The organism is Dactylosporangium sp. NPDC051087, assembly GCF_055586325.1.
In genome coordinates this window covers 432133-541990 of record NZ_JBVJIJ010000002.1, presented here as the reverse complement: position 1 = coordinate 541990, position 109858 = coordinate 432133, and the positions used below count along the sequence as shown (strand labels likewise).

122 protein-coding genes and 1 tRNA gene (2 of these 123 running past the window's edge) are annotated in these 109858 nt (G+C 72.3%); 45 read left to right on the top strand and 78 right to left on the bottom strand.

Translation table 11 applies throughout. The annotated features are described in order from the left end of the window. The 39 genes from ACZ6TV_RS06080 to ACZ6TV_RS05890 all read right to left on the bottom strand — a co-directional run. A protein-coding gene (locus ACZ6TV_RS06080; protein WP_465295879.1) for a phage major capsid protein crosses the window boundary here: on the bottom strand, positions 1-959 show its 5' portion. It extends 421 nt beyond the left edge of the window; 959 of the gene's 1380 nt are visible here — the first part of the coding sequence; the start codon lies at positions 957-959; its stop codon lies off the left edge, out of view. Between the two features lie 148 nt (positions 960-1107). Continuing rightward, the gene (locus ACZ6TV_RS06075; protein WP_465295877.1) at positions 1108-1734 is read right to left on the bottom strand and encodes an HK97 family phage prohead protease; all 627 of its coding nucleotides are present in this window, start codon (positions 1732-1734) and stop codon (positions 1108-1110) included. Further along, the gene (locus ACZ6TV_RS06070) at positions 1731-1928 is read right to left on the bottom strand and encodes a hypothetical protein (protein WP_465295875.1); all 198 of its coding nucleotides are present in this window, start codon (positions 1926-1928) and stop codon (positions 1731-1733) included. Before ACZ6TV_RS06070 ends, ACZ6TV_RS06075 begins: the two co-directional genes overlap by 4 nt. 65 nt (positions 1929-1993) lie before the next feature. Then, positions 1994-2212, bottom strand: coding sequence for a hypothetical protein (locus ACZ6TV_RS06065; protein WP_465295873.1), 219 nt, complete (start codon positions 2210-2212; stop codon positions 1994-1996). A gap of 5 nt (positions 2213-2217) precedes the next feature. Further along, a complete protein-coding gene (locus ACZ6TV_RS06060; RefSeq protein WP_465295871.1) occupies positions 2218-3453 on the bottom strand; it encodes a hypothetical protein in 1236 nt (411 codons plus the stop codon). Further along, on the bottom strand, positions 3450-4652 hold the full coding sequence (locus ACZ6TV_RS06055) for a phage portal protein (protein ID WP_465295869.1): 1203 nt from the start codon (positions 4650-4652) through the stop codon (positions 3450-3452). Before ACZ6TV_RS06055 ends, ACZ6TV_RS06060 begins: the two co-directional genes overlap by 4 nt. After that, positions 4653-4889 (bottom strand): hypothetical protein, encoded by a 237-nt coding sequence (locus ACZ6TV_RS06050; RefSeq protein WP_465295867.1) that lies wholly within the window; start codon positions 4887-4889, stop codon positions 4653-4655. It lies immediately after the preceding gene. Positions 4890-4906: 17 nt separating this feature from the next. Further along, on the bottom strand, positions 4907-6427 hold the full coding sequence (locus ACZ6TV_RS06045; protein ID WP_465295865.1) for a hypothetical protein: 1521 nt from the start codon (positions 6425-6427) through the stop codon (positions 4907-4909). 116 nt (positions 6428-6543) lie between these two features. Beyond that, positions 6544-6735 (bottom strand): hypothetical protein, encoded by a 192-nt coding sequence (locus tag ACZ6TV_RS06040; RefSeq protein WP_465295863.1) that lies wholly within the window; start codon positions 6733-6735, stop codon positions 6544-6546. 444 nt (positions 6736-7179) lie between these two features. Beyond that, positions 7180-7674, bottom strand: coding sequence for an AAA family ATPase (locus ACZ6TV_RS06035; RefSeq protein ID WP_465295862.1), 495 nt, complete (start codon positions 7672-7674; stop codon positions 7180-7182). Beyond that, on the bottom strand, positions 7668-8090 hold the full coding sequence (locus ACZ6TV_RS06030; protein WP_465295861.1) for a hypothetical protein: 423 nt from the start codon (positions 8088-8090) through the stop codon (positions 7668-7670). The genes ACZ6TV_RS06035 and ACZ6TV_RS06030 overlap by 7 nt, the downstream gene beginning before the upstream one ends. Then, the gene (locus ACZ6TV_RS06025) at positions 8087-8386 is read right to left on the bottom strand and encodes a hypothetical protein (protein ID WP_465295859.1); all 300 of its coding nucleotides are present in this window, start codon (positions 8384-8386) and stop codon (positions 8087-8089) included. The genes ACZ6TV_RS06030 and ACZ6TV_RS06025 overlap by 4 nt, the downstream gene beginning before the upstream one ends. Then, positions 8379-8822, bottom strand: a complete 444-nt coding sequence (locus tag ACZ6TV_RS06020; RefSeq protein WP_465295857.1) for a hypothetical protein — start codon at positions 8820-8822, stop codon at positions 8379-8381. The genes ACZ6TV_RS06025 and ACZ6TV_RS06020 overlap by 8 nt, the downstream gene beginning before the upstream one ends. After that, on the bottom strand, positions 8819-9520 hold the full coding sequence (locus ACZ6TV_RS06015; protein ID WP_465295855.1) for a hypothetical protein: 702 nt from the start codon (positions 9518-9520) through the stop codon (positions 8819-8821). The genes ACZ6TV_RS06020 and ACZ6TV_RS06015 overlap by 4 nt, the downstream gene beginning before the upstream one ends. Before the next feature lie 45 nt (positions 9521-9565). Beyond that, a complete protein-coding gene (locus ACZ6TV_RS06010) occupies positions 9566-9874 on the bottom strand; it encodes a hypothetical protein (protein ID WP_465295853.1) in 309 nt (102 codons plus the stop codon). Continuing rightward, a complete protein-coding gene (locus ACZ6TV_RS06005) occupies positions 9859-10194 on the bottom strand; it encodes a WhiB family transcriptional regulator (RefSeq protein WP_465295851.1) in 336 nt (111 codons plus the stop codon). Before ACZ6TV_RS06005 ends, ACZ6TV_RS06010 begins: the two co-directional genes overlap by 16 nt. Continuing rightward, positions 10194-10568, bottom strand: a complete 375-nt coding sequence (locus tag ACZ6TV_RS06000) for a hypothetical protein (RefSeq protein ID WP_465295849.1) — start codon at positions 10566-10568, stop codon at positions 10194-10196. The genes ACZ6TV_RS06005 and ACZ6TV_RS06000 overlap by 1 nt, the downstream gene beginning before the upstream one ends. 109 nt (positions 10569-10677) lie before the next feature. Continuing rightward, complete coding sequence (locus ACZ6TV_RS05995) at positions 10678-11109, bottom strand: hypothetical protein (protein ID WP_465295847.1); 432 nt, start codon at positions 11107-11109, stop codon at positions 10678-10680. A gap of 11 nt (positions 11110-11120) precedes the next feature. After that, positions 11121-11321, bottom strand: a complete 201-nt coding sequence (locus tag ACZ6TV_RS05990) for a hypothetical protein (protein WP_465295845.1) — start codon at positions 11319-11321, stop codon at positions 11121-11123. After that, positions 11318-12724, bottom strand: a complete 1407-nt coding sequence (locus ACZ6TV_RS05985; protein ID WP_465295843.1) for a DUF6745 domain-containing protein — start codon at positions 12722-12724, stop codon at positions 11318-11320. The genes ACZ6TV_RS05990 and ACZ6TV_RS05985 overlap by 4 nt, the downstream gene beginning before the upstream one ends. Before the next feature lie 11 nt (positions 12725-12735). After that, entirely contained in the window at positions 12736-13362 is a 627-nt protein-coding gene (locus tag ACZ6TV_RS05980; RefSeq protein ID WP_465295841.1) for a ParB/RepB/Spo0J family partition protein, read from the bottom strand. Further along, positions 13359-13694 carry a hypothetical protein gene (locus ACZ6TV_RS05975; RefSeq protein ID WP_465295839.1) on the bottom strand — a complete coding sequence of 112 codons (336 nt, stop codon included), beginning with the start codon at positions 13692-13694 and terminating at the stop codon, positions 13359-13361. The genes ACZ6TV_RS05980 and ACZ6TV_RS05975 overlap by 4 nt, the downstream gene beginning before the upstream one ends. Next, the gene (locus ACZ6TV_RS05970) at positions 13694-14029 is read right to left on the bottom strand and encodes a hypothetical protein (RefSeq protein WP_465295837.1); all 336 of its coding nucleotides are present in this window, start codon (positions 14027-14029) and stop codon (positions 13694-13696) included. Before ACZ6TV_RS05970 ends, ACZ6TV_RS05975 begins: the two co-directional genes overlap by 1 nt. Continuing rightward, positions 14026-14586 (bottom strand): hypothetical protein, encoded by a 561-nt coding sequence (locus ACZ6TV_RS05965; protein ID WP_465295835.1) that lies wholly within the window; start codon positions 14584-14586, stop codon positions 14026-14028. Before ACZ6TV_RS05965 ends, ACZ6TV_RS05970 begins: the two co-directional genes overlap by 4 nt. Further along, complete coding sequence (locus ACZ6TV_RS05960) at positions 14583-14924, bottom strand: hypothetical protein (RefSeq protein WP_465295833.1); 342 nt, start codon at positions 14922-14924, stop codon at positions 14583-14585. Before ACZ6TV_RS05960 ends, ACZ6TV_RS05965 begins: the two co-directional genes overlap by 4 nt. Continuing rightward, positions 14921-15160: a hypothetical protein gene (locus ACZ6TV_RS05955; RefSeq protein WP_465295831.1), complete on the bottom strand. Its 240-nt coding sequence runs from the start codon at positions 15158-15160 to the stop codon at positions 14921-14923. The genes ACZ6TV_RS05960 and ACZ6TV_RS05955 overlap by 4 nt, the downstream gene beginning before the upstream one ends. Positions 15161-15171: 11 nt before the next feature. Beyond that, positions 15172-15414: a hypothetical protein gene (locus ACZ6TV_RS05950; RefSeq protein ID WP_465295829.1), complete on the bottom strand. Its 243-nt coding sequence runs from the start codon at positions 15412-15414 to the stop codon at positions 15172-15174. Between the two features lie 9 nt (positions 15415-15423). Next, positions 15424-16215, bottom strand: coding sequence for an ERF family protein (locus tag ACZ6TV_RS05945; protein WP_465295827.1), 792 nt, complete (start codon positions 16213-16215; stop codon positions 15424-15426). Beyond that, a complete protein-coding gene (locus ACZ6TV_RS05940; protein ID WP_465295825.1) occupies positions 16208-17197 on the bottom strand; it encodes a YqaJ viral recombinase family nuclease in 990 nt (329 codons plus the stop codon). The genes ACZ6TV_RS05945 and ACZ6TV_RS05940 overlap by 8 nt, the downstream gene beginning before the upstream one ends. Then, positions 17194-17442, bottom strand: coding sequence for a hypothetical protein (locus ACZ6TV_RS05935; RefSeq protein ID WP_465295823.1), 249 nt, complete (start codon positions 17440-17442; stop codon positions 17194-17196). Before ACZ6TV_RS05935 ends, ACZ6TV_RS05940 begins: the two co-directional genes overlap by 4 nt. Further along, positions 17439-17627, bottom strand: a complete 189-nt coding sequence (locus ACZ6TV_RS05930) for a BldC family transcriptional regulator (protein WP_465295821.1) — start codon at positions 17625-17627, stop codon at positions 17439-17441. Before ACZ6TV_RS05930 ends, ACZ6TV_RS05935 begins: the two co-directional genes overlap by 4 nt. Continuing rightward, positions 17624-18031 carry an SsgA family sporulation/cell division regulator gene (locus tag ACZ6TV_RS05925; RefSeq protein ID WP_465295819.1) on the bottom strand — a complete coding sequence of 136 codons (408 nt, stop codon included), beginning with the start codon at positions 18029-18031 and terminating at the stop codon, positions 17624-17626. Before ACZ6TV_RS05925 ends, ACZ6TV_RS05930 begins: the two co-directional genes overlap by 4 nt. Further along, the gene (locus ACZ6TV_RS05920; RefSeq protein ID WP_465295817.1) at positions 18028-18768 is read right to left on the bottom strand and encodes a hypothetical protein; all 741 of its coding nucleotides are present in this window, start codon (positions 18766-18768) and stop codon (positions 18028-18030) included. The genes ACZ6TV_RS05925 and ACZ6TV_RS05920 overlap by 4 nt, the downstream gene beginning before the upstream one ends. Then, positions 18765-19199 (bottom strand): hypothetical protein, encoded by a 435-nt coding sequence (locus ACZ6TV_RS05915; RefSeq protein ID WP_465295815.1) that lies wholly within the window; start codon positions 19197-19199, stop codon positions 18765-18767. The genes ACZ6TV_RS05920 and ACZ6TV_RS05915 overlap by 4 nt, the downstream gene beginning before the upstream one ends. Continuing rightward, complete coding sequence (locus ACZ6TV_RS05910) at positions 19199-19399, bottom strand: hypothetical protein (protein WP_465295813.1); 201 nt, start codon at positions 19397-19399, stop codon at positions 19199-19201. The genes ACZ6TV_RS05915 and ACZ6TV_RS05910 overlap by 1 nt, the downstream gene beginning before the upstream one ends. 88 nt (positions 19400-19487) lie before the next feature. Further along, complete coding sequence (locus ACZ6TV_RS05905; RefSeq protein WP_465295811.1) at positions 19488-19889, bottom strand: hypothetical protein; 402 nt, start codon at positions 19887-19889, stop codon at positions 19488-19490. A gap of 3 nt (positions 19890-19892) precedes the next feature. After that, positions 19893-20243, bottom strand: a complete 351-nt coding sequence (locus tag ACZ6TV_RS05900) for a hypothetical protein (protein ID WP_465295809.1) — start codon at positions 20241-20243, stop codon at positions 19893-19895. Positions 20244-20424: 181 nt separating this feature from the next. Then, positions 20425-21753, bottom strand: coding sequence for a hypothetical protein (locus ACZ6TV_RS05895; protein WP_465295807.1), 1329 nt, complete (start codon positions 21751-21753; stop codon positions 20425-20427). Beyond that, positions 21750-21938 carry a helix-turn-helix domain-containing protein gene (locus ACZ6TV_RS05890; RefSeq protein ID WP_465295805.1) on the bottom strand — a complete coding sequence of 63 codons (189 nt, stop codon included), beginning with the start codon at positions 21936-21938 and terminating at the stop codon, positions 21750-21752. Before ACZ6TV_RS05890 ends, ACZ6TV_RS05895 begins: the two co-directional genes overlap by 4 nt. Before the next feature lie 528 nt (positions 21939-22466). Between ACZ6TV_RS05890 and ACZ6TV_RS05885 the strand changes: the two genes are divergently transcribed. The 8 genes from ACZ6TV_RS05885 (at position 22467) to ACZ6TV_RS05850 (ending at position 33371) form a co-directional block, all read left to right on the top strand. Continuing rightward, positions 22467-23177 (top strand): pyrimidine reductase family protein, encoded by a 711-nt coding sequence (locus tag ACZ6TV_RS05885; RefSeq protein ID WP_465295803.1) that lies wholly within the window; start codon positions 22467-22469, stop codon positions 23175-23177. A 189-nt stretch (positions 23178-23366) separates the two neighbouring features. Continuing rightward, entirely contained in the window at positions 23367-25130 is a 1764-nt protein-coding gene (locus tag ACZ6TV_RS05880; protein ID WP_465295801.1) for an ATP-binding protein, read from the top strand. A gap of 13 nt (positions 25131-25143) precedes the next feature. Continuing rightward, complete coding sequence (locus ACZ6TV_RS05875) at positions 25144-26295, top strand: metallophosphoesterase family protein (protein WP_465295799.1); 1152 nt, start codon at positions 25144-25146, stop codon at positions 26293-26295. A 3-nt stretch (positions 26296-26298) separates the two neighbouring features. Next, positions 26299-28776, top strand: a complete 2478-nt coding sequence (locus ACZ6TV_RS05870) for an AAA family ATPase (RefSeq protein ID WP_465295797.1) — start codon at positions 26299-26301, stop codon at positions 28774-28776. Further along, on the top strand, positions 28773-29714 hold the full coding sequence (locus ACZ6TV_RS05865) for a hypothetical protein (protein ID WP_465295795.1): 942 nt from the start codon (positions 28773-28775) through the stop codon (positions 29712-29714). The genes ACZ6TV_RS05870 and ACZ6TV_RS05865 overlap by 4 nt, the downstream gene beginning before the upstream one ends. Further along, a complete protein-coding gene (locus ACZ6TV_RS05860; RefSeq protein WP_465295793.1) occupies positions 29711-30610 on the top strand; it encodes a DNA-3-methyladenine glycosylase family protein in 900 nt (299 codons plus the stop codon). The genes ACZ6TV_RS05865 and ACZ6TV_RS05860 overlap by 4 nt, the downstream gene beginning before the upstream one ends. A gap of 14 nt (positions 30611-30624) precedes the next feature. Beyond that, positions 30625-31827, top strand: coding sequence for an ATP-dependent DNA ligase (locus ACZ6TV_RS05855; protein WP_465295791.1), 1203 nt, complete (start codon positions 30625-30627; stop codon positions 31825-31827). A gap of 29 nt (positions 31828-31856) precedes the next feature. Then, complete coding sequence (locus ACZ6TV_RS05850) at positions 31857-33371, top strand: alpha/beta hydrolase (protein ID WP_465295789.1); 1515 nt, start codon at positions 31857-31859, stop codon at positions 33369-33371. 3 nt (positions 33372-33374) lie between these two features. Here ACZ6TV_RS05850 and ligD read toward each other — a convergent pair whose 3' ends face one another. Next, a complete protein-coding gene (ligD, locus tag ACZ6TV_RS05845; protein ID WP_465295787.1) occupies positions 33375-34388 on the bottom strand; it encodes a non-homologous end-joining DNA ligase in 1014 nt (337 codons plus the stop codon). Positions 34389-34435: 47 nt separating this feature from the next. Further along, positions 34436-35560 carry a hypothetical protein gene (locus tag ACZ6TV_RS05840; RefSeq protein ID WP_465295785.1) on the bottom strand — a complete coding sequence of 375 codons (1125 nt, stop codon included), beginning with the start codon at positions 35558-35560 and terminating at the stop codon, positions 34436-34438. A 162-nt stretch (positions 35561-35722) separates the two neighbouring features. Here ACZ6TV_RS05840 and msrB point away from each other — a divergent pair, with 162 nt between their 5' ends. Continuing rightward, the gene (gene msrB, locus ACZ6TV_RS05835) at positions 35723-36133 is read left to right on the top strand and encodes a peptide-methionine (R)-S-oxide reductase MsrB (protein WP_465295783.1); all 411 of its coding nucleotides are present in this window, start codon (positions 35723-35725) and stop codon (positions 36131-36133) included. A gap of 28 nt (positions 36134-36161) precedes the next feature. Next, on the top strand, positions 36162-36599 hold the full coding sequence (locus tag ACZ6TV_RS05830; RefSeq protein WP_465295781.1) for a hypothetical protein: 438 nt from the start codon (positions 36162-36164) through the stop codon (positions 36597-36599). Here ACZ6TV_RS05830 and ACZ6TV_RS05825 read toward each other — a convergent pair. Together ACZ6TV_RS05825 and ACZ6TV_RS05820 are read right to left on the bottom strand one after the other, a co-directional pair. Beyond that, a complete protein-coding gene (locus tag ACZ6TV_RS05825; RefSeq protein ID WP_465295779.1) occupies positions 36596-37363 on the bottom strand; it encodes an ABC transporter permease in 768 nt (255 codons plus the stop codon). The genes ACZ6TV_RS05830 and ACZ6TV_RS05825 overlap by 4 nt on opposite strands. Beyond that, positions 37356-38303: an ATP-binding cassette domain-containing protein gene (locus ACZ6TV_RS05820; protein ID WP_465295777.1), complete on the bottom strand. Its 948-nt coding sequence runs from the start codon at positions 38301-38303 to the stop codon at positions 37356-37358. The genes ACZ6TV_RS05825 and ACZ6TV_RS05820 overlap by 8 nt, the downstream gene beginning before the upstream one ends. A 79-nt stretch (positions 38304-38382) precedes the next feature. Here ACZ6TV_RS05820 and ACZ6TV_RS05815 point away from each other — a divergent pair, with 79 nt between their 5' ends. The 9 genes from ACZ6TV_RS05815 (at position 38383) to ACZ6TV_RS05775 (ending at position 48435) form a co-directional block, all read left to right on the top strand. Continuing rightward, positions 38383-39147: a TetR/AcrR family transcriptional regulator gene (locus ACZ6TV_RS05815; protein ID WP_465295775.1), complete on the top strand. Its 765-nt coding sequence runs from the start codon at positions 38383-38385 to the stop codon at positions 39145-39147. A 133-nt stretch (positions 39148-39280) separates the two neighbouring features. After that, positions 39281-41563, top strand: coding sequence for a hypothetical protein (locus ACZ6TV_RS05810; protein WP_465295773.1), 2283 nt, complete (start codon positions 39281-39283; stop codon positions 41561-41563). An 18-nt stretch (positions 41564-41581) separates the two neighbouring features. Further along, the gene (locus ACZ6TV_RS05805) at positions 41582-42472 is read left to right on the top strand and encodes a methyltransferase domain-containing protein (protein WP_465295771.1); all 891 of its coding nucleotides are present in this window, start codon (positions 41582-41584) and stop codon (positions 42470-42472) included. Beyond that, positions 42469-43989 carry a deoxyguanosinetriphosphate triphosphohydrolase family protein gene (locus tag ACZ6TV_RS05800; RefSeq protein ID WP_465295769.1) on the top strand — a complete coding sequence of 507 codons (1521 nt, stop codon included), beginning with the start codon at positions 42469-42471 and terminating at the stop codon, positions 43987-43989. Before ACZ6TV_RS05805 ends, ACZ6TV_RS05800 begins: the two co-directional genes overlap by 4 nt. Before the next feature lie 5 nt (positions 43990-43994). Beyond that, positions 43995-44459, top strand: coding sequence for a GNAT family N-acetyltransferase (locus ACZ6TV_RS05795; RefSeq protein ID WP_465295767.1), 465 nt, complete (start codon positions 43995-43997; stop codon positions 44457-44459). A 53-nt stretch (positions 44460-44512) separates the two neighbouring features. Further along, positions 44513-45601: a hypothetical protein gene (locus ACZ6TV_RS05790; RefSeq protein ID WP_465295765.1), complete on the top strand. Its 1089-nt coding sequence runs from the start codon at positions 44513-44515 to the stop codon at positions 45599-45601. Positions 45602-45609: 8 nt separating this feature from the next. Further along, on the top strand, positions 45610-46992 hold the full coding sequence (locus tag ACZ6TV_RS05785) for an FAD-dependent oxidoreductase (RefSeq protein ID WP_465295763.1): 1383 nt from the start codon (positions 45610-45612) through the stop codon (positions 46990-46992). Positions 46993-47042: 50 nt separating this feature from the next. Further along, positions 47043-47435 carry a GNAT family N-acetyltransferase gene (locus ACZ6TV_RS05780; RefSeq protein ID WP_465296130.1) on the top strand — a complete coding sequence of 131 codons (393 nt, stop codon included), beginning with the start codon at positions 47043-47045 and terminating at the stop codon, positions 47433-47435. A gap of 31 nt (positions 47436-47466) precedes the next feature. Next, positions 47467-48435 (top strand): GNAT family N-acetyltransferase, encoded by a 969-nt coding sequence (locus ACZ6TV_RS05775; protein ID WP_465295761.1) that lies wholly within the window; start codon positions 47467-47469, stop codon positions 48433-48435. 121 nt (positions 48436-48556) lie between these two features. On the opposite strand, the gene hemQ is transcribed toward ACZ6TV_RS05775, so the two are convergent. Both hemQ and hemG read right to left on the bottom strand, forming a co-directional pair. Beyond that, on the bottom strand, positions 48557-49276 hold the full coding sequence (hemQ, locus tag ACZ6TV_RS05770; RefSeq protein WP_465295759.1) for a hydrogen peroxide-dependent heme synthase: 720 nt from the start codon (positions 49274-49276) through the stop codon (positions 48557-48559). A gap of 4 nt (positions 49277-49280) precedes the next feature. Next, complete coding sequence (gene hemG, locus ACZ6TV_RS05765; RefSeq protein ID WP_465295757.1) at positions 49281-50624, bottom strand: protoporphyrinogen oxidase; 1344 nt, start codon at positions 50622-50624, stop codon at positions 49281-49283. Positions 50625-50646: 22 nt separating this feature from the next. On the opposite strand from hemG, the gene ACZ6TV_RS05760 reads away from it, so the two are divergent. Together ACZ6TV_RS05760 and ACZ6TV_RS05755 are read left to right on the top strand one after the other, a co-directional pair. Continuing rightward, entirely contained in the window at positions 50647-51402 is a 756-nt protein-coding gene (locus ACZ6TV_RS05760) for an SDR family NAD(P)-dependent oxidoreductase (RefSeq protein ID WP_465295755.1), read from the top strand. A 126-nt stretch (positions 51403-51528) separates the two neighbouring features. Then, positions 51529-52662: a HEAT repeat domain-containing protein gene (locus ACZ6TV_RS05755; protein ID WP_465295753.1), complete on the top strand. Its 1134-nt coding sequence runs from the start codon at positions 51529-51531 to the stop codon at positions 52660-52662. Here ACZ6TV_RS05755 and hemE read toward each other — a convergent pair. After that, complete coding sequence (gene hemE / locus ACZ6TV_RS05750) at positions 52659-53666, bottom strand: uroporphyrinogen decarboxylase (protein ID WP_465295751.1); 1008 nt, start codon at positions 53664-53666, stop codon at positions 52659-52661. The genes ACZ6TV_RS05755 and hemE overlap by 4 nt on opposite strands. 81 nt (positions 53667-53747) lie before the next feature. Here hemE and ACZ6TV_RS05745 point away from each other — a divergent pair, with 81 nt between their 5' ends. Then, complete coding sequence (locus ACZ6TV_RS05745; RefSeq protein WP_465295749.1) at positions 53748-54302, top strand: DUF3000 domain-containing protein; 555 nt, start codon at positions 53748-53750, stop codon at positions 54300-54302. A gap of 30 nt (positions 54303-54332) precedes the next feature. Here the strand turns inward: ACZ6TV_RS05745 and ACZ6TV_RS05740 are convergent, their stop codons facing one another. Next, a complete protein-coding gene (locus ACZ6TV_RS05740; protein ID WP_465295747.1) occupies positions 54333-55136 on the bottom strand; it encodes a hypothetical protein in 804 nt (267 codons plus the stop codon). A gap of 106 nt (positions 55137-55242) precedes the next feature. Beyond that, complete coding sequence (locus tag ACZ6TV_RS05735) at positions 55243-56184, bottom strand: S1C family serine protease (RefSeq protein ID WP_465295745.1); 942 nt, start codon at positions 56182-56184, stop codon at positions 55243-55245. Positions 56185-56692: 508 nt separating this feature from the next. On the opposite strand from ACZ6TV_RS05735, the gene ACZ6TV_RS05730 reads away from it, so the two are divergent. From ACZ6TV_RS05730 to ACZ6TV_RS05715, 4 genes are all read left to right on the top strand, one after another. Next, positions 56693-57967, top strand: coding sequence for an HRDC domain-containing protein (locus ACZ6TV_RS05730; RefSeq protein ID WP_465295743.1), 1275 nt, complete (start codon positions 56693-56695; stop codon positions 57965-57967). A gap of 87 nt (positions 57968-58054) precedes the next feature. After that, entirely contained in the window at positions 58055-59248 is a 1194-nt protein-coding gene (locus ACZ6TV_RS05725) for a thiolase family protein (RefSeq protein ID WP_465295741.1), read from the top strand. Then, positions 59245-61314, top strand: a complete 2070-nt coding sequence (locus tag ACZ6TV_RS05720) for a 3-hydroxyacyl-CoA dehydrogenase NAD-binding domain-containing protein (RefSeq protein WP_465295739.1) — start codon at positions 59245-59247, stop codon at positions 61312-61314. Before ACZ6TV_RS05725 ends, ACZ6TV_RS05720 begins: the two co-directional genes overlap by 4 nt. Before the next feature lie 134 nt (positions 61315-61448). Further along, a complete protein-coding gene (locus tag ACZ6TV_RS05715; RefSeq protein ID WP_465295737.1) occupies positions 61449-62531 on the top strand; it encodes a peptidoglycan DD-metalloendopeptidase family protein in 1083 nt (360 codons plus the stop codon). Between the two features lie 489 nt (positions 62532-63020). Here the strand turns inward: ACZ6TV_RS05715 and ACZ6TV_RS05710 are convergent, their stop codons facing one another. From ACZ6TV_RS05710 to ACZ6TV_RS05700, 3 genes are all read right to left on the bottom strand, one after another. Beyond that, entirely contained in the window at positions 63021-64775 is a 1755-nt protein-coding gene (locus ACZ6TV_RS05710; RefSeq protein ID WP_465295735.1) for a diguanylate cyclase domain-containing protein, read from the bottom strand. 75 nt (positions 64776-64850) lie between these two features. Next, positions 64851-66053, bottom strand: coding sequence for a sensor histidine kinase (locus ACZ6TV_RS05705; RefSeq protein ID WP_465295733.1), 1203 nt, complete (start codon positions 66051-66053; stop codon positions 64851-64853). A 10-nt stretch (positions 66054-66063) separates the two neighbouring features. Next, positions 66064-66729 carry a response regulator transcription factor gene (locus ACZ6TV_RS05700; protein ID WP_465295731.1) on the bottom strand — a complete coding sequence of 222 codons (666 nt, stop codon included), beginning with the start codon at positions 66727-66729 and terminating at the stop codon, positions 66064-66066. A 115-nt stretch (positions 66730-66844) separates the two neighbouring features. On the opposite strand from ACZ6TV_RS05700, the gene ACZ6TV_RS05695 reads away from it, so the two are divergent. Further along, complete coding sequence (locus tag ACZ6TV_RS05695) at positions 66845-68227, top strand: outer membrane protein assembly factor BamB family protein (RefSeq protein WP_465295729.1); 1383 nt, start codon at positions 66845-66847, stop codon at positions 68225-68227. Between the two features lie 11 nt (positions 68228-68238). Here ACZ6TV_RS05695 and ACZ6TV_RS05690 read toward each other — a convergent pair whose 3' ends face one another. From ACZ6TV_RS05690 to ACZ6TV_RS05650, 9 genes are all read right to left on the bottom strand, one after another. After that, on the bottom strand, positions 68239-69501 hold the full coding sequence (locus tag ACZ6TV_RS05690) for a hypothetical protein (RefSeq protein ID WP_465295727.1): 1263 nt from the start codon (positions 69499-69501) through the stop codon (positions 68239-68241). Between the two features lie 18 nt (positions 69502-69519). Beyond that, complete coding sequence (locus ACZ6TV_RS05685) at positions 69520-70893, bottom strand: outer membrane protein assembly factor BamB family protein (RefSeq protein WP_465295725.1); 1374 nt, start codon at positions 70891-70893, stop codon at positions 69520-69522. Positions 70894-70925: 32 nt separating this feature from the next. After that, positions 70926-72329 carry an outer membrane protein assembly factor BamB family protein gene (locus tag ACZ6TV_RS05680; RefSeq protein ID WP_465295723.1) on the bottom strand — a complete coding sequence of 468 codons (1404 nt, stop codon included), beginning with the start codon at positions 72327-72329 and terminating at the stop codon, positions 70926-70928. A gap of 84 nt (positions 72330-72413) precedes the next feature. Then, a complete protein-coding gene (gene dxs / locus ACZ6TV_RS05675) occupies positions 72414-74366 on the bottom strand; it encodes a 1-deoxy-D-xylulose-5-phosphate synthase (protein ID WP_465295721.1) in 1953 nt (650 codons plus the stop codon). A gap of 75 nt (positions 74367-74441) precedes the next feature. Further along, positions 74442-75692 carry an ABC transporter substrate-binding protein gene (locus ACZ6TV_RS05670; RefSeq protein WP_465295718.1) on the bottom strand — a complete coding sequence of 417 codons (1251 nt, stop codon included), beginning with the start codon at positions 75690-75692 and terminating at the stop codon, positions 74442-74444. A gap of 31 nt (positions 75693-75723) precedes the next feature. Beyond that, positions 75724-77166 (bottom strand): hypothetical protein, encoded by a 1443-nt coding sequence (locus ACZ6TV_RS05665; protein ID WP_465295716.1) that lies wholly within the window; start codon positions 77164-77166, stop codon positions 75724-75726. A 261-nt stretch (positions 77167-77427) separates the two neighbouring features. After that, a complete protein-coding gene (locus ACZ6TV_RS05660) occupies positions 77428-77697 on the bottom strand; it encodes a hypothetical protein (RefSeq protein WP_465295714.1) in 270 nt (89 codons plus the stop codon). Positions 77698-78188: 491 nt separating this feature from the next. After that, the gene (locus ACZ6TV_RS05655) at positions 78189-78935 is read right to left on the bottom strand and encodes a type I 3-dehydroquinate dehydratase (protein ID WP_465295712.1); all 747 of its coding nucleotides are present in this window, start codon (positions 78933-78935) and stop codon (positions 78189-78191) included. 38 nt (positions 78936-78973) lie between these two features. Continuing rightward, entirely contained in the window at positions 78974-79750 is a 777-nt protein-coding gene (locus ACZ6TV_RS05650; protein WP_465295710.1) for an RNA ligase family protein, read from the bottom strand. Positions 79751-79837: 87 nt separating this feature from the next. Here ACZ6TV_RS05650 and ACZ6TV_RS05645 point away from each other — a divergent pair. After that, a tRNA-Ser gene (locus ACZ6TV_RS05645) sits at positions 79838-79905 on the top strand. A 110-nt stretch (positions 79906-80015) separates the two neighbouring features. Next, positions 80016-81563, top strand: coding sequence for a vWA domain-containing protein (locus ACZ6TV_RS05640; RefSeq protein WP_465295708.1), 1548 nt, complete (start codon positions 80016-80018; stop codon positions 81561-81563). 11 nt (positions 81564-81574) lie between these two features. Here ACZ6TV_RS05640 and ACZ6TV_RS05635 read toward each other — a convergent pair whose 3' ends face one another. Both ACZ6TV_RS05635 and ACZ6TV_RS05630 read right to left on the bottom strand, forming a co-directional pair. After that, positions 81575-82738 (bottom strand): class I SAM-dependent RNA methyltransferase, encoded by a 1164-nt coding sequence (locus tag ACZ6TV_RS05635; RefSeq protein WP_465295706.1) that lies wholly within the window; start codon positions 82736-82738, stop codon positions 81575-81577. After that, entirely contained in the window at positions 82735-84744 is a 2010-nt protein-coding gene (locus tag ACZ6TV_RS05630; protein WP_465295704.1) for an APC family permease, read from the bottom strand. The genes ACZ6TV_RS05635 and ACZ6TV_RS05630 overlap by 4 nt, the downstream gene beginning before the upstream one ends. 97 nt (positions 84745-84841) lie before the next feature. Here ACZ6TV_RS05630 and ACZ6TV_RS05625 point away from each other — a divergent pair, with 97 nt between their 5' ends. Both ACZ6TV_RS05625 and ACZ6TV_RS05620 read left to right on the top strand, forming a co-directional pair. Then, the gene (locus ACZ6TV_RS05625; protein ID WP_465295702.1) at positions 84842-85507 is read left to right on the top strand and encodes a potassium channel family protein; all 666 of its coding nucleotides are present in this window, start codon (positions 84842-84844) and stop codon (positions 85505-85507) included. Then, on the top strand, positions 85504-86214 hold the full coding sequence (locus ACZ6TV_RS05620) for a potassium channel family protein (protein WP_465296128.1): 711 nt from the start codon (positions 85504-85506) through the stop codon (positions 86212-86214). The genes ACZ6TV_RS05625 and ACZ6TV_RS05620 overlap by 4 nt, the downstream gene beginning before the upstream one ends. Before the next feature lie 220 nt (positions 86215-86434). Here the strand turns inward: ACZ6TV_RS05620 and ACZ6TV_RS05615 are convergent, their stop codons facing one another. The 4 genes from ACZ6TV_RS05615 to dut form a co-directional block, all read right to left on the bottom strand. Then, complete coding sequence (locus ACZ6TV_RS05615) at positions 86435-87157, bottom strand: DUF3159 domain-containing protein (RefSeq protein ID WP_465295700.1); 723 nt, start codon at positions 87155-87157, stop codon at positions 86435-86437. A 6-nt stretch (positions 87158-87163) separates the two neighbouring features. Then, the gene (locus ACZ6TV_RS05610) at positions 87164-87571 is read right to left on the bottom strand and encodes an OB-fold nucleic acid binding domain-containing protein (RefSeq protein ID WP_465295698.1); all 408 of its coding nucleotides are present in this window, start codon (positions 87569-87571) and stop codon (positions 87164-87166) included. A 63-nt stretch (positions 87572-87634) separates the two neighbouring features. After that, positions 87635-88402 carry a DUF3710 domain-containing protein gene (locus tag ACZ6TV_RS05605; protein WP_465295696.1) on the bottom strand — a complete coding sequence of 256 codons (768 nt, stop codon included), beginning with the start codon at positions 88400-88402 and terminating at the stop codon, positions 87635-87637. Beyond that, positions 88399-88860: a dUTP diphosphatase gene (gene dut / locus ACZ6TV_RS05600; protein WP_354791310.1), complete on the bottom strand. Its 462-nt coding sequence runs from the start codon at positions 88858-88860 to the stop codon at positions 88399-88401. The genes ACZ6TV_RS05605 and dut overlap by 4 nt, the downstream gene beginning before the upstream one ends. A gap of 51 nt (positions 88861-88911) precedes the next feature. On the opposite strand from dut, the gene ACZ6TV_RS05595 reads away from it, so the two are divergent. Then, complete coding sequence (locus tag ACZ6TV_RS05595; RefSeq protein WP_465295694.1) at positions 88912-89361, top strand: DUF3093 domain-containing protein; 450 nt, start codon at positions 88912-88914, stop codon at positions 89359-89361. Here the strand turns inward: ACZ6TV_RS05595 and ACZ6TV_RS05590 are convergent. Both ACZ6TV_RS05590 and ACZ6TV_RS05585 read right to left on the bottom strand, forming a co-directional pair. Next, entirely contained in the window at positions 89348-90154 is an 807-nt protein-coding gene (locus ACZ6TV_RS05590) for a hypothetical protein (RefSeq protein ID WP_465295692.1), read from the bottom strand. The two genes, ACZ6TV_RS05595 and ACZ6TV_RS05590, sit on opposite strands and share 14 nt — an antisense overlap. Before the next feature lie 79 nt (positions 90155-90233). Beyond that, complete coding sequence (locus tag ACZ6TV_RS05585; protein WP_203846057.1) at positions 90234-90530, bottom strand: DUF4193 domain-containing protein; 297 nt, start codon at positions 90528-90530, stop codon at positions 90234-90236. 360 nt (positions 90531-90890) lie between these two features. On the opposite strand from ACZ6TV_RS05585, the gene ACZ6TV_RS05580 reads away from it, so the two are divergent. Beyond that, positions 90891-91427 (top strand): LytR C-terminal domain-containing protein, encoded by a 537-nt coding sequence (locus ACZ6TV_RS05580; RefSeq protein ID WP_465295689.1) that lies wholly within the window; start codon positions 90891-90893, stop codon positions 91425-91427. A 46-nt stretch (positions 91428-91473) separates the two neighbouring features. On the opposite strand, the gene ACZ6TV_RS05575 is transcribed toward ACZ6TV_RS05580, so the two are convergent. Further along, complete coding sequence (locus ACZ6TV_RS05575; RefSeq protein WP_465295687.1) at positions 91474-92271, bottom strand: inositol monophosphatase family protein; 798 nt, start codon at positions 92269-92271, stop codon at positions 91474-91476. 252 nt (positions 92272-92523) lie between these two features. Between ACZ6TV_RS05575 and ACZ6TV_RS05570 the strand changes: the two genes are divergently transcribed. Beyond that, on the top strand, positions 92524-94179 hold the full coding sequence (locus tag ACZ6TV_RS05570) for an RNA polymerase sigma factor (protein ID WP_465295685.1): 1656 nt from the start codon (positions 92524-92526) through the stop codon (positions 94177-94179). Positions 94180-94474: 295 nt separating this feature from the next. Then, positions 94475-94708: a DUF7455 domain-containing protein gene (locus ACZ6TV_RS05565; protein WP_465295683.1), complete on the top strand. Its 234-nt coding sequence runs from the start codon at positions 94475-94477 to the stop codon at positions 94706-94708. 111 nt (positions 94709-94819) lie between these two features. Here the strand turns inward: ACZ6TV_RS05565 and ACZ6TV_RS05560 are convergent, their stop codons facing one another. Continuing rightward, the gene (locus ACZ6TV_RS05560; RefSeq protein WP_465295681.1) at positions 94820-96532 is read right to left on the bottom strand and encodes a DEAD/DEAH box helicase; all 1713 of its coding nucleotides are present in this window, start codon (positions 96530-96532) and stop codon (positions 94820-94822) included. Positions 96533-96675: 143 nt separating this feature from the next. Beyond that, a complete protein-coding gene (locus ACZ6TV_RS05555; RefSeq protein WP_465295679.1) occupies positions 96676-96954 on the bottom strand; it encodes a DUF3039 domain-containing protein in 279 nt (92 codons plus the stop codon). A gap of 63 nt (positions 96955-97017) precedes the next feature. Between ACZ6TV_RS05555 and ACZ6TV_RS05550 the strand changes: the two genes are divergently transcribed. Together ACZ6TV_RS05550 and ACZ6TV_RS05545 are read left to right on the top strand one after the other, a co-directional pair. Further along, on the top strand, positions 97018-97926 hold the full coding sequence (locus ACZ6TV_RS05550; RefSeq protein WP_465295677.1) for a pseudouridine-5'-phosphate glycosidase: 909 nt from the start codon (positions 97018-97020) through the stop codon (positions 97924-97926). Further along, entirely contained in the window at positions 97923-98801 is an 879-nt protein-coding gene (locus tag ACZ6TV_RS05545; RefSeq protein WP_465295675.1) for a carbohydrate kinase family protein, read from the top strand. Before ACZ6TV_RS05550 ends, ACZ6TV_RS05545 begins: the two co-directional genes overlap by 4 nt. A gap of 62 nt (positions 98802-98863) precedes the next feature. On the opposite strand, the gene ACZ6TV_RS05540 is transcribed toward ACZ6TV_RS05545, so the two are convergent. The 6 genes from ACZ6TV_RS05540 to ACZ6TV_RS05515 form a co-directional block, all read right to left on the bottom strand. Beyond that, a complete protein-coding gene (locus ACZ6TV_RS05540; protein ID WP_465295673.1) occupies positions 98864-99247 on the bottom strand; it encodes a DUF3099 domain-containing protein in 384 nt (127 codons plus the stop codon). A gap of 39 nt (positions 99248-99286) precedes the next feature. Then, positions 99287-99736 carry a large conductance mechanosensitive channel protein MscL gene (gene mscL, locus ACZ6TV_RS05535; protein WP_465295671.1) on the bottom strand — a complete coding sequence of 150 codons (450 nt, stop codon included), beginning with the start codon at positions 99734-99736 and terminating at the stop codon, positions 99287-99289. Between the two features lie 53 nt (positions 99737-99789). After that, a complete protein-coding gene (locus ACZ6TV_RS05530) occupies positions 99790-100365 on the bottom strand; it encodes an HhH-GPD-type base excision DNA repair protein (RefSeq protein WP_465295669.1) in 576 nt (191 codons plus the stop codon). Positions 100366-100493: 128 nt separating this feature from the next. Then, positions 100494-100775 carry a hypothetical protein gene (locus tag ACZ6TV_RS05525; protein WP_465295667.1) on the bottom strand — a complete coding sequence of 94 codons (282 nt, stop codon included), beginning with the start codon at positions 100773-100775 and terminating at the stop codon, positions 100494-100496. Further along, positions 100775-101152, bottom strand: a complete 378-nt coding sequence (locus tag ACZ6TV_RS05520; RefSeq protein ID WP_465295665.1) for a toxin glutamine deamidase domain-containing protein — start codon at positions 101150-101152, stop codon at positions 100775-100777. The genes ACZ6TV_RS05525 and ACZ6TV_RS05520 overlap by 1 nt, the downstream gene beginning before the upstream one ends. Before the next feature lie 58 nt (positions 101153-101210). Next, complete coding sequence (locus tag ACZ6TV_RS05515; protein ID WP_465295663.1) at positions 101211-103649, bottom strand: DNRLRE domain-containing protein; 2439 nt, start codon at positions 103647-103649, stop codon at positions 101211-101213. A gap of 190 nt (positions 103650-103839) precedes the next feature. Here ACZ6TV_RS05515 and ACZ6TV_RS05510 point away from each other — a divergent pair, with 190 nt between their 5' ends. The 6 genes from ACZ6TV_RS05510 (at position 103840) to ACZ6TV_RS05485 (ending at position 108527) form a co-directional block, all read left to right on the top strand. Further along, entirely contained in the window at positions 103840-104505 is a 666-nt protein-coding gene (locus tag ACZ6TV_RS05510; RefSeq protein WP_465295661.1) for a DUF998 domain-containing protein, read from the top strand. 104 nt (positions 104506-104609) lie between these two features. Then, positions 104610-104954 (top strand): YciI family protein, encoded by a 345-nt coding sequence (locus tag ACZ6TV_RS05505; protein WP_465295659.1) that lies wholly within the window; start codon positions 104610-104612, stop codon positions 104952-104954. Between the two features lie 3 nt (positions 104955-104957). Next, positions 104958-106148 (top strand): RNA polymerase sigma factor, encoded by a 1191-nt coding sequence (locus tag ACZ6TV_RS05500; protein WP_465295657.1) that lies wholly within the window; start codon positions 104958-104960, stop codon positions 106146-106148. 71 nt (positions 106149-106219) lie between these two features. After that, complete coding sequence (locus ACZ6TV_RS05495) at positions 106220-106498, top strand: hypothetical protein (RefSeq protein WP_465295656.1); 279 nt, start codon at positions 106220-106222, stop codon at positions 106496-106498. Beyond that, positions 106495-106842 (top strand): type II toxin-antitoxin system PemK/MazF family toxin, encoded by a 348-nt coding sequence (locus ACZ6TV_RS05490; RefSeq protein ID WP_465295655.1) that lies wholly within the window; start codon positions 106495-106497, stop codon positions 106840-106842. The genes ACZ6TV_RS05495 and ACZ6TV_RS05490 overlap by 4 nt, the downstream gene beginning before the upstream one ends. A 137-nt stretch (positions 106843-106979) precedes the next feature. Then, complete coding sequence (locus ACZ6TV_RS05485; protein WP_465295653.1) at positions 106980-108527, top strand: glycosyltransferase 87 family protein; 1548 nt, start codon at positions 106980-106982, stop codon at positions 108525-108527. On the opposite strand, the gene ACZ6TV_RS05480 is transcribed toward ACZ6TV_RS05485, so the two are convergent. Beyond that, entirely contained in the window at positions 108511-108942 is a 432-nt protein-coding gene (locus ACZ6TV_RS05480; protein ID WP_465295651.1) for an SRPBCC domain-containing protein, read from the bottom strand. The two genes, ACZ6TV_RS05485 and ACZ6TV_RS05480, sit on opposite strands and share 17 nt — an antisense overlap. A gap of 98 nt (positions 108943-109040) precedes the next feature. On the opposite strand from ACZ6TV_RS05480, the gene ACZ6TV_RS05475 reads away from it, so the two are divergent. Then, complete coding sequence (locus ACZ6TV_RS05475; RefSeq protein WP_465295649.1) at positions 109041-109502, top strand: heme-degrading domain-containing protein; 462 nt, start codon at positions 109041-109043, stop codon at positions 109500-109502. A gap of 44 nt (positions 109503-109546) precedes the next feature. Beyond that, positions 109547-109858: the 5' portion of a hypothetical protein gene (locus ACZ6TV_RS05470; RefSeq protein ID WP_465295647.1), read on the top strand. 126 nt of this gene lie beyond the right edge of the window; the window shows 312 of its 438 coding nt (coding positions 1-312); the start codon lies at positions 109547-109549; its stop codon lies beyond the right edge, outside the window.

The window sequence follows — 109858 nt, the reverse complement described above, 5'->3', positions numbered from 1 at the left end:
AGGATCCCGGACCGCTGGTTCAGGATGTCCGTGGTCGTCAGCGTGCCCGCAGACACGGTGACCGTGTTCACGGACGCCTGGGCGGTCACCGCGGCGATGACCTCGATCTCGCAGTTGTCGTAGAAGTCCCCCATGAGGTCTGCCCAGATGATCGCGTCGACCGCCGGGTTCGACCCCTCGAGCATCTGCCGGGAGACCTCGGCGTAGCCCATGATCGCCTTCGGGGTGACCGTCAGCGGGCCGTACGTCGGGTCCGTCTCGGTGGTGTTGACACCCTCGGCGACCGAGCTCGTCTTCGCCCCGGTGTTCGCGACCGGAATCGTCCACGCGAACGGGCCGGCCCACGGGACAGGCCTCAGCTGGCTCGCGAGCCGCAGCTTCGTGTGCAGGATCGGCGCGAACTGGTCCGCCAACCAGACCGGGGGAACCAGACCTGCACCGCCGGTCGAGGCACCGGCACCGAGGACGTCGCGCAGGTGCTGGTTGTCCCGCAGCGCGTTGGAGTGCCGCATCAGCCGCTCCGCGGCTGCGGTGTCGCCCATCGTGGCGGACCGCCACTGATCCCCCATGAACGAGTGCTGCCCGCCCCGGAGGTAGAACCCCGGGTCGCGGTCCTGGGTCTGCGCGCCGCCCAGCGTCCGGAATTGCTCGCTACCAGCGCCGGTCGACTCGCCGGCGGCCGTCGCAGCAGCGTTGTCCGGCTGGGCGCCGCCGCTCAGCGCCGCATCGACCTGGGAGTTCATCGCCGCGACCTTCGCGTTGCGCAGCTCGACCTCGGACAGGTCCGTGATCTGGTCGAACAGCAGCTTCGCCTTCTCGCCCATCTCGACGACGGAGCGCAGCTCCTCCGAGGTCAGGTCACGCTTGGCCTCCGCAGCACGCAGCTGCAGGCCCTCGATGCTCTTCTTCAGCGCCTCGTACTGCTCACGCAGCGAGCGCAGGTAGACGTTCTCCGCCATCCCGTTCTCCAAGACATAGTCGTGGAGCTCCGAGGGACGGGGGTGGCCGCATCGAGAGGCGGCGGTGTCGGCGACTCAGCGCCGGGGTGTGCCGCGTCGAGAGGCGGGGGTGGCCGTGTCCAGCCCGTAAAAGTTGATCTGGACGGTATCAGACCCGCAGGCCCAAACGGAGCGCCCGGATCTGGACCTCGTGGTCCGGCAGCGCCGGCAGCCCACCGGTCAGGTACTGCTCCGCCTGGGCGCGCAGGTCGGCCTCCTCCGCCGACAGCGACCGCACCGCTCCGGCCGCGGACCGCACGCCGGCGACGGTGGCGAGCTCGCCGTAGGCGCCCTCCATCACCACCGCGACCTCGGACATGTCCGCCTTGACCCGCTCGGTGATGCCGCCGGCGAGACGCCGGTCCTGCCGGGACCGGAACATGATGCTCAGGTGGCTCAGCGCGCCGTCGCGGACGAGCTCGAGGGTCTCGTCGCCCTTCGGTGTCTTCGACGCGCGCAGCTCCATGTACAGGCCGGCGGCGTCGTTGCGCATAAGCGACCCGGCGCCGATGATCTCGCCGCCCAGGAGGTAGTGCTCCCGGGACAGCTTGACCCGGGACGGGGACCGAAGCTGGTGGTCGAACGCGCCGTTCGCGAACTGCTCGACCAGGGCGTCGTTGATCCGGGTCGGGGCGGTCCACGGCACGACGATGCCGCAGATGGTGCGCCCGTCGCCGTTTGAGCGGACCTCGAGGTCGGGCCGGTAGGTCCGGAACTGCGCGTCGCCGGTGGTCACGTCCGCCGCTTCCCTGCCGCGTCGTAGTGCATGGCGTGGTAGGAGCAGACCTTGCCGTTGACGGCGCGGCCGACGTGGAAGTCGGAGTCGACGACGCAGTCGCTCTCCACCTTGGCCGGCCGGTCGTCGACGACTGCGGCGTCCGCCGGTGGCTTCGTCTCGGTGGACGTGGTCCCTGTGCTCTTGACCGCCATGCTGATCGCCCTCCCGGGGTTGATCTCGCGGTGACGGTCAAATCGTAGATCAACTACGCAGCGAATCAGGCCTCAGCATGCGCAGGGATCGTCACGTACCCGTTCGACCAGCCTTCCGCCAGTGCGTCGAACGTCGCGCGGTCGCTGTCGAAGTACTTCCGGTACTGGGTGAACACGTCCTGGGCGATGCCCTCTTCCGCCGCCACCGCCCCGTCGCCGCCCAGGGTGAGCCGGCCCAGGACATCGCCTGTGCCCTGCTCGATCACCTTGAGCTGCTGCGCCATACCGCTCATGGTATCGCCGGTGGCAACCGCGACGGACCGGTCGGGTGCGCCAGGTGCGAGAACCGCTCAACGCGGACCATCATGTCCCGGTGCCACTGGCCTCGGCCGATCCGCTCGAAGTCCGGGCGGAGAGCTTCCATCCGCTGGGTCACCTCGGCCATGTCGGCCTCGTTGAAGTGCCCCCACGGCACCGACCAGCCGGAACGTATCTGGTCGAAGGACGCCTCGTCGAACGCGAGCCCATGGTCGATGGGCACGATGCGGTCGTCGACGATGAGCCAGTTCCCGCGGTGACGATCCCCGTTCAAGATCAGCTCGTCCAGCAGCGCCACGACCCGCCCCTCATCGCTGAGCTGCAGAGGATGCGTGTACCCGAGGCCGGGCCGGTGCCCGATTTTCGGCACCTCGGCGTCGGCGACGTACTCCATGTGGATGACCGAGTCGCGGTCCTGCTCTCGGCGGTACACGCGCGGCGCATTCAGGCCGAGCGCCCGACCAACGAGCGACGCCATCTGCTCGGCGTCGGCCTGCGCCGTCGGCGACAGCTGCCCCATCGGCCGCCGGCTTTCCTTCCGCACGACCCGCTGCCCGTTGCTGTACGTCACGAGCCGGGTCTGGGCGATGTCCCCGCCGGACAGGACGCGCTGGTCCGCGATCTGCCTGTTCTCGACCGTGTCCGCGAGACTGCCTACAGCGTCGAGGTCCTCGTGGTACTTCGTGGTCCGCTTCGGCTGGGCCGGCGCGGGGTCGGCGGCACGGCCACCGTCGAGGTCGGCGAGGAGCTTCGCCGCGATCGACTCCCGCGACTCGCCCCGCTCCAGGGTGATACCGCGGCGGCGGGCGGCGCGGCGCAGCTGCTCCCGGTCGAACCCGTCGAACGGGTCACCGTCCCCGCCACCGGCGCGGTGCTTGCGGATCGCGTCCTTCAGCGACCCGACCGTCGAGATGAACCGGCCGTCCGGTCCTCGAGGATGCTTCGCCGGGTCCCACGCGCGCAGCCCGAGCCCGGCCGCCTCGGCCGCGAGCTCGTCGAGGGCCTGGACGAGCGCGTCGACCTGCTCGTCGTAGGACAGCGGCAGCTCCGGCAGCCCGTCCTGCAGGTACGGCCGTGCCGCCTCCCGCAGCCACGCATCACCGCCCACCGCGACCCGCCCGTACCCGGCGTCCGCGCCGCCGCCGACCGGCCGCAGGTACGGCGCGGCCCGGGCCAGCAGCTCGGCGTACTCCGCGGCGTCGGTCACGACGCCGCCGGCCCGCCGACCGGCGCCGGCGGGGCCTTCGCCGCGGCCAGCTGCTCGCGCTGCTCGGCGGTCAGCGGCTGCCGGTGCTCCAGCTCCCGGGCCTCGTCGTCGGTGAGGAACCCGGCGGAGATGCCCAGCACGTGCGCCTGGTAGCGGGTCAGCGTGTCAGCGCGCAACACCGAGTCCATGTTCGCCCGGGTCACCGTCCCTCGAGGGAACGCCAGCGACAGGGTCTGCTCGAATCGGGCCAGATGCCCACCCAAGCTGAACTTCAGCAGGTTGACGGCGTCCTGCTCGATGTTGCTGTACGTCCGCGACGACGTCTGCCCGCCGAGCCACCCGACCGGCAGCCCGAAGATCAGCTCCAGCTCCGTCAACGTGAACTTGCGGGCCTCGACGAGCTCGAGCTCCTCAGGGTTCCACGACAACGGCGTGAACTTCGTCGACGCGTTCAGCACCGCGATCGACCGGGTCGCCTGCGCCCGCAGCCACGACGCCTTCAGCTTGATCGCTTCGTCTTCCTCGAGGTCAGGGTCGTCCGACTGCAGCACACCCGTCGGCACGCCGTGCGTCGAGATCGACCGGGCCTGCTTGCCCTGCTCCTGGGCCAGGTTGAACGTGTTGAGGTGCGCCTCGAGGACACCCATCCCGCGGACCGCGCCGGGCTCGCACGGGCCCATGATGTGGATCACGTCGTCCGAGCCGAGCGACATCGACCCGATCTTGTACTCGAGCTGGCCGACCGGCAGCGGCGAGTCCATGAACGGCGTCACCCGCCGCACGCCGACGTTCGTCGCCGACACCGCGATCACCGCGGTCGGCCAGCCGGTCGCGTTGCGGGCGGCGATCACACCGAGGGCGTTGCCGTGGTAGATCAGGTCCAGCCCCCAGGAGCTGAACGTCGTCATCCGCGTGTACGGCGGGTTCGGCTGCTCGAGCAGCGGCGGCCGCGGCGTGATCAGCACCTCCGCGCCGGCGGCCGGCTGCCGGTACGCGTTCCACGGCACCTGCCCCAGCAGATCCGACAGCAGCACCGACGCCCGCCACGCGCCCGGGATCGTCATCGCGTTGCGGTACGTGCCCGCGTTCGTGAAGTCCGGGACCAGGCCGTCGACCACGGTGAACGTCTGGACGGCCCCGGTCACGGTGTCGCGCGCGGTGTACTCCGTCGAGCGCGTGAACAGCCGTCCCAGACCCATCTAGATCTTCCCGCCCTCTCGCAGCGCACCCAGCGCCACCGCGCTGACGCCGGCCAAGATCAGCGTAGCGGCCCACCCCCATGCGGCGTGAACGCCGACCAGCGTCAGCCCCGCCCCGCCGACCTGCGACAGCAGCGGCCAGCCCGGCACCGCGGTGATCCGCAGCCCCCGCACCCGCCGGCGCACCACCGGCTGCGCCGTCGTCGGCGCGTCCATCATCTGCTCGAGCGTCGTCATCCCCTGCGTCCTCACTCTCAGTACACGGCGCTCTTCGGCAGCTTGCCGAGGCCCTTCCGCACGCCCCACCTGGCCAGGGTCGCGCCCACGATCGGCGCCTGCCCTAGTTGATCACGGTCCCACTTCCAGCCGCCCTCGACGTTCTCCGTCTTCGACCCGGCCCCGATGGAGTCCGTCAGCGACTTCTGCCCGATGTGCCACACCTTCCGCTGCCGCAGCTCCTCCACCAGCGCCGAGCACGACTGCACGTACTCCGTTTCCGTCGGGAAGTGCACCGTCCACCGGTCCCGGCCGGGCCGGTTCGCCAGGTCGTCCCCGACGTGCGCGGCCTCCCCGGTCTTCAGCAGGATCAGCGGCGGCTTCTTCATCGCCTTCCCCGACCCGACGATGTCGAACAGCTTCCCGGGGATCCACGCCGCGCCCTTCTGCTGCCAGCACGTCTCGATGTGCCCCAGCCCGTCCTCCCGCAGCCCCGACACCATCAGCGCGTACACGCCCGTCTCCGGGTCCGCGTCGACGGCGAACACCCGCCCGCCGAGCAGCATCCGGCTGGCCTCGTCCTTCACGGACAGCCACGACGTCTTGTCGATGACCTCCCACCGCTCCTCGTCGTCCGGCCACTCCCCGATCCCCAGCCGCTCCGTCCCGAACGCCACCGACTCGTACCCGCCGAGCGCCGCTGCCTCGTTGTGGACGTACTTCGGCGAGATCCGGCCGTGCGGCGGCTCCCCGTACGCCGGGTTCACCCGCGCGTGGGTCCGCGGGTCCGCCGGGTCGTCACCGGCGATCCGCTTCCCCGTCTTGTCGTCGTACACGGCGCGCTCCGCCGACCACTCCAGCAGCGCCAACGCCGGGTCCCCCGGCAGCCCCCGCTCCGGCCGACGGCCGCGCTTGCGCACGGCGCCCAGCTGCGTGGAGTGCTTCATCCCCGCCGACCCCGTGTACACGACCTGCCCCTCACGCCGCGTCGCCATCGTCGGCAGGCCGGCCGCCATCATCAGCTGGTCCAGGTACATCGCCTCGTCCAGGACCAGCTTCCCGCCGGTGAACCCGCGGCCGGCGCCGCCCTTGCGGGTCATGAACTTCAGCCGGGCCCCGCCGACCTCCCGCTTCCGCGGCGCCCGCCCCTCCACGACCGTCGGGCGCGGCTTCAGCTCGATCTCCTCCGACCCGCGACCCTCCCGCATCTTGTGAATCCTCAGGTCAAAGGCCGGATTCATCTCGATGATCTGCTGCATCTTGAGGAAGTGCTCGCGGCTCGTCTCGAACAGGTGGGCGCTGTGGATGATCAGCTTCTCGCCGAAGAGGAAGAGCCACGCCAGCTCCAGCGCGATCAAGATCTCGCCCTTGCCGTTCTGCCGGCTGAGGATGATCGCCAGCTCGAAGCACACCAGGACCCGGCGCCGGTCGAGGGCGAACGCCACCTCCAGGGCGAGGCACTGGTACGGGTCTAGCCGGCCGCCGATCGCGCGGGTCGCCTCCTCGTACAGCGCGACGGCCTGCTCGCCGAGGCTGTCCTCGTACGGCGGCACCCACATGAAGGTCGGCTCCTGGCTCCCGACCAGGCCTCTGACCTGCGGATACGCAGCGTCATCACCGACAGTGAGCGGCGCAGGAGGGGACATCTCCCCACCTGAGGCATCGAGGAGCGTCGTCATGCGGGGCGCCCTCGGGCCGCCCGCTTCGCCGCGACCTCATCGGCGAGCGCCGCGATCGGATCCGGAGCCTGCTCCTCTTCCGTCGGCGCCGGCGGACGGGCCTCGCCGATCCGCGCGAGCGTCCCGACGACCTGGCGCAGCTCGCGGGACAGGGTGGCCACCTTCGCGCTGTCCTCCTCGACGTCCAACGCTCTGACCAGGGCAAACGCCGACTCGGCAGTTACCCTCTCCCATGGGCGGAGCGGCCCCATCGAGTCGACGAGATCGGAGAGCGCGCGCTCTGCCGGCCCCGGAACGGGCCCATTATCACTCTCCGTCATCCCGCCCACCTTCACTCAGAGTGACCATTGAAGATCACCGCTTGACTACGCTGCGTGACTGGATATTGATCTTGCATAATATGCACTGCTGGGGGGAGAGGCTACTCGCGGCTTGCGCGATGTCCCATGATCGGAAAAAACTACTCTGCGTAAGGTGCGTTTGCCCTGGTCAGAGCCTTGATCACTGTCCACGTGCGACACTCGCGCGCTTGACATCGCACGCCATTCATGCCTCATACCGATCTCCGTATGGTCATGCATGACGCCTTCCTGTGACCTTCACCCTCCGTCATCTGCCTACGTTGCGTGATGTCACCATGATCGACTCGGTCCGTTGTTACCCCGTGTGACCCTTGATCGTCCTACGCTGCGTGACGCCTGGTCGTGCTGGTACTCCCGGAGCCATCGGTCAACAGCATGCCTGGTGGTCTCGGGGTTGGGCCTGTGTGAGGCTCTGACCAGCAGCGTTGCCCTGTCGGGTAGGAGGAGTTCGGTCTGCTGGGCGCCGGTGATGCGCATGAGGCGGGCTCTCTCGGCGTGGGTGGGGGCGCAGCGGACGATCCAGGCGCGTGCGCCTGCCTGGTGGCCGATGCCTTCGGTGCGGAGGCGCCAGAGGCGTTGGGCTTCGGCGGCGATGGCGGGGTCGTGGTTCCACTCGTTGGTGGAGCCGAGCTCCTGGGCGATGAGGTCGGCGTCGATGATCAGCCCGGGGCCGCCGGGCTCTGCGCCGGCGAGCTCGCGGGCGCGGGTGGTCTTGCCGGCGCATGGCGGGCCGAAGATCAGGGTGACGTGACGTTGGGTCACCATGGCTCGCTGGTCCTCTCTGAGCGTCTCTGGTGGGGTGGTGGTGGCTGGATGGTGCGGGTGGGGCTGTTGGGCGCTCCTGCGCGGCGCTGGGCCCGTCTGCGGGCGTTCTGTGCGGTGAGGCCGTCGCGGCTGTTGCAGCTGCGGTGGGCGGCGGGGACGGTGCGGGGGTCTGGAAGGGCTGGTCCGCCGTCCATGAGGCGCCGTGTGTGGTGGGTGGTGAAGCCCCAGCGGTGGTTGGTGGGCAGGCTCAGGTCGATGCGCCCGGGGCAGGTCTCGTAGCCCTTGCGGCCGTAGAACCAGCACAGCTCGCCGGTGCGCTTGACCCGCTCGCGGACCTGGGCGACGAGTTGGCGGCCGGCCCAGGTGGCGCGGGGGTCGACGCGGCCGGGTTGGGGGCGCCACTTGCCGCGGGTCATTGCAGCTGCTCGGCTTCCTCGAGGCGGCTGCGCCATTCGGGTGTGAGGTGGCTGCGGAGTCGGCGGGCGTCGGCCTGGAGGCGCTCGAGCAGGAGTTCGCCGAAGGCGGTGCCGCGTTCGTGGTAGGCCTGCTCGATGCGGAGGATGGCGCAGGCGATGTCCTGCTGGGAGTCCGTACGCCACTGGGTGGTGCCGTCGGTGTGGTCGGGTCCGTGTCCGGCGGGCAGGATGCACGATCCTGGGTCCCAGCCGCCGGTGCCCTTGGTGTTGCCGCAGAGCGGCTGGGGGCTAGTCACGGTCGGTCACCAGCTTGGTGATCCAGTCGTCGACGTCCGCGAGGGCCTTGTCGGGGTCGGTGCGTTGCTGCTCCGTGACGCCGAGCGCCTCGCCTTCGGGCACGCGCGTGGGTGCGTGCTCGTCCACCACCCACGGCCCGACGACCCGGCTACGTACGGGGCGGCCAGCCCGGGCGGCCTCCTCCCGGGCTGCGCCCTCGGTGACGAAGCGGTAAGCGCCGCCGTACGGCGGATAGTCGACGAGCCACTCGCGGTCCCAGCCCTCGGTGGCCTGCCGCCGTCCCTCGGCGATGAGCCCGCCCGCCAGGTCGTGGTGGTGGTCGGGGTCGTAGAGGACGTACCCGTAGTCGGTGACGTGGGCGTGGTGCGGGCCGAGGTCGGGCTGGCCGGGTGTGGCGCTGCAGACGGGGCAGTCTGGCGTCGTCTGGTCGGTCATGCGATGCCTCCCTGGATCACCTGGAGCGTGGGGTTGTGGCGGCAGACGACGCAGGCGGGTGCTCCCTCGCTGTCGGTACCTCCTCTGAAGCTGGGATGTCTTGGGCACTTCGGCGAAGCTCGCGCGCGCGACACGGTGAGGTCCGTGTTTACCCCAGGGTGTTCTTCCTCCTTTCGCTCCTCTGTCTCCTCTGTCTCCTCTGTCCCACGTTTTTCGTGGGACGTGCGACCACTTTTCGTGGGACGTGCGACCACTTTTCGTGGGACGTGCGCACCACTTTTCGTGGGACGTGCGCGATCTTGTTCATCCGTGTCAGTCGATTCCGAGGGGGTCTCGGCGGGCTTCTGGGCGGGCGGCACGTCCACCGAATTTCGTGGGGCGTCGAAGGGGTCGAGGTGCAGCCGGTATCGGGCCGTGTTGGCGCCGTCGTGGCGCACGGCGGCGCGCCGCTGGGTGCTGATCGCGCCGGCGGCGGCGAGCGGTGCGAGAGCCCTCTCGACGGCCCGGATGTCGGCCACGCGCACCGGGCCGGGACGGCCGAGGGCAAACATGGCGAGCGCCTCGTGCCCCTGCCCGTACCACGGCTCACGATCCGAGTCCTTCGATACCACGGCCATGAAGGCAAGGAGCTGCATCGATGTCGCAGGGACCTTTCCCGCGTACCGCGTATAGGCGGCGATCACGTTGCTAGCGCCCATGAAGGACGCCCTGCATGCATGACGTGGGCACGGCGACCGTCGAGTTCAAGGGGTCCCCGTTCTGGTCTTGGGCGCGGTCGGTCGGGGCCCGCGCCCAGCGGTCTGGTACTGGCAGCCGTCGGCCGAGCACGTCGCCGGGTACCAGGTGGTGTTGCCGACGGCGTAGGGGTCGCCGGGCGTGAGGTAGTGGCCGCAGTCGCGGCAGGTGCCGACGAGTTCGCCGGCGGTCATGGCGGCGCGCCACGCGGTGTCGTCGATCTCGACGGTCCTGCCGATGCGGACTGCGGCCCAGAACCCGGCGACCCGTCGGTCGTGGTAGAGGGGCTGCTGGCGGAGGGTCACGTCGGCCTCCACCGGCAGATGATGCAGCGGCCCGCCGGATCGACCTGCTTGGCTCGGGGCTTGTGCGAGCCCCAGGCGACGCCGCCCATGACGCAGTCGAACGGTGGCGGGTCCAGCTGCCGGGCGTGGGCCCGGCACTGCAGGAGGACGGGACAGTGGGCCAGGCAGATGTGGAGGGCCTCGGCGCGGTTGGTGGGGTCGAAGAAGAAGTCGGGGTCGCCGAGGTCGCGGCAGGCGGCGCGGGTGGACCAGTGGCCGTGGTGGCGGGCCGTGCCGGTCCCGGCGGCGGTCGCCTTGGGGGTGGCCCGGGCCGGGGCCGGCACGGCGGTCATCAGGTGTTGTCCTTGACGAGCCACTCGTCGCGCTGCCGTTCGCTGCTGGGCCCGTCGTCGCCGTCGGTGTCGGTGGGCATGTCGAAGAGGCTCGTGGGGATTCCGTTCAGGCCGCGGCTGGTGCGGGCCTTGTCGAGGATCTCGCGGACGGTGTCCTCGGCGTCCCCGTCGACGGGTTCGATGGCGACGAACCGGACGGTGGGGCGTGCGACCTCGCCGGGCTCCTTGGTGACCTTGTGGAGCTCGATGATGCCGACGACGACGTGGCGGCCGAGTTCGTCGTTGACGATCTTTTCGGCGATGGCCTCGAGGCCGTTGCCGGGGCGGCTGTCTTTCTTGAAGGTGCCGCTGATGTTGACGGCGCTGCCGGTCATGCGGAGGGTCCTTTCATGATCGATTGTTGTTGATGTTGCGGGTGGGACGCGTCGCGCCCGGCCGCATAGGTTGCGGGCCGGGCGCGACGATCTTGCAGGTGGGAGGCGGTCAGTCCTGGACGCGGCGGATCTCGTCCGCCTGCTCGCGCTTGCCGTTGAGGGCGAACACGCCCGGCCCGATACCGTTCGCGCCGTGCTCATCGGTGTGCACGAGCAGCGCCGTCTGGCCGTCGGGCACCGTCACGTAGCCGATGCGGACGCCCTCGTCGACGCGCGCCCACAGCACGCCCGGGCTGTCGAACCCGCCGTGGAGCCAGTGGGTGTTCCCGGTCGCCTCGCCGTGGACGACCTGGACCCCGGCCGCGGTGACCGGCTTCCAGTCCAGGTCCCGCGGGAGGATCGCCGCGGCGGCGGGGAAGACGAGGAGGTCGCCCTGCGCCTGAACCCCGGTCAGGATCGGCACCTCTGCGTCGGCCTGGAGGTGGTCCGGGACGGTGACGGCGGCGAGGGCCAGGGCGGTTCCGTACGTGTGCGTGTGCATGTGCTGCTCCTTCAGTCGTCGGCCAGCTCGGTGCTGGCCAGGGGGTTGGTCTCGGTGTCGAGCGTGTTGCGGGGGAGGCCGAGGATGTCCTCGATGCCCTCGCGGTACCAGTACCAGGCGATCTCGCGGCCGCCGCCAGCGTCGGTGTCCTGCTGCTGGGCGTCCATCTGCCGCAGGTAGGTGACGAGCTCGGCGAGCTGTTCGGGTGTCATGTGCGACGCTCTAGCTGCGCGTATACCTCGACCGGCGCGTCGCACTGCCACGCCGCCGCCTCCAGCGGCGTACGGATGTGGCCGGGCACCGTCTCCCCGTACTGGCGGAGCTCGCCGTTGCGGTCCGGGCTGCCGTTCGTCATCACCAGCAGCCGCACGTGCTCGCCGCCGAACACCTGCAGCCGAGCCGGGATGTCATACAAGGCGATGGTGTGAGGCGCGTTCCCCGGATCCGGTTGGGCCGGGCCGACCTGCTTCAGTCCGGCCTCGGTGACGAACCGCGGCCATCCCATCCGTTCGATCGCTGCCCGCTTGATCTCCGTGTTGCCCTCACGCAGGATCCGGTCGACGCTCCAGCCGTCGCCCTCGATGAGGTCGGCGGGGACGTGGATGCCGTGCCAGTAGTAGAGGGCCCACCCGTCGGACCAGGAGATCGCGGGGCCGTCTTCGCGGTGGAGCCGGTGAGATCCCCAGCCGGCCGGGCCGACCTGTTCGCGGTGGATCTCGACCGGCCGGTCGCAGACCATCACGAAGTCGCGGTACGGCCACCACCAGCCGGCGGTGGAGACCTGCTCGTAGGCGTAGCTGCGCGCCCACATGTCCTCGTCGAGTTCGAGGCCGCACGCGTCGCGGAAGAACGCCTTCCAGGCGAGCCAGTTGCCCCACCATTGGCCGCCGAGGTAGCTGCGCCACCAGCCGTCGCGGATGGAGGTCCAGGCACCTTTCAGCACCGCGTCGCCCACCGCGCCGTCCACCGCGTCGTGCACCGCGCCGTCCACCGCGTCGTGCACCGCGCCGTCCACCGCGCCGCGCACCGCGCCGTGCACCGCGCCGTGCACCGCGCCGTGCACCGCGTCGTCCACCGCGTCGTGCACCGCGTCGCCCACCGCGCCGCGCACCGCGCCGTGCACCGCGCCGTGCACCGCGCCGTGCACCGCGTCGTCCACCGCGCCGCGCACCGCGCCGTGCACCGCGCCGCGCACCGCGTCGCGCACCGCGCCGCGCACCGCGCCGTGCACCGCGCCGTCCACCGCGTCGTCCACCGCGCCGCGCACCGCGCCGTGCACCGCGCCGTGCACCGCGCCGTCCACCGCGTCGTCCACCGCGCCGCGCACCGCGCCGCCCACCGCGTCGCCCACCGCGCCGTGCACCGCGTCGCGCCGGCGCAACCCGATGAGGTAGGCGGCGAGCGGGGCCGCGATCGCGCCGACGAACGGCGACGGGACGCGGACGACCCGGCCGGGCCAGGGCACCTTGGCGAACTCGTAGCAGCGGCGGGCGCCGCGTTCCCAGGCGTCCCAGTCGACGGGGGTGAGGTCGAGGCCGCGGGCGATCCACTTGTCGGCGTGGGCGGCCATGGCGGCGCGTTGCTCGTCGGTGAGCTGGTCGATGCGTTTCGGCATGTCGGTTCCCTTCAGTCCTGATTCCGTTTGTGGCAGCGGCAGCCGCAGCGGCCGCCGTCGTCGCATCTGTGCGAGCTGGGTCGTGCGCCGCCCGGCGGGGTGACGCCGCGGCGCACGGCGAGGATTCGTAGGGCCTCGCCGACGGCCAAGGTGCCCTTCGCCACGGACTCCTGCTCGTCCGGCGCGAGCTGCAGCAGGTCGATGCGGCCCTTGACCCAGTTGGCTGACTTCGACAGCGACCGGGCGATTTCCTCGCGGGTCATGTGCGGGCCGTCGTCGGCGAACATGAGCCACTCCACGGCCCGGGCCTCGGCCATCGGGTCGAACGCACGTGCGGTTGCGTGGATGCCGAGTTGCCGGACGATCCGCTGCTGCTCGGTGAGCGGCGTCTTCCGCGGGATCGCGATGACGTGGGTGAGGCCGGCCTGTCGGGCGGCCTTGAGGCGGCGGTTCCCGTCGAACACTGACCACCTGCCGCCGTCGGTGGGTTCGACGAGGAGCGGCTGCATCTGGCCGAGGGTGCGGAGGGAGTTGGCGAGGTCGCTGGTGTCGCCGAGTTCACCGCGGGCGTTGGCGCCGTAGGAGAGGTCGTGGACGGGGATGCGGAGGACGCCGGCGACGACCTCGGGCGCGGTCATCGGGTCACACCCTGCGGTGTGCTGGTGAGGTACGTGACCGCCTCAGCCATGCGCCCCTGGTAGATCAGGGCGGCCCTCTCGTCGTGCGGGCGCTGCTCGACGGCGGTGTTCGCGCGACGGAGCCGAACCCGGAGCGCGGCGGGCAGTGCGTCCCACGCCGCCTCGGCCCACGGGTCGGAGAGGCAGCCGTCCAGGCCGGCACGGACAGCGTCGGCGGCGACCTCGCGCAGGTGCAGCACGTTGCGGTAGCCGTGGGCGCGTCCGCTGGGCAGGTCGGGGTCGACGTGCGGCTGCGGGTGGCGTGGTTCCAGGCTGGTCAGGTCGCTACCCATCACGCACCTGCCCTGCGGACGGCGAGCCCGTACCCAGCCGCCATCGTCACCCGCTGCCCCGCGTACGCGGCCGGTGCAGCGACGGTCAGCGGCAGTGGCCACGTCGCGGTGACGTGCCCGTCGGTGGTCCACGCCACGGGCACGGTGGCTGTGCGGCCGGTGGCGTCGGTGAGGTGGACCTGGAGGCCGCCGGACCCGGGGAGCGTCGTCCACGTGCCGGGCTTGGCGACCGTGGTGCCCGCGATGGGGGCGGCCTGCGCGGTGGTGATGAGTGCGAGGGCGGGCGCGGCGATGGTCGCGCCGAGGAGGGCGCGGAGGAGGCTGCGGCGGCTCATGCCGCACCTCCGAGGTCCGGCCAGCCGTCGACCTTCGCCAGCGCCGCCTTGTGCGCGGCCGGGACCGGCGCCAACGGCGACCCGTACCGCTCGGCCGCCAACGCGAGCAGCACCAGCGCGTCGGCCTGGTTGTTGTCCGTGACCGTCGTCAGCCCGCCGTACCGGCGTTCCACGGCGAGGAGGACCTGGTCCTTCCCGGCATCCTTCCCGCCGCCCTTCCCGACCGCGTACAGCTTCAGCTGGGCCGGCTGGACAAGGACGTACGGGATGCAGCGCAGCCACAGCCAGTGCTTGACGAGGCCGTGGAGCTCGGCGAGCCGCAGGGCGGTGTCGCCTTTGAGGCCGAGCCACACGTCTTCGATGACGACGAGCTCGCAGGTTCGCAGGTCGGAGATCGCGAGGAGGATCTCGGCGAGGCGTGGGTGGCCGGTGAGGCCGCGGGTCGCGACGGTCGTCGTGGCGACCGGTGAGGGGCGGCGCGGGTCGGGGTCGTAGGTGGCGACGCCGGTGCCGGTGAGGGACAGGTCGAGGCCGGCGATGCGGTGGCGGAGGGTCACGGCCGGGCCTCGCTCACCAGCTGGCCGGCGAGGTGCACCGCGATGGCGGGCGGCTCGTCGACGAGGAGCCCGCCGAAGACCGCGACGGCGCGGATCTCCTCGACGGTCAGCGCGCCCGTGCGGAGCAGCTCGGCGCGGCGTCCGTCCGGCAGGGTGTGCCGCCACGCCCGCACGACGTGCCGGTCACCGATCCGCTCGATCCGCAGCCCGTACGGCGCCCGGGCGCGTGTCCACACCCATCCGTCGACGGTCGCGATACCGACCTCCCGGCCGGTGAACGCGTTCGTCGGGGCGCCGAGCTGCTCGGTGATCTCCGCGATGATGTCGTCGAGGGTCACTGCGGCCTGCCGAACCGCATCCGCAGCCACTGACGCAGCCGGCAGAACAGGGCACCGCACTGCGAACCCTCCTCGTCGATGAGGTCGCAGGTGGAGCAGGTGACCACAGCGGTGTCGGGGATGTTGTCGGCGCCGGTGAGGTCCGTGCCGCACAGTCCCTTGTTCGGGCTGCAGCAGACGAGGTGGACGTCCGGCTCCGGGGTGGTCGCTGCGGCGTCGGCGACCGGCTCGGTCATCGGTTCGGCGGTCACCGGGTCGGGCCCATCAGCGCGAGCCGGGCGTCGAGCAGCGCGTCGCGCATGACCGGACGCGCGTTGCCCGCCCGGGCGAGGCCGGCGTCGATCTCGGCGATCGCCGCGGCGGTGCGCTGCTGGGCGTTGAGGAGGTCGATCTGGGCCGGGTGCAGGTCCGGCAGCCGCGGGTCGTCGCTGGCCGGGGTGTTCTGGGGCTGGGGGGTCGGCTCGGACCGACCCCATCCGCGAAGGGCCATCAGGATCTCCTACTGATTCGGGTTGGACCGGTTGCTGCTGCGCTCGTTGCCGATGCGGCTGACGAGTGCGCTGAGGGCGACCTCGTCGCCGTGGTCGTCGATGACGAGCCGACCGCCGAGCTGGTGCTGCGCGATCTCGCTGCGGATCTGCCGGAGCCGGCCGAGGGACGTGTCCGGGTGGACGATCTCGTCGCGGTAGCCGTTCGCCGTCGGCACCGGGACGTCGCCGCGCTCGTGGCCGCGGTCCACGTCCGGGTCCTGCGTCGGGATCTGCAGCGCCGTTAGGAACAGAACCCGCTGCGCGACCGACACGGCCTTCGCGGTTGCCTTGTCGCCGGTGTCGTTCGCCTGGCCGGCCGACTGCACGAGCGGCAGCTGGTCGCCCATCGGGCCGACGATCGCCCACTCGACGGTGACCGTGCAGTCCTGCATCGACTTGTTGTTCGTCGTGCGGGTCTCGGTGTACTCCTTCGCGACGACCCGGGCCGGGAGGACGAGGACGCCGTGCCGGCGCAGGGCGGGCCCGACGGCGTTGACGACCCTGTCCACGCCACGGAAGTTGTAGCGGCCGCCGGTGTCGTTGCGCTGGTCGTCCTTGCTGATCGACTGGACGTCGGCCATGACCCGGGCCCACGCGACGTGGACGGGGACCTGCTCGGCGTCGGTGATGGCGTTGCCGTCGTAGGAGATGTCCTCCAAGGGCGCGGTCTCGACGTCGGGCCGGCCGGGCGCGGGCGCCGCGGCCATGGCGGGCGCGGCGCCGTTGCGCTGTTCGACGGCCCGGGCGCGAAGGTCAGACACTGCGGAACTCCTTGGCGATCGCGATCTGGTGGTAGGAGGTCTCGGAGACGCACGCCTCGTACGCGTCCGGCCAGCGCTCGGCGAGCAGGTCGACGTCGACGTTCGTCCGCGACCGCGGCGCCAGCTCGTACGCCAGCCGGTTCTCGTGGATCACGTACCGGCGGCCGGCGGCGAGCTCGGCCAGCCGGGCCCGCATCCGCTTCAGGTCCCGGTCGGCGTCGCCTTTGATCCGGGACAGGCGCGCGTACTCGTCGACGTCGCCGGTCTGCTCGACGGTGATCTCACCGACCCGGTCCGGGTGCATCCGCGCGTCGAGCTCGATGTACGCCTCGGACCGGTCGAGGTCCGCCGTGGGTGGCCGACCGGTCAGCAGGTGCTGCTCGCGGAACTTCCGGACCTCACCGACGATGTACGCCTCGAGGTCCTGCTCCCAGCGGATGACGGTCTGCCGGTAGTCGTTGCCGCCGATGAGGACCGCGACGTGGATGTGCCGGAACCCGGTGACAGCCATCTGCCACGCGCCCTGGCCGAGGACGTCGTCGGGGACGTTCCGCTTCCACTTCGACGAACTGAACGCGTTGCGGCATTTGACCTCGAGGGCACACGCTTCGCGGTCGGAGGTGAGCGGGCACTCCAGGACCTGCCGGTCGAGGGTCGCGAGCATCCACGACTCGGTCTCGTGCGCGACGAGACCGACCCGCCGGATCACGGACCGGTTCCGGCGGGCCCATTCGCGGGCCACGGTGTCCTCGAGGAGGGTCCCCCAGAGCGCGGCCTCGCCGGCGAAGTCGTCGAGCTCGCCGCGCTTGTCGTGCCAAACGTGCAGCGGCGTCTTGAACTCGGACGCGCCGACGAGGCCGGGGACGTCGCTGGACCCGATCCCGGCGCGGCGGGCCTTGAGCCACGTGTCGCGGTCGGCGTCGGCGGGCAGGACCCGGACGGCGGTGGGCGTGACCCGCCGGGCCGCAGCCGGGGCGGTCACGCGGTCACGCCCCGGACGTAGTCCTCGATGGCGTCGAGGCCGTGGATGGCGTCGTCGTAGTCGAACCACTGCTGCCCAGCGGCGGCCATAACCGCGTTCCGTACGTCAGCGACGGCCGCCAGCGTGTAGGTGGGGTCGCCCTGCCGCTCCCGGAGGGCGACGAGCTGCTTCTCCAAGCGCTCGACGAGCACGCCGTCAACGACCGGCGCCGGCACCGAGAACCAAGCGCGGATGCGGGCGATCACTTGCCGTCCCCATCCAGCAGCGTCTGGACCTCGGACTCGCGGAAGCGGCGGTGCCCGCCCGGCGTGCGGACGCTCAACAGCCGCCCCGTCGCCGCCCACCGCGTCACCGTCTTCGGGTCGACGCGGAACAGAGCAGCGACCTCACCGGGCTTGAGCAGCCGGTCTTCCGGCTGGGTCGGCGTCACCAGGTACCACCGATCAGGAACTTCGACAGCTCCACCTCGAAGTCGACCTGCTCGCTGCCGTACGGGACGAGGTCCTCGGCGTCGACCAGGAACGCGCGGACCTCGTCGATGTCGAGCCGCATCGTGCCCGCCCTCGGCAGGTCCGTCGCACGGTCGATGCCGTTCAGCCAGACGTAGAACCAGTGGTTGTCGGCCCAGCAGCGGACGTCGCCTTCGCCGGCGCGGCGGGTGAGGCCGTCGGCGAGGATGTCCCGGGCGACGGTCCACTGGATGTCGTTGCCGGCGATGTCCATGCCGAAGTCGAGGACGGCGGCGAGCGGGACGCTGTCGTCGTAGCGGAGCGTCACGGCGCTGCGGTGGCCGCTCGGGTAGCGGAACGGCACGATCCGCGCGATGGTCTTCACCGGCGTCCACCGCCAGCCAGGGTCTCGATCCGGTCGAGGGCGGCGAGCAGCTCTCGCTTCTCCTGCTGCACCACGGCCATCGACTGGTTGCGGACGCTGATGTCCCGGGCCTCGGTGGACGCGCCGAGGGCATCGCAGGCGACGCCGTACGCGTTGATGAGGCGCCGGACCTTCGCGAGCTCCTGCCGGACTACGGCCTGGACGTCGCTGACGCCGGTGCGGGCCTCCGCCGGCGTGACAGGCGGCTCGCCCTGCCCGACGGCGCGACGCGACGCCTTCCACGCGGCGAACCCGGCCTCGGTCGGCACCCGGTCCTGGTCGGCCTCGTCCTGCGCGTACACCTCGCGCAGCGCCTCGTCGTCGGCGGGCTGCTGGCCGGGCATCGGCACCTCGGTCAGCCCGAACCGGTCGATGCTGCGGGCCCGGTCGGCGGCCGCGTACTGCATCGACCAGCGGTTCCCGAACGCGGCGAACATCGCGTCACGGGTGCTGTCGCACGTGCCGTGGACCCGGATGTAGTTCTTCCCGAGCCGCTGCCCCGTCTCCGGGTGCAGGTGGTCGGCGCCGAACGTGAAGTACCAGTCCTGCGGCGTCTCCCAGCCGGGCTGCGGCGTCGGGTTCCCCCAGCGCGGGCACTCCGGCCGGCAGCGGACACCGAACACGTGGTCGTGGACCGGCTCTTGCTGCTCGACCTCGGGCACACCGGCCCCCTGGACGACGATCGGGTTCGGGTTCACAGCGCACCTCCAGGCGCCGGCACGAGAGGCCGCTCAGCCGTCGGGATGTCGAGCGCGCCCTCCCGCCACCGGTGATGGGTCATCAGCGGCTTGCTCGCCTGGGCGTACGACGCGTCGACGAGCTGCCGGAACTCCGTCAGCCACTCCGGGTCGGTCTCCCACGACGAGATGAGCGCGTCGAAGTCGGCCAGGATCGTCAGCTCCGCCAGGTCCGGCGGGGTGTGCGCGACCACCGGCGCGACCACCGGCGCGGCAACCTCGATGGCGGGACGCCACGACTCGTCGGCGCCGACGTGCGGGACCGGGACCCGGGCAGGCGCCACCGCGGCCGCGGGCGATGCGGCGGCGAGCGGCAGCTGCTGGGTGAGGTAGTGCCGTCCGGCGAGGACGGCGACGGCGCCGACGGCGACCGCCATGGTGAGCCAGGCCATCAGCTCTTCCTCCATTTCATGCGGTTCTGGGTGTGGCCGACGTGCCAGCGGGGCGCGGCCGTGGTGGAGCAGTGCTTGCACCGGTACGTCTGCAGGGCCGAGGGGGCGGCACCGGAGCGGATGAGCCGCTGCCGGTGCCGTTCCGCCTTCGCGGCAGAGTCGTGGGCCCGCTTGCGGCGGCACGCGCGGGTGACGCTCACTTGACCCACCAGCCGGCGGGGCCCATGACGCAGACCACGGTGACCGCGGCGATCAGGGCGACGACGACCAGCGCGTTGGACAGCTCTTTCACTTCGCCACCGACCAGACGCGTTCCGGGATGCCCTGCTCGGCGGCGACCCGGTTCCGGATGCGGATGACGGCCTTGAGGTTCGGTGCGTGGAACAGCTCGTCCAGCAGGACGTGGTCGCGAATCTCGTCGAGGCCGAGGATGTCGGCGGCGACGGCGCTGACCCGGTCGACGATGCCGTCCTTGACGACCTGCGCGGCGCGGTCCCACCCGGCCGGCTGGCCGTCGGCGTAGGAGGTCTTCCACCCGGTCGGGCCCCACCCGGCCTGGATCGCGAGCGTCCCGGCGAGGCACGCCGTGGTGCCGCAGTCGGTCCGCTTGAACCAGGCCTGCATGTAGAACTCGTCGGGGTGGGCGGCGGCGTAGGTGATCGCGGCGTCGAACGGTTCGATCTTGATCACCGGTCAGCCCTCCCGGTGCGCGGGCGCGGCCTGCGGCGCGAGCGGCTCCGACCCGGTGATCTCCCACGAGAACCCGAGCCACTGACCGAACGCCTGCAGGGTGCACTGGCCGCCGCGGTCGGTCGCGACCCACGGCCAGTGCAGCCAGTCGGCCCAGGCCCCGGCCTGGTTGAGGGTGTCGAACCGCATCGTCGCCGTGCGGCGGCCGCCGACGGTGTCGAAGGTGACGGCGGCGGGGGCGCCGAGCGTGGGGCTGTGCTCGGCGACCGACGCGTAGGCCCTGCTGCGCAGGAACGCGACGGCCGGGTCCTCCGGCGGCGGGGACGTCGACGACGCGATGGTGTCGGTGGACATCGGACTTTCCTTCCGGTTCAGTGGGTTGCCGCGGCGATGCCGACGGCGAGGAGCAGGAACGCGACGGCGGCGGCGATGGTCATTCCGCAGCCGCTGCCCCCGTTCGAGTTGGGGCGGGGCGGTGCTGGCGGTCGGCTGCCGCCGGCGCGGTTTCTGGGACCGCGATTGCCGGGGCCGCGGCTCACTCGTTGGCCAGCTGCTCGCCGACCAGCCAGGCGTGGATGGCGGTGAGCTTCTGGATGAGGAGCTGGACCTTCAACGGGTTGAGGGCAAGCAGCTCGGTCTCCTCGCCGCCGTGCTCGACCGCGAGCCAGGCGACGGGCACGTCGCCGTCGACGCGGCCGGCGCGGAGGTGGAGGTCTCGGTCGCCGACGTGGATGACGCCGTGGTCGAAGACCTCCAGTGCGTCCGAGCCGGCGATCCGGAGCGCGCTCGGCTGACTCTCGGGTTCAGCCGGGCCGAGGATCCGCTTACGTGCGACCCAGGCACCGGTCCGCGAATCGCAGTAGACGACCTTCACGACGGTGTTCTTGCCGTCGTCCTCCCAGACCTCTGCGCGCGCTGGCGGCTGGCTGGGCGTGGGCGAGGCGACGAGGACGATCGGGTGGTTGGTGCCCGGCTGACCGGTCGTAGCGACCGCTGCGGGAGTCCCCTCGCCAGGTTCGGCGGTGGGTTCCTGAGGGTCCCGGTCAGTCGGGAGTTGGGGACCCGGCCGGTCCTCGGGCCGCGAATCCCTCGACGTGGCGGCCGCCGGGGGGTCGTCGGCGGTCGGCACGGGACCGGCCGGGTCGTTCTGGGTGACCGCGGTGGCGGCCGCGGGCGTCTCAGGGGTGGCGGCGCGGGGCCGCCACGCGGTTCCCCGGATGCCGGTGACGGCACGGTCGGTCGACGACTCGACCCGCCCACCGGAGTGCAGCGCCTGCAGGCGGCGGGTCACGAGCGACGGCGACCAGCCGCCGCCGTGAGCCTCGGCGACGTCCATGGCCCGCGCCCAGATGCCGTCGGGCGTGAGCCGGGTCAGCACCTGGAAGATCTGCTCCCACTCCGAATCGGCAACCGCCTGCTGCGCCGGGTACGACTTCCCGTCCGACCCGACGACCTTTCCGGCCGGCGCCGCAGCGGGCACGGCCTCCAGGTCGTTGCGGACCGTCTTCGCGTCGACGCCGGCGACCGCAGCGATCTGCCGCGTCGAAAGGCCCTGCCCCCGCAGGTCCCCGACCGCCAGCTGCCGCTCCTCACGCGACCGGGCCAGCTGCTGCAGCTCCTGCCCGAACTCGCCGTCGAGGTACGCGTACCAGCTGGCGTAGCCGAGCGCTGCCCAGTCGCGCTGGGCGAAGGCGTCGGCGATGTCCTGCCGCATCCGCGAGTAGGTGACGAGGTCGGTGCGGATGCGTTCGGCGCGTTGCCGGGCGGTGGTGAGGTCGGCGACGGGGCCGGGGGTGGTGAGGTCGGCGGGTGAGGTGCCGAGCAGGTCCGGCAGCTCGGCGGCGGGCAGAGCAGGCGCGGTCACGGGGTCACGCTGGCCGGGGTGCGTTCGATCGCTTCGATGGCCGCGAGGGGGAACCGGTACTGGCCGCCGGGCAGGCGAATCGCCTCGACCGTGCCGGACCGGGCCCACTCCCGGGCCGTCTCCTCGCTGACCTTGAAGCGCACCGCCACCTCACCTACTGTGAGATACGGGCTTTCCTGTGTCATACACAGGAAACTAGGTCTCTCAGCTACCTGTGTCAAGCACAGGTTCGGGTGACCCTCTATGTCGATCTGTGTGATTCCCGCTAACCTGTGCACATGAGTACCGAGGTCCTGGGGTCCACCGCGACGACCGCCCCGGCGGCGTGGATCCCCGACGACAGCACCTTCGGAGCCCGACTCGCCCTCATCCGACAGCGGATGGGCTGGGGAAACGTCAAAGAGGCCGCGACCGCGTGCGGCCTGCCGACCGAGTCATGGCGCACCTGGGAACGCGACGGCGTCGAACCGCGCGGCCTCCAGCGGATCGCCACCAAAATCGCCGACACGACCGGCTGCGACCTCATCTGGCTGATGGGCGGCCCCGCGATCCGCCGGCCAGGACGAGCCGGAGGGAGAGAACTAGTGATCTGTCCTGCGTGCCGGGAGAAACGACATGCCGACTGCCCCGGCGGCAACCGGTGCGACTGCCAGCATCGCGAGCCGGCGCCGACCCCGCCGGTGACCGGGGCGCCGGGACCGTAGGGTTGGCGGGTGCAGCAGCTCTACCCGGAACCCGGACCGGTCGACCAGGCCTCGCTCATCGACCTGTACGCGCCGCCGCCCGACCCCACCGTGAGGGTGAACTTCGTGGCGAGCCTCGACGGCGCCGGCACCCTCGACGGGAAGTCCGCGGGGCTGTCGGGTCCGGAGGACAAGCGCGTCTTCGGCATCCTGCGGATGCACTGCGACGCGCTGCTCGTCGGCGCCGGCACGGTCCGCGACGAGGGCTACCGCGCGCTGCGCCTCGACGAGCAGCGCCGCAGGTGGCGCCTGGAGCACGGCCTGAGCGAGTATCCGACGCTCGTCATCGTCTCGGGCCGGGCGGATCTGGACCCCGCGCAGGCCGCGCTCGCCGACGCTCCGGTACGGCCGATCGTCGTCACGACGGAGACGGCGGACACGGACGCGTTGCCCGCCGACGTCATCCGGGCGGGCGAGGAGCACGTCGACCTGACGGCGGCCGTCCGGCAGCTCCGGGAGCGCGGGTTCGCCCAGATCCTCAGCGAGGGCGGGCCGACCCTGTTCGGGTATCTCACCGCGCGTGGCCTCGTGGACGAGCTGTGCCTCACCGTGGCGCCGTTGCTCACCGGGCCGGGAGCGGGCAGGATCACCGCCGGACCCCCGCAAGGCACCCCCGAGAATCTCACGCTGCGTCACGCATTACTGGCCGATGGTCAGCTGCTGCTGCGGTACGGGCGCTGACCCGAAGTCCACAACGTTGTCCACAACCCTGTGGACAACTGTCCCCAACCTGTGGACGAGCGCCCGGCTTGCACCATTTTGGGCAGATGAAAGCGCGTGAACGCGTCCACAGGTGGGCGTGGTGGCTTCGATCCACCGGCGGTCTTGGGGCACGATGCACAGGCGAACACATGTACTGGGGGTCGAGGAATGGATGCCACGGAAGCGCCGAAGGACGGGCCGATCGTCGGCCGGGTCCTCGGCACCGCCGACGCGACCCCGCTGACGTTCTGGGTCGCCGTCAACGACGACGCCTATCTGCAACTCGACGACGTCGTCATCACCGAGCGTGAGCTTCCCGGCCAGCCGCCGGTGAAGATCGCCGGCGTCGTCACCGCGGTCCGGGCCCGGCACGAAGGGGTCGTGTTCGACTCCGACGTGTTCCTGGTCGCCGACGGCACGCTGCCGGCGACCGTGCAGGAGGCCGCGGAGATCACCACCACCCGGGTCGACCCCGAGGTCTACGTCCCGCCGACGCCCGGCGCGGTCGTCCACCGGGCGCAGGGCGACGCGCGGGCCGGGGCGCTGTATTTCGACCGGATGGACCGCACGATCCCGATGGGCTTCGGCCGGGACGGCGCCGCGATGTTCCTCAACGCGGACTTCCTCGACGGCAGCCGCGGCGCGCACGTGTCGATCTCCGGCATCTCCGGGGTGGCGACGAAGACGAGCTTCGCGACGTTCCTGCTCTATTCGGTGTTCCGGTCGGGTGTCCTGGGCGGCGCCGGCGAGACCGCCAACACCCGCGCGCTGATCTTCAACGTGAAGGGCGAGGACCTGCTGTTCCTCGACCACCCCAACAGCCGCCTCGACGCGGCCACCGAGGCGAACTACGCCCGGCTCGGGCTGGTCGCCGGGCCGTTCCCGGACGTGCGGGTCTACGCGCCGCCGCGGGCCGGCGACTCGTCCGGCACGCCCGACGTCAGCAGCCGGCTCACCGGCGTCGACAGCTTCTACTGGACGCTGCAGGAGTTCTGCACAGACCGGCTGCTGCCGTACGTGTTCGCCGACGCCGACGACGAGCGCCAGCAGTACACGATGGTGGTCCACTCGGTCACGGCGCACCTGGCGCGCATCGCCCAGCCCGCCGAGGGCGGCGTCGCGGTCGACGGCACCCGGCTCAACTCCTACGCCGACCTGGTCGACTACCTGGTGGAGCAGATCACCGACGACGCCACCCGCGGGCAGTGGGCCGGCAGCGCGGTCGGGCTCGGCACGGTCAACGCGTTCGCCCGGCGGCTCATCGGCAGCAAGAAGGACCTGTCCCGGCTGATCCGCGGCGACCTCGCGACCCGGCGGCCGCACGCGATCAACACCGCGGAGAGCGCCCAGGTCACCGTCGTCGACCTGCACAACCTGCCGGACCGGGCGCAGCGCTTCGTGGTCGGTGTGACGCTGCGCAGCGAGTTCGAGCGCAAGGAGAAGGCGGGCTCGGCGAAGCCGCTGCTGTTCGTGGTCCTCGACGAGCTCAACAAGTACGCGCCCCGGGAGGGCACCAGCCCGATCAAGGAGGTGCTGCTCGACATCGCCGAGCGCGGCCGGTCCCTGGGCGTGGTCCTGATCGGCGCGCAGCAGACGGCGAGCGAGGTCGAGCGGCGCATCGTGGCCAACTCCGCGATCCGGGTCGTCGGCCGGCTCGACCCGGCGGAGGCGTCCCGCCCGGAGTACGGTTTCCTCCCGCCCGCGCAGCGCCAGCGGGCGCTGCTGGCCAAGCCCGGGACCATGTTCGTGTCGCAGCCGGAGATCCCGGTGCCGCTGTGCATCGAGTTCCCGTTCCCGTCATGGGCGACCCGGCCCGCGGAGGCCGGGGCCGCGCCCAGCGCGACGCTGCGGTCGATCGCCCAGGCCAACGACTCCTTCGCCGTGGTGGCGAGGGTCGGCGGCGGCATCACCGACGACGAGATCCCGTTCTAAGGAGGACCCACCGGTGCGGATCCTGCACACCTCGGACTGGCACGTCGGCAAGGTCCTCAAAGGACAGTCACGGGCCAACGACCACATCGCGGCCCTCAAGGCGCTGGTCGACGTGGCCGAGGCCGAGCGGCCCGACCTGGTGATCGTCGCCGGCGACCTGTACGACTCCGCGAGCCCGCCCGCCGACGCCACGAAGATCGTCACCCGGGGGCTGTCGGCGCTGCGCAAGACCGGCGCCGACGTGGTCGTCATCGGCGGCAACCACGACAACGGCCAGGCCCTCGACGCGCTGCGGCCGTGGGCGGAGGCGGCCGGCATCACCATCCGCGGCGCCCTCACGAAGCCCGAGGAGCTGCTGCTGGAGGGGCGCACCAGGGACGGCGAGGAGTGGCGGCTCGCCGCGCTGCCGTTCGTCTCCCAGCGGTACGCGCTGCGCGCCGCGGAGATGTTCGACCTCAGCGCCGCCGAGAGCGCCCAGTCCTACGCGCACCACATCGGCGGCCTCCTCGCCACCCTCGCCAAGGGCTTCGGCAAGGACACCGTCAACCTCGTCACCGGCCACCTGACGGTCATCGGCGCCACCATGGGCGGCGGCGAGCGCGAGGCGCACACGATCATGGGCTACGCCGTGCCCGCGTCGGTGTTCCCGTCCTCGGCGCACTACGTGGCGCTCGGGCACCTGCACCGGGCGCAGACCGTCAACGGCCCCTGCCCGATCCGCTACTGCGGCAGCCCGCTGCCGATCGACTTCGGCGAGGAGGAGAACTTCTCCGCCGTCGCGGTCGTCGACGTCACCACGAGCACCGCGGCGAGGGTCCGCGAGGTGCCGCTGCCGGTCGCCACCCCGCTGCGGACGGTGCGGGGCAACCTCGCCCAGCTGGCGACCCTGGACACCGGCGAGGCGTGGCTTCGGGTGTACGTGTCGGAGCAGCCGAGGGCGGGCCTGCGCGAGGAGGTCCAGGAGCTGCTGCCCAGAGCGCTCGAGGTGCGCATCGACCCGAAGCTGCTGCCCGACCCGAAGGCCGCCGGGCAGGCCGCGGCCCGCGCCGGCAGGTCCGCCGGGGAGCTGTTCTCCGACTACCTCGGCCAGAAGGGCCACGCGGACGACGCCACCGTCAAGCTGTTCCACCAGCTGCACGACGAAGTTCAAGAAGCGAGGAACTGACGCATGCGGCCCATTCGCCTGGACATGGACGGCTTCACGGTGTTCCGGCGGCCGACGACGGTCGACTTCACCGACACCGACTTCTTCGCCCTCATCGGCCCGACCGGCTCCGGCAAGTCGACGATCCTCGACGCGATGACGTTCGCGCTCTACGGCACCGTCCCCCGCTGGGCCGACCGGCGGGCGATCGGCAACGCGCTCGCGCCGTCGGCGACCGAGGCCAGGGTGCGGTTCGTGTTCGAGTCCGCGGGCGTGCGATACGTGATCGCCCGCGTCGTGCGGCGCGACGGCAAGGGCGCGGTCACCACCAAGCACGCCGGCCTCGAGGCGCTCCCCCACGGCTTCGACCTGGCCCGCTTCGACACCGGGATCAGCGCCGAGGACATGGGCACCGTCCTCGCCGGCACGCCCAGCGAGGTCGACCTGGCCGTGCAGACGGTGATCGGCCTGCCGTACGAGCAGTTCATCAAGTGCGTGGTCCTGCCGCAGGGCGAGTTCGCGGCGTTTCTGCACGCCAAGCCCGCCGAGCGGCAGAAGATCCTGGTCAATCTCCTCGGCCTCGACGTGTACGGGCAGATCCGCGAACGCGCGAACACCCGCGGCGCCGCCGCCGACGCGAAGCTCAAGGTGCTCGGCGAGCAGCTCGCCGGGATGACCGACATCGGCGACGCGGCCCTCGACGCGGCGGCGGCGAAGGCGGCGACGCTCACCGCCCTCGCCGGGGACGTCGACCGGATCGGGCCGCAGCTGGCCGACGCGGCGAAGCTCGCCGTCGCCGCCGCGGAGACCCTGGAAGGCCTCGACGCCGAGATCGACCGGCTGACCCGGCTGCGGGTCCCGGCCGACGCGGGCACCCTCGCGGCCGGTGCCGCCGCGGCCCGCGGCGCGGTCACCGCCGCCGGCGACGGGGTCCGCACCGCCGAGGAGCGCGAGGAGAAGCTCCGCGGCGAGCTGCAGGCCGCCGGCGACCCGACCGCACTGCGCCGGCTGCTGGACGCGCACGCCGAACGCGACCGGCTCGCCGCCGAGGCCGCCACCGTCCACGCGACCGTCGCCGCCGCCGACGCCGAGCACGGCAGGGCGGCCGGCACGCTCGGCGTCGCCCGTACCAAGGCGAAGGACGCACTCGAGGCCCTGGAGCGGGCCCGGGAGGCCTACCAGACGGCCGTCGCCGTGGACCGGGCCACCGCGCTGCGCCCCCACCTGCGGGTCGGCGACGAGTGCCCGGTGTGCACGCAGACGGTGCGGACGCTGCCGGAGACACCGCACGAGCCGGCGGTCGCCGCGGCCAAGTCGGCCGGCGACGCGGCCCGCAAGCGCAGCGACGCCGCCGAGCAGGTCGTCGCCCAGCAGGACCGGATCGTCCGCGACCTGGACCGGGGCCTCGCCGCCGCGCGGGCGCACGCCGAGCAGGTCGACAGCCGGCTCGCCACCCTCGACAAGGCGCTCGACGGGGCACCCGCACCCGAGGCACTGCGCCGCGACCTCGACACCATCGCGAAGCTGTCCAAGGAACTGGAGCGGGCCGGGACCGAGGTCCGCAAGGCGCGCGAGGCGCACCGCAAGGCGGCCGGCGCCGCCGACCGGGCCGAGGACCAGCTGCGCTCCGCGTGGAAGGCGTTCGACGCCGCCCGCGACGCGCTCGCCGCGTTCAGCCCGCCCCCCGCGGACCGCGACGACCTCGCCGACGCGTGGGCGACCCTGACCGGCTGGGCCGGCGGCGGCGCGGGCGAACGGCAGGCCCGCCGCCCCGCGGCCGCCGGGGCCGTCCAGGACGCCGAGGGGCGGGTCGCCGCGGTCCGCGGCGAGCTGCGCACCCTGTTCGCCGAGGCCGGGCTGGCCGCGCCGGGCACCGACCCCGCCCGGGAGGCGGCGGTCGCCCTGGAGCGGGCCGAGGCGGCGCACCGCCGGATCGAGGAGCGCCGCGCCGAGGCCGGCAAGCTCAGCGCGCAACGCGACGAGGTCGCGAAGGAGGCCCAGGTCGCGAAGGCCCTCGCCCAGCACCTGCGGGCCGACCGGTTCGAGCGCTGGCTGCTCGCCGAGGCCCTCGACACGCTCGTCGACGGCGCGTCGCGGACGCTGCGGGAGCTGTCCGGCGGCCAGTACGACCTGAGCCACGAGAAAGGCGAGTTCTTCGTCGTCGACCATCACGACGCAGGGCTCCGGCGCGGGGTGCGGACCCTGTCCGGCGGCGAGACCTTCCAGGCGTCCCTGGCGCTCGCGCTCGCCCTGTCCGAGCAGCTGGCGGGCATGTCGACGTCGTCGGCGAGCCTGGAGTCGATCGTCCTCGACGAAGGCTTCGGCACCCTCGACCAGTCCACCCTCGACACGGTCGCCGCCACCCTGGAGGCCCTCGCCGCGCGCGGCGACCGGATGGTCGGCGTCGTCACCCACGTCGGCGCCCTCGCCGAACGCATCCCCGTCAGGTTCGAGGTGCGCCGCGACGCGCGCACCGCCCGCGTGGAACGGATCGGGCTGTGAGATTCCACGTCGACGCCTGGGACCCCTCCTACGGGGTGGCGTTCGAGGGCGGTTCGGAAGGCCCGCAGGCGCAGAGCAGCGCCCAGATCCAGCCCGACGTGGAGCTGCCCGCCGACGCCTGGCGGGGCGTCGACCCGCCCGCCGGGCTGCGGCCCCCCGGCACCGTCCTCGTCGTCGACGGCGTCCAGCGCATCGACGCCCGGGTCTGGGCCACCGACGACGACGGCGTCACCCACCCCGGGATCGCCGCGTCGTACGCGGCCGGGGTCGTGCGCTGCGACCTCGACCGGGGCGCGGCCGCCATCGCCACCACCCGCATCGAGCGCGGCCTGTTCACCCCGTTCGAGCTGGCGCCGCCGCTGGTCGCCGGGGCCGTCCGGTACCCGGCCCGGCGGGTCGCCCGGGGCGAGCCGAAGGACCTGGCGCTGGGCGTACAACGGCACATGCGGGCGCTCGAGGTCGGGGTGTCCGGCGAGGAACGCGACGACGGTGACCTGCTGATCGTCGACGGGCCCCTGCAGGAGCGGGCGCACCTGCCCCGCGCCCTGGGCTACATCAAGACCCACCGGGTCGAATACCTGCCGCCGGAGCTGACCGCCGTCGTCACCGGGCTGCGCGGCGGGCAGCGCTCCCCCGTGTTCCTGCTCGGCACGTCATGGCACCGGTTCGCGTGGTACCTGCGGCTGCCGGGTCCCGAAGGGTCGCCGTGGGCGGGCATCGTGCGCGCCGAGTGCTCCGCCGACCTGCTGCCCTTCGACGCGATCGCCCTGGCGCACCTGTCGGCGGTTACCCTGCCCCGCTTCGCGTCCAGCGCCTACAAGGACCCGCGGGCGCCGCAGAACCTCATCCCGATCGCCGGTCTGGAGCGTAAGCTGCGCGCCATGCTCGGCGACGCCCGCCTCCTGCACCGCGCGCTCGCCCGGGCGGCCGCGGGATGAGGTCGCTCCCGGTCCCCGAGCGGTACGACCTGGCCGGCACCCTGCGCGGCCTGGCCCTCATCCACGGCGACCCGACGCTGTCCGTAGGCGCCCGGGAGGGGTGGCTCGCCACCCGTACCCCGGACGGCGCGGCGACGCTCCAGCTGACGCTGACCGGGTCGACGCTCACCGCGACCACCTACGGGCCGGGCGCGGCGTGGCTGCTCGACCGGGCCGACGCCGTCGCCGGGCTCCGGGACGACGTCACCGGTTTCCCCGACCTCGCCCGGCAGCACCCGCTCGTGCACCGCCTGGCCCGCGAGCACTCCGGCCTGCGCATCGGCGCGACCGGCCGGGTCTTCCACCACCTCGTCCCGGCGGTCCTCGGCCAGAAGGTCACCGGCAAGGAGGCCCGCGACGGCTACGTCCGCCTCCTGCGGCACTTCAGCACCGACCCCGCCCCGGGCCCGCGGGCCGGCCTCCGGCTCCCCCCGCCGCCGTCGGCCATCGCCGCCGCGCCGTACTGGGTCTTCCACCCGTTCGGCATCGAACAGAAACGCGCCGACACGCTGCGCCGCGTCGCCGCCGAAGCGGACCGCCTGGAGCGCTGCGCCACCGCCGCCGACGCCGTCGCCCGCCTGCTCACCATCCGCGGCATCGGCCCCTGGACCGCCGCCGAGGTCACCCGCGCCGCCTACGGCGACCCCGACGCCGTCTCCGTCGGCGACTACCACATCAAGAACGTCGTCGCGTACGCCCTGACCGGCGCGGCGCGCGGCACCGACGAGCACATGCTGGAGCTGCTCGCCCCGTACGCCGGCCACCGCGGCCGTGTCTGCGGCCTCCTCGCCGCCGCCGGCATCACCGCCCCGAAGTTCGGCCCCCGAATGCCGCTGCGCTCCTTCGCCCGCTACTGACACCCGCGTTCCTCATGATCCGGAAGACTTTGTGTCGTCATGGCAGCACAAAGTCTTCCGGATCACGGACGCGGTCCGGAAACGGCTACTGTGACGGGGTGGATCTGCCGGTGATGCCGCCCGTTGAGCCGATGCTGGCCAAGAGCATTCCCAGCCTGCCGAGCGCGGAGGGGATGAGCTTCGAGCCGAAGTGGGACGGCTTCCGTTGCATCGTGTTCCGTGACGGCGACGAGGTCGAGCTGGCCAGCCGTGGCGGCAAGACGCTGACCCGATACTTTCCCGAGGTCGTCGAGCAGGCCCTGGCGCAGCTGCCGGAGCGGTGCGTCGTCGACGGGGAGATCATCGTGATCCGGCGCGGCGAGGGCGAGCCGAAGCTCGACTTCGAGCTGCTCGGGCAGCGGATCCACCCGGCCGCGTCGCGGGTGAGGCTCCTCGCCGAGCAGACGCCGGCGTCGTTCGTGGCGTTCGACCTCCTGGCGATCGGTGACGAGTCGCTGGTCGAGGTGGGGTACGCGCAGCGCCGGGCCCGGCTGCAGGAGGCCCTGCGGCACGTCGAGCCGCCCGTGCACGTGACGCCGGTGACCACCGACATCGAGGTGGCGCGGGACTGGTTCGAGCGGTTCGAGGGCGCCGGGCTGGACGGGGTCATCGCGAAGCCCGCCGGAGGCGCCTACGAGCCGGGCAAGCGCACCATGTTCAAGATCAAGCACGCCCGCACCGCGGACGCCGTCGTGGCCGGGTTCCGCTGGCACAAGGACGGGCCGATCGTCGGGTCGCTGCTGCTGGGGCTCTATGACGAGGAAGGGCGCCTGCACCACGTGGGGGTCGCCGCGTCGTTCACCAGGGAGCGCCGGGCCGAGCTGGTCGAGGAGCTCGCGCAGTACCGCGAGGGCGTCGTCGACCACCCGTGGAACTGGGCAGGTCAGGCGCCCGGCGCGGCCGCCGCGAGCCTCGACGCCGTCCCGGCCGGTGACGCCGCGACGCGGCTGCCGGGCGGGCTGAGCCGCTGGTCGGGCAAGAAGGACCTGTCGTTCGTGCCGCTGCGCCCCGAGCTCGTCGTCGAGGTCGGCTACGACGCCATGGAAGGCGACCGTTTCCGGCACACCGCGCAGTTCAAGCGCTGGCGGCCGGACCGGGAGCCCCGGTCGTGCACGTACGACCAGCTCGACCGCCCGATCCGCTTCGACGTCGAGTCGGTGCTGGCGGGGCGGCCTTGAGACGAGCGGCCGCGGCCCTGCTGAGCACGATGCTCCTCCTCTCTGGATGCAGCCTCCCGAAGGACCTCGCGGACGCCCCCGCCCAGGAGGGCCGGCGGCTGGCCGAGCCGTCCTCGAGCGCGTCGACGTCCGGCGGGGTCAAGGTCGAGCCGGCGCAGTGGAAGTCGTGCCCCGACGTCTACAAGGGGATCTTCTCCAGCCCGCCGCAGAACGTGAAGTACGACTGCGCGACGGTGAAGGTCCCGCAGGACTGGCACAACCCGGAGGGCTCCGGCACGTTCGACGTCGCGCTGGTCCGGGGCCGGTCGACGACGCAGCGGGACCGGGTCGGTTCGCTGTTCATCAACCCGGGCGGGCCCGGTGCGTCCGGGTTCGACTATGCCGTCTACCGGTCGGTGTACCTGCCGGCGGAGGTCGTGCGGCGCTTCGACGTGATCGGGTTCGACCCGCGCGGCATCGGCCGGTCGTCGCCGGTGAAGTGTTTCTCCGACGCCGACCTCGACGCCAACTTCGGCATCGACCCCGACCCGCAGACGGACGCGGCGCTCGGCGAGTCGGTCGCGCTGACCCGGAAGCTGGCGCAGAGCTGCGGCGAGAAGTACGGCGACACGCTGCAGTACTTCTCCACCGAGCAGACGGCCCGGGACATGGACGCGCTGCGCGCCGCGGTCGGCGAGCAGCAGCTGACGTACCTCGGCTACAGCTACGGCACGCTGCTCGGCGCCGTGTACGCGCAGCTGTTCCCGAAGAACGTCCGCGCGCTCGTCCTCGACGGGGCGGTCGACCCGACGCTGTCGATGCAGGACTCGGCGGAGAAGCAGGCCGCCGGGTTCGAGCTCGCCTTCGACAACTTCAGCGCCTGGTGCAAGGCCAACCCGAGCTCCTGCCCGATCGGCCCCGATCCGCGGGCCGTCGTGACGAAGGCGATCGCGGACGCCCGGACGAGCCCCGTGCAGGGCAAGGGGCGCAGCGCGACCGCCGGCTGGGTCTTCACCGCGGTGGTGTCGTCGCTGTACAGCGAGTCGAGCTGGCGGCTGCTGGCGTCCGCGATGCAGGACCTGCGGGCGGGGAAGCCGGAGAAGATGTTCCAGCTCGCCGACTCGTACGCGGAACGGGACCCGCAGGGCAAGTACACGAACATGTTCGACGCCAACGCGGCCGTCGGCTGCGCGGACAGCGACGACACCCCGACGATCGAGCAGGCCAAGGCGCTGCAGCCGCAGTGGCGGCAGAAGTACCCGCTGTTCGGCGGGGCGCTCGCGCTGAACCTCATCTGCGCGCAGTGGCCCGGCAAGCGCGACCCGTACCCGGCCGGCGAGGCGACCGGTTCGGCGCCGATCGTCGTCATCGGCACGCTCGGCGACCCGGCCACCCCGTACGAGCAGGCGCCGGCCCTGGCGAAGATGCTGGGCGTCGGCACGCTGATCACCTGGAAGGGCGAAGGCCACACGGCCTACCCGAAGACCGGGTGCGTGATCGACGCCGTGAACCGCTACCTGATCGACCTGCGCGTCCCCGCCGCGAACCTCACCTGCGACAAGTAGCCGCTACCCGACGGGGCGGGCCCGGCTCGGCTGGACCCGCATCGGCTCGCCCGGCATCTTCGGGTACTCCGGCGGGTAGGGCATGTCGCCCTCGCCGTTCGCGGCGTCGCGCTCCGCCCACTCCAGCAGCGGCGTGATGTCGTGCGCGACGTCGTCGATGCCGGCGTGCGCGTCGCCGAGCTTCGCGATCCGCTCCGGCACGGTGCGCAGGTCGAAGTCGTCGGGCTCCACGTCGGGCAGCTCCTCCCAGCGCAGCGGCGTCGACGCCGTCGCGCGGGCGTTGGCGCGCAGCGAGTACGCGCACGCGATCGTGCGGTCCCGCGCCATCTGGTTGAAGTCGACGAAGACCCGCTCGCCGCGCTCCTCCTTCCACCACTTGGTGGTGACGAGGTCCGGCCGGCGGCGCTCGACCTCGCGCGCCAGGGCGATCACGGCCCGCCGCGCCTCGACGAACGTCCAGTTCGGCTGGATCCGCACGTACACGTGGACGCCGCGGCCGCCGCTGGTCTTCGGCCACCCCTTCCAGCCGAGCTCGTCGAGCACCGCCTTCAGCTCCCCCGCGACGACGGCCGCGTCGGCGAAGTCCGTGCCCGGCTGCGGGTCGAGGTCGATGCGCAGCTCGTCCGGGTGGTCGGCGTGCTCCCTGCGCACCGGCCACGGGTGGAACACGATCGTGCCCATCTGCGCCGCCCACGCCACGTGCGCGAGGTCGGCGGGGCACAGCTCGTCGGCCTTGCGCCCGCTGGGGAACGCGATCTGCGCCGTCTCCAGCCACGGCGGGACCCCCTTGACGGGGACCCGCTTCTGGAAGAACGTCTCGCCGGCGAGCCCTTCCGGGAACCGCTGCAAGGTCGTCGGCCGGTTGCCCAGCGCCCGCATGATGCCGTCACCGACCGCGACGTAATACTCGAACACGTCGCGCTTGGTGAACCCGCGCTCCGGGAACATCACCTTGTCGGGGCTGGTCAGCCGGACCTTCCGTCCCGCGACCTCGATCTCCAGCACACTCGCGGCCATGCAAGCACCCTACGCGCCGGTCGCGGTCGCGGGGTCCCGCGACACCGTCATGACCGCCGGGTCGCCTGCGGGCTCGGCCTGCGCCGCGGCATCGGCATCCGCGCCGGCGGCCGGGCCGGGTTCCTGGGGGTGCGCTCCTGGGTGGGCTCGTCGCCCTTGTCGCCGAGCCTGGTCAGGTACAGGATGCCGGCGCCGCCGATGATGAACGCGAACCCGACCGTCGTCATCAGCGACGACGCGCCGGTCACGGGCAGGGTGCCGGTGGCCGTGGCGGTGCCGGTCGCCGCGCCCGCCCCGGATCCGGCCGGGACGCCGGACACTCCGGGGCCACCGCTGCCCGAGCCTGTTCCGCCGGGCGTGGTACCGCCGTTCGCGTTGCCACCGCCGCCGCCGGGCGTGGTGCCGCCGTTCGCGTTCCCGCCGCCACCGCCGGGCGTCGCGCCGCCGGGGGTCGACCCGCCACCGCCGCCGGGCGTGGTCCCGCCGTTGCCACCGCCGCCGCCACCGCCGGGGGTGGTGCCACCGTTGCCGTTGCCACCGCCGCCGCCGTTGCCGCCGCCGGGGGTCGTGCCGCCGTTGCCGCCGGGCGTGTCCGGACCACCGTTGCCGGATCCGTTGCCACCCCCGCCGCCGTTGTGCGATCCACCCGGCCCGCCGCCGTAACCGCCACCACCGCCGTTGCCGTGACCGCCGTTGCCGTGACCGCCGTTGCCGTGACCGCCGTTGCCATGGCCACCGTTGCCGTGGCCACCGTTGCCATGGCCACCGTTGCCGTGGCCACCGTTGCCGTGGCCGCCGGCACCGTGACCGCCGTTGCCGTGACCGCCGTAGCCGCCGTTGCCGGAGCCGTGGCCGCTGCCGTAGCCGGGGGCGTCGTCGTCGCCGTCGCCGTGGCCCGCGTACAGCGGGCCGCCCGTGCCGACGTTGGTCGGGCCGTTGTACTGCCAGTCGTTCGTGTCGCTCGGGCCGTAGCCGGCCGGGCCGGTGCCCGGGTGGGACGTCTCGGTGCCGGCGCAGAGTTCGAGGTTGCCGCTCCGCGAGTCCCAAGACGTCCCGCAGCCGTCCACGCGCAGCTCCTGCGCCGCGAGTCCGGCGTGCGCCGCGGTGGCCAGTGGCGTGATGCCCGCAGCACCGGCCGCGCCGACCGCAACCGCCTTGTAGAGCAGCCTCATCGTTGTCGTACCCCGTCCATTCGACCGGTGTGCCATGAAAAGTCCGAATCACGGCTTTCGTCGGTCCAACGAGGCGGCGGCGGAGACGTCGCGTGCGCGGCACAGAAATCGCGTTCGCGGGCCGTAATGGTCGCCCCGCCCCGCGGCGCCTACCGTTGAGGCATGACCGAGCCACTTGTCGACCTGCCCACCACCGATGCCGAGTGGCGCGTGCGGCTGTCCCCGGACGAGTTCCGGGTCCTGCGCCGCGCGGGCACCGAGGCGCCGTGGAGCGGGGAATACGTCAGCACCAAGACCGAGGGTGTCTACAACTGCCGCGCGTGCGGCGCCCAGCTCTTCGAGAGCACGTCCAAGTTCGACTCGCACTGCGGCTGGCCCAGCTTCGACGACGCGATCCCCGGCACCGTGAAGGAGATCGAGGACCGCAGCATGGGCATGGTCCGCACCGAGATCCGGTGCGCCCGGTGCGACTCGCACCTGGGCCACGTGTTCCGGGGCGAGCGGATGACCGACAAGAACACCCGCCACTGCGTCAACAGCCTGTCGATCAGGCTCGACCCGGCCGCTAGCTAGGCATCGACGGGTCTGCCATGATCACCGCGTGCCCCGGAGATCCACCCGGGCCAGGGTGATCATGGCGGTCCTGGCCCTGCCGCTGCTGCTCGGCTGCAACTGCTGCGACGCGATCCCGTCCTCGTGGGACGACATCGCGCCCGAGCAGGACCGCCCGCGGTTCACCCAGGACCAGGTCGTCGGGGTGTGGACGAGCGAGTGCGGCGGCAAGGTCAGCATCCGCGACGACGGGACCTACCACGCCGAGGGGCTCGTCCGGAACGACCGCGGGGTCCTGCCACCGCTGACCGGCGACGGCACCTGGTCGATCGTGCCGGAGGACGGGGCGGACGACCAGCGGATCGAGCTGGTGCACGACACCACGTTCGCGACGAGCCTGCAGGCCGAGCGCGCCGGCACGTTCGAACACCTGGAGATCCGGGTCAACGACGCCCAGGACACCCGCTACTGCAGGATGAGCCGCTAACCGCGGGTCTTGGCGCGGAAGAGCAGCGCCGTCACGGCCACCGACACCACCATGATCGCCAGGCACCACGCGACCGCCTTCCACGGCGCGGCGCCGACCGGCTGGTCGAGCAGCAGCCCCCGCAGGCTCTCGGTGATCGGCGTGACCGGCTGGTTGCCGGCGAACCCGCGCAGCCACGAGGGCATGGTGTCGATCGGGACGAAGGCGCTGCTGGCGTACGGCAGGAACGTGATCCCGAACGTGTAGCCGCTGGCCGCCTCGGGTGAGGACGCGAGCAGCCCGAGCGCCGCCGACAGCCACGACACGGCGGCGATCGTCAGCACCAGGATGCCGGCGGCGGCGAGCCACTGGGTCGCCGAGGCGTGCGGGCGGAACCCGATGGCGAACGCGACCCCGAAGACCAGGGCGCTGGAGAACACGTTGCGGGCGATGCTCGCGGCGACGTGCCCGGCGAGGATGGCCGGCCCGCCGACGTCGAGGGACCGCAGCCGGTCGATGATGCCGCCGGTCATGTCGTTGGCGACGGAGCCCGCGGTCATCGCCGAGCCGAACGTGACGCACAGCAGCATGACGCCGGGCACCACGTAGGTGACATACGCGGTGCCGGTGTCGATGGCGCCGCCGAAGAGGTACACGAAGACGACCATCAGCATCACGGGCAGCACCAGCGACATGATCAGCGCCTCGACGTTGCGCCGGCCGAGCCGCAGCGAACGGCCGCCCATGGTGAGCCACTGGACGGGCGCGGTGGCGATGTCAGACATTGACGGGCTCCTTCAGGACGGTGCTGGTCAGGGCGAGGAACACGTCGTCGAGCGTGGCGCTGTGCAGGGAGAAGCGCCGCACGGCGGCGCGCTGCGGGTCGATCTCGTCGAGGACTGCGCGCACGTGCGCCGCGCTGCCGTCCGTGGTGACGCCGATGGTCAGGCGGTCGGGGTCGGACTGCACGACGCGGGCGCCGAGCAGGGTGGTCACCGAGTCGAAGCGGGCCCGGTCGGCGAGCTCCAGGTCGAGGCGCTGGTCGCCGAACCGCCGCTTCAGCTCGGCCGGGGTGCCGGAGGCGACGACCCGGCCGTGGTCGACGACGGCGATGCGGTCGGCGAGCCGGTCCGCCTCCTCCAGGTACTGCGTCGTCAGGAACACGGTCACGCCGGTGCTGACCAGGCCGGCGATCACCTGCCACATGGCCTGCCGGCTGGTGAGGTCCAGGCCGGTGGTCGGCTCGTCCAGGAAGATCACCTGCGGGGTGCCGACGAGTCCGGCGGCGAGGTCGAGGCGGCGGCGCATCCCGCCGGAGTAGGTGCCGGCCCGCCGGTTGCCGGCGGCGGTGAGGTCGAAGCGTTCGAGCAGCTCGGCGGCCTTGCGGGTGGCGGCGGCCGCGCCGAGGCCGTTGAGCCGGCCCATCATGCGCAGGTTCTCCGCGCCGGTCTGCAGTTCGTCGACCGCCGCGTATTGCCCGGTGAGGCTGATCGCGCCGCGGACCCGCCGGCGCTCGCGGACGACGTCGTGGCCGGCGACGCGGGCCCGGCCGCCGTCGGGGCGCAGCAGCGTCGCGAGGATGCGCACGGTGGTGGTCTTGCCCGCGCCGTTGGGCCCGAGCAGGGAGAACACCGTGCCCGCGGGCACCGCTAGGTCGACGCCGGTGAGGACGTCGAGTTTGCCGTAGGACTTCGTGAGGCCGACGGCCTCGACGGCGAGAGACATGGCCACGCTCCAAGATTCTTAACTGCGTATGTCATACGCTCTACTGCGTAAGTTATACGCAGAAGTAGGATGCGAGTCAATGGAGAACGAGCTGCCCGCCGTCCTGGCCACCGCCTGGGGTCTGCGCACCCGTCCGGGCAAGGGGCCGCGGCCTGGGCTGACCCTGGATCGGATCGTCGCGGCGGGTGTGCACGTCGCCGGGACGGAGGGCCTCGGCGCGGTGTCGATGAGCCGGGTCGCCGCCGAGCTCGGCGCGGCCACGATGTCGCTGTACCGCTACGTCGCGGCCAAGAACGAGCTGCTCGACCTGATGGTCGACGCGGCGGTGGGGCCGCCGCCGGACCTGCCGCCGGGCGAGGACTGGCGCGCGGGGATGCTGCGTTTCGGCCGCACGCACCTGGGCATCCTGCGCCGGCACCCCTGGATCGTGCGGGTGCCGATCACCACGCCGCCGCTGACGCCCAACCAGGTCGGCTGGATGGACCACGGCCTCGAGATCCTCGCCGGGACCGCGCTGGAGGAACAGGAGAAGCTCTCCACGATCATGACCGTGAGCGGCATCACCCGGAACTGGGCACTGCTGACCGCCGACATCACCGCGGCGGCGCAGGCGTCCGGGTCGACCGCCGACGAGGCGATGCTCACCTACGGTCAGTTACTCGGCAAGCTGGTCGACCCCCGCCGGTTCCCCGCCATCGGCAGACTCCTGGCGACCGGCATACTCGATGTGCCGGACGACGTGCCCGACACCGACTTCGAGTTCGGGTTGGCGCGCGTCCTGGACGGCATAGCGACCTTGATCGACCGCAGAGCGAGCGGGACGCGCGCCCCCAACTGTCCGTGACGCGTTGATAGGGTGCGACGGTCATCTCACAGGAACGGCGGATCACGTGGCAGTAACCGTGGAACAGCCCACGTCAGCGGCACCGACGTCGGCCCCGGCCCGGCGAAAGCCGCCCGCTTGGGCGCCGCCGGCAGTGCTCGGCGTATTGATCTTCATCGGCCTCGCGTTCTACGGCGTGCCGGTCTGGACGACCGCGATCTTCGCCGGATACGTCGCCCTGGGGCTGATCCTGCCGGGCATGCTCATCTGGCGGGCGGTCCGCGGCCGGCCCGGCTGGTTCGTCGAGGACGTCGCCGCCGGCCTCGCCGTGGGCTACTCCTGCGAGGTCATGATCTACATCGGCGCACGGACTATCGGCGCGCCGTTGCTGACAGTAGCGTTCCCGATCGTCACGGTCGCCGTCTTCGCGGCCGTGCCCGGGCTGCGGCGGCACTGGCGCGGCACCGACCGCGCCGAGGAGCGGACCCCGTTCTGGTTCTCCTCGATCCTGTCGGGCTCCGCGCTCGTGCTCTTCTACTGGAGCATCATCCGCTTCTTCCGGACGCACGACCTCGCCGAGCCCGGCATGCTGAGCCCCGACGGCGACTCCCCGTTCCACCTGGCGCTGCTCGGCGACGCGAAGCACCACATGCCGCTCGCCTCGCCGTGGCTGCCGGAGCAGCCGGTGCTCTACCACTGGTTCGTCTACGCCGAGATGGCCTCCACGTCCTGGGTCACCGGGATCGAGCCGCAGGTGCTGCTGCTGCGCCTGTCGCCGCTGCCGATGGTCTTCGGCTTCCTCATGCTCATGGCGGTCCTCGGCAAGCGGCTCACCGGCAAGTGGTGGGCGGGCGCCGCGGCCGCCGTCACGACCTACTTCGTGCTCACCCCGACGCCCTACCAGTGGCGCCTCGGCGGCTGGTTCTCCACGTTCGGCACCAACGCCTACGAGGACGGCTCCTCGCTGCGGGCGCAGATGTGGACGAGCCCGACGCAGACGTTCGGCGCCATCCTGTTCGCCGGGCTCGCGCTGGTACTGGTCGACGTGCTCACCGTGCGCAACCGCAAGCGCTGGGCCCTGGTGATCCTGCTGACCGCGGCGGTCACCGGCGGCAAGGCGACGTTCCTGCCGATGCTGCTCGCCGGGCTGCTGCTGGTCGTCGCCGTGCGCATGCTGACCCGCAAGCGGGTCCACCCGGCCGCGCTGATCACCTCCGGCGTCGCGTTCCTCGCCGTGCTGTTCGCGCAGTTCGTGCTGTTCGGCGGCGCCGCGCAGGGCCTGGCGATCGAGCCGCTGCACTTCGCCCGGATCTCCGGCGCGCCCTACACGGCCACGTTCGCGCTGCCCGGCCTCGGCGGCCTGTGGCGGCTGCTGCTGGTCACGGGGATCACGTTCGTCTGCTGGGCGTGCATCTGGCCCGGCCTGGTCGGGCTGCGCGGGCTCGCGAAGCGCCGCCGTCCCGATCTGAAGATCGCCGCCGACCCGGTCATCCTGATGTTCGGCATCGGCCTGTCCGGCATCGGCGCGCTGCTGGTCTTCGGCCACGAGGGCGGCGCCGAGGGCTGGTTCATGGTCTCCGGCCGGCCCTACCTGTCCCTCGCCGCCGTGGTCGGCCTGGCGATGATCACGCCCAACGACGTCCCGACCGGGCGGATGCTGAAGTGGGTGTACGGCGCGATCGCCACCGGCGCCGCGATCCTCATCGTGGTCCACGAGCTCAACCCGAAGTGGACCCCGCGCCCGGCCCGCGTCGGCGGGGCGGCGCAGACCGCGTTCCACCTGGTGTGGCCGTATCTGGCGGTGTTCGCGCTGCTGGCGGTCGCCGTGTGGTTCGTGCGCCGCTCGTCGTTCCCGGCCAAGGGCACCGTCTACGCGAGCCTCCTCGCCGGGATCTGCCTGGTCACCACGCTGCTGCACCTGTTCGAGACCACCCGCGAGGCCAACCAGACCGGTTGGCGCGGCGTCCAGCAGTACGAGGCCTTCATCCCCGAGGGCACGAAGGACGCCGGCCGCTGGCTGCGCGACCACTCGCAGCCCGACGACCTGGTGGCCACCAACGCACACTGCGTCATCGCCAGCGACACCCCGCCCGACGTCTGCGACAACCGGCACTTCGCCTTCGCCGCCTACACCGAGCGCCGCTTCCTGATCGAGGGCTGGGGCTTCACCAACCGCACCCACGAGGTGGCCGCCCAGACCGGCACCAACGCCGTCTGGGCGCCGTACTGGAACCAGCAGTTGCTCTCGGACAACGACAAGGCCTTCGCGGAGCCGTCGGCGGCGACGGTCGGTAAGCTGCGCGACCAGTACGGTGTGCGGTGGCTGTTCGTGTACGAGGCACCGGACCCGGACGACGCCCCTCTCGCGCCGACGCTGGGCGACTTCGCGCAGTTCAGGCACCGTGCCGGGCAGATCGCTGTCTACGAGATCCGCTGAGGGATGATGAACGACACTGTGACTGACGCCCCCGCGACCGAGCCGGCCGCGGCGGGCCGCCAGGCCCGCCTGGCCGAGGTGCTGGCCTGCCCCGCCTGCCACACGCCCCTGCGGCTCGACGGCGGCGAGACGATCACCTGCGCGGCCTGCGGGCACACCGGCAGAAGGAAGGGCTCCCAGTTCAAGTTCGGCGGGTTCGACTCCGAGGAGCTCACCGCCGACGCGCTGAACCGGATCAAGGAGTTCGTCAAGAAGCGGTTCAACAAGGTGTATCCGACGGCGATCAAGGTCCTGTCGCCGGTCATGGACCGCAACCTGATCATGCCGTTCCTGCGCAGCTTCGACCTCGACAAGGACCTCGTCGCCGACTTCGGCTGCGGCACCCACCGCCGCGACCAGCGGGTCATCTGCATGGACGGCGGCACCTACCCCAACGTCGACATCGTCACCGACCTGCGTAACGTGCCCCTGGCGGAGGGCAGCCTCGCCGGCGGGATCAGCATCGCCGTCCTGGAGCACGTGCCGGACCCGGCGGCGCACATCGCCGAGATGCACCGCCTGCTGCGCCCCGGCGGCCGGATGCTGGTGTTCGTGCCGTTCATGCAGCCGTTCCACGCCTCGCCGTACGACTTCCAGCGCTACACCGAGGTCGGGCTGCGCGAGCAGTTCCCGCAGTTCGAGGTGCTCAGCGTCAAGGTCGGCGCGGGACCCACGTCGGGCATGCTGTGGACGCTGCAGGAGTGGCTGGCGATGCTGCTGTCCTTCGGCAGCATGCGGCTGTACCGGGCGATCCTCCCCCTCACCTGGATCCTGTCCCCGCTGAAGCTGCTCGACCTGCTGCTGGCGCACCACCCGGCGGCCGCCGTGACCGCGAGCGGCTTCGTCATCGAGGTCCGCAAGCCCTCATGACGATGCGGGACGCACGACTGTTCGGCGGTTCCGGCGGCGACCTGACCGCCAACCCGTTCCGCGCCGACCGCGACCGGATCGTCGCGTCGCCGTTCTTCGCCCGCCTCGGCGGCGTCACCCAGGTGATCAGCCCCGGCGGGTCGGGGCTGCTGGTGCACAACCGGCTCACCCACAGCCTCAAGGTCGCCAGCGTCGCCCGCGGCATCGTCGAGCGCCTGTGCTCCCCCGCCACGGGGTCGCAGGCGCTGCTGGACAAGCTCGGCGGCTGCGACGCCGACGTCGTGGAGGCGGCGGCGCTCGCGCACGACCTCGGGCACCCGCCGTTCGGGCACCTCGGCGAGCGGGTGCTGGACCGGCTCGCCCGGCAGCGGCTCGGGCTCCCCGACGGGTTCGAGGGCAACGCGCAGTCGTACCGCATCGTCACGAGCACCGAGATCAGCGGCTCCACGGTCGGGCTGGACCTGACCGCCGCGGTCCGGGCGGCCATGGCGAAGTATCCGTGGACGCGGAGGACCTACCCTTCGCCGCACGTACACCTGATGCGGCCGGCACCGCGTGGAGCCGGCGTGGACCCGGAGGACCCCGCGGCGGGGTCGCTGAAGTTCGGCGCCTACGTCACCGAGCTCGCCGACCTGCGGCAGGCCCGGGCGCCGTTCGACGGGCTGCTCGCGCAGTGGCAGCAGACCGCGGAGGCGTCGGTGATGGACACCGCCGACGACATCGCCTACGCCATCCACGACCTCGAGGACTTCCACCGCGTCGGGGTCCTGCAGCAGGGCACCGTCGCCACCGAGCTGATGGCGTGGCAGCGCGACGCGACCGTGCTGCGCGACCTGGACCTTGCCGAGCTGCGCGGCTCCGCGCGCCGGCCGGGGCGGTCGGTGGAGCTGCTGCGCCGCGACCTGTTCCGCAAGGACGGCTGGATCAGCGGCGACGACGCGTTCTGGGCGGCGGTCGAGCACGTGCGGCTGGAGCTCGTCGACGGGCTGCTCGCGGCGCCGTTCGACGGCTCGATCGAGGCCGAGCAGAGCGTCGCGCGCTTCTCCGCCCGGTGGACGCGGCGGCTCATCGACGCCATCAACGTGCTGCAGGACCCGCCGATGCGCGCCGGGCACGTGGCGCTCGGCACCGCCCAGTGGCACGAGGTGCAGGTGCTGAAGTTCGTGCACCACCGCTTCGTCCTGGAGCGGCCCGACCTGGCCCTGCACCAGCGGGGGCAGGCCCGGCTGCTGAGCGCGCTCGTCGAGGCGCTGCACGCGTGGCTGGTCGACCCCGACGAGGCGGCGCGCCTCCCGCGGCGGCTGCACGACCTGGTCGAGATGGCGTACGCCGAGCTCGCCGACCTCTCTGCCGCCGACTACGGCCTGGCGTCGGGTGACCTCGACCGGATGGCGATGGCCCGCGGCCGGGCGATCGTGGACTTCGTCGCCGCGCTCACCGACGGGCAGGCGGCCGGCCTGCTCGACGCGCTGTCGGGGCGGTCGCGGCAGCTGTGGACGGACGCCTTCGTATTGTGAGCCCCATGCTCACGCTCCGTCCGCTGACCCAGTCCGAGTTCGCCGTCCGTATCGCCGCGCTCAAGGCGCTGTACGCCGTCGACGAGGTCCAGGCGGGGCGCGGCTCCCCGGCCGAGGTCGAGGCGCGGATCGAGCGGCAGTTCGCGACGCTGCTGCCCGACGGTCCCGACACCGAGGGGCAGCTGCTGCTGGCCGGCGAGACCGGCGGTGAGGTCGTCGGGTTCCTGTGGATCGGGCTGCCGACACCCGAGCGGCCGCAGGCCTGGATCTTCGAGATCACCGTCGACGAGGCGCACCGCCGCCGCGGCCACGGCCGGGCGCTGATGCTCGCCGCCGAGGCCGAGCTGCGCGCCCGGGGCGTCACCCGGCTCGGCCTGAACGTCTTCGGGCACAATCCCGGCGCGCTGCGCCTGTACGAATCGTTGGGGTTCGAGACGACTTCGCGGCAGATGTCGAAGGCACTTCCGTAAACATGTGTATCAATAGGTGGACAACGTCACTCCTGTACCACTAGAAAGGTTCGGTGACCACCGAGAGTGATCTTCCGGCGACAGGGCGCCGTGTCGACTGGCGCGGCTTTCACTGGGGGCCGATCGGCGTGGCGGTCGCCGGCGTCGCGACGGTGGCACTGACCGCGATCCTCGTCTATCCGTTGACACAGCCCGCACACCGGACGTCGGCGGACGGCCTGACGCCCGAGCAGCGCCGCTCCGCGGAGCGGGCCGGGCTGCCCGGATCCGTCTCCCCGTCCGGGTCACGGTCGCCGTCGCCGTCACCGTCGGTGTCCGCCTCCACCTCGCCGTCCGCGGTGCCCCGGGCCGCGTCCCGCGGCGGCGGGAGGCCCGTCGCGGCGAACACCGGCGTGATCGCGGGAACCACCCTGACGGTCCTCAGCGGCGATCAGACGCTCTCGGTGGACAACGCCGTCATCGCCAACGCCGACATCCGCGGATACGTCCGCATCACCGGGAAGAACGTGACGATCCGCAACTCGATCGTGCGCGGCGGGGCGGCCCGCTGCCCGGCCGCCGTCATCCAGGTCGAGGGCAGCGCCGTCATCGAGGACGTGGAGATCGCCCCGGCCGCCCCCAACGCGTGCCTCGACGGCGTCTGGGCCGGCGCCACCACCCTGACCCGGGTCAACATCCACGGCACCGTCGACGGCGTGAAGGCCGGCAACGACGTCGTCGTCCAGGACTCCTGGATCCACGACCTGGCGTACTACCGCACCGGCGCACCGGGCGGCGGCGAGACCGTCAACGACGCCGTCGACACCCGCGGCAAACGCCGGATCACCCTGCGGCACAACGTGCTCAGCCCGGGCTCGGACGCCAACGCCGCCTACCAGGTCACCCAGGAGGGCGGCGCCAGCGGCGACATCCGCGTGGAGAACAACTGGCTCGACGGCGGCCACTGCGTGCTCAACTTCGCCCACCGCGGCGGCGGACCCACCCCGATGACCGGGATCGCCGTGGTGAACAACCGCTTCGGCCGCAACAGCATGTACGTCTGCCCCATCCTCATCAGCACGCAGACGACGCTGAGCGCGAATTCCGGAAACGTCTGGGACGACACCGGCGCCGCCATCCCGGCACCCGACAAACACGATTAAATGATCGGGTGACTTCATCCTCAGGCTCCCCCGAACGTCTGGTCGTCATCGGTGGCGACGCCGCGGGCATGAGCGCCGCCTCCCAGGCGCGCCGCCGCCGCCCGGCCGGCGACCTGCGGATCGTGGCGTTCGAGAAGGGCCAGCACGTCTCCTATTCCGCGTGCGGCATCCCGTACCTGGTGGCCGGCGACGTGAGCTCCCCCGACGACCTGGTCGCCCGCACCCCGGAGCAGTTCCGCGCGCTCGACATCGACCTGCGCCTCGCCAGCGAGGTCACCGCGATCTCCCTCGACTCGCGCTCGGTGACCGTGCTCGCCCAGGGCACCACGTACACCGAGCCGTTCGACCAGCTCGTCATCGCCACCGGCGGCACCCCGGCCCGCCCCGACGTCCCGGGCGCCGACGCGGCCGGCATCCACGGCGTGCAGACCCTGGAGGACGGGATCCGGCTCCTGTCGTACCTCGACCGGCACAACCCCCGCAGGGCGGTCGTCGTCGGCGCCGGGTACATCGGCCTCGAGATGGCCGAGGCGATGATCAGCCGCGGGCTCGAGGTCACCCTCATCGACGCCGCCGACCAGCCGATGCGCACCCTCGACCCCGACATGGCCGCCCTCGTCTCCGACGCGCTGCGCGGCCTCGGCGTCGACCTGCGGCTCTCCTGCCCCCTGCAGGGTTTCCAGGTCGAGGCCGGCCGGGTCACCGGCGTGCGGGTCCCCGACGGGACCGTGCCCACCGACATCGTCATCCTCGGCCTCGGCACCCGCCCCAACAGCGCCCTCGCCGCCGGCGCCGGGATCACGGTCGGCGCGACCGGCGGCATCGTCGTCGACCGCCGCCTGCGCACCTCCGCCGAGGGCGTCTGGGCCGCCGGCGACTGCGTCGAGGTCTTCCACCGCGTCTCGCAGCGCCCGGCGGCGATCGCCCTCGGGACCCACGCCAACAAGCAGGGCCGCGCGGCCGGCATCAACATCGGCGGCGGCTACGCCACCTTCCCCGGCGTCGTCGGCACCGCCGTGTCGAAGATCTGCGCGCACGAGGTCGCCCGCACCGGCCTCACCACCGCCGAGGCGCTGGCCGCCGGGTTCGCCACCTTCTCCACCGTCACCGAGTCCACCACCCGCGCCGGCTACTACCCCGGCGCCCTCCCCATCACCACGAAGATCATCGCCGAGCGCACCACGGGCCGCCTCCTCGGCGCCCAGATCGTCGGCCAGGAAGGCGCCGCGAAGCGCATCGACGCCCTCGCCGTCGCCCTCTGGCACGGCATGACCGTCGAGGAGATGACCGGCCTGGACCTGTCCTACGCTCCCCCGTTCGCCCCCGTCTGGGACCCGGTCCTCATCGCCGCCCGCAAGGCCGCCGAGCAGCTGGCTACGCTCAGGCCGTGACCACGCACAGCGCCCCGTTCGCCGACCTGGACCTCTTCACCCTGTACGCGATGCTCCGCCTCCGCAGCGACGTCTTCGTCGTCGAGCAGGCCTGCCCCTACCCGGACATCGACGGCCGGGACACCGAGCCGGGCACCGTTCACGTGTGGCTCACCGACCCCTCCGGCGCCGTCACCGCCTGCCTGCGCGTCCTCGCCGAACCCGACGGCACCGCCCGCGTCGGCCGCGTCGTCACCGCCCGCACGCACCGCGGCCAGGGCCTCGCCTCCCACCTGCTCGCGGAGGCCGTCTCGATCGTCGGCCCCCGCGCGTCGGTGCTGGACGCCCAGACCACCGCGGTCCGCGTGTACGAGCGGTTCGGCTTCGCCCCCTCCGGCCCGACGTTCCTCGAGGACGGCATCGAACACATCCCGATGCACCGTCCCGCGCCGGAAATCGGCTGACGCCAGGCTCCCGGCGGCTTAGCCTTCGCCGGTGCCGCCCGACCCGATCGTCCGCGAGATGCGCGCCCCGGCCGACCACCACCAGGTCGCGGACCTGCTCACCCGCTGCGGCGGCCAGGTCACCGTCCAGGACCTCACCGAGCAGGACGCGGCGATGCCACCGCACGGCGCGCTGTCCACCGACGCCGAGGGCCGGCTGGTCGGCCATGACCGCGTGCGATACGTCTGCCCGGGCGACGGCGGGCTCCTCGGGTACGCCGTGGCCTGGCGAGCCCCCTGGACGCCGGCCGGTGCCGTCGCGAGTGTCGTGCACACCGACCCCGGGCAGCACGCCGGACCGGTGCACCGGGCGTTGCTGGAGCGCCTGCACGCGTGGGCGGGCCGGATCGGCGCGGAGCGGATCATGTGCGAGGTCGCCGACCACGACGAGGCCGGTCTGCGCCTGCTGGCCGCGTACGGCTACCGGTCGCAGGCGCACGTCTGCGAAGCGGTCACACCGGTCCCGGCCGGCGCCGCGCCCACCGGCACCCATGCCACGGCACACGGCGTGCTCCGGCTGACGAGCCTCGCGAGCCTCGCGCCGGGGCGGGCGGCCGAGCTCTACCGGCTGTACCTCGACACGCTGCCCGACAACCCCGGGCACGTCGACGACGTCCCCGCCTTCGACGACTGGCGGCGGGAGGTCCTCGGCGGCGACGGATGGCGGCCCGGCTGGGTGTTCCTCGCCCTGCACGATGATCAGGTCGCCGGTGTGTGCCTGCTGCGCGGCACCGGTGACCTGCTTGTGGCTCACAACGACTACACCGCCGTCGCCCGTCCCTGGCGCGGGCGTGGTGTCGCCCGCGCGCTGAAGCTGCACGCCGCCGCGCACGCGGGGCTGGCCGGGATCCGGAGCCTGCGCACGGAGGTCGAGGCCTCCAACGGCGCGATGCTCGCCGTCAACGACCGGCTCGGCTACCGCCGCGGACGGGGTCACCATCGCATGGTCAGGACGTTCTGAGTCGTCCTCGGTTCGGGGGTGGCGCTTACGGTTCCTCAGCCCGTGTGTGGGCGGGACACCAGAAAGCGTCCCGGCGACACGGGCCCGGTCGCGAAAGGTGAGCGCGACCAGACCGGACCAGTTACGGGAGGTTGGCGATCAGGTCGGCGATGTCGCGGCGGCGGCCCGTGTAGAACGGGACCTCCTCGCGGACGTGCCGGCGGGCCGTCGAGGCGCGCAGGTCACGCATCAGGTCGACGATGCGGTGCAGGTCGTCGGCCTCGAAGGCGAGCATCCACTCATAGTCGCCGAGCGCGAAGCTGGCGACCGTGTTGGCGCGGACGTCGGCATAGCCGCGGGCCATCTTGCCGTGCTCGGCGAGCATGGCGCGGCGCTCCTCGTCGGGCAGCAGATACCACTCATAGGACCGGACGAACGGATACACGCAGACCCAGGCGCGGGCGTGCTCGTCGGCCAGGAACGCCGGGATGTGGCTCTTGTTGAACTCCGCCGGGCGGTGCAGCGCCAGCTGGGACCAGACGGGGGCGAGGTGGGCGCCCAGCGCGGTGCGGCGCAGTGCGGCATACGCCTCCTGGAGGGCCTCGGCGCTCGGGGCGTGCCACCAGATCATGAGGTCGGCGTCGGCGCGCAGGCCGGCGACGTCATAGGTGCCGCGGACCACGACGTCCTTCGCGGCGAGGTCGGCGAGGAACGCGGTCGCCTCGGCGGTGGTCTCGGCGCGGGTGGCGGGGTCGAGCGGGGTCCTGGCCTGGAAGACCGACCACATCGTGTAGCGGATCGAGTCATTGAGCTCACGGATGCGTGCCGCGTTGCTGATCCCGGTCTCGTCAGAGCTCGTCATGTCGTCATCCTTCCAGGGTGTCCAGGAGCGTGTCGGCGGCGGTCTGCCCCGATGTGACGCAGGCGGGGATGCCCACGCCGTCATAGGCGGCGCCGGCGACCGCGAGCGGCGGGTGGGCGGCGAGCGCGGCGCGCAGGGCGGCGACGCGGTCGCGGTGGTGCGGCGCATACTGCGGCAGGCCGCCACCCCACCGGAACACCGCCGCGTCGGCCGGGTCGGGGAGGCGGTCGATCCCGAGCAGCCGGGCGACCTCGTCGCGGACCAGGTCGAGCAGGTCGGCGTCGGCGCGCTGCAGCTGCTGCTCCTCGCCGGCCCGGCCGACCGAGGCGCGGATCAGGGTGAGGCCGGGGCGGCGCAGGTGCGACCACTTCTGGTCGAAGAACGTGACGGCCTTGACCGCGAACCCTTCCGTCGCCGGCACCAGGAACCCCGACAGCTCCGGCAGCTTCGTCGACGGCAGGGCGAGGCCGACGAGCGCGACGCTCGCATAGTCGAGCGGCGCGGCCGGCACGTCATCCACTGTGGACAGCAGGCGGGCGGCGGGGGCGGCGGGCACCGCGAGGACCACCCCGTCGGCGTCCACTGTGGACGGGTCGCGGGTCGAGCCGACGGTGAGCCGCCAGCCGGTGCCGTGACGGCGCAGCTCGCGGACGGGCAGCCCGAGCCTGACGTCGGGCAGTGTGCCGGCGACCGCGTCGACGAGCCGGCTCATGCCGCCCCGCACAGCACTGAACACCGGCGCGCCGGGGGTGCTGCGCCGCGCGGCCAGGGCGCCCCGGACGGCGCCGGTGAGGGTCTCGGCCCGCTCGGCGGCGTCGGCGAGGGCGGGCAGCGCCATGCGCAGCGACAGCCGGTCGGCCCGGCCGGCATAGACGCCGCCGAGGAGCGGCTCCACGAACCGGTCGACGACGAGGTCACCGCGGCGGGGGCGGACGAGCTCGCCGACGGTCACATCCTGCCCGGGCCGCAGCAACGGACCGCCGCCGGGCGCATCCACGTCCGCCGCGGGCGCCTCGGCGGGGATGCCCATCAGGGTGCCGGCGGGCAGGTCGTGCAGTGCGCCGCCGAACGCCACCGCGGCCTTCCCCGTCGTGGGGTGCACCAGCTCCAGCCCCATCGCGCCGGCCAGCCGCACCGCGGCGCTCGGCCCGCCCGAAGGGTCGCCGGACAGGAACGACTCGGCGCCGCGCTCCACAGGGCCACCTGCCAGGGAGACGGTGCGCAGCTTGCCACCTGGACGGTCGCTCTGGTCGATCAGGACGACGTCGAGGTGCGGGGCACGCTCGACGAGCCGGTGCGCCGCCGCGAGACCGGCGATGCCACCCCCGACCACCACGACCCTCCTCATGCCCCGAGTCTATGGTCGCCATATGACAGAAACGCGAGTGGCCGTCGTCACCGGCGCGGCGCAGGGGATCGGGCGCAGGACCGCCGAGCTGCTGGCCGAGGAGGGGTACCGGCTGGCGGTCATCGACGCGCAGCCGGTCGACCTCGAGGGGCTCATGTTCACCGGTGACGTGTCCGACGAGGGGACGGTGGCGCGTTTCGTCGCGGAGGTCGAGTCGGTGTACGGCGGCTGCGACGTCCTCGTGAACAACGCCGGCATCGCCTCGATCGCGCCTGCCGAGGACACGGACGCGGCCCAGTGGCGGCGGGTCCTGGACGTGAACCTGACCGGGCCGTTCCTGCTGTGCCGGGCCTTCGGGCGGCGGATGCTCGTGCGCGGGACGGGCTCGATCGTCAACATCGCCTCCGTCGCCGGGCTGATGGGCGTCGCGGACCGGGTGGCGTACAACGCGAGCAAGCACGGCCTGATCGGGCTGACCCGCACGCTCGCGGTCGAATGGGGCGGCCGGGGCGTCCGGGTCAACGCGGTCTGCCCCGGCTGGGTGAAGACGGAGATGGACGACGCGTCGCAGGCGTCGGGCGCGTACGAGGACACCGACATCACCGAGCACGTGCCGATGGCGCGGTTCGCCCAGCCGGATGACATCGCCCGGGCGGTGGCCTTCCTCGCCGACCCGGAGAAGTCCGGATTCGTGAACGGAGCATCACTCTCAGTCGATGGCGGCTGGGCGGCCGACGGCTCGTGGCAGTCGCTGCGGCTGGACAGCCGGGGGCGCTGAACGCCACGTCGCACAGCCGAAGTGCGTCGATATGTCGTCGGGTCGGGCGATTCTGACCAGGGGGATGTCCATCTGTGGGACGAACCCCTCTGGAACATCTCGCCCGAGGCGAGCACACTCTCTCGGATGAGCGACCTTGCGTCCTCCCGACCGTCACCCGACGAGCCGAGCGACCGCGCGCTGAACCCCGGCGCCGGCGGCGGCCGTGACGCTCTGGCGCCGTGGACCGCCGAACCCTGGACGACCGACCCGTGGCAGATCGGCACCGGGCAGACGGGGGACGGATACGGGACGGATCCGCTCGCCGACGTCATCGCGGACCTGGCCGACCTGGCGGCCGACGCCGACGACCCGGCCGACCCGGCGGCGGCCGCCGAGGCCGCGGCGGCCGCGGCGGCGGCGAGGGCGGCACCGGTCGACGACGTGGAGCCGACCGCGCGGACCATCTCCGCGCTGCTCGCCGACACGGCCACGTCGCCGGCGGAGCTCGCCGACGCGGTCGCCTGGTGCTACGACGACGAGGCGCTGCCGCTGCTGCTGCCGCTGGTCCACCACGCCGACGCCCGGGTCCGGCGGGCCGTCGCGCAGGCGCTGCCGAGCGTCCTGGGTGAGGCCGCGCCCGACGACACGGTCCGGGCGCTGCTGGTACTGAGCAACGACCCCGACGACGACGTGCGCGACTGGGCGTGTTTCGCGCTCGGCACCCAGCTGTCCGAGGTGGACGCGCCGGTCCTGCGCGACGCCCTCGTCGTGCGCCTGGACGACCCGCACGACGACACCCGGTGCGAGGCGCTGCTCGGCCTGGCCCGGCGCCGCGACGAGCGCATCCTGCCAGTGCTGCAGGAGCAGCTGGCCCGCGACAACGTGTTCTCGCTGGAGATCGACGCGGCGGGCGCGCTGGGGCACCCGTCACTGCACACGCTGGTCCGCGGGCACCTGTCGGGCTGGGACGACGACGTGGTCGCCCGGGTCTGCGCGGCGCTGCGGCTCACCGATCCCGACGGCGTCGGCGACGACCTGCTCGACGGGCTCGCCGAGTGGTTCGTCTGCGGCGCGCCGCACGCCAGCGACGAGGACCGCTACTGGTGGACGGTGACGCTGCAGCTGCTGGAGCACGCCGAGTACCGCGCGCCGGAGATCGCCGAGCTGGTGCACGGCCGCCTCGCCGGTGAGACCGGGGCGACGTCGCTGATGCTCGGCTCGCGCCTGGCCCAGCTCGCCGGCGACCACGGCTGGTGGCGCTGGACCCCCACGTACTAGAGCGAGTGCACCAGCGAGACGATCCTGGTCAGCACGTCAGGGTCGGTCTCGGGCATGACGCCGTGCCCGAGGTTGAAGATGTGCCCGGGCGCCTTGCGGCCCTCGGCGACCACCCGGCGCACCTCGGACTCCACGACGTCCCACGGCGCGAACAGCACGCACGGGTCGAGGTTGCCCTGCAGGGCCTTGCCCGGGACCCGCCCGGCGGCGACGTCCAGCGGGGTGCGCCAGTCGACGCCGACCACGTCCGCGCCGGCCTCGGCCATGGCCGGCAGGAGCTCGCCGGTGCCGACGCCGAAATGGATGCGGGGAAGACCGGCGACGCCGTCCAGGACGTGCCGGGAGTGCGGCAGGACGTATCGGCGGTAGTCCGCCTCCGACAGCGCCCCGGCCCACGAGTCGAACAGCTGCACCGCGTGCACGCCCGCCCCCGCCTGGACCTGGAGGAACGTCAGGGTGATGTCGGCGAGCCTGGCGCACAGGGCGTGCCAGACGTCGGGTGCGCCGTACATGAGCGCCTTCGTCTTCACGTGATGCCGTGACGGCCCGCCCTCGACGAGGTAGCTGGCCAGGGTGAACGGCGCCCCGGCGAAGCCGATGAGCGCGGTCTGGCCCAGCTCGGCGAGCAGCAGCCGGATCGACTCGGCGACGAACCCGACGGCCTCGGGATCCAGCGCCGGCAGCGCGTCGACGTCGGCCATCGTGGCGACGGGCGAGGCGACGACGGGCCCGGTCCCGGCGACGATGTCCAGGTCGACGCCCGCGGCCTGCAGCGGCACGACGATGTCGCTGAAGAGGATCGCCGCGTCGACGTGGTGGCGGCGGACCGGCTGGAGGGTGATCTCGCAGACCAGGTCGGGCCGGCGGCACGACTCCAGCATGCCGATGCCGGCCCGCAGCGCGCGGTACTCGGGCAGGGAACGGCCGGCCTGGCGCATGAACCAGACGGGAGGGTGCGGCACCGCCTGACCGCGGGCGGCGCGCAGCAGCAAGTTGTCAGTCATAGCGAAGTCATCGTTTCACTGCGCGCACAACGGCGGCGCGGCGGCACCCCCTGCGTGAGGTTTGCGCCTTACTCTTCCGGTATGGCGCCATCGACCGCGACTCCCCCAACGTTCACCCGGGCGGTGGAGGAGCTGCGCGCGTTCACGGCGCGGCCCGAGATCGAGCTCGAGGAGATGCCGGCGCCGCAGCGGCTGGCGCCGTTCGCGCACGCGATGAGCGGCACGGTGCTGCGCGACGGCGACGAGGTCGCGACCGGGCGCCTGATCCTGCTGCACGACCCGGCCGGGCACGAGGCGTGGGACGGCACGATGCGGCTCGTCACGTATGTCACGGCGGAGCTGGAGGCGGAGCTCGCCGCGGACCCGCTGCTGCCGGGCGTCGGCTGGAGCTGGCTGACCGACGCCCTGGAAAGCCACGGCGCGTCCTACACGGCGATCGGCGGGACGGTCACGCAGACGCTGTCGACCCGCTTCGGCGACCTCGCGCTCACCGGCCCGCCGACGGCGGCCGACCTGGAGATCCGGGCGTCGTGGACGCCGACGGACGAGGACATGCAGGCCCACGTGCACGCCTGGTGCGCGCTGCTGGCCTCGACGGCGGGGCTGCCCCCGCCCGGGGTCACCGCCCTGCGCTGACAGGCAGAGCGGCGCCCCCGGGAGCGGGGATCAGATTCCGAGCAGGACCTCAGCCTCGTTGCACGGCTTGTCCATCTCGGTGAGCTTGTTCTGCAGCGTCGTCTTGTCGCCCTTGCTGGACGCGTCGAGCGCCTCGAGCAGCAGCTGCAGGCACTTGCCGATGACGTCCCGCTGGCGCTTCGCCTCGGTGCTGTCGGCCGTGACGCCGCGCAGCTCCTGCTGGGCCTTGGTGAGCTCGTCGGCCTTCGCCTTGAGGTCGGTCTTGGTCTTGTCCAGCTCACCCTGGGTCGAGGTCAGGCTGTCCTGGCGCTGCGCCGCGAGCTTCTCCGACTTGTCGAGCTTGCCGCTCTTGTCGATGTACAGGCCGACGAACACGCCGGCCGCGATGATCGCGAGGGCCAGGAGGCTGGCGAGGATCGGCACCGCGACGCTCTTCTTCGGCGGCGCGCCGGGGGTCTGGTAGCCGCTCTGGGCGTATCCGGGCGGGCCGGACACCGGGCCGTACGCGACCGGCGGGCCGGACATCGGCGGGGCCGACATCGGCGGGTTCGCCATCATCGGCGAGGTCGGCGGCGCGGAGACCGACGGCTCCAGGTTGTAGGCGGCCGGCTGCGGCTCGCCGTAGGTCGGCATCTGCTGGGTGCCCTGGTCGTACGGGTTCACCGGCAGCTGGCCGTAGCCCTGGTCGTGGGTGGGAGCCGGCTGCTGCGGCACGGGGGCGCCGTACGGGTTCTGCGGCGCGGACGGCGGCGGGTAGGCCCCCTGCGGCGCGTTCGGGTCGGGGTAGCCGTAGCCCTCGTTCGGGTTCCCCTGGGGGTTACCGGGGTATGTCATCTGCTTTCTTCCTCCTGAGAATCCCTCCGGGAAACGCCCCGGGCGGGGGTGGTGGTGCGGCCGTCGCGACCGGGACGCGACGACGTGGTGCGGGTCGATAGAGGGATCAGCAGATGCTGATCGTGTCGCAGACCACCGAGATCGGGATGGCCAGTCCGATGCCTTCGGCCTCTCGTGCCTTCAGCGTCGCGACGCCGACCACCTCCTTCTTGGCGTTGAACACTGGGCCGCCGGAGTTGCCGGGGTTGATCGCCGCGTCGAACTGCATCAGTTCCTCGCCGCTGAGCGAGCGGAACGCGCTGACGACGCCGGTCGTGACGGTGTCCTCCAGGCCGAGCGGCGCGCCGACGACGAGGACGGGCTCGCCGACCTTCGGCACCTGCGCGGCGGCGACGAGCCGGGTGAACTCCTCGTCGGTGTGCAGCACGGCGAGGTCCTTGTCGGGGTGCGCCTCGATGATCTTCGCCGGGAAGCGCTGGTTGGTCCGCTCGATGCTGACGTCGCGCTCGCCTTTCTCGTAGGCCTCCTGCACCACGTGGTAGTTCGTGATGAGGTTCGTGCCGCCGCCCGAGGGGGCCTTGCCGAGCGCGAAGGACGTGCCGGTGGCGTACTTGGTGGAGACGCGGAACACGCTCGGGCGCACGCTCTCGGCGACGGCCGCGGCGTCGAGGTTGCCGCCGGTCTTGGCCTCGAGCTTGTCGGCGCGGTCCTCGACGGCCTTGAGCCGGCTCTCGTCGCTCTGTTTCGCGGCGGAGGCGGCCTGCTCGGCCTTGTCGAGCCGGGACTCGAGCCGGACGATGAACGCACCCTGGACGCCGACGACGACCAGCAGGATCGCCGCGATGACCAGGGCGAGGACACCGCTGCGGCCGCGGCGCGCGGTCTGCGGCTCCGGCTGATGCACCAGATGCGGCGGCCCGCTGTGCGGCGGGGGCCCCGCGGGCGCCGACACCGGCCAGGCGCTGGTCGGCTGGGCGGGGAAGGCTCCGGTGGACGGCGCGCCCGCGGGGGACACGCCGGCGGCCGGGAACGATCCGGTCGGGGTCATGCGTGGAGGAAGTGGACCGAGTCGCTCCGAGTCGTCGCCGGACCGGTCCACGTGACGCGGACGATCGTACGAATCGGAGGTTCCGGAAGCCACCGGGTTCGAAGGGTCATACCCGGCCGTCATGCTTCTCGTTTCCTTCCTGTCACAATTCCACCCGTTTTGTCCCGAGGCACGGTGCGGTCTGCGGCCTCGCGGTCGGCCTCACACTAAACCGCCCGCACAAGCGCCGCGACCTCCGAGGCAACCAACGGACACAACCGGAAGTACCAGTTCGGCCCGCGCACGCGACCGTACCGGGGCAGCACCGGTTTGTCCGTCCCGAAAAGGCGGTGCCCGACGTGTTCCGGACCACCCGAAACCGGCGAGCCGGACCACCCGAAACCGGCGCGCCGGACCACCCGGAACCCTCGCGCCGGACCACCGGAAACCGGCGCGCCGGATCACCGGAAACCGACGCGCCGGACCCGGCTGCATCGGCGTACCGGTGCCGCAACGTACCGTGGTCCGGGTGACCGACGAACCCCCCGCGCGGCGTCGGGACGAGGAGCCAGACAGTCCGGACAAACCGGACGACAAGACCGAGCCCGTCCTGCTGACCGCCCCCCGAGACGGGACGCCCGAGCCGATCACCGACCGGGCCGAGCTCGCGCGTGCCGTCGAGCGGTTCGCCCGCGGCAGCGGCCCCGTGGCCGTGGACGCCGAGCGCGCCTCCGGCTACCGGTACACGCATCGGGCGTATCTCGTGCAACTGCGCCGTGCCGGAGCCGGCACCGTCCTGATCGACCCTCTCCCCTTCGGCCAGCTGCCAGAGCTCGACGAGGTGATCTCACCCACCGAGTGGATCCTGCACGCCGCCAGCCAGGACCTGCCGTGCCTCACCGAGCTCGGGCTGCGCCCCACCAGGCTGTTCGACACCGAGCTCGCGGCGCGGCTGTGCGGCTTCGAGCGGGTCGGGCTGGCCGCCCTGACCGAGTCGCTGCTCGGGTACACCCTGGAGAAGCACCATTCGGCGGCCGACTGGTCGACCAGGCCGCTGCCGACCTCCTGGCTGACCTATGCGGCCCTCGACGTGGAGCTGCTGCTCCAGCTGCGCGACCGGCTCGTCGAGGAGCTGCACGAGCAGGGCAAGACCGAGTGGGCCGCGCAGGAGTTCGCCGCGCTGGTCGCCTCCGCCGGCGACCCGCCGCGCGTGCGGGCCGACCCGTGGCGGCGCACCTCGGGCATCCACCGGGTCCGCGGCGCCAGGGCCCTCGCCCGGGTCCGCGCGCTGTGGCACGCCCGCGACGAGATCGCCGCCCGCCGGGACGCGAGCCCCGGCCGGGTCCTCGCCGACGCGGCCATCATCGCGGCCGCCGAGGCCGACCCGAAGGACGAGCGGACGCTGCTCGCGCTCGCCGGGTTCGGCGGGCGTTCGGTCCGCCGGCTCGCGCCGACCTGGCTGGCCGCGCTGACCGACGCCAGGGCGCTGCCGGACCGGGAGCTGCCGACCACCCCGCCGTCGGAGGGGCCTCCCCCGCCGCACCGCTGGGCGGAGCGGGACCCCGTCGCGGCGGGCCGCCTCGCCCGCTCCCGCGAGCTGGTGACGGGCCTGGCCACCGCCAACCGGGTGCCCCCGGAGAACCTGATCACGCCGGACACGGTGCGCCGCCTCGCCTGGTCTCCCCCGGAGGAGCTCACCGAGGAGGCGGTCGGCGCGGTGCTGTCCGGCTACGGCGCACGCCCGTGGCAGGTCGCGCTGGTGGCTCCCGGGCTCACGCAGGCGCTAGAGGTACCGGCGGAGTAGCGGATGGCGGGGTGTGGGCGGATCCACAGGCGCAGCGGACCTACTGGCGAGTAACATTGCCGGTAATTCGTCGCTAGGAGGACTCCCGTGCCCCGTCCCGTCCGCGACGTCGTCTTCGTCGACGGCGTGCGCACCCCGTTCGGCAAGGCCGGTGGGATGTATGCCAACACCCGCGCCGACGACCTCGTCATCCGCTGTATCCGGGAGCTGCTGCAGCGCAACCCGCAGCTGCCCCCGGAGCGGGTCGACGAGGTCGCGATCGCGGCCACCACGCAGATCGGCGACCAGGGCCTGACCATCGGCCGCACCGCCGCCCTGCTGTCGGGCCTGCCCAAGACCGTCCCGGGCTACTCGATCGACCGCATGTGCGCCGGCGCCCTGACCGCGGTGACCACCGTCGCCGGCGGGATCGCCTTCGGCGCCTACGACGTCGCGATCGCCGGCGGCGTCGAGCACATGGGCCGCCACCCGATGGGCGAGGGCGTCGACCCCAACCCGCGGATCATCGCCGAGAAGCTCGTCGACCCGTCCGCGCTCGTCATGGGCGCCACCGCGGAGAACCTGCACGACCGGCTGCCCGGCATCACCAAGGAGCGGGCCGACCGGTTCGGCTACGCGTCGCAGGTGAAGACCGCCGCCGCGTACAAGGCCGGCAAGCTGCAGCCCGACCTGGTCAGCGTCGCCACCCGCGACCCCGAGGCCGGCTGGGGCCTGGCCACCGTCGACGAGGCGCCCCGCGACACCAGCCTCGAGAAGCTCGGCACCCTCAAGACCCCGTTCCGCCCGCACGGCAAGGTCACCGCCGGCAACGCCGCGGGCCTCAACGACGGCGCCACCGCCGCGATCATCGCCGCCGAGGACGTCGCCCGCGAGCTGGGCCTGCCCGTCGGCATGCGCCTCGTCTCCTACGGCTTCGTCGGCGTCGAGCCCGAGGTCATGGGCTACGGCCCGGTCCCGGCCACCGAGAAGGCGCTGCGCCAGGCCGGCCTCACCATCGACGACATCGGCCTGTTCGAGCTCAACGAGGCGTTCGCCGTGCAGGTGCTCGCGTTCCTCGACCACTTCGGCATCGCCGACGACGACCCGCGGGTCAACCCGTGGGGCGGCGCGATCGCCGTCGGGCACCCCCTGGCGTCCTCCGGCGTGCGGCTCATGACGCAGCTGTCCCGGCAGTTCGCCGAGCACCCCGAGGTCCGCTACGGCCTCACCGCCATGTGCGTCGGCATCGGCATGGGCGCGTCCGTGATCTGGGAGAACCCGAACTGGGAGGGCGGCAAGTGAGCACGACCATCAGCAACCCGAACGAGGTCGTGACCAAGGCGCTGCTGCGCTTCGTGACCCTGCCGTCGCGGGAGCGCGCCGCGCTCATCACCCTCGACAACGGCTTCGACCACACCAAGCCCAACTCGTTCGGCCCCGGCGGCCTGGCCAGCCTGGAGGCGGCGATCGACGAGGCCGTCGCGGCCGCGCCGAAGTTCATCGCGCTCACCGGCAAGCCGTACATCTTCTGCGTCGGCGCCGACATCACCGCCATGCCGCTGCTCACCGAGCGCGAGCAGGCCGTCGAGCTCGGCCGCTACGGGCACCGGGTCTTCAAGAAGTTCAAGGATTCGCCGGTACCGACGTTCGCGTTCGTCAACGGCGCGGCGATGGGCGGCGGCCTGGAGGTGGCGCTGCACTGCCACTACCGGACCGTGTCGTCCGGCGCGGCGGCGCTCGCGCTGCCCGAGGTCGCGATCGGGCTCGTGCCCGGCTGGGGCGGCACCCAGCTGCTGCCCGACCTCATCGGCATCGCCCCGGCCGCGCAGGTCATCATCCAGAACCCGCTGACCCAGAAGACCCTCAAGCCGGCGCAGGCCCGCGAGCTCGGCATCGCCGACGAGATCTTCGAGCCGGCCGACTACCTGGAGCGGTCCCTCGCCTGGGCCGAAGGTGTCGTCGACGGCACCGTCACCGTCACCCGCCCGGAGATCGACCGGGACATGTGGGACGGCGTGCTGTTCTTCGCCGGGAAGCAGCTCGACGAGCGCCTCCACGGCGCCGTCAACTCCGCGAACAAGGCCCTGGAGCTGCTGGCCCTGGCGAAGGACGCGTCGTTCGAAGACGGCACCGCCGCCGAGGACGAGGCACTGGCCGACCTGCTCATGGGCGACCAGTCCCGGGCCAGCCTCTACGCGTTCGACCTGGTCCAGCGGCGCGCGAAGCGGCCCGCCGGCGCACCCGACAAGGGCCTCGCCCGCGACGTCAACAAGGTCGGCATCGTCGGCGCCGGCCTCATGGCCTCCCAGCTGGCGCTGCTGTTCGTGCGCCGGCTCGAGGTCCCGGTCGTGCTCACCGACCTCGACCAGGCCCGCGTCGACAAGGGCGTCGGCTACGTGCACGCCGAGATCGACAAGCTCGTGGCCAAGAAGCGCCTCGACGAGGGCAAGGCCGCCAAGTACCGGGGCCTGATCAGCGGCTCCGCCGACAAGGCCGTCTTCGCCGACGCCGACCTCGTCCTGGAGGCGGTCTTCGAGGACCTCGGCGTCAAGAAGCAGGTCTGGGCCGAGATCGAGAAGATCGTCCGCGACGACTGCGTCCTGGCGACCAACACGTCCTCGCTGTCCGTCGGCGAGCAGGCCGCCGGCCTCGCGCACCCCGAGCGGGTCGTCGGGCTGCACTTCTTCAACCCGGTCGCGATGATGCCGCTGCTGGAGATCGTCCGCGCCGACCGTACCGACGACGCGACCCTCGCGACGGCCTTCGCGGTCGGCAAGGCGCTGAAGAAGTCCTCGGTGCTCGTCGCGGACCGGCCGGCGTTCGTGGTCAACCGGCTGCTGACCCGCTTCCTCGGCGTGGTCACCGCCGCCGTCGACAACGGCACGCCCATCGAGGTCGCCGACTCGGCCCTCGACCCCCTCGGCCTGCCGATGCGGCCGATGGCGCTGCTCACCATGGTCGGCCCGGCGGTCGCGCACCACGTGGCGGGGACGCTGCACACCGCGTTCCCCGACCGGTTCGGCGTCTCGGCCAACCTGGGCCGGGTCGTGGAGGCCGGCAAGCGCGGCTTCGTCGACGGCGAGGGCAACCCCGACCCGGAGGTCCTGGCGCTGCTGCAGGTCGGCGACGCCCCGTCCACGGCGGACGAGCTGCGCGACGAGGCGACCACCGCCCTGGCCCGCGAGATCCGCCTCATGCTCGACGAGGGCGTCGTGGCCGACCCCCGCGACATCGACCTGTGCATGATCCTCGGCGCGGGCTGGCCGATGCACCTCGGTGGCGTCACGCCGTACCTCGACCGCGAAGGCATCTCGGAGAAGGTGACCGGAGCACGGTTCCTGCCGCCGGGCGTGGCGAACGCGCCGTAGGTTCACTCTTTCGAGCAGACATTCACGAAATATCGGACCCGGACCCCGCCGACGCCTAGCGTTGGCGGGGTTCGCTCGCAGTCCCCCCGGCTGCACGGATCACTCGTCCCCGGGGGTGCACCATGCGCAAAATCATGCTCGTCGCTGCCTTGCTGCTGGCGGTTCCGTTGTTTCCGGCCGCCGCGCACGCCGCGCAGTCAGCGACCGTGGTCTCCCCGAAACGCCCCCTCAACGTGCGAGCCGGCAGCGCCGTGTGGACGGCACCGCTGCGAACCCTGCCGCACGGGTCATCCGTCGCGATCGACTGCTGGGTCAAGGGCCAGCTGATCAACCAGGGCAGCGTCCGCGTCACCGACCAGTGGGACCGCCTCACCGACGGCTCCTACGTCTCCGACGCGTGGATCCGCCGCTCCGACGCCCCCATCCCCGCCTGCGGCGCCGCCGCCCCGGTCGCCCCCGCCGCGGTCGCGGTCACGACCACCTCGGGCACCGTCGCGTCCGGCGGCACCCCGCTCAAGGCCCGCACCGCGCCCGCGCACACCGCACCGCTGATCGCCGCCCTGCCCAACGGCACCGCACTGACCCTGGTCTGCCAGCAGCAGGGCGAGAACATCGCCGGCACCCAGCGGACCACCGCCATGTGGAACCGGCTGCCCGAGGGCACCTACGTCTCCGACGCGTACGTGCGCCGCGCCGCCACCCCACCCCCGTGCACCGCCGCGAACCAGCCGGTCGCCGCGCCCGCCGCCCCCGCCACCGGCGGCGCCTGGACCAACCCGCTGCCCGGCTTCCGCGCCCGGCCCGGCTTCCGTACCGCGAACAACCCCAACCACATCGGCGTGGACATCATGTCCTTCACCGGCACCCCCATCCACGCCGCCTCCGCCGGCACCGTCACCGAGGTCGTCTGCAACATCGAGGCCGGCCACAGCTGCGACCAGACCGGCAGCGCCTCCGTCGGCGGCTGCGGCTGGTACGTCAAGATCCAGCACGCCGGCGGCATCGCCACCCTGTACTGCCACATGGTCCGCAAAGCCGTCGTCCAGCCCGGCCAGAAGGTCAAGGCCGGTCAGGTCATCGGCTACGTCGGCAGCTCAGGCAACTCGTCGGCCCCGCACCTGCACTTCGAGGTCCACATCAACGCCCCGCCGACAGGCCCCCAGAACGCCATCGACCCCATCCCCTTCATGCGCACCCACAACGCCGCCATCGGCTGACCCCACCCACCCCCCATGATCCGGAAGACTTCTCGTCGCCCTGACGACCAAATCTCTTCCGGATCACGAAACAGCCCACCCCAGCAGCCGGCCGGCCCAACTCCCATGATCCGGAAGACCTCGTGCAGCCAGGGGTGCACGAGCTCTTCTGGATCACGGAAACCAGCCGACCCCCCGGTGGCCACCGGCCCGAACCATGATCCGGAAGAGATTTCGTCGCCCTGACGACCAAAAGTCTTCCGGATCATGGAAAGCGCGGCGGCGGGCCACCCGGGGGATGGCACGCGGATGCGTCGGAAGCTGCCGCGCGCTCTGCGCGCTGGCAGTGCGTCGCGCAGCGGCGCATTGGGGGGCTCCGGGGGTGAGAATCCCCCCGGCGGGACCCGCGCGGAGCGTGGGGCAGCGAGCCAATCGCCGCAGGCGACACAGCGGGAAACAGCAGGCGACACAGCGGGTAACAGACCCGCGCGAAGCGTGGGGCAGCTAGCCCTACGCGCGGTGGCGGCCTGGGCGGGTCGGGCCGCGTTTTGCGGCGTACATGGCCTGGTCGGCGGTGCGGAGGACCTCGTCGGGGTCTTCGCCGGGGGCCGCCAGGTGCAGGCCGACGCTGGCGCCGATGCGGACCTCCTGGCCCGCGATGTCGAACGGGGACGACAGCGAGTCTCGCAGGCGGGCCGCGAGGGCGTCCGCGTCCTCGCCGCCGACGACGCCCGGCAGGAGCAGGACGAACTCGTCGCCGCCGACGCGGGCGAGGACGTCGGTGGGGCGCAGGCAGGTCGACAGGCGGTCGCCGACCTGGCGCAGGAGTTCGTCGCCGGCCTCGTGGCCGAGTTCGTCGTTGACGGGTTTGAAGCCGTCCAGGTCGACGAAGAGGACCCCGACCGGGGTGTGCTGCAGGGAGTCGGTGAGGCGTTCCTGCAGGCGGCGGCGGTTGGGCAGGCCGGTGAGCGGGTCGTGGTGGGCGTCGTGGGCGAGGCGGTCCTGGATCTCGCGGCTGTCGGTGATGTCGCGGGCGTTGATGACGACGCCGTTGAGGGCGGCGTTGTGCAGCTGGTTGGAGGCGGTGAAGTCGAACCAGCGGTGGTTGCCGTCGGCCTGCCGCACGCGGACCTGCATGCGCTCCAGGCCGCCCTTCTCGGCCAGCAGCGCGGCGAAGCGGTCCCGGACGAGCCGGCGGTCGTCGGGGTGCACCAGGTCGAAGACGGACGAGCCCAGGGCGACGAAGCCGAGGATGCGTTTGCCGCTGGGACTCGAGTACACGACGCACCCGTCACCGTCCAGGACGGTGACGACGTCCGGGGCGTGTTCGACGAGCGCGGCGAAGCGTTCCTCGGCACGGCGGCGGACCAGCTGGGAGCGGTGGCCGAGCACGGCGAGCCCGACGACGCCGACGAGGAGCATGGTCAGCAGCGCGAGGTTGATGGTGAGGCTGCGGTTGCGGACCGGGCCGTCGAAGGTGGCGGTGGACTGGGTACGCACGTACGCCCAGCCGCCCGGCAGTCCCCCGTGCACGGCCGCGATCATGGATCGGCCGCCGGAGCGGTACGTGACGAACACCGACTCCTCGGAGCCGAGCTTCTTGATGATCTCGGAGTCGACGAGGGTGCCGACCGCGGCAGGGTCGCTCGACGCGCCGACGATGCCGGCGCCGTCGACGACGAGTGAGAGGTGCGACGGGTCGCTGAGCTTCTCCAGGTACACCTGGAGCTGCCCCTTCAGCACGGGGATGAAGCCGTAGACGAGCGCGACGGGGTCGCTGCCCACGACGATCGGCACCGCGACCGCCTGCACCAGGGTGTCCTTGACCGTCATCAGGGAGGAGAACCCGGGCCGGCCCAGCGCCAGGCCGGAGATCAGCGGTTTCCAGCCGATCGCGGCCTGGTCGGGGAAGAAGTTCGCGGTCTTCGTGGCGTTGATCGGGTTGCCGGTCAGGTCGGTGATGACCACGCCGTAGGTGAAGAACGTCGACTTCTTCGAGTATTCGACGAGCGCGGCCCGGTCGCCGGTGTCGCCGGGGGTCAGCGACAGCGGCCGGCTGGTGACGAAGTCGTTGAGCTCCTTCGCCGACACGAGCAGCAGCTGTTCGACGAGGCCGCCGTTGTTGGTGGCGAGGGCGAGGGTGTCGGCGCGGTGCACGGTCTCCGCGGCGCGCAGGGCGGAGCGGTTGACGGAGATGCCGACCGCCCCGATGGCGAGCAGCAGGGCGGCGCTGACGCTCACGACGAGCCAACTCCGCAGCCGCATCCGGTTTCCTCCGACTCGTCCTGTGGAGGTCTCATCGGCCGCGCGGGGGTCGGAACTGAGAAAGTGTGCCCGCCCTCACACAGGTTTCACGGGCGCGGAGCCGGTGAGGACGGGGGTGATCGCGGCGGCGGGGAGGCTGACGGTGACCTCCAGGCCACCGCCGTCGAGAGCGACGGCGCTGACGCCCCCGCCGTGCGCCTCGCAGACGGCGCGGACGATCGACAGGCCGAGCCCGGAGCCGCGGGCGCCGGTGCGTTCCCGGCCGCCGCGCCGGAAGGGCTCGAAGAGCACGGGCACGTCGGCGGGGCCGACCTCGAAGCCGGTGTTCCCGACGACGAGCCAGGCGAGGGTCTCGTCCGTGCCGGTGCGCACCCAGATGCGTCCGCCGAGGTGGTTGTACCGCACGGCGTTCTCGATCAGGTTGCCGGCGAGCCGTTCGAGCAGGCCGGGGTCGCCGACGACGTTCGCCGGCGCGAGGTCGGTCGTCACGTCGAGCGTGAGCCGTTTGATCTCCTTGCCCATCGCCGACATCGCGACGGTGACGCCGGTGGCCAGGTCGGTGGGGACCTTGCGGCCGAGCCGGCGGCCCGCCTGCGCCTCGGTGCGCGCGAGCAGCAGCAGCGACTCGACCAGCGCGTTGGCCCGCATGGACGCGTCGCGCACCACGCCTGCCATGCGGCGGAACTCCTCGACGTCCGCCTCGGGGTCGTCGAGCGTCACGTCGACCTCGGTCCGCATCACGGCGAGGGGGGTCCGCAGCTCGTGGGAGGCGTTGGCGACGAAACGCTTCTGCGTCTCGAACGCCTCACCGATCCGGTCGAGCATGGCGTCGAACGTCTTCGCCAGCTCCGACACCTCGTCGTCGGCGCCGTCGTAGTTGATCCGGGCGTCGAGGGTCTCCCCCGTCAGCCGCTGCGCGGTGGTCGTCACCTTCTGCAAGGGCCGCAGCGCCCGGCCGGCCACGACGTAGGCACCGGCGACCCCGACCGCGCCGATGAGCAGCAGCGCGAGGCTGCCGCGGGTGACGAGCTCCCACTCGGCGGCGTCGGCGAGCTCCGTCTGCCACTGGCGGGCGTCGACCTCGCTGCCGTCCTGCAGCACGATCCGGGTGCCGGGCTGCAGCTCGTCGGCGGGCCTGATCGCGCTGTCGACGAGGATGTACGCGAGGACGACGAGCACCAGCCCGGCGCCGACGAGCAGGATGCCGTTGAGCAGGGTGAGCCGCAGCCGCAGCGTCGGGCGGAACAGGGCGGCGCGGCGGGCGTCGTAGATGGTCATCGCAGCGGCCTCATTGTGGTGGCCTGGTCCTGTATCCGGCGCCGACGACGGTCTCGATGAGCGCCGGGTCGCCGAGCTTCTTGCGCAGTGTCATCATCGTGACCCGCACGGTCGTGGTGAAGGGGTCGGCGTTGGCGTCCCAGACCCGCTCCAGGAGCTCCTCGCTGGACACGACGGCGCCGCGGGCCTTGAGCAGCTCCTCGAGGAGGCCGAACTCCTTGCGGGTCAGGTCGAGCGGCTGACCGCCCCGGGTCGCGACCCGCTTCGCCTGGTCGAGCACGAGGTCGCCGATGGTCAGCACCGGCGGCGCGGCGGGGGTGGCCCGGCGGCCGAGGGCCTGGACCCGGGCGACGAGCTCGTCGAAGGCGAACGGCTTCGGCAGGTAGTCGTCGGCGCCGATCTGCAGCCCCTCCACGCGTTCGGCGACGCTGCCGCTGGCGGTCAGCATCAGCACGCGGGTCAGCGCCCCGGACGCGACGAGGTCGGCGCAGATGTCGTCGCCGTGCACGCCGGGCAGGTCCCGGTCCAGCACGACCACGTCATACCGGGTGACCATGGCCATCTCGTGGCCCTCGGTGCCGTCGTACGACACGTCGACGGCCATGCCCTGCCGGCGCAGCCCCCGGCCGATCGCGTCGGCGAGGCTCCGCTCGTCCTCGACCACCAGCACGCGCACGCCACATCACCCCCACCCGGATCGGGCCAGTGTCGGGCACCGGCTGTGAAGTCCGCGTGAGCCAACGTATACCGCACCGTTGGCGACCATGGCCTTCGCCAGGCACCCTGATGTTGTGGACGAGCGGCTGATCGATCTCGGTGTGGTCAACGATCATGCGGATCAGCTGGAGATCGGGCCGCCGCCACCGGCGCCGGGCAGGCGGCAGTGGCCGTTCGTGATGGTGCTCGCGCTGCTCGCCGCGTTCACCGGCGGCTCGGTCTCGGGCCGGTCGATGGAGGCGCTCGGGGTCCTCGCCGAGCACACCATGGGGTTCGTCGCCGACCGGGGCGCGATGTACGCGCTGCGTGAGGAGCCGGCGGTCACCGCGTACGACTGGAGCACCGGCGAGCAGCGCTGGAGCCGCTCGATCCGGTCGAACTCGGGCCAGGTGTATCTCGCGGCGGACCGTGCCTACATCCGGCACCGCCCGTGCACCGACGCGATCGGCTGGAGCCTGGAGCGCCTCGACCCCGCCGACGGGCACCAGCGCTGGCTCGCCGCCGGCGCGCCGGTCGCGGTCCTGAGGGCCGGCCGGGCACCGGACAGCGGAAACCCGTTGCTGCTGCTCGTCGACGAGCGCGCGGCCACCTGCCCGCCGGCGGTGCCGCTGCGCAACAGCCCGCAGACGCCGGTACACCTGGCGGCCATCGACGCGGAGAGCGGCGTCGTGCGGTGGCAGTTCCAGATGCCGGTCGGCGGCCGGTTGGTCTCCCCCGACGTGCCCGGCAACGACTGGTTCGCGATCTGGTATCCGGGCGGGCACACCGAGGTCCGGGCCGCCGCGACCGGCGCCGTGATCAGCGCCGCCGAGGTGCCCGAGCTCGCCGACGGGCCGCCGCAGAGCGTCCGGATCGTCGGCGACATGCTCGTCATCGTCGCCGTCCAGCTCGACGGCGCGCTGATCACCAGCTACGGGCACGAGCCGCTGGCGTACCGGTGGCAGCGGCTCTTCCAGTCCGCGGAGCCGGTGCCGATCGCGGAGCTCGCATACGGCCCGGTCGTCGTGGCCTGCGGCCCGATGGTGTGCGTGCCGAACTGGCGCGACATCGCCGTGCTCGACCCGGGCACCGGAGAGCAGCGCTGGCGCCGCCCGATCCAGCTGGACGCGGTCGGCGCCGGCGTGCTCGTCGCCCGCGACCGGGAGGACTTCATGCGGATCCGCATCGTCGACTGGCAGACGGGCGTGGACCGCAGCGAGCTCGCCGGCTGGGGGCTCGTGCCGACGGCCACCGACGGCATCGACGACGCCGCCGGCACCGCCGCCACCGCCGGCGCGACGTGGGCGCTGGTGCAGAAGCCCGACGGGGGCGCGTCCCGGATCGCCCGGGTCAACCTGCACACCGGCGAGGTCGAGGTCCTCGGCCAGGTGAGCCCGATCCCGTCCCGGTGCGCGCTGCGCGGTCACCGCCTGGCGTGCGTGGCCGGCGGCGACAGCGTGCACCTGTGGAAACTGTAGGAGCCGGCGCCTCAGGGCAGCCGCAGCAGGACGACCTCGTCGGCATCGGTGCCGCAGGCGACGAGAACGGCCTCGATCTCGCAGCCGACGAGGGTGCCGGGCACTGAGGCCGACGGCGTGGGCGTCCGGCCGTCAGCGGACCAGGCGAGCAGGGTGTCGCCGTCGGTCTGCAGCCCGAGCAGGACCCGGGGGCCGTCGGCGGCGAGGAACCGCCAACCGGCCGGAACCGTGCGGCCGGTGTCCGCGGGCAGCGTCAGCGCGCCGCCGGGCGCGACCGCCGTCCCTGACCGCGGCACGATCCACAGCAGCGCGCCGTCGGACACGTCGACCGCGGCGGTGCGCTCGCCGCTGACGCACAGCGCTCCGTCGCAGGGCAGGACGGTGAGCGGGCCGGCGGGACCGACCGGCACCTGCGCCGTCCAGCGCGGGACGAGGTCGCGGCCGTAGGCGGTGAGCCGGATGCTGCGGGTCGCCGCGTCCGACCGGCCGACGAGCAGCAGGTCACCGACGGCCGCGACGAGGTCGTCGGCCGGGCCGGCGACGCCGGTGACGGGGGCGGTGCGGGCTCCGGTGGTGAGGTCGACGGTGCTCAGCCCGCCGCCACCGTCGAGCAGGGCCGCCCAGGTGGCGCCGGTCACGGCGGCGTCGACGGCGACGCGGGTGCCGGGCTCGACCGCGGTGTCCCAGCGCACCAGGCCGGCGGCGTCGATGAGCTGCCAGCGCAGTACCCCGGCGATCGGGCTGTTGGCGGCGAGCGCGGAGCAGCCGTCGGACCACAGGCTGCGCATGACGACGGTGCCGGTGCCGCCGGGCGGGGTGCGCACGGGCACTCCCACGGCGCGCCACTGCTCCCGCCCGGTCGCCCGGGTCACGGCGACGGTGGTGCCGGTGACCCCGGAGCGGCACAGGTCCGGGGACAGCACCGCGAGGTCGCCACGGATGTCGACGTACGACAGCGAGGCCAGCCCGTCGGGCGTGAACGTCCACTGCGGCGAGCCGTCGGCGGCGGCGTACGCCTCGACCGGGGTCGGGGTGCGGTCGCTGTCGAGCACGAACAGTGCCCCGCCGGCGAGGTGGAAGTCGCCGTTGCGCAGCGGCTGGCGGGTCACCTCGTGCGGGTGCCCCGGCAGCGGCCCGGCGGAGACCAGGCTGAGCAGCATCGCCAGGACCGCGGCCAGGCCCCAGCCGCGGGGCAGGCCGACGGGGTCGTCGTCGACGCTGTCCCAGCCGTCGTCGACGACGCCCAGATCGATGGTGACCGTGCTCACCGGCACAGCCCCATTGTGCGCGGGTCAGTGCCGGTTCGGCAGTCTCCACACGGACAGGCCGCCGACGACGACGCAGGCGAGGGTCCTGCCGTCCACGGAGCAGTCGGGGTTGCCGACCCAGTTCTCGGCCTGGGCGAAGACGGTGACCAGCCCGGTCGCCGGGTCGAGCTCGCCGAGCAGCGCGGTGCCCTTGTCCACGGCCTGCCACAGCAGCGGCCGGCTGCCGGTGGTGAGCACGTGCCAGCCGGTGAGGTCCTTCGCGACGGCGCCGGTGCGGCTGTCGACGACGGCCAGGGGTCCGGGCTCGGTGGGGTCGAAGAAGGTGCCGACGAGGAGGCGCTCACCGGCGAAGCTGACGGCCATGTTGTGCCCGTCGAGGTGCCACCGGCGCTCGCCCGTGATGCCGTCGAAGGCGGACAGGCCGGTGTCGTCGCCGGTGCAGAAGAGCGCGGCCGTGCACCGGAACAGGGTCCGGCCGGACCCGCCCGGCCAGCGGAACAGCAGCCGGCCGGTCGGCAGGTCGTAGACGGCCGCGCCGGCCTCCCCGTCGGGGTAGACGACGACCCGGTCGGCGGGGCGTCCGGAGCCGTCCAGCCAGCCGGCGTTGAACGCCGCCGAGACGCCCGACCAGGCCAGCTGCCGGGTCGCGGCCACCCGCCCGGTCCGGGTGTCCCACCGGGTCAGCCGGCCTGTGCGGCTCAGCACGTCGAGGCGGTTGAGCCGGGACTGGTACGCGCTGGACCAGCTGAAGTCGACACCGGCGCCCTGCGGGACGGTGACCTCCCACGCCGTCTGCCCGGTCCGCGCGGACAGCCCGAGGATGCGCCGCTCCGGCTGCGGCCCGGCGCGGTTGACGTCCGGTCCGTAGTCCTGGAAGTTGTCCAGCACGTATTCGTCGGGTATCGGCTCCTCGACGACGACCACGCCGTCGGCGGTGCCGTCGAACCTGACCCGCGGCCGCGTCCACAGCTCCCGTCCGGTGGCGGCGTCGAGGACGACGAGGGCGTTGGAGCCGCTGTTCCCGACCCGGTCGTCGCTCATCAGGATCACCACGTCGGGCCCGGCGACCACCAGCTGCTGCTGCACCTCGGCGGGGCGCTGCCACAGCAGCCCGCCGTCGGCGAGGCTGTGCGCCTCGATCATCGGTCCGGGGTCGGTGCCCTGGTACCGGGCGAAGAAGAGCCGGCCGCCGGCCGTCTGCGCCTTGAGGATCTGCTGGTCGAGCGTGTAGAGCAGGCCCGCGCCGGAGGACGGCCCGGCGGAGACGAGCACGCCGAGGGTCACGGCGAGGACCGCGGCGGCCGCCACCCACCTGGCCCGCAGGCGGCGCCGGGGCGCGGGCGGCTCCGGCGGCTCCCACGGGACGCTGAGGTCCAGCTCGATCACGGTCTCCGCCACGGGGCTCAGCCTGCCACGGTCGTCCTGCGGCGTCATCCGCGCCGGGCCGGCAGCTGCCAGACGGTCAGCCTGCCGACCATGAGGCACGCGAGGGTGTCGCCGTCGGCGCTGCACTCGGGCGGCCCGTACCAGTCCCCGGCCCGGCCGAAGACGGTGACCTGCCCGGTCGCCGGGTCGAGTTCGCCGAGCATCCCGGTGATCGGGTCGACCGGGCGCCACACCAGGATCCGCTCGCCGGACGCCTCCCGGATCAGCCGCCAGCCGGCGACGTCGGTGATGAGCGCGCCGGTCCGCGCGTCGGCGATGCCGAGCGGGGCGGGTGTCGTGGCGTTGTAGTCGTAGGCGCTGACGACGAGCCGGTCACCGGCGGACGCGACGACCTCCGTGAAGCCGGGCAGGCGCCACGCGGGTTTCCCCGTGCCGCTGTCGTAGGCGGCGAGGCCGCGTCCGGAGGTGGTGGAGCAGTAGAGGGTGGCGGTGCACGGGTACAGCCCGTCGTAGACCGCGACGTCGGTGGGGAACAGGGACCGTCCGTCGGCGAGGTCGAACACGATCCCGCCGCGCTGCCCGTCCGGGTAGACGATGGCCCGGTCCGGGAGCCCGGCCGGGCCGACCTGCCAGCCGGCGGTGGTGCTGAACCAGGCCGGCCGCCCCGACCACCGCAGCTGGACGCTCGACCGGACCGCGCCGGTGCGGATGTCCCGGCGGGTCAGCAGCCCGGACGGTTCGAGCTGGTTGACGCCGGTGATGTGCCCGGCCGGATAGCGGCCGTCCCAGCGGAAGTCGAGGACGGCGCCCTCCGGCGGGGTCAGCTCCCAGACCGGGATCCCGGTGCGCTCGTCGAGCACGCGCAGCGGCGTCGGCGGCCCGTCGGAGGCGTGGTTGATGGTCGGGTCCAGCTCCTCGCCGACGGGCAGTTCGACGACCTTCTGCGGCGCGACCTGGTCCTGCACGACGACCAGGCCGTCGCGGCCGCCGATGAGCGACGAGTTGCGCCGCGTCCACAGCTGCTGCCCGTCGGCCGGGTCGAGCGCGGTGATGGTGCTGCTGAAGCCGCGGTCCTCCATGCCGTACTGGACCAGGAGCAGCGCGCCGGGCCCGACGACCGCCGGGTGCTGCTCCAGGACGCCGGGGGTGGTCCACAGCAGCGCACCGTCGGCGCGCCGCCGCCCTTCGATCTGCGGGTCGGTGACGGACTGCCCGAACCGTTCGACGATCAGCAGGTCGCCCACGACGGTGACCCCGCGGACCCGGTCCCTGATCTCGTAGAGGGGGCCGGTGCGCGGTCCGGTGCCGGCGGCGGCGAGCACGCCGAGCGCGACGGCGAGCACCGCGGACACCGCCACCCAGCGGGCCCTCAGCCGCCGTCGCGGCGCCGGCGGCTCCGGGGGCTCCCACGGGCTGCTGAGGTCGAGCTCGATCACCGTCTCGGGCACGTCAGTCAGAGTCGCACGCCCGGCGTCCGGTTGCGCGCCCGCGGCGGATCCCCTCGCGGGGATCCGCCGTCGGTGCGGTGTGCGCTAGCGGCGGGCGCGGGCCGGGACCGCCGGCTGCTCGGCGTCCTCCAGGCGGCTGACCCACTCGGTGACCTGGCGGGACACGTCCTGCGCGGTCAGGCCGATCTCCGCGAGGATCTCGGCGCGGGTGCCGTGGGGGTGCCATGCCTGCGGGACGCCGAGGTCGCGCAGCGGCACCCACACGTCAGCGTCGCGCAGCGACTTGGCGATCGCGTCGCCGACGCCGCCGGTGCGCACCCCGTCCTCGATCGTGACGACGAGGCGGTGCTCGCGGGCCAGGCCGACCAGCTCGACCGGCACCGGACGGACCCAGCGCGGGTCGACGACGGTGACGCCGTAGCCCTGCTCGGCGAGGCGGGCCGCCGCGTCGACCGCGAGGTGCGCGAACGCGCCGACGCTGACCAGCAGCACGTCCTTGCGCTCGTGCTCGCTGAGCACGTCCACGCCGCCGAAGCCGTCGACGCCGCCGACGCGGCGCACCGCCGGGAGGTCCGCGGGGACCGCACCGGTCGGGAAGCGCACGATCGTCGGGCCGTCCTCGATGCTGACCGCCTCGCGCAGCTCCTCACGGACGGTCTGCGCGTCGCGGGGCGCGGCCAGGCGCAGGCCGGGGACCACGCCGAAGACCGCCATGTCCCAGATGCCGTAGTGCGACGGGCCGTCGGGGCCGGTGATCCCGGCCCGGTCCAGCACGAACGTCACCGGCAGCTTGTGCATCGCCACGTCCAGCAGGACCTGGTCGAACGCCCGGTTGAGGAACGTCGCGTAGACGGCGACGACCGGGTGCAGGCCGCCGATCGCGAGCCCGGCCGCGGACGTCGCCGCGTGCTGCTCGGCGATGCCCACGTCGTACGCCCGCTCGGGATACTTCTTCATGAGCTTCGCGATGCCGGTCGGCTCGGCCATGGCGGCGGTGATGCCGACGATGTCGGCGCGCTCGTCGGCGATCGCGACCAGCTCGTCGGCGAAGACGCCGGTCCACTTCACCGCGGCCGGGGCGAGCAGCTTGCCGGTCTCGATGTCGAAGGCGCTGCCGGGGCCGTGCAGGCAGTCGGCCTCGTCCTCCTCGGCGGGCCGGTAGCCGAAGCCCTTGCGGGTCACCGCGTGCACGATCACCGGGCCGCCGAAGGACTTCGCCTTGCGCAGCGCCGACTCGACCGCGGCCTGGTCGTGGCCGTCGACGGGACCGACGTACTTGATGCCGAGGTCCTCGAACATCGCCTGCGGCGCGACCGCGTCCTTGATGCCCTTCTTGACTGCGTGGAGCACCTCGTACAGCGGGGGGCCGACCAGCGGCGTGCGGCCGAGGGAGTCCTTGACCAGGTCGAGGACCTTCTCGTAGCTCGGGTTGAGCCGCAGGTTGGACAGGTGGTCGGCGAGGCCGCCGATCGTCGGGCTGTAGGACCGGCCGTTGTCGTTGACGACGATCACCAGGGGGTTCTTCGCGCCGGCGATGTTGTTGAGCGCCTCCCAGCACATGCCGCCGGTCAGCGCGCCGTCACCGACGACCGCGACGACGTGCCGGGGCTCGCCGCGCAGCGCGAACGCCTTCGCGAGACCGTCCGCATAGGACAGCGCGGTCGATGCGTGCGAGTTCTCGATGACGTCGTGCTCGCTCTCGGCCTGGCTCGGGTAGCCGGTGAGGCCCCCGCGCTGGCGGAGCAGGTCGAAGCCGTCCTGGCGACCGCTCACGATCTTGTGGACATAGGCCTGGTGGCCCGTGTCGAAGAGGATGCGGTCCTTCGGCGAGTCGAAGACCCGGTGCAGGGCGAGCGTCAGCTCGACCACCCCGAGATTGGGGCCGAGATGGCCACCGGTGCGGGAGACCTTGGCGACGAGGAAGTCGCGGATCTCCGCCGCGAGCACCTCGAGCTGCTCCGCCGTGAGGTCACGCAGGTCGCCCGGGTTGCGGATCGAGCTCAGCAGGGTGGCGGACTCGGTCTCTTCAGTGCTCATGGAGCCCAACTCTAACTGGGACGCGCATCAGTGCACGTCGGCCGGATGAATCTTGACAGCTTCCACACATGCTCGTTACCTGGTCACACCGTCTGCGAACTTGACGGTGTCACGATCCTGCACGAACAGCGCCAATGCCGCGTCGACGGCCGCGCTGCGCTTCGTACCGGCGACGACACCATGCGTGAGCGAGCCGACCACGCGGGTGGAGCTGTCGGTCCACTCGGCGATCGCGAGCGCGAGATAGCCGGTGTACTTCGACGTGTCGGCGTCCAGCCGCGCCGGGACGGACCCCTTCTGCGGGTTGAACGCGTCCTGCCCGCTGACCGAGCCGCACTCGATCAGCCACTGCTCCGCGGCCCGCCGGTGCGGCGCCCCTCGCGGCAGCGTGAACGAGTCCGACAGGAAGTCGTAGACCTTCTCCGAGCCGGGGCTCGCCACCACCGAGTAGCCCTCCTGGAACACGAGGTTCCTGGTCCGCAGGTACGCGTCGGCCCAGTCGCCCATCACGTTGTAGGCGGCGGTCCCGGCGACGACCTTGTCCAGCGCCGGCTGCCAGTCACCGGCGGCGGTGGCGAGGTCGGACTGGTCGAGGATCTTCAGGAACAGCGCGAGCGCCTCCTGGACCGGCGCGCTCTTCCAGTCCGTCGCGCCGTTCCAGAGGCCGGTGTACCCGTCCGCGCCCAGCTCGCCGAGCAGCACGCACTCCAGCAGGTGCTTCTGCGTCCAGGCGGGCCCGATCGACAGCGGCAGGACGCCCCGCTCCTTGAGCGCCGCGGCCTGGGCCAGGAACTGCGACCAGCTGGCCGGCGGCGTCAGCCGGTGCGCCTTCAGCACCGCCGGGTTGAACCAGAGCAGGTTCGCCCGGTGGATGTTCACCGGCACCGAGTAGATCCTGCCGTTGAAGGTCAGCGCCTCGACCAGGCCCTTCGGCAGCCGGTCCCGCCAGCGCTGCTGGTCGTACAGGTACCGCACGTCCTCGACGTAGCCGGCCTCGACGTCGCTGTCGAGCTCGAGGCCGGCGTGCGTCTGATACGAGTCGGGCGGGTCGTCGTTCTCCAGCCGGGTCGCGAGCACGGTCTTGGCGATGGTGCCCGCCCCGCCCGCGACCGCGGCGTTGTCGAACTCGATGCCGGGGTTGCGCTGCCGGAAGTCGGCGACGAGCGCCTCCAGGCCCTCCTTCTCGCCGGGCCCGGCCCACCAGGAGAAGACCTCCACCTTGCCGGACCCGTCGTCGGCGGTCTCGTCCGCACTGACCGCGCAGGCGGGCAGCCCGAGGACCGCCAGCCCGCCGGCGACGAGCAGGTTTCTCCGGCTATATCCCACTTTTTCAGTATCTTCGCCGTTCGCGACGGCGTCAGCGGTTCGGCGGCATCCAGTCCTCGTCGGGCCCCTGTCCCGGCTGCTGCCCGTGTCCGGGCGGCTGCTCCTGTACCGGCTGCTGCCCCGCCACTGGCTGCTGCTGCTGTGCCGGTGGCTGCTGCTGCCCCGGTGCTGGCGGCTGCTGCCCCGGTGCCCACGGCTGGGCCGGCTGTCCTTGGAGGCCGGCCTCGTCGGCCAGGGTCGCCGTGGTGAGCGGCTCGGTGCGGGCCCGCAGGTCCGCGTACGTCGTCAGGGTCAGCGGGGCGGTCAGCACCGCCGCGGACCGCGCGATCAGCTCCGCCAGCACCGTGCCGACCACCAGCGCGACGATGTACCGGGTGTCGACCGTCCCCTGCCCGCCGAGCGTGACCGACGGCCCGCCCGCGGCCTGCACGATCGAGCTGATGAAGAACCCGACGACCCCGACCGCGATGCTGATGCCGGCGATCGTCGCGATCCGGCTGATCGACGAGCCCAGATCCTGGTGGAACAGCTTGAAGCAGCGGCTGATCGCCGACGCGCCCCGCTCGAACGTCACCACCACCGGCAGCAGCATGAACACCGCACTGAGGTAGATGATCGGCACGATGCACGCGCACAACCCGGCCACCATGATCAGACCTGCCAGGATCTGCCAGCCGAGCAGCGGAAACACCCTCCGCAACGCCAGCCCCAGCGCCGCACCGAGCCGCGGCTGCAGCCCCGCCGCGACCGACACCGCCACATGGTTGCAGGCGATCGCCACCGCGAACGTCACCATGATCGCCAGGAACGCCCCGACGAACGTCAGCCCGAGCGTCGCGAGCAACGGCCCCAGGTCCGGCGTGACCGCCTGCCCCGTCTCCGGGTCGGCGGTGACCCCCGGGCCCGGCAGGTCCTTGGTCAAGTCCAGCACCAGCAGCGCCTGCGGCACACTGAACAGCAGCGACACCAGGAACCCGATGAACTGCAGCACCGCCAGCTGCCGCCACCCCTGCTTGACGACGGCGGTGCTCCGCCGCCACCAGCCCGCGTAGTCCGGACTGATCAGCGGGTCCCCGTCCCCGATCTGCCCCGGATACAGCCCACCGGCCGGTGCCGCCGCCTGATAGATCGCGTACGCCTGCGACGGGTCGTACACCCCTGGATACGGCGCCGACTGGCCGTACCCACCCGTCGGGTACTGCGGCTGCGCCCCGTAGGCATACCCGGGATGCTGCCCGTACGGCGTGGGGACCCCGGCTCCTTCCCCGGGGGCCGCCGGCCTGATCCCGGGCATCCCCGCGCCCGCGCCGGACGCGGCGGTGTCCTGCGGCGGCTCGGCGGCAGGTGCGGCGGCGGGTGGATCGGTGTCCTCCGGCGGCGCGGGCTTCCGCAACTGCCCGGGCTCCACCGGTGGCACCGGCTCGGGCGGCTGGGCCGGACCCGTGGACTCGTCGGGCCCCGGGGGCTGGGTCATGGTTCCTCCGTATCGCGGACTGCGCCGGGCGGCACGACACAGAAGATAGGGCCACGCGGCCCGAAACGCCGCCCCCACCGGCGCCGAACCTTCCCCCGGCGCTCACCCGGACCGGCGCCGGCCGCCTCCCCGCCGCCGCCACGGGTCCGCCGCCGGCCAAGGAACCCCGCGCCACTTCCTCATGATCCGGAAGACTTTGTGCAGCCAGAGGTACACGAAGTCTTCCGGATCACGGAAAAAATGGTCTGGAAGAGGCGATCGTCAGCCGAGCAGCCCGGAGTAGACGATGGTCAGGACGAAGCCGGCGACCCACAGCCCGCCGCACCACCAGGTCAGCCGCACCTCGGTGGCCCTGTCGTCGGTGCGCAACGCCTTCACCGCGACGAGTGCGGCCGTCACCATGACCGCCAGGCTGGCGATCCAGACGACCCACGCGGCCGGTCCTCGCTCGACCTTCGGCCCGTCGCCGTCGAGCCCCAGCACGAGCCTGATCAACGGCACCAGGAACAGCACCGTGAACGCGATCGTCACCTGCGCCACGGTCCGCCGCACCGGCCGCCACTGATCCCGCCGCGACCGGTCCTCGCGACCCTCCGAAGACGCAGCTGAAGACCCCGCCGCAGACCCGGCATCAGACCCGGCCGCAGACCCAGCCGCAGACCCGGCCGCAGATTCTGCCGCAGATTCTGCCGCAGATTCTGCCGCAGACTCCGCAGACGACCCGGGCAAAGACTCCGCCGAGGACCCGGGCGCAGACTCTGCAGACCCTGCCGAGGAGCACGCAGTGGCGTCCGCAGACCCGGCCGCTTGGCCCGCCGAGGAGCCCACTGAAGGCTCCGGGCGCTGCGACGACGGCTGGGACGACGACGCCTGCAACGACGACGGCGACTGCGGCTGCGACAACAACGGCGCCTGCGAAGAGTGCGGCTGCGACGACGGCGACGGCTGGGACGACGGCGGCTGCGACGCGGGGTCCGGTGGAGTCGGCGGCACAGGGCGGGGCGAGGGCTCGGTCGGCTCGGTCACCGGGACTCACCCGGCCCACCGGACCGCCGCCGGGCGGCGAAGCGGGGCGAGAACAGCTCCAGCAGCCGCACCGTCTCCTCGAACGGCAGCTGCCCCGGCGCCGGGCGCCCGCCGATCGCCGAATAGGTGATCCTCGACCCGAGCACCGGCAGCATCAGCCGCGAAGCGGCCCCCTCGGCGCCCATCGCGATCGCGATCACGCCGCGGTGCTGGTGGCGCAGGGTGAACTCCGTCAGGGTCCGCAGGTCGTCGGGGCCGTGCGCCATCGTGCTGACCTTGACCAGGTCGGCGCCGGCGGCGAAGCCCTCCTCGGCCAGCGCGTCGAGGCGCGCCGGGGAGGGCGTGGCCGTGAAGTCGTGGTGGGACAGGATGACGAGGGTGCCGTGCGCCCCGGCGGCGGTGACCACGCCGGCGCGGATCTCGGTGGAGGCCAGCTCGACGTCGACGGCGTCGACCTCGGGCACGAGCGCCTCGTAGAGCCGCAACCGCGAAGGCTCGTCACCCGCCCAGTAGCCCCCCTCGTCCTTGGACCGGACCGTGGCGAGGGTCGCCGCGCCCGCGAACGGCCGGACCTGGCTGAGCGCGTGCCCGGGGTCGGTCGAGGCATACCAGTCGACGCGCAGCTCGGCGACGTCGACGCGCAGGTCACGGACGAGCGCCGCGTCCCGCCCGGCGTCCTCGTCGCCGAAGCTGACCGCGACCAGCGGCACCCCTTCGGCGAGCCGTTCCCGCAGCTTGGACATCCCCAGCAACCCCCACTCGACGAGCGACTGGGGCGAGTCTACGTGCGAGGTACGACAACCCTGCGCAGCGTCCGCTGGTAGTCCTGGAAGCGCGCCTTGGCGATCACCGACCGGTCCGGTGCCCGCAGCACGATCCCCTCGGCGCGGCCCGCGACCCCGCCCAGCCCGACCAGCGTGGCCGGCAGCGACGCGGTCAGCAGCTCGTGCATGTCCGCGATCGCCGTGGGCAGCGACGCACCGGGCCGGTGCCACAGCCGCGGCGTCAGCGACAGTCCGGCCGCCGCGGCGAGCGCCACCAGCGCGTCCTCGGGCACCCAGGGCTGGCCGCCGGCATCGCGCCACGCCGAGATCCGCGGCCCGGGCCACGACAGCGGTTCCTGCCAGCCGGCCAGGTCGATCACGTCGAAGAGCCGCCACCCGAAGTGCGTGGGGTCGCTGGTGTACTGCTTGGCCGCCCCGCCGACCTTGCCGCCGTAGAGCTCCATGAAGTACACGCGGATGCCGTCGCCGGCGGGCAGCCGCTCAGCGATCGGCCTGAGCTGCTCGACGATGCCGAGTGCCGGGTTGCCGATGAGGTCGCCCTTCGCGTACAGGAGCTCCTCCCGCGATCCGATGAGGTAGGTGCCGTCGGGCAGCAGGACGACACGGCTGTTGGTCCCGTCGACCTTCTCCGTCGCGATGACGTCCCCGGGGAACACCGTGGCGGGGTCCGTCAGACCCCCGTTGCGGGGATCCAGGGTGTGGTACGTCGGGATCGACGGGTACTTGGTCAGCGAGTTGAGCAGCCGCAGATCGACGGCACGGACATCGAACATCGCCACATCATCGGGCCGGAAAATGGCGAGCGTCACGTGAATATCCGCTGCTACGGTTCCCGGCACAGATGTTCCGCCGTGGTGGCCCGGTGCGTAGGCGCCGGATACTTCGACTGTTAATCGAGAGGTCGCAGGTTCGAATCCTGCCGTCCCGGCCCTTCGGGACGTAGCTCAGCGGACAGAGCACTTTGTGCCGGCGCCGCCTGGATCTCGGGTCACCACGACGGGACATCTTTGTCTTTCGACACAAGGAAGGTGATCCCGGATGGCGAAGTTCAACCTGAAGACCGCGCGTGCGCAGCGGCGCCCGGACGGCGTCACCTACCAGGGCGGCCCGGGCTACTCGCGCGACCTGAAGTCGGAGCTGTTCCTGCTCGCCGTGGCCAACATGGTCGGCGAGCAGACGTTCTACGAGTCGGCCGGCGACCGCGACCGGCGTTTCCGCGAGCTCGTCGGCGCCGCCGCGGTCCAGGACCCGCTGTGGACGGCCCGGTTCCTGCGCTGGCTGCGCAAGGGCGCCAACCTGCGCAGCGCGTCGCTCGTCGGCGCCGCCGAGTACGTCCGGGCGCGGCTCGCCGCCGGCCTGGTCAACGGCACCGGCGAGCACCGCCGGGTCGTCGCCGACGTGCTGCAGCGCGCCGACGAGCCGGGTGAGCTGCTCGCGTACTGGACGTCGCGTTACGGCCGTGCCGTGCCGAAGCCGGTGAAGCGGGGCGTCGCCGACGCGGCCGTCCGGCTGTACAGCGAGCGCAACCTGCTCAAGTACGACACGGCCAGCCACGCGTTCCGCTTCGCCGACGTGCTCGACCTGACCCACCCGTCCCCGGCCGGCGCCGCGCAGGGCGATCTGTTCACGTTCGCGCTCGACCGCCGGCACAACCGGCCCGAGCCGCGCGTGGCGGAGTCGCTCACGATGGTCGCCGCCAACGCCGCCCTGCGCGGCGAGGCGGCCCGGGACCCGTCGGTGCTGCTCGACCCCGAGCGGCTCCGCGCGGCCGGCATGACCTGGGAGGACGCGCTGTCGCTGGGCGGCTCCCGGCTGCCGAAGCACCTGCTGTGGGAGGCGCTCATCCCGTCGATGGGCTACATGGCGCTGCTGCGCAACCTGCGCAACTTCGACCAGGCCGGCGTGTCCGAGGCGGTCGCCGAGCGGGTGGCGGCGAAGCTCGCGGACCCGGACGAGGTGGCGCGGTCGCGGCAGCTGCCGATGCGGTTCCTGTCGGCGTACCGCGCGGCGCCCTCGCTGCGGTGGGCGTGGGCTCTGGAGCGGGCGCTGAACCAGAGCCTGGCGGGCATCCCCGAGCTGCCCGGCAGCACGCTGATCCTGATCGACACGTCGGGCTCGATGCACTCGGTGTTCTCCAAGGACGGCACGCTCATGCGGTGGGACGCGGCGGTGATCTTCGGGCTGGCGCTCGCGCTGCGGTGCGAGCGGGCCAAGGTCGTGTCGTTCTCGACGCGGACCACCGTGTTCCCGGTCGAACGCGGCGAGTCGCTGCTGCGCGGGATCGACCGGTTCAAGGCGAAGGGGCACTTCCACAACGGCGGCACCAACACGGCGTCGGCGGTGCGGGAGCACTACCGCAAGCACAGCCGGGTGGTGATCCTGACCGACGAGCAGGCCTCCTACGACGGCAACGTCTCGACGTCGCTGCCGGAGCACGTGCCGCTGTTCACGTGGAACCTCGCCGGCTACCGGATGGGCCACACCCCGCAGGTGCGCAACCGCTGGACGTTCGGCGGCCTCACCGACGCGGGCTTCACGATGATCCCGCTGCTGGAGGCCGGCGAGCGCGGCCAGTGGCCGTTCTAGCCCGGCACGCCTCAGCTCCGCACGAACAGGCCGATGGTCTCGAAGTGCTGGGTCATCGGGAAGCTGTCGAAGGCGCGGACCTGCGACAGCGAATACCCGAGACCCAGCAGGAGACCGGTGTCCCGGGCGAACGCGGCCGGGTCGCACGCGACGTAGGCGATGGCGCGCGGCGACCTGGCCGCGATCGACGTGACCACCTCGCGGCCGGCGCCGGCCCGGGGCGGGTCGAGCACGACCAGGTCGACGCTGCGCCAGCGCGGGTTGGCGAGCGCGGCCGTCACGTCGTCGTTGACGAACCGGATGTTCGCCAGGTCGCGCAGCGCCTTACGGCCCGCGGCGACGGCCCGGCGGTCGCCCTCCACGACGGTGACGGGACCGCAGTGCGGCGCGAGGGTGGCCGCGAAGAGGCCGACACCGCCGTACAGGTCCCAGGCCCGCTCCCCCGCCGCCGGTCGCAGCATCTCCAGCACCGTGCCGGTGAAGGTCTCCACGGCGTGCGGGTGGACCTGCCAGAACCCACCGGCGTCGACGCTCCAGTCGTGGCCGGCGGCGACCTCACGGATCCGGACGGGCGGGCCGGTCAGCCGGCCGCTGCGGCCGGCGCGGGTCAGCACCGCGGTCTCGCCGCCGGACGCGGCGACGGCCTCGACGGTCGAGCCGGCCGGCCAGCGCTCGGACGTGACGGGCAGGGCCTGGATCGCCGGGTGCGCGATCCTGCACCGGTCGACGGGGATGACCTCGCCCGACCGGTGGCGGTGGAATCCGGCCCGTCCCTCGTCGTCGACGGCGTACTGCACCCTGGTGCGCCAGCCGAGCGCCCCGCCGGGCAGGGCCTCCACCGGTACCGACGCCGGGAACGACGCGAGCCGGGCCAGCTGCTCGGTGAGGACCTGCGACTTCAGCCGGCGCTGCGCGGCCGGGTCGGCGTGCTGCCAGTCGCAGCCGCCGCAGGCGCCGGGGCCCGCGAACGGGCACGGCGGGATGACCCGGTCCGGCGACGGCAGCAGGATCTCGACGGCGTCGGCGCGCAGGAAACCCTTGCGTTCCTCGGTGACGCGCGCGAGGACCCGCTCCCCCGGCAGCGCGTGCCGGACGAAGATCACCCTGCCGTCGTGCCGCGCGACGCAGTGCCCGCCGTGCGCGACGGCCCCGACCTCGAGCTCGAGGACCGTCATTCGGCCGGTGTCTCAGGTGCGCGGCGGGGGCCGCGCTGCGGTCCGCGGGTGAAGGCGGCGTCGAGCTTGGCCATGTCGACGTCGTCGATCGAGCTGAGCTGCCAGGGGACGCTGGTGACCATGACGCCGGGCTCGAAGAGCAGCCGGCCCTTGAGCCGCAGCGCGCTCTGGTTGTGCAGCAGGTGCTCCCACCAGCGCCCGACGACGTATTCGGGGATGAAGACGGTGACCACGTCGCGGGGCGAGTCGCGCCGCTTCGACCGCACGAAGTCCAGGATCGGGCGGGTGATCTCGCGGTACGGGCTGTCGACGACCGTCAGCGGCGCGGGGATGCCGCGGCGTTCCCACTCCTGCTGCAGGTTGCGAGTGTCGTGGTCGTCGACGTTGACCGTGAGCGCGGTCAGCGTGTCGGGGCGGGTGGCCTGCGCGTAGGCGACGGCCCGCAGCGTCGGCCGGTGCACCTTGCTGACCAGGACGACAGCGTGGTTGCGCGACGGCAGGACCGGCCGGTCCTCGGCCGGCATCAGCTCGCGGGCGACCGTGTCGTAGTGCTTCTTGATGCCGACCATCAGGAAGTAGATGACGATCATCGCGATGATGGCGATGTACGCGCCGAGCAGGAACTTCGTGATGAGCACGACGACGAGCACGGCGCCGGTCATGCTCAGGCCGATCATGTTGATCGTGCGGGACCGGATCATGCGCGACCTGGTGCCCTTGTCGCGGACGGTGCGCAGCAGCCGGTTCCAGTGCAGGATCATGCCGGCCTGCGACAGCGTGAACGACACGAACACGCCCACGATGTACAGCTGGATCAGCCGGGTGACCTCACCCTGGAAGCCGATGATGAGGACCATCGCGGCGAGCGCCAGCAGGATGATGCCGTTGGAGAACGCGAGGCGGTCGCCGCGGGTGTGCAGCTGGCGGGGCAGGTAACGGTCCTGGGCGAGGATCGAGCCGAGCACCGGGAAGCCGTTGAACGCGGTGTTGGCCGCGAGGAACAGGATCAGCGCGGTGATGACGGCGACGACGTACAGCATGATCGAGCCGGACCCGAAGACCGTCTCGCCGAGCTGGGTGGTGACGGTCTTCTGCACGTAGTCGTGCGGGCCGGAGGTGATCTGGCGGGCGGGGTCCTCGACGTACTGCAGGCCGGTCTTGCGGGCCAGCAGGATGATGCCGAGCAGCATGGTGATCGAGATCGAGCCGAGCAGCAGCAGGGTCGTCGCCGCGTTCTTGCTCTTCGGCTCCTTGAAGGCGGGCACGCCGTTGGAGATCGCCTCGACACCGGTGAGCGCGGCGCAGCCGGAGGAGAAGGTGCGCAGCAGCAGGAACGCCATCGCCCAGCCGGTCAGGTTGGTCTGCTCGGCCTCGATGTGCAGCCCCGCGCTCGGCGCCCGCAGGTCGTCGCCCAACACGAAGATCTTGAAGAAGCCCGTGAGGATCATGCCGATCATCACGATCATGAAGCCGTACGTGGGGATCGCGAAGGCGCTGCCCGACTCCCGGATGCCGCGCAGGTTGAGCGCGGTCAGCAGGGCGATCGCGATGATCGCGATGGCGACCTTGTGGGTGGCGACCCACGGCACGACCGACCCGAGGTTCGCCACGCCGGACGCGGTCGACACGGCGACCGTCAGCACGTAGTCGACGAGCAGGGCGCTGGCGACCGCGACACCGAAGCGCGGCCCGAGGTTGACCGAGGCGACCTCGTAGTCGCCGCCGCCGGACGGATACGCGTGCACGTTCTGCCGGTAGCTGGCGACGACCGTGAGCATCACCACAGCGACGGCCAGACCGACCCACGGGGAGATGAAGAACGCCCCCGCACCGGCGATCGACAGCGTCAGCAGGATCTCGTCGGGGGCGTAGGCGACCGAGGACAGGGCGTCGGAGGCGAAGACCGGCAGTGCGATGCGCTTGGGCAGCAGCGTGTGTTTCAGCCGGTCCGAGCGGAACGGTCGGCCCAGGAGCAGCCGCTTCATCAGGGAGGTGGGACTGGCCACGACCGCTAAGCGTACGGGTCGCACGCCTGCCGGATACACCGGTCCGGCCCGCGCATGGCATCCTCAACACGAGTGCCGCACACATCGGAGGCGTTACGTGCACGTGGTGATCATGGGGTGCGGACGCGTGGGGTCGACCCTCGCGCTGAGCCTCGAACAGCGCGGACACTCGGTCGCCGTGATCGACTCCGACGCCGACGCCTTCCGGCGCCTCGGCGGGGACTTCACCGGCGCGACCGTCACCGGCATCGGCTTCGACCGCGACGTGCTGCTGTCCGCGGGCATCGAGCGGGCCGACGCCTTCGCGGCGGTGTCCTCCGGCGACAACTCCAACATCATCTCCGCCCGGGTCGCCCGCGAGACGTTCGGCGTCGAGCGGGTCGTCGCGCGCATCTACGACCCGAAGCGCGCCGAGGTGTACGAGCGGCTCGGCATCCCCACGGTCGCCACGGTCCGGTGGACGGCGGACCGCATGCTGCGCCACCTCGTGCCCGAGGGCAACGTGGAGATCTGGCGCGACCCGACCAGCACGGTCTCCATCATGGAGATCCCCATGCACCCCGACTGGATCGGCCGCTCGGTCGGCGACCTGGAGGCCCGCAGCGGCACGCGGCTGGCGTATCTGATGCGCTTCGGCCTGGCGATGCTGCCCACCGCGTCGACCGTGATCCAGGACGGCGACCTCCCGTTCATGCTCGTCACCGACGAGATGGTCGCCGCCGTGACGAAGGTCACCGGCTCCGCTCCCGAAGGGGGACACTGACCATGCGGATCGCCATCGCCGGGGCCGGCAACGTCGGCCGCTCGATCGCCACCGAGCTCGTCGACAACGGTCACCAGGTCATGCTCATCGAGCGGGTCCCGCGCATGGTCCGCCCCGAGCGGGTCCCGGCCGCCGAGTGGATCCTCGCCGACGCGTGCGAGCTGTCCTCCCTGCAGGAGGCCGACCTCGCCTCCTGCGACGTGGTCGTGGCCGCCACCGGCGACGACAAGGTCAACCTCGTGGTGTCGCTGCTGGCGAAGACCGAGTTCGCGGTGCCGCGGGTCGTGGCCCGCATCAACCGCGCCGAGAACGAGTGGCTGTTCAACGAGCAGTGGGGCGTCGACGTCTCCGTCAGCAAGCCCCGGCTCATGGCGGCGCTGGTCGAGGAGGCCGTCTCCGTCGGTGACCTGGTCCGCCTGATGACCTTCCGCCAGTCGGAGGCCAACCTGGTGGAGATCACGCTGCCGGAGACCGCGCCGTATGTCGGCCATCCCGTCCGCGACGTGCCGCTGCCGCACGACTCGGCGCTGGTCGCGATCCTGCGCGGCAAGCGGGTCCTCGTCCCGACGCCCGACGACCCCCTGGAGGCCGGCGACGAGCTGGTGTTCGTCGTCACGTCGGAGATGGAGGACTCGGTGCGCGCGGTGATCCTCGGCGCCGACTCGGTGGAGAACACCCGCAAGAAGCGCGGCCCGCAGTTCTTCTGACCCGCTTTTCATGATCCGGAAGACTTTGTGCACCTATGAGTGCCCAAGGTCTTCCGGATCATGGGCGATGGGTGATCGCGGCCGGGACGGCCGCGGCTGGGCCACTACCGGCGGCGGGAGAGGTCAGGCCCCCTCGGGGCCTGACCGGCCGCTGACGGGAGCAACGGGCCTCGGCCACGGCGGACCGGAGCCATGAACCGCCCCGGCGACCAGCGGCGCGTCAGTCCGCCGGGCGGGCCACCTCATGGGCGGCCGGCTGGCGGGCGGGCTCCTCGGCGGCGGGCTCGGTGCTGCGGATGATGCGGCGGGCCTGCCAGACCGTGAGGGCCGCGAGCAGGGCGTAGGGCGGCCAGCCGAGGGCGAGCCGGGCGATGCCCAGCAGGTCGTCGGCGTTGTCGCGCCACAGCTGGATCTGCACGCCGAGCTTCGCGAGGTAGACGACGGCCCAGAGCACGGTCAGCCACCCGAAGGCGCGCAGCAGGCGGGGGTTGTCGCGCCAGCGCGTGCCGCCCTTGTCGAGCATCACCGACCAGAGCCAGCCGACGAGCGGCCGGCGGAACGCGACCGAGGCGAGCATGCCCGCCGCATACACGCCCGTCAGGACCATGCCGGGCAGGTAGATGTCCTTGGCGTCGCCGCTCTTCCACGCCAGCCAGGCGCCGATCGCGATGCCGAGCACGCCGTTCATCGCGTGGCGGATCGACTCGCGGCGGCTGAGCCGGTAGGCGGCGATGGACAGCGCGGCGGCGACCGCGATGATCAGCGACGTGCGCAGCGGCCACCAGCCGAAGTGGTCGCCCAGGAAGTTGACCACGATGAAGAGCGTGATCGGGATGCTCGACTCGACGAGCCCGCGCACCCCGCCCAGCTGCTCGGACATCTGCACCGAGAAGGGTGGCAGTGGAGCTTCGGAGTCGGCGTCCGTGGTCTTACCTGGCTGCATCCGGCCTCATCTGGGTGAGTCGAGCTCGTAGTACGGGTTGTAGAGCACCTTACGGCCGTCCCGGACCGCGATGCGGCCTCTGGCCGTGATCGCTCGACCCGGCTCGATGCCCGCGATGTGCCGGCGACCCAGGAAGACCAGGGTCACCAGGTCACTGCCGTCGAAGAGCTCCGCTTCCAGGGTAGGCAGGTTGGTCCGCGGCGTGTAGACCACGGTGCGCAACCGGCCCTTCAGGCTGACGACCTGACCGCGGCGGCAGGCGAGGGCGGGCATGCTGCCGCACTGCTTGGCGTCGCGTTGCAGCTCCTCGGCGTCGAGCTCCGCCTCGCTGGCGGTGAGGCGGCGGAAAAACTTCCGCAGCCCCCTCGCCTGCACGGCGGACGGATCGACGTCTCTCTCACTGTCCGTGGTCATGATGTCGGTGCCACCCTCCTCGGCCAGACATGACACCCACTACGACGGTACAGCTCATGGTGGCTATTTGCGCCGGGGCCTCGGTGACGGCTTTCGGCGCTCCGGCCCATCGGCCTCACCCGCACCGTTGGCCGCCTGCGTGAGCGGGACCTCCGAGGTGCTGCCGTCGGCGGACGCCTCGGCGACCTCCTTCGGCAGGTGCAGCGGGAGCGGCTCGCGGACCGGCATCGCCTCGTGACCGCGGTCGACGACCAGGTTGCGCAGGCACGCCAGCAGCGGCGGCGCGGCGGCCGGGTCGACGGCGGCCGGGCCCTGGAAGACCGCGCGGACCAGCCAGCGGGGGCCGTCGATGCCGACGAACCGGATGTCCGTCAGGCCGTCGGGAGTGCGGACGCGGGCCCGCAGCTCGACGCCCCACTCGCCGTCGGCCTCCTCGGCCGCGACGCCGTCGGTGAAGAGCTGCTTGCGGATCTCGCCGCGGACCTCGCCCCAGATGCCCTCGCTGCGCGGCGCGGCGAAGACGCCGAGCTGCAGCGCGCTGTCGTTGTGGACGAGCACGATCTGCTGGATCTTGCCCTCGTTGTCGGCCTGGACGCGGACCTCCACGTCGTCGACCGCGGGCACCTTGAGCGCGCCGAGGTCGAGCTGCGGGATGCCGGCCGGCGCTTCGGTGACGTCATACGGGCCCTCGGGGCGCGCCGCCTTGGGCGCGACCGGCTCCTCGGGCTCGTCGTCGACCAGGCCCAGCTCCTCCTCGAGGCTGCGGGTCCCGCTCGCGCGCGTGTCGTCCTTCGCGTGCCGTCCGCTCCCGCTCTTGCGCGAGAAGATCACTGCTCTGCCTCCAGTTCAGCATGACCACCGGTGGATCCGTGACCGCCGGCTCCGCGCACAGTATCGGGAAGGTGGTCGACGCCGTGGAAGTGTGCCCGCTCCACGCGCTGGACCACAAGCTGGGCAATCCGGTCACCCCGGCTGATTTTGGCCGTGATCACCCGATCGTGATTGACGAGGTTCACCAGGATCTCCCCGCGGTACCCGGCGTCGATGGTGCCCGGCGCGTTGAGCACCGTCACACCGAGCCGGTGCGCGAGACCCGACCGCGGGTGCACCAGGCCGACATACCCGTCGGGCAGGGCGATCGCGATCCCCGTGGGGACCAGCGCCCGCTCGCCCGGGGCGATGTCGACGTCACGGGCGGCCACCAGGTCAGCGCCCGCGTCGCCGGGGTGCGCGTAGGCCGGCATCGGCAGCTCCGGGTCGAGCCGCCGCACGTGAACCTCCACCGTCATGCCTCCATCCTGCCGGGTGCCTGTCGGCGCCGGACACGTACCCTCGCACTCGTGACCTCGTCCCGCTCGTACCGTGAGCGCCTCACCGTCCCCTGGTGGCTCTGGCTGCCCGCGGCGGCGATCGCCGGGCTGCTCGCGGCCGAGGTCCGGCTCGGCGCGCCGGGCCTGGCGACCTGGATCCCCTACCTCGTGCTGCTGCCCCTCGCGACCGTGGGGCTGTGGTGGCTGGGACGCGTGCGTGTCGAGGTGTCCAACGGCGAGCTACGGGTCGACGACGCGCACATCCCGCTGCGATACGTCGGTGAGGTGACGGCGCTGTCCGCCGAGGACAAGCGTGACCTGCTCGGGCCCTATGCGGACCCGGAGGCGTTCGTCATCCAGCGGCCGTGGATCGGCGGCGCGGTGCGCGTCGACGTGGCGGACGAGGCCGATCCCACGCCGTACTGGCTGATCAGCACCCGTCACCCGGAGAAGCTCGCGGCGGCGCTCAGCCCTCGATGACCTTCCGGCCCGACCGCAGGTCCTTGCGGATGTCGGTGCCGAGGGCCAGGGTCGCCCGCCGGTTGAGGAACCCGCCGACGGCGGCGCCGGTCAGGAACGGCCCCAGGGTGCTCAGGTTGCGCCCGAAGCGCTTGAGCAGCCGGTCCCGCAGCTCCTTGCGCAGCGCGGTGCCCATGGCGGCCGCGACGCTGCCGCCAACCCGCAGCGGGTTGATGCCGCGCCGCTCGGCCCACGCCTGGATCAGGGACACGGCGCGCTCGGCACCCGTGCCCTCGACCGGGCGGCCGTAGACGGCGTGCAGCTCGCCGATCAGCTTCATCTCCACCGCGACCACGGCGACCGTCTCGGCGGCCAGCAGGACGGGGGCGGTCAGCAGGCTGGGCGTCACGGCCCATTCCACGGCGGCGACGCCGCCGCCCGCGGCGCCGATGCCCGCGGTGACCCGCGCCGCGTTGCGGACGAGCCGCTCGGCGAGCGCGTCGCCTTCGAGCCCCCCGTGGTGCTCGATCAGCGTGTCGAGGTCACGGACCGGAATGTGCGGTGCGACCCTCGTCACGGAGTCGGTGATCCAGGCGATCGCCCGCTGGGGCCGGAACAGGTCCTTGACGCCCCGCTCGCGGATCTCGAGACGGACGAGCCGGCCGAGCAGGCGCCGGCGCTCCTTCTGCTCGACGCCCTCGTCGGTCAGCGCCGTCACCGCGGCGGACAGCTCCGCCTCGTCGGCCTGTCCGCCTGCCGCCGCCGCAGCGGCGGCCACGGGCTGGTTCTCGGCGAGCTCGTCGGGCTGGGCCATCGTCTACCTCCGAGGGTGTGAAACGGTGCCGCCTACGACTCAAGCACGCCTCCGCCAGATCCGCGTGATCAACTCGCGGTCAGACGCACTCCCGGCAGATCAGCTCCCCGTTGCGCTCGGCGGCGAGCTGGCTGCGGTGGTGCACCAGGAAACAGCGCGAGCAGCGGAACTCGTCGGCCTGCATCGGCAGGACCTTGACCGTCATGTCCTCGTCGGCGAGGTCTGCGCCGGGGAGCTCGAAGGTCTCCCCCAGGTCGGTCTCGTCGACATCGACGATCGCCGACTGCGCATCGGTCCGGCGGGACTTCAGCTCCTCGAGGCTGTCCTCCCCGAGGTCGACCTCGTCGCGACGCGGCGCGTCGTAGTCGGTGGCCATCGGTGTTCACACTCCCAATTCATTCGCCCATAGGTGTCGGCGCCCGGTGCAACGTCCAACGGGCGGCGTACCTTACCGCTCTCGTGCGTTTGTTGTACGCCTACTCGCGGAAACTTGTTCCCAATGTGACTCAGGCGACACAACAACTTCCCCCGCCAATGATCCGCCGGGGGCGCGGCGGATGCGACCTTACCTCCGCACGGGCGTTTCCGTGGGGAGTCGTCCCGCAACGGCGAGTAGGAACTTTGTGGTATCCCGGGTGGGACTTCAACATGGATCTCCGACAGGCGCTAACCTTCCCGGCAGCCAGAGCGTCTATCTGGTGACGGAGTCGCTCTGGGGTCGGGGAGAAGCACTGCCATGAGTTTTGCGCGGGTGAGAGCACTGGCCGTGGTCGGGCTGCTCGTGGTCACCGCGGCGGTGTTCGTGGTCATCGCCTTGGTCAAGGACCGGCAGACGAATCCGACGGCGGCCAACGAGTGCGCTCAGGACGCCGTGATGGTCAACGACACACTGCCCGAAGAGAAGCAGGTCAACCTCAACGTCTTCAACGCCACCAGCAAGCCCGGCCTGGCGGGCGCCATCACCGACGACTTCGCCAGCCGCGGGTTCAAGGCCACCGTGCAGAACGCCGCACCCAACCCGCCGATCAAGAAGCCGGCCGAGACGGTCGCCATCATCCGCTTCGGCCCGAAGGCCGTCGGCGCCGCGTGGCTCGTGCGGGCGTACTTCCTGAACAAGTCCGCCGACGAGTTCGACAAGAACCGGCAGGACGACAAGGTCGACGTCATCCTCGGCGGGCGCTTCCAGCAGCTGCCGACGGTGACCGAGGTCAAGCAGTCGATCGGCGCGCTGGGCAACCCGGAGCTGCCCGAGGGCACCTGCGCCGAGGCGTAGCGCCCCCGTGGGGGCCTGCGGAGGCCTCGAGGGCCGTCAAGGACCCTCAGGGGCCCTTTTCCGCGTCCAGCTCGACCAGGCGGTCGTGCAGGCCCTGGTGCAGGGCCGGCGGGGCCGCCACCACCATGTCCGGGCCGGGCGCGGCGCCCGCCAGGCCGGTCACCAGCAGGCCCGCCTCCGCCGCGACCAGGCCGCCCGCGGCGTGGTCCCAGGCGTTGAGGCCCTTCTCGTAGTAGGCGTCCAGGCTGCCCTCGGCGGCGAGGCACAGGTCGATCGCGGCGGCGCCGAAGCGGCGGATGTCGCGGATGTCGCCGATCAGCCCGGCGAGGACGGTCGCCTGGTGCAGGCGGCGGTCGGCGGCGTAGCCGAACCCGGTGCCCACGAGCGCCTGGCGCAGGTCGGTCTGCGCGGAGCCGGACAGCCGCCGGCCGTCGGCGTGCGCACCCCCGCCCCGCACCGCGGTCCACTCCCGGCCGGTCGCGGCGTTGATGACCACCCCGGCGACGACGACACCGCCGACCTCGGCGGCGAGGGACACGGCGTACTGCGGCAGGTCGTAGAGATAGTTCACGGTGCCGTCGATCGGGTCCAGGACCCAGCGCACGTCGCTGCCGGAGGCGCCGCCGCCGTACTCCTCGCCCAGGACGGCGTCGCCGGGGCGGGCCGCGCGGATCGCCTCCCGGACCTGCCGCTCGACCGCCCGGTCGGCGGCCGTCACCACGTCCGTGAGCGTCGACTTCGTCGCGACGGGGTCCACGCCGGCGGCGCGCATGGCCCGCGCGAGGGCCGCCGCCTCCCGGGCGATGGGCACCGCGATGGCCAGCAGTTCGGGTCCGCGATCCATGCACCCCATCCTTTCAGGGCCCGGATCCGCCCCATCCGTTCGGTCACAACGTGGCGTATGGGCCCGCTAGGCGGCATGTTGGGGCGAGAGAGCGTTACAATTCACGCGCTGCCCGCTGTCGCTCGTGAATCCGCCCCGGACGCACGGCACACGGGCGCCACCAAAAGCACCCAGGCCCACTCAGCACGGCCGCGCCGTGCGCGAACTCGGCCGCACCGGCCGTCGCTCGCTCATCGCACCGGAAGGTCGTTCGTGACAGCAGCTCACCAGCCCAGCGTCGACGTACGCTCGCTCGCCGACTCGCTGATCGCGCGTGCGGCCGCCAATGGCGGCCACCTCACGTCGGCGGAGGTCGCGCAGGCGGTCGACACCGCAGATGTGACCCCCGCACACGCCAAGAAGCTGCTCAGGAGTCTGGCCGAGGCGGGAGTCACCGTCGTGGTCGACGACTCCGCCAACGGGCGGCGCCGGGTCGCCGCGGCACGCTCCGCGACCCCGGCATCCAAGGCGGCCACCGCCAAGGCCGCACCGGCGCGCAAGGCGCCGGCCGCCAAGCCGCTGACAGCCGTCGAGTCCTCGCCGGATTCGGGGGTGGAAAGGGCGCCCGTGAAGAAGACACCGACACCGGCGGCTCCCGCCAAGAAGGCCGCACCGGCCGCGGCAGCGGCCGCACCGGTGAAGGCCGCGCCGGCCAAGAAGGCGGCACCGGCGAAGAAGGCCGCCGCCGGACCCGTGAAGAAGGCCGCCCCCGGCGACCCGGCCGACCCCGCCGCCCCGAAGGGCGCCGGCGGCGACGAGCCGGAGCTGGAGGAGATCGACGACGCCGAGCTCGCGGCCGAGATCGAGGACGTCGTCGCCGAGGAGCCGGTCGAGGTCGTCAAGGCCGTCGAGGCCGACGCCGAGGCCACCGCGACGGACGACGACTTCGCGTGGGACGACGAGGAGTCCGAGGCGCTCAAGCAGGCCCGCCGTGACGCGGAGCTGACGGCGTCCGCCGACTCGGTCCGTGCCTATCTCAAGCAGATCGGCAAGGTCCCCCTGCTCAACGCGGAGCAGGAGGTCGAGCTCGCCAAGCGGATCGAGGCCGGCCTCTACGCCGCCGAGCGGCTGCGGGCCGCCGAGGACGCGGGCGAGCCGATGGTCATGCCCGCCAGCCGCGACTTCATGTGGATCTCCCGCGACGGCGAGCGCGCCAAGAACCACCTGCTCGAGGCCAACCTGCGACTCGTCGTCTCGCTCGCCAAGCGGTATACGGGCCGCGGCATGGCCTTCCTGGACCTCATCCAGGAGGGCAACCTCGGTCTGATCCGTGCCGTCGAGAAGTTCGACTACACCAAGGGCTACAAGTTCTCCACGTATGCCACCTGGTGGATCCGGCAGGCGATCACCCGCGCCATGGCCGACCAGGCCCGCACCATCCGTATCCCGGTGCACATGGTCGAAGTGATCAACAAGCTCGGCCGCATCCAGCGCGAGCTGCTCCAGGACCTGGGCCGCGAGCCCACCCCGGAGGAGCTGGCCAAGGAGATGGACATCACGCCGGAGAAGGTGCTGGAGATCCAGCAGTATGCGCGTGAGCCCATCTCCCTGGACCAGACGATCGGCGACGAGGGCGACAGCCAGCTCGGCGACTTCATCGAGGACTCCGAGGCGGTCGTCGCGGTCGACGCGGTCTCCTTCTCGCTGCTGCAGGACCAGCTCCAGCAGGTCCTGCAGACGCTCTCGGAGCGCGAGGCGGGCGTCGTGCGGCTGCGGTTCGGCCTCACCGACGGCCAGCCGCGGACCCTGGACGAGATCGGCCAGGTGTATGGGGTGACCCGCGAGCGCATCCGCCAGATCGAGTCCAAGACGATGTCGAAGCTGCGCCACCCGTCGCGTTCGCAGGTCCTGCGCGACTACCTCGACTGATCCTCACATTCCGCTCTGCGCGAACCCGGGCTGTCCCTTTTGGGGCAGCCCGGGTGTGTTTCCGGTCACCGAGGGCATGAGGGAGGGGTGCCGTCGCACGAACCCACTTGTGATCGCCGCCGTGGCGCGATAGGAAGCACGTAGCGGGTGTTGCGGTTCCGGCTCCCGTGGGCAAGACGAAAATGTGACGTCGGTCCCGCACGCGAGGTGGGAACGATGTCGGGCAACACGGTGTTGAACCATCTGTGAACGACGCAAGGAAGCGTTCGTCGGTGACGATCAGAGGAGGAAGGCGATGACCCCGACCCTCACGCCGCCGCCGGAGACGGCAGCGCCCCCAGCCGCCGAGGAACGGTGCGACCGCTGCAGCGCGGCAGGCAAACTACGAGTTCGGCTCGCCGAAGGCGGCGACCTGATCTTCTGTGGACATCACGCAAACAAGTACGCCGACCAACTGGTCAAGATCGCGGTGGAGGTGGCAGTCGCCCCGGACTTCACGTGGCGAGGCACCGAGATCACGACCAGCTGACCAATACCCGTGCACGTAGGGCGTCCCTTCCGGGGCGCCCTACGGCCGTATCCGGGGCCCGCTGACCACGCGAACCACCGATAGCGGGCACTCCCAGACCATGCGGGCCGGTCACATGGTCTGGATGGTGGCGATGCGCTCCTCGAGCTGCTCGATCGTCGCCTGGGCGCTCGGCGGGCCGCCGCACAGGCGGCGCAGCTCGGCGTGGATCTTGCCGTGCGGCAGGTTGGTGCGGTGGTGATGGGCCGCGACCAGGGTGTTGAGCTGGCGGCGCAGCACGATGCGGCGCTCGCCCGCGGTCTTCGGCTGCTCCGGGGCGATGGTCGCCGCGGCGGCCGGCGCGCGGCGCTTCTCGGCCGCGACCTGCTCGGCCTGGCGCTTGGAGAGCAGCGCGGTGACCTGGTCGGCGGTGAGGAGGCCGGGCAGGCCCAGATACTCCTCCTCCTCGGGCGTCCCGGTCTGCGCCGGGACGCCGAAGGCCGTGCCGTCGAAGATGACATGGTCGAGCTCGGCGGTCGCGGACAGCGCCTCGAAGCTCTTGAGCAGCTCGTCGCCCGCCTTCTCCTCGCGCTGGGCGCGCTCGAGGAGGTCCTCCTCGAAGCCCTCCTTCGTCTTCGGGGCGCCGAGGACGTGGTTGCGCTGGGCCTCCATCTCGGAGGCGAGCTCCAGCAGGTGCGGCACGCTCGGCACGAAGACGGTCGCGGTCTCGTTGGTGCCGCGGGCACGCACGAAACGGCCGATCGCCTGGGCGAAGAACAGCGGCGTCGAGGCGCTGGTGGCGTACACGCCGACGGCCAGCCGCGGGATGTCGACGCCTTCGGACACCATGCGGACGGCGACCATCCAGCGCTCGGTGGACGCCGAGAACGTGGCGATGCGGCCGGAGGAGCCCTGGTCGTCGGACAGGACGACGACGGCCTTCTCGCCGGTGATCTCGCCGAGGACCTTCGCGTAGGCGCGGGCGGCGGTCTGATCACTGGCGATGACGAGGCCGCCGGCGTCGGGCATGCCGCCCGAGCGCAGGACCTGCAGTCGGGCGTCGGCGGCGCGCAGGACCTGCGCCATCCAGTCGCCGGTCGGGTCCAGGGCGGTCCGCCACGCCTGCGAGATGAGGTCCTGGGTCATCGGCTCGCCGAGGCGGGCGGCCAGCTCGTCGCCGGCGGAGGTGCGCCAGCGGGTCTCGCCGGAGTAGGCGAGGAAGATGACGGGCCGCACGACGCCGTCGGCGAGGGCCTCGGCGTAGCCGTACGTGGTGTCGGAGCGTGACCGGGCGATGCCGTCGTTGCCCCGCTCGTACTGCACGAACGGGATCGGGTTGTCGTCCGAGCGGAAGGGCGTGCCGGTCAGCATCAGCCGGCGCACGGCGGGCTCGAACGCGGCCTTGACGCCGTCGCCCCACGACTTCGAGTCGCCGGCGTGGTGGATCTCGTCCAGGACGACGAGGGTCTTTCTCGTGATCGTCCGCCGCTTGTGTACCTCCGGGGCCACGCCGACCTGCGCATACGTGACGACGGTGCCGTGGAAGTCGGAGGACGTGTGCACGTCGGCGTTGCGGAAGCCCGGGTCCAGGTCGATCCCCACGCGGGCGGCGGCGTCGGCCCACTGCTTCTTCAGGTGCTCGGTCGGCGTCACGACGGTGAGGTTGTCGATCGTGCCGTCGCCGAACAGCTCAAGGGCGATCCGCAACGCGAACGTCGTCTTGCCGGCGCCCGGCGTGGCGACGGTGAGGAAGTCCTCCCGCTTGCCACGCAGGTATTCCATGAGTGCCTTGCGCTGCCACACCCGGAGCGTCTGTCCTGCCTGCACCACCGGACGCGGCGGCATGCGGCACCCCCTCAAGACCATGACGAACCCACACAGAAACGCCTCCGGGTCGCTGGACCTCGAAGGCGTTGCTCAGCCTAGCGGGCGCGGACGGGCGTTGCGCCGATCCGCGCCGAACGTCACTACGACAGATGTACGACCGGTCAGGAAGGGTCGTCGTTCTGCACGACGTTTTCGTAGATGTCCTTGCAGACCGGGCACACCGGGAAGCGCTTCGGGTCGCGTGACGGGACCCACAGCTTGCCGCACAGCGCCCGCACCGGCGTGCCCTCGATCATGGCCTGCATGATCTTGTCCTTGGGCGCGTAGTGCGAGAACTTCTCGTGGTCGCCGGCGTCGTAGCGATAGTCGGTCTGCTCTTCGACGCGCTCGTCCGTGAGCGTCGAGCCGCCGCCGTCGGGAGCTTCGGGAGTCTGTGTCACGGGTCCCAGTCTGCCAGGCCAACGGCCGCCTTGCCGCACCGCGACCGGGGTTATCGTTGCGTGGTGATCAACCATGCCATCCGCTACGGTGCCGAGGTCGCGGCCGCCCGGGAGTCCGGCGCGCCGGTCGTCGCGCTGGAGAGCACCATCATCTCGCACGGGCTGCCCCGGCCGTCGAACCTGACCGTCGCGAGGGAGATCGAGGCGACGGTCCGCGCCGCGGGCGCCGTCCCCGCCACGATCGGCATGCTCGGCGGCGAGATCGTGGTCGGCCTCGCCGACAGCGAGATCGAGCACCTGGCCGGCAGCGACGACGTGGTGAAGCTGTCGGTGCGCGACCTGGCCCCGGCCTCGGCGGCCGGCGCGGACGGCGCGACGACCGTGGCGGCGACCTCGGCGATCGCGGTCGCGGCCGGCATCGCCGTCTTCGCCACCGGCGGGCTCGGCGGGGTGCACCGCGGCGCGGGCACCACGTTCGACGAGTCGGCCGACCTCACGGCGCTGTCCCGGCTGCCGATCACCGTCATCTGCGCCGGGGTGAAGTCGATCCTGGACGTCGGCGCCACCCTGGAGCGCCTGGAGACCCTGGGCGTGACCGTCGTCGGCTACGGCACCCGCCGGTTCCCCGGCTTCTACCTGTCCGACTCGGGCTTCGGCCTCGACTGGTCGGTGCAGGACCCGGCCGGCGCGGCGGCGATCGTGCGGGCGGCCCGGGCGCAGGGGGTACACCACGGGGCCGTCATCATCGCGAACCCGCTGCCGGTGGACGAGCAGCTCGACCCCGACCTGCACGACCGGGTCCTCGCCGACGGCCTGGCCGGCCTGGAGCGCGACCACGTGACGGGCAAGGACGTCACCCCACACCTGCTGTCACACTTCCACGCCGCGACCGAGGGCCGCTCGCTGGACGTCAACGTGAGGATCATCCTGCGCAACGCCGGCCTGGCGGCGCGCATCGCCGCGGCGCTGTGACGGTCATCGTCGTCGGCGACGTGGTCACCGACATCGTCACCGTCCACGAAGGTCCCCTGGCGATCGGCTCCGACACCCTCGCCTCGGTCCTGATCCGCGGCGGCGGCTCCGCGGCGAACACGGCCGCCTGGCTCGGCTCCGCCGGGCATCCGGTGATCTTCGCGGGGGTGACCGGCGACGACGAGCCCGGCACCGCGCGCGTCGCCGAGCTGACCGCCTCCGGCGTCACGGCGACGGTCCGCCGGGTGCCGGGGGTGGCGACCGGGACCGTCGTCGTGCTGGCCTCCGACGCGGAGCGCACGATGTTCACCGACCGGGGCGCCAACCGGCTGCTGTCCCCCGCCGACGCCGACCGCGCCCTCGACCTCGCTCCTGACGCGCGTCACCTGCATCTGTCGGCGTACGTCCTCTTCGACCCGGACTGCGCGCCGGCCGGCCTGCACGCGTTGCGCGCCGCCCGGGAGCGCGGCCTCACGACCAGCCTCGACGCCGCGTCGGCCGCGCCGCTGGAGCGGTTCGAGGCCACGTTGCCGCACGTCGACCTCCTCTTCGCCAACCTCGACGAGGCGCGGGTCCTCGCCGGGCCCGGCACGGCCGGGGACCTGGCGGTGGCGCTGCTGGACCGGGCGGGCGCGGTGGTCGTGAAGTCGGGCGCGGGCGGGGCGACCTGGGCCGGGCCGTCGGCCGGGCCGGTGCACGTGCCGGCCGTGCCGGTCGAGCGGGTGGTCGATCCGACCGGTGCGGGTGACGCGTTCGCCGCGGGGTTTCTCGCGGCGTGGCTCAGCGGGGCGGCTCCGGCCGACGCGCTCGCCGGCGGTGCCCGGCTCGGCGCGCTGGCGGTGTCCCGGGCCGGTGGCCGGCCGGTCGTCGCTTGAGGCCGCGCCGCCTTTTTCGCGCCTTTCGCGTTTTTCGCGCTTTCGCGCCTTTTTCGCGACGCTCAGCCGTCGCTTCGGCGCGTCGCTTCCACGTCGATGATCTTTGGTTCGGGGTGCTCGCGGTCGGTGATCGCGTGTGCCGGGTCCGGGTGTGACTGCTGCTGCCGCCGGGCCTGCAGCTTGTTGCGGAAGCGGTGCTCGGGCCGGGGACCCCTGTCGTTGGCGAGCAGCACCGCCGCCCACGGCAGGACAAGGGCCCCGGCCAGCAGCAGGCTCAGCCACAACCACAGCATCGGCACCTTCGCCGTGACGAGGACCGCGGCCACGATCACGCACAGGCCGCGCAGCAGCATCATCGCCACATAGCGCCGCTCGCGGGACCGGAGCTCCTGCTCGGGCGTGCGCTCGGCGGTGGTGATCAGCTGCGGTTTCGGCCTGCGTCCCATCACCACCGAGTCTGCCACGCCCCTGGAGTCAGCCGACGGTCAGCTGTCCGACGGCCGCACCGGCGCGGCGTGCGCGCCGCCGGTCGGCTCGGTCGGCCGGTTGACCGTGCCGGTCGCGAGCAGGTCGCGGATCTCGGTCAGCAGCCGGATGTCCTCGGCGGGCGCCGACGGCTCCGGCTCGATCCCCCGCTTGCGCCGCTCGGCGAGCTTGTTCATCGGCAGCACGACGAGGAAGTAGACGGTCGCCGCGGTCAGCAGGAACCCGATCACCGAGTTCAGGAACGACGGCCACGCCAGATACTGCTCGCCGATCTTCAGGCCCTGGTTCTTGTCGTCGACCCCGATACCGCCGGTCAGCTTGATCAATGGTTGGAGGAAGCCGTCCGTGAACGCCTTGACCACGTCGTTGAACGCGGCCCCGATGACGACGGCGACGGCAAGCTCGATGACATTGCCGCGCGAGATGAAGTCCTTGAATCCCTTGAGCACGTTAGGCACCCTACGACCCCGGATGCCCCGGCGCACCTGATCCGCGCCGCCGCCTACGCCTTCGGGGCCTTGGCGGCCGCCTTCATCTGCTTCTTGTACTCGCGGACCCTCGTCAACGAGTCACCGTCGACGATGTCCGCCACGGACCGGTGCGAGCCGACCTCCCCGTAGCCACCGGCGGCCTCACGCCACCCCTCCGGCTGGACCCCGTACTGCTTGCCGAGCAACGCCACGAAGATCTGCGCCTTCTGCTTGCCGAACCCGGGCAGCGCCTGCACCCGCAGCAGCAGCTCCGCCCCGGACGCGACCCCGGCCCACATGGCGGCGGTGTCCCCGTCGTACCGGTCGACGATCACCCGGCAGACCTCCTGCACCCGGGCGGCCATCGCCTTCGGGAAGCGGTGCAACGCCGGCGGCGTCGCGAAGATCTCCACGAGCGGCTCCGGCGCGAACTCCGCCAGCTCCCGCGCCGTCGGCTCGTGCCCCAGCCGGTCCCCCAACACCCACGGCGACGTGAACGCCTTCTCGAGTGGGATCTGCTGGTCGAGGGTCATCCCGATGAGCAACGCGAGCGGGTCCCGGTCGAGGAGTGCGTTCGCCTCGGCGGGAATCGGCAACGAGAACGGCATACCGACATCTTGCCCCAGCCGACGGCGTGGTCGCGCGAGCCTCGCCAGTCGGGTCGGCAGCTCACGCAAGCGATGTCTGCCGGACCGAGACCTCCGCCGCGGTGCGAGGGCCTCCGAAAACGGCGTGGTCAGCTCATGAATCCCCGGCTCATGTAGTCGAACGCTTCAAGCAGATCGATGTACTCACATTTTCCGGTCCGCAGGTCCACCCGGATCGGCGGATTCCCCGCCAACTCCGCGTCCCGATCCCCATGATCGACCAGCGCGACCGAGTTCCACGGGACGAGCAGAAATCCGTCCTCCATGAATGCGTATTCCGCCATGATTTTAACATCCGGATACTGTCCTCGCCGGCTTTCCTCGGCAAGGAAAGCCGCCGCTGCCGCAACTCCAGCGGTTTGGTCAAGCATCACGCCGTCCTCATGAGGTAGAACCTGTCCCATATTCCCAACGAGTCGGCCCAGCCTCGCTGGAAATCATAGAATTCCACTATACCGCGCCTGTTCACCACATTGAAATAGTGCCCCGGCATCTCGGGGCCATCGGACCAGCCACCAACGATACCGCGAGCGCCCGGTCCCCATGACCGCACCTCCGCCACGGCCGCGTTCAAGCCACGGAACTCGACAAACTCCAGACCACCCATGAAATTCTGAAAAGTTCCCCGGCTCATCGGGTGGTCTACACCAGGGGCGGATGCCGGATTTCCACCGAGCGTGGAATCTCCAGCACGAGAAACCGGACCGCAGTTTTTAGTGCCACCTTCAGGATTGACTTTCTTCGACATCTGAGGGCGGTATGGAGTCCTATAATCCGCACCCCCACTGTTCCCCCCCGGAGATGGCTTACCACCTGCCTTTCCTGCGCCGGAGCCGGCGGTGGTCGGGGTCTGAGTGCTGGGGGTGTTGGCTTCCGTGGTCGGGCCGGCTTCGCCGCGTTTGGCGTTGATGTGTTCGTTGGCCTTCGGCGTGGGTTTGCCGCCGCCTGGAGGCCCGCCGCCGGGGTTGCGTGACGTGCTGCCGCCCAGTCCCGCGGCCAGGTCGTCGAGTCCGTTGGCGATAGCCGGAATAGTCGTAGAGCGTCGTGGCGCCGGCGGGGTCGTCCAAATGCCATTGACCGACGGCCATTGCGGGATCGTCGACCTTGAACCGGTACTCCAAGGGCGCGCCGAGCGGCGACAGGTTGCCTGCCGCGTCCAAGGCCCAGATCCGCAGCATGTTCTCGCCGCCCATGGCCGGCGTCACCTGAATCGTGGCGGCGCGCGTGACCGGATCCGCGGTGACGGTCCGGGTCCCGTCGGCGGGCGGATCGACGTTCGGGGTCAGCGCATAGACGTAACGCTGGGCGTCGCCGGGGTTCGTCGCGGGTGGCGTGACCGTGAAGGCGCCGGTGACGCCGCGGCCGCCGTGGAACTGCCCGTCGGAGGGGTAGGTCGTGGACGTCACCGCCGCCGGGGCGCCCGGCGGGATGCCGTCCACGAGATACTCGCAGATCGCGCCCTGCGGGCCGCTCACGCCGGTGCCGTTGCCGTCGGTGGTCTGCGCCCAGACCCGGTACCGCCCGTCGGTCTGCGCGGACGGCACGGTCACCGCGGCCGTCCCGCCGGACGGCACATTCTGGACAACGAGATCCTGCACCAGGTTTGCCCATCCCTTCTGCGGGCTCACGAACTTCTGCCGCTTGAACGTCACGGACAGCAGCGAGTCGGCGTCGGCGTCGACCGCCCGGACCCGGAACGTCGGGTTCGCGCGAACGGTCGGCACCGCGCCGGGCCCGCAGGCCACACCCGGCTCCTGCGCGGTGCTGGCCACAACGAACTGGTCCGGGGCCGAGGGGAACGAGTTGTACTCGGCGGTCAGCTTCGGATCGAGCTGGTATCGCCGCCACGCGAGTGGGTCGGTCTCCCCCGCCTCCCGCAGACCCAGGGTGGTCGCCGAAGAACCGGTGCTGATCGCCGACTGCACGGCGGCGGCCGCGTCCCACTCGACCCGGCCCTGCGCACAGGCACCGCTGCCGTTGTAGCGGCGGGTCTGGTTGTTGGAGCCGAGCCTGCTGTTCCACCGCAGCCCGCTCTCGGCGGAGTTCCACGTCATCCCGCTGCTGATCGGGCTCGTCCACCACAGCTCCGCGGCGCCGACGGTGCCACCGCACGCCTTGCCGGACCAGGACTGGGTGATGGAGAACGACGCCGAGATCAGCTGCTTGCCGATCAGCCCGCTGGTGTCCATCTCGAACACGGACCGGGCCGTCGTGACGCCGGAGAAGTTCTGATAGCCGACCCGGACCACACCGGATTCCGCCTCGTCGGCGTCGCAGCTGACGCAGGTCCGGTCCCAGTAGGACGTGTCGCCGAACTCCTTCCACAGCAGGAGCCAGTGGTTACGTCCGCCGGGCCAGGTCGGGTCGACGTAGACCGGGTAGACGGTGTCGGCGGCGGTGAACAGAGACGCGTCCGGAATCACGGCCAGTTCGCCGGGGGTGATCTCGGTCCGCATCCGCCGCTGCGTCGCCGGCAGCAGCTCGGCCGGGTCGGCGACGCCGTCGACCGTCGACGCGCGGCGGGCGCCGGCCTTGACCCCGGAGTCCCACATCGTCGGTGTCGACCCGCCGAAGACGATCCCGCCTGTGCCGTCGACGGCGGCCACCGCGCCGGTCGTGGCGTCGCTGCGCAGGCTCAGACCCTTCGTCCGGGTCTTGAACACGAGCCGTTCGAGTGCCGGCTGACCCGCCGCCGCCCGGCTCTTCACCACGAGCACCTCGGAGAAGCCCTCGACGTCGGCGGTGAGCCGCAGGTCCACGCCGGGCAGCACGTCCGGATATGTGGCGTGCGGGCCGTCGAGGACCGGCACCGGGAGCGTGGTGGTCCAGTCGAGGACGAGTTCCTTGTCCCCGTTGCCGACGCGGGCCACCGGGCCGGCGCCGCCCCCGGAGAACACGATCGGCAGCGCCGCCGCGACCGGGGAGACCGTCCCGTCGGCGTTGTGCCGCAGGGTCGCGTCCGCGGTGACCCACCGCCCATCCGCGGTGCGGGGCCGCTCGGCCTTCAGCGAGATCTCCGCCGTCTTCGTCCCAGACGGGTTCGCGAAGACGAGCATGGTCTCGGATCGCTCTGCGAGCACCTCCACCCGGCGCTGGCACCGTTGTGCCGTCGCCCGCGCCGTCGTCGCGTCCCGCTCCGCCTCCGCGCACTGCACCGCCGCCGGCGCCGGCACCGCGGGCAGCACCGCCACCGTGCCGGCCGCCATCACCGCGATGAGGATCGCGCTCAACCAGTTTCGCCCCATGACCCGCCCCGTCAGCCGTAGAACCGCCGGGAGGGATCTTCATGGGTATCGATCTTTTGTGGCTCCTCGATCGCTACTCGGGCACTGTCATCATTGGGTGTGACCGGGGTCACATAATGGTCGTGTCGGATCCGGGGGCGGGTGTTCGAGAGATGGGTGAGAGTCACCCAACGAGGAAGGACCCCCAGTCATGACCACCATCGCCGCCGTTCCGGCGCACATCCGCGCCAACCGGGTCACCAAGTCGCTGCTCGGGTACGGGGTGCTCGCCGGGCCGTTCTACGTCACGGTCAGCCTCGCGCAGGCGTTGACGCGGGACGGGTTCGACCTGACGCGGCACGCCTGGAGCCTGCTCTCCAACGGCGGGCTCGGCTGGATCCAGATCACGAACTTCGTCCTGACGGGGCTGATGGTGATCGCGGCGGCCGTCGGGCTGCACCGCGCGCTGCCCGGGACGCCGTGGGCGGCCAGGCTCGTCGGGGTCTACGGGGCGAGTCTCGTCGCGGCCGGCGGGTTGCGGGCGGACCCGGCGATGGGTTTCCCCGCCGGTACGCCTGAAGGACCGGGAACGGTGAGCTGGCACGGCATCGGGCACCTCGTCGCCGGCGGTGTCGGCTTCCTCTGTGTCATCGTCGCGTGCTTCGTCGTCGCCCGGCGGTTCGGCCGGGAGGGGCGCACGGGCTGGGCCGTCTACAGCAGGGTCTCCGGTGCGCTGTTCCTCGTCGGGTTCGCCGGCATCGCCTCCGGCAACAACGCGCCCGGGCTGACGCTCGGCTTCGTCGCCGCCGTCGTCGTCATCTGGGCCTGGCTGGCCGCCGTCTCCGTCACCCTCTACCGGGCGCTGCCCGGCCGCTGAGACCAGGGGCCCGGTCCCGGGGAAAGATTTCCGGGACCCGCTGTCCATACGGGCGGTCCCCGTTCGTGGTCATGGCGTACGACAACCTGGAAGGAGCCCAGACCATGAAGTACATGCTGCTCATCCACGCCGGCGCCGACGACGCCGAGCCGTGCCCGGACATGTTCGAGGACTGGCAGACCTACGACAAGGAGGTCAAGGCGGCCGGGATCTTCGTCACCGGGATGTCCCTCGCCGACCTGGTGACCGCCACGACCGTGCGGGTCGACAGCGCCGGCGAGCGGACGGTGACCGACGGCCCGTACGCGGAGACCCGGGAGGTGCTCGGCGGCTTCCTCGTCATCGACGTGCCCGACCTGGACGTCGCGCTCGACTGGGCGGCCCGCTGCCCCGGCTCGCGCGGCGGCGGCTCCGTCGTGGTCCGGCCGATCGCCGACTTCGGCAACTGATCGATGCGGGAGATCGAGGCCGTGTTCCGCGAGGAGCACGGCCGCCTCCTGGCCGCGCTGGTGCGCCGCTTCGGCGACCTGGACCTCGCCGAGGAGGTCGCGTCGGAGGCGGTCGAGGCGGCCCTGGCCCGCTGGCCGGTCGAGGGCGTGCCGCCCAACCCCGGCGGTTGGCTGATGACCACCGCCCGCCGCCGGGCCGTCGACCGGTTGCGCCGGGACCAGGTGTACGCGGCGAAGCTCGCCCTGCTGCAGGTCGACGCCGTCGGCGGCTCGCCCTCGGGCAGCGGGGAACTGCCCGACGAGCGGCTGGAGCTCTTCTTCACCTGCGCGCACCCCGCCCTGGCCGTCGAGGACCGGGGCGCGCTGACGCTGCGGTGCCTCGCCGGGCTGAGCACCCCTGAGGTCGCGCGGGCGTATCTCGTACCGACGGCGACCATGGCGAAACGGATCGTCAGGGCCAAACAGAAGATCCGCGACGCCAGGATCCCCTTCCGGGTGCCGACCCCGGACGAGCTGCCCTCCCGCCTCCCCGGCGTCCTGCAGGTCCTCAACTCGATCTTCACCGAGGGCTACGCCGCGCAGCGCGACGACCTGGCGGCCGAGGCGATCCGCCTGACCCGGATCCTGCGCACCCTGCTGCCCGGCCAGCGCGAGGTCACCGGCCTGCTCGCGCTCATGCTCCTGATCCACGCCCGCCGCGACGCCCGCCGCGGCGGCCTCATGCTCGACGAGCAGGACCGCGCCCTGTGGGACGCCCCGATGATCGCCGAGGGCCTCGCCCTGGTGCCGGCCGCGCTGACCGGCGGCGCGGGGCCGTTCGCCGTCCAGGCCGCGATCGCCGCCCTGCACGACGAGGCCGCCGACGTACCGACGACGGACTGGCCGCAGGTGGTCGCCCTGTACGACGTCCTGCTCGCCCTCACCCCGTCCCCGGTCGTCGCCCTGAACCGCGCCGCCGCGGTGGCGATGCGCGACGGGCCCGCGGCGGGTCTGGCCCTGCTCGACGAGCTCGCCGCCGAACCGCGGCTGCGCGGCTACCACCCGCTGCCGGCCGCCCGCGCCGACCTGCTCGCCCGTCTCGGCCGCACCGCCGAGGCGGCCGCCTCCTACCGCGAGGCGATCGATCTGGCCGGCACCGACCCGGAACGCGCCACCCTCTCCCGCCGCCTGGAGGCGCTGCGCACCGGAAATTGACCGGAGCGCTGCCGTTTGCCTACGATCGTCACCATATGGCCCTACGTATGGCGAGCGCTATAGTGTTGACTATGGCGAAGACGACGGTCAGCGTGTCGACCGAGGCGCGGGACGTGTTCGCGGCCGTCGCCGCGAGCCGTGACACGACGATGTTCGCCCTGCTCGAAGAGACGGCGCGGCGGCTGGAGCGGGAAGAGGCGATGCGCCAGGCGACGCTCGACTACGAGCGGCTCGAGAAGGACGATCCGGCCGGGTTCGCCGAATATCTCATCGAGGGCCGTTTGTGGGACCAGACCTCCGGCGACGGTCTCGGTGACGCGCGCGCCGAGTTCCCGGAGCACAACCCGTGATCCGTCGCGGCGACGTGATGCTCGCCGAGCTCAGCCCCGTCGTGGGTCATGAGCAGGGCGGCCGCAGACCGGTGCTGGTGCTGTCGCCGGCGGCCTACCACGCCTGGCCGATCGGGATGGCGATCGTCGCGCCGATCACCTCGCGCGATCGCCGGCTCCGGCACCACGTCCCGATCGGCCGCGAAGCCGGGCTGCACACGACGCCCAGCTTCGTGATGCCGGAATACGTCCGGGCGATCTCGCAGCAACGGCTGACCGGGCTGATGCTCGGCGCCGTGCGGCCCGCGACCCTCGACGAGGTCGAGCAGTGGGTCTCGCAGTTCACGTCGGAGGACACCTTCTGACCCGGACCCGGTTGTAGCGTTCCGGACACGCGGCGGCCGGGCGGGAGCGGCGGCGGGCGCTGCGACCTGGGCAATCGCGGTGGAACCGTTACGTCGCAGGGCCGAAGACCGTTGATCGGGCGCCATAGCCTGGGGCGATGTTCGATCGCAGGGTGGTCGCGGCGTGGGCCGCGTTCGGGGGGATCGCGGCGGTGTCGGCCGCGCTGGTGTGGCGGCGGCCCGAGGCGCAGCGGCTGTCGGACCTGCACATCTACTACGGGGCGGCGAAGTTCGACGGGCCGCTCTACGACTACGTCGCCGAGAACGGTGGGCCGTTCACGTATCCGCCGTTCGCGATGGTGCTGTTCCGGCCGCTGAGCATGCTGCCCGAGGCGACCCTCGGCGTGCTGTGGCTGGCGATGACGTGCCTGGCCGTGATCGCCATCGCGCGCACCGTGACCCGCACCGCCCGCGGCGACACGGAATCCAGGTTCGGCGGGCGGGGGCTGCTCGTCGCCGGGGTCGCGTCGGCGTTGCTGCTGTCGGCGCCCGTGCAGAGCAACCTGCGGTTCGGGCAGGTGAGCATCTTTATCGCGCTGCTGGCGCTGGTCGACGCCGGGCAGGTGGTGCCCGCGCGGTTCCGGGGCATTCTCGTCGGGGTCGCCGCCGCCATCAAGCTCACGCCGCTGCTGTTCGTCGTGTATTTCCTGATCGCGCGGCGGTACAAGGACGCGGCGCGGGCCGCCGGTGCGTTCGTCGTCTGCGCCGGGATCGCGGCCGCGGTCATGCCGGGCGCCAGCGTGCGGTACTGGAGCGGCACCATCTTCCAGACCTCGCGCATCGGCGACCTCGCCTCGCTCGGCAACCAGTCGGTGCACGGGATGCTGCTGCGGGTGGGGCTCGACGCCGGGACGCTGCCGTTCGTCTGGGCGGCGCTGATCGCGGCGATCTGCGGCGCGGCGCTGCTGCGGGCGCGGCGGCTGCACCTGCGGGGTGAGCCGGTGCGGGCCGCGGTGCTCGTCGGCTGCGCCACGGTGGCCGCGTCGCCGGTGTCGTGGACGCACCACCAGGTGTGGACGGTCCTCGCGGCGATGCTGCTGGTCGCCGCCGAGGGCGCGTGGCACCGGGTGGCCGGGGTGACGCTGCTGGTCGTGATGACGGTGTCGCTGGGCGTCGCGCTGCGCGGGATCGCGGTCTACCCGGGCTGGCAGTTCATGCTGGAGAACGCCCGCTCGCTGGGGCTGGTCGCCGTCTGCGTCGCGGGCGTCGGCGGGGTGGCCGTGGCCGGCGTGCCCAGGTTCCGGGCCGCGCGGCGGGTCGCCGTGGGGGCCGTGGTGGCGCTGGCGGTGCTCGCGCTCACGCCGCTGCCGGCCGGTGCCGACCCGACGTTCAAGGCGTACGAGGCCGCGGACCTCACCAACCCGCGCTACTTCTACTTCACCGGCGCGCCCGCCGACGGCGAGCCGATCGCGTTCGCGGTGCGCCGGGAGAAGACGAAGGTCCGCGTCAACGGCGTCGTCGGGGCCGAGGTGGCGGGGCTGCGCTACACGTCGGCGCCGGGCGGGGCGGCCCGCGCGATCCCACTGCTGGAGGCGCAGCCGGGGCGGCGCACGTTCTCGTTCCGCAGCGCCAGTCTCACCCACGGCCGCCTCGAGGCACTCGACGCGGCCGGTCAGGTGACGGCGGCGTTCACGAACCTGGCGTGAACCGCTCGGCCTCCAGGACGCTCTTGAGGCCGCTCAGCACCCGCGACCACGTCTCGTCACGCTCGGGATCCGGGTCACGGTCGACGTCGTCGCAGCGCAGCGCGACCCGGCACAGGCCCGGCTCCACAGCGGTGATCTCCCACGACAGCCAGCAGTGCACCTCCTGTTCCCGGCCGATGCCGGTGTACAGGTTGTGCACGAGCAACCTGCCCTCCTCGACGTGCACGACGTCGCCGTGCAGGACGTCGGGCACGGGCCCGGTGGCGGCGCGGTAGACGATGGGCGCGCCCGGGGTCCACCACGACTCGACGGCGAGGCCGAGGTAGAAGCGGCGGGTGTACTCGGGTTCGGTGATCGCCCGCCACACCCGGGCCGGGTCGGCGGCGATGTACAGGCTGCTCGTCGAAGTCCTCATGCTCGTATCGTGCGCGGGTGACTTGGGAGCCGCTTGCGGCCGGCTTGGGGGACCCGCCGTAGGCTGGGCGGCGCACCGACGAGCCGAGGAGCAGCCGCATGGAAGACCTGATCGCCGAGCTGGAGGCCCAGGAGGAGCGGCTGCGGTTCACGCGCTTCGACAACGACGACGCCTGGACCCTGGGCTCGCTGCTGGTGCGCCTGGGCAAGGAGCGCGGCCTGCCGATCACGATCGACATCCGGCGGCACGGGCATCAGCTGTTCCATGCGGCGCTGCCGGGCACGGCGCCCGACAACGACCGCTGGATCGAGCGCAAGATCCGGGTCGTGGAGCGGCTGAACGCCTCGTCGTTCCTCGTCGGCCGGCGGATGGCCGCGCAGGGCAAGGCGATGGACGCGTCCTACGGGGTCGACCCGGCCGACTTCGCCACGCACGGCGGCGCGTTCCCGATCCGGGTCGTGGACGTCGGCGTCGTCGGGGTCGTCACCGTGTCGGGGTTGCCGCAGGCCGACGACCACGCGCTCGTCGTCGAGGCGGTAGGGCTGTTCCTCGACAGATAGAGGGTTGTCTCAGGGTGCGGCCGGCCTGGAGGATTCCGCCTGTGATGAAGCGACTTGCCGTGTGCGTCGCCGCCACCGCGGCCCTCGCACTGACCGGATGCTCCGACGACACGGCGAAGGACAGCGCCGCCGTGACGCCGACCCCGCAGGAGTCCCTGACGCCGCAGACGGGCCCGGCGCCGACGAAGCCCGGCGCGAGCCCGCAGGCGGGGTGCCCGGTCGACGCGGCGACCCTGGAGAAGGCGTTCGTGGCGAATCTCGAGGTGTCCAACGCCGTCGACATCGGCAGGGGCCTCACCGACATCAGCTGCGCCGACGACTGGGCGACCGCCCGGACCCAGCCCGAGGCGGTGGAC

Coding starts and splice junctions, on each gene's coding strand:
- ACZ6TV_RS06050 (WP_465295867.1), bottom strand. CDS start 4,889: ATGACGACGCTCGAGCAGATGATGGACGCGCCGACGACGGCGCAGCCG.
- ACZ6TV_RS05665 (WP_465295716.1), bottom strand. CDS start 77,166: ATGACCCAGCCCCCGGGGCCCGACGAGTCCACGGGTCCGGCCCAGCCG.
- ACZ6TV_RS05640 (WP_465295708.1), top strand. CDS start 80,016: ATGGCGAAGTTCAACCTGAAGACCGCGCGTGCGCAGCGGCGCCCGGAC.
- ACZ6TV_RS05515 (WP_465295663.1), bottom strand. CDS start 103,649: ATGGGGCGAAACTGGTTGAGCGCGATCCTCATCGCGGTGATGGCGGCC.
- ACZ6TV_RS06055 (WP_465295869.1), bottom strand. CDS start 4,652: ATGGGTCTGGGACGGCTGTTCACGCGCTCGACGGAGTACACCGCGCGC.
- ACZ6TV_RS05540 (WP_465295673.1), bottom strand. CDS start 99,247: ATGGGACGCAGGCCGAAACCGCAGCTGATCACCACCGCCGAGCGCACG.
- ACZ6TV_RS05990 (WP_465295845.1), bottom strand. CDS start 11,321: ATGACACCCGAACAGCTCGCCGAGCTCGTCACCTACCTGCGGCAGATG.
- hemG (WP_465295757.1), bottom strand. CDS start 50,624: ATGAGGAGGGTCGTGGTGGTCGGGGGTGGCATCGCCGGTCTCGCGGCG.
- ACZ6TV_RS05635 (WP_465295706.1), bottom strand. CDS start 82,738: ATGACGGTCCTCGAGCTCGAGGTCGGGGCCGTCGCGCACGGCGGGCAC.
- ACZ6TV_RS05795 (WP_465295767.1), top strand. CDS start 43,995: ATGCTCACGCTCCGTCCGCTGACCCAGTCCGAGTTCGCCGTCCGTATC.
- ACZ6TV_RS05890 (WP_465295805.1), bottom strand. CDS start 21,938: ATGACACAGGAAAGCCCGTATCTCACAGTAGGTGAGGTGGCGGTGCGC.
- ACZ6TV_RS05740 (WP_465295747.1), bottom strand. CDS start 55,136: ATGACATACCCCGGTAACCCCCAGGGGAACCCGAACGAGGGCTACGGC.
- ACZ6TV_RS05485 (WP_465295653.1), top strand. CDS start 106,980: ATGTTCGATCGCAGGGTGGTCGCGGCGTGGGCCGCGTTCGGGGGGATC.
- ACZ6TV_RS06030 (WP_465295861.1), bottom strand. CDS start 8,090: ATGACCCGCGGCAAGTGGCGCCCCCAACCCGGCCGCGTCGACCCCCGC.
- ACZ6TV_RS06015 (WP_465295855.1), bottom strand. CDS start 9,520: ATGGGCGCTAGCAACGTGATCGCCGCCTATACGCGGTACGCGGGAAAG.
- ACZ6TV_RS05510 (WP_465295661.1), top strand. CDS start 103,840: ATGACCACCATCGCCGCCGTTCCGGCGCACATCCGCGCCAACCGGGTC.
- ACZ6TV_RS05475 (WP_465295649.1), top strand. CDS start 109,041: ATGGAAGACCTGATCGCCGAGCTGGAGGCCCAGGAGGAGCGGCTGCGG.
- ACZ6TV_RS05565 (WP_465295683.1), top strand. CDS start 94,475: ATGACCCCGACCCTCACGCCGCCGCCGGAGACGGCAGCGCCCCCAGCC.
- dxs (WP_465295721.1), bottom strand. CDS start 74,366: ATGAGCACTGAAGAGACCGAGTCCGCCACCCTGCTGAGCTCGATCCGC.
- ACZ6TV_RS05710 (WP_465295735.1), bottom strand. CDS start 64,775: ATGCGGCTGCGGAGTTGGCTCGTCGTGAGCGTCAGCGCCGCCCTGCTG.
- ACZ6TV_RS05915 (WP_465295815.1), bottom strand. CDS start 19,199: ATGGCCTGGCTCACCATGGCGGTCGCCGTCGGCGCCGTCGCCGTCCTC.
- ACZ6TV_RS05855 (WP_465295791.1), top strand. CDS start 30,625: ATGATCCGGAAGACTTTGTGTCGTCATGGCAGCACAAAGTCTTCCGGA.
- ACZ6TV_RS05650 (WP_465295710.1), bottom strand. CDS start 79,750: ATGTTCGATGTCCGTGCCGTCGATCTGCGGCTGCTCAACTCGCTGACC.
- ACZ6TV_RS06045 (WP_465295865.1), bottom strand. CDS start 6,427: ATGTGGGTGCCGCCGTACGAGGACAGCCTCGGCGAGCAGGCCGTCGCG.
- ACZ6TV_RS06065 (WP_465295873.1), bottom strand. CDS start 2,212: ATGGCGCAGCAGCTCAAGGTGATCGAGCAGGGCACAGGCGATGTCCTG.
- hemE (WP_465295751.1), bottom strand. CDS start 53,666: ATGACTGACAACTTGCTGCTGCGCGCCGCCCGCGGTCAGGCGGTGCCG.
- ACZ6TV_RS05970 (WP_465295837.1), bottom strand. CDS start 14,029: ATGAGCCGCCGCAGCCTCCTCCGCGCCCTCCTCGGCGCGACCATCGCC.
- ACZ6TV_RS05590 (WP_465295692.1), bottom strand. CDS start 90,154: ATGGCCCAGCCCGACGAGCTCGCCGAGAACCAGCCCGTGGCCGCCGCT.
- ACZ6TV_RS05615 (WP_465295700.1), bottom strand. CDS start 87,157: ATGCAGCCAGGTAAGACCACGGACGCCGACTCCGAAGCTCCACTGCCA.
- ACZ6TV_RS05480 (WP_465295651.1), bottom strand. CDS start 108,942: ATGAGGACTTCGACGAGCAGCCTGTACATCGCCGCCGACCCGGCCCGG.
- ACZ6TV_RS05525 (WP_465295667.1), bottom strand. CDS start 100,775: ATGCTTGACCAAACCGCTGGAGTTGCGGCAGCGGCGGCTTTCCTTGCC.
- ACZ6TV_RS05815 (WP_465295775.1), top strand. CDS start 38,383: ATGGAGAACGAGCTGCCCGCCGTCCTGGCCACCGCCTGGGGTCTGCGC.
- ACZ6TV_RS05715 (WP_465295737.1), top strand. CDS start 61,449: ATGCTCGTCGCTGCCTTGCTGCTGGCGGTTCCGTTGTTTCCGGCCGCC.
- ACZ6TV_RS05655 (WP_465295712.1), bottom strand. CDS start 78,935: ATGTCCAAGCTGCGGGAACGGCTCGCCGAAGGGGTGCCGCTGGTCGCG.
- ACZ6TV_RS05580 (WP_465295689.1), top strand. CDS start 90,891: ATGAGTTTTGCGCGGGTGAGAGCACTGGCCGTGGTCGGGCTGCTCGTG.
- ACZ6TV_RS06035 (WP_465295862.1), bottom strand. CDS start 7,674: ATGGTGACCCAACGTCACGTCACCCTGATCTTCGGCCCGCCATGCGCC.
- ACZ6TV_RS05880 (WP_465295801.1), top strand. CDS start 23,367: ATGGATGCCACGGAAGCGCCGAAGGACGGGCCGATCGTCGGCCGGGTC.
- ACZ6TV_RS05980 (WP_465295841.1), bottom strand. CDS start 13,362: ATGACCGCGCCCGAGGTCGTCGCCGGCGTCCTCCGCATCCCCGTCCAC.
- ACZ6TV_RS05505 (WP_465295659.1), top strand. CDS start 104,610: ATGAAGTACATGCTGCTCATCCACGCCGGCGCCGACGACGCCGAGCCG.
- ACZ6TV_RS05755 (WP_465295753.1), top strand. CDS start 51,529: ATGAGCGACCTTGCGTCCTCCCGACCGTCACCCGACGAGCCGAGCGAC.
- ACZ6TV_RS05585 (WP_203846057.1), bottom strand. CDS start 90,530: ATGGCCACCGACTACGACGCGCCGCGTCGCGACGAGGTCGACCTCGGG.
- ACZ6TV_RS06070 (WP_465295875.1), bottom strand. CDS start 1,928: ATGGCGGTCAAGAGCACAGGGACCACGTCCACCGAGACGAAGCCACCG.
- ACZ6TV_RS05900 (WP_465295809.1), bottom strand. CDS start 20,243: ATGTCCACCGACACCATCGCGTCGTCGACGTCCCCGCCGCCGGAGGAC.
- ACZ6TV_RS06005 (WP_465295851.1), bottom strand. CDS start 10,194: ATGACCGCCGTGCCGGCCCCGGCCCGGGCCACCCCCAAGGCGACCGCC.
- ACZ6TV_RS05760 (WP_465295755.1), top strand. CDS start 50,647: ATGACAGAAACGCGAGTGGCCGTCGTCACCGGCGCGGCGCAGGGGATC.
- hemQ (WP_465295759.1), bottom strand. CDS start 49,276: ATGACGAGCTCTGACGAGACCGGGATCAGCAACGCGGCACGCATCCGT.
- ACZ6TV_RS06000 (WP_465295849.1), bottom strand. CDS start 10,568: ATGACCGGCAGCGCCGTCAACATCAGCGGCACCTTCAAGAAAGACAGC.
- ACZ6TV_RS05520 (WP_465295665.1), bottom strand. CDS start 101,152: ATGTCGAAGAAAGTCAATCCTGAAGGTGGCACTAAAAACTGCGGTCCG.
- ACZ6TV_RS05575 (WP_465295687.1), bottom strand. CDS start 92,271: ATGGATCGCGGACCCGAACTGCTGGCCATCGCGGTGCCCATCGCCCGG.
- ACZ6TV_RS05800 (WP_465295769.1), top strand. CDS start 42,469: ATGACGATGCGGGACGCACGACTGTTCGGCGGTTCCGGCGGCGACCTG.
- ACZ6TV_RS05500 (WP_465295657.1), top strand. CDS start 104,958: ATGCGGGAGATCGAGGCCGTGTTCCGCGAGGAGCACGGCCGCCTCCTG.
- ACZ6TV_RS05610 (WP_465295698.1), bottom strand. CDS start 87,571: ATGACCACGGACAGTGAGAGAGACGTCGATCCGTCCGCCGTGCAGGCG.
- ligD (WP_465295787.1), bottom strand. CDS start 34,388: ATGGCCGCGAGTGTGCTGGAGATCGAGGTCGCGGGACGGAAGGTCCGG.
- dut (WP_354791310.1), bottom strand. CDS start 88,860: ATGACGGTGGAGGTTCACGTGCGGCGGCTCGACCCGGAGCTGCCGATG.
- ACZ6TV_RS05850 (WP_465295789.1), top strand. CDS start 31,857: ATGCTCCTCCTCTCTGGATGCAGCCTCCCGAAGGACCTCGCGGACGCC.
- ACZ6TV_RS05860 (WP_465295793.1), top strand. CDS start 29,711: ATGAGGTCGCTCCCGGTCCCCGAGCGGTACGACCTGGCCGGCACCCTG.
- ACZ6TV_RS05975 (WP_465295839.1), bottom strand. CDS start 13,694: ATGGGTAGCGACCTGACCAGCCTGGAACCACGCCACCCGCAGCCGCAC.
- ACZ6TV_RS05955 (WP_465295831.1), bottom strand. CDS start 15,160: ATGACCGAGCCGGTCGCCGACGCCGCAGCGACCACCCCGGAGCCGGAC.
- msrB (WP_465295783.1), top strand. CDS start 35,723: ATGACCGAGCCACTTGTCGACCTGCCCACCACCGATGCCGAGTGGCGC.
- ACZ6TV_RS05560 (WP_465295681.1), bottom strand. CDS start 96,532: ATGCCGCCGCGTCCGGTGGTGCAGGCAGGACAGACGCTCCGGGTGTGG.
- ACZ6TV_RS05705 (WP_465295733.1), bottom strand. CDS start 66,053: ATGACCATCTACGACGCCCGCCGCGCCGCCCTGTTCCGCCCGACGCTG.
- ACZ6TV_RS05825 (WP_465295779.1), bottom strand. CDS start 37,363: ATGTCTGACATCGCCACCGCGCCCGTCCAGTGGCTCACCATGGGCGGC.
- ACZ6TV_RS05985 (WP_465295843.1), bottom strand. CDS start 12,724: ATGCCGAAACGCATCGACCAGCTCACCGACGAGCAACGCGCCGCCATG.
- ACZ6TV_RS05780 (WP_465296130.1), top strand. CDS start 47,043: ATGCTCCGCCTCCGCAGCGACGTCTTCGTCGTCGAGCAGGCCTGCCCC.
- ACZ6TV_RS05950 (WP_465295829.1), bottom strand. CDS start 15,414: ATGGCCCTTCGCGGATGGGGTCGGTCCGAGCCGACCCCCCAGCCCCAG.
- ACZ6TV_RS05870 (WP_465295797.1), top strand. CDS start 26,299: ATGCGGCCCATTCGCCTGGACATGGACGGCTTCACGGTGTTCCGGCGG.
- ACZ6TV_RS05495 (WP_465295656.1), top strand. CDS start 106,220: ATGGCGAAGACGACGGTCAGCGTGTCGACCGAGGCGCGGGACGTGTTC.
- ACZ6TV_RS05530 (WP_465295669.1), bottom strand. CDS start 100,365: ATGCCGTTCTCGTTGCCGATTCCCGCCGAGGCGAACGCACTCCTCGAC.
- ACZ6TV_RS05745 (WP_465295749.1), top strand. CDS start 53,748: ATGGCGCCATCGACCGCGACTCCCCCAACGTTCACCCGGGCGGTGGAG.
- ACZ6TV_RS05840 (WP_465295785.1), bottom strand. CDS start 35,560: ATGAGGCTGCTCTACAAGGCGGTTGCGGTCGGCGCGGCCGGTGCTGCG.
- ACZ6TV_RS05995 (WP_465295847.1), bottom strand. CDS start 11,109: ATGCACACGCACACGTACGGAACCGCCCTGGCCCTCGCCGCCGTCACC.
- ACZ6TV_RS06020 (WP_465295857.1), bottom strand. CDS start 8,822: ATGACCGACCAGACGACGCCAGACTGCCCCGTCTGCAGCGCCACACCC.
- ACZ6TV_RS05820 (WP_465295777.1), bottom strand. CDS start 38,303: ATGTCTCTCGCCGTCGAGGCCGTCGGCCTCACGAAGTCCTACGGCAAA.
- ACZ6TV_RS05735 (WP_465295745.1), bottom strand. CDS start 56,184: ATGACCCCGACCGGATCGTTCCCGGCCGCCGGCGTGTCCCCCGCGGGC.